Below are 107,649 nucleotides of genomic sequence, written 5' to 3'. Positions count from 1 at the left end.
CCGCGGCCGAGGTGACAACCCTCCCCGCCAAGTGGACTTTGCGGTTGTCAAAACTCACCGAGCCGAGGTCGGTATAGTCTGCGTCCTCGGTGATGTTCCCCGCGATCGACGAGAAGTACATGCCGCAGAGGATGACGCTGTTGGCCTGACTCGCCGCATCAACGCTCAGCGTCGGCGTGGTCGTGGTCGCTCCCGCCGTTCCCGCGCCCTGCTTGTCGAACAGGTCCGAGGTGTTCATCTCGGTCATCTTGCCGAGAACGATCGCCCGACGCCCGGCCGTGCCCGAGAAGTTGAACGTCAGCGTATCAGCGGCGGCCAGGGCGTTCGTGATCACCGCATCGACGAAGTACCAGCGCTCAGTTCCGGCAGAATTGTACGCGGTGCGGATCGTCCAGGTGTTGCCCTTCGGATCGGTGATGCTCGACAGCAGGACGCTGGATGAGGCGTAGACAAAGCCGGCGACAACGTCGCCCACCGCCGCCCCAGCATCGAGCGTCAGCACCCGCGCATCATTGCCTATCTGCGCGTTCGTTCCGGCCGTAGCCCCGATGGACGCGAGTGCAGTAGCCATGGCTTACGGCGCTCGGAAGCCGAGGTTGACCACAGCGCCGGTCGTCGGCGCGGTGCTGCCGGACAGATCCTTGATCGCGGCCATGACGATGCCGACACCAAAGTTCAGATCGAGCCCAGCGACGTTCGCACCCTGCTTTGGGCCGAGTGGGAAGCTCTGCGCCGGCACGTCGGTGCCGAGGGTCACGGCGGCGGTGGTCGCCTTGTCGAAGAGCTGCACGCTGAGCGTATCGGTGGCGTGCGGGTTGTAGATGAAATAGTTCGTCAGCACGCCCGGAGAGCCCGTCACCAGATACTTGGCGGTACCGGCCACCGGCGTGTAGTGCATCGCCGACGGGACTTCGTTCACAGCTGCGGGGTCTTCCGAGAGCATTTGCTCGGCAACCGTTTCGACGGCAGTTTTGACCGCATCCTGGGTGGCCTCGGTCGCGAGGGCGTCGAGCGCAGCCCTATCCTCGGTCGCGAGCGCAACACCCAGAGACGCATTGCGCGCCTTGGCCCCGATGCTGGTCGGGAACAACGCGATCAGGCTCGTCGCCCGCTGCGCCAGGCGCTGCAGGCGTCCATTCAGGCCAGCCGATGCGGTGTCGGTCGTAGGCGCCGTCTCAGTAAGTGCGCCGAGCAGACCCCGGTCCTGAGTGGAGAGAACGACCGGAGCAGAGTCCGCTTCGTCCGCCGGACCGTTGGGGTTGGGGGTTTTGATTGCGCGTTCGACGTCGTTGGCGTCGAGAACGGCGATGTCGTCAGGCCATGCCATGGTCAGAACTCCCTGAAGAGCAAGGCGAGGAATTGCGAGTTGCTGGGGGTGCTGAAGTCCAGCCGGCGGCCGTCTTCAGGATCTGGGGGCGGCGGAGATACGCTCTGCCCCGTGGCCATGTTCAGCGGCGTCACGAGCCGCCCGACAATGGGCTGCACCAAGCGCCGCATCAGGCCGCGTCCAGCCCGTAGACGTACGGCCTCGAGCGCTTCTGGACTGGGAAGCCCCGGGTCTCGCCAGCGGGGACGAAGTGATCAGCAGACGTTGCCGCGGCGCCGGTTTCGCTGATCCGAACGTAGGTGTTCACGCCCGGCACGATCGCCGCATAGACTGTCGAGGCGCCAAGGCGATGAGCTTGCCCGGACGCAAGCGCGGTCCTGCGCGCCGCAGGGGGCTGAAGCGGTTCGCCATGTGCAGAAACGGCTTCGTACTCAAAGAGGGTGAGGGCCACGAGCCAACTCCTTGCTTTCTATTGAATTTCGAGATTGGAGCTAGAAGAGCTCGATCAGGTATCCGACGGCTCCGCCGCCTTCGTCGGTGTCTACGCCTGGCCAGACCACGGCTTCCCCGTTGCTGTACGCAGAGGGGGGCTTATCGGCGCCGCGCTGCCGACGGGGCGTTGTGCGCGACACACGGCTCGTGAAGCCCGTCGGAAGCGTCAGCGCTGAGCCCGATAGGGTGTCGTGGGCGATCGTGACGACGCGCTTGCAGTCCAGCCGCTTCGTGAACCCAGCGAGGGTGAGTGAGCTCGCTCCCGCGCTTCCGCCCTGGCTGCGCATCGCAGCGACGTTCGCGCCGCGATAGACCAGCGTGACCCATTGGATCGAGCCTGACCCGCCGAACTTCACAGTGCCGGCCTGCGACGCGTCGATGTCGTCTTGGGTGACCTGCTTCCAGAACACCCCGCCCGCCCGGCCCCAATTGTCGGAGCCGGTGACGCCGGTCAGGCTGCCGTTCGAGGTGAACACCGGAAGGGCGAGAACCAGGTCACCTTCCTGGGCGTCGGTGTGGAAGGTGAAGGCTGCGGGCATGACCGCGTTGCCGTTCGCCGAAGAGATGAACGCCGCCTCGATGGCGGCGGCCAGGTCGGGCACGCTGTCTGGGTAGAGGCGCGACCCGCCCCAGATCAGGCGAACACCGCCATCCCCGCCGCCAGTGCCCGCCGCCCAACCGCCCCAGCCGCACTTGACCGCGCCCAGTGAAGTGGTCTTGTCCGCCGAGCGCCCAAGTAGGCCCGTACCCTCGCCGTTGGCGCTCTGCCAACCTGTCGGGACGCCGTTCGCGTCACCTCCCCGGCCGCCGCCGCTGTCGGTATCGGCGAACGCGCCACTCGTGGTGTCGTAGTAGTTTCCACCCTTGCCACCGGCCCCCGCATAGCCCGCAGCACCACCCCCGAGGCCGCCATTGCCCGGCGATCCGCTGCCGGGCGATCCGCCGTCGCCGCCGCCACCCCCCAGCGTCGGATGCTGCGGAACTCCAAGGTTTCGGTTGGTCGCAAAAAGCAGGTTGGTCGCGCCACGGCGAACGTAGCTTTCCTTGTCGGCGAACAAGCCGTTTCCGTTGGCGACCTTGATGATCAGCCACTCGCCCGGCGTGACCGGGATGCGATTGCGCCAGTGGTTGTTCGCACCCCAGCCGCCGTTGAATGGCGAGGTGTTCGGCCCTGGAATGCCGCCCCCGATCGCAACGCCTTCGAGATAGCGAACGCCGGCAGGCACTCGGAACGCATAGGTTCCAGGAACCGTCCACTCAGCTTGGCCGATCGGCGAGACACCGCGTCCGCCCAGCAGGAGGCGACGACCAAGCGTCACGGCGCAGAGGCTCCGGCGAAAGCGTAGTCGACCCTCGTCCCGGCGCTAGTGGTCGTCAGGGTGAGGAAGTTTCGCGCATTGGTGGTCGTGTTGAAGATCGGCGTGTCGCCGATGTTCTTGAACGCCGCTCCGGGGGCGAAGGTCGCTCCGCCGGCCGCCACCAGGATCAGGCTGAGGGTCTGCGCGTCAGTGCCGGCCGCGAGGTTGCTCAGCGTCAGGGACGTGATGTTCGCGTCCCAGGAAACCTCGAAGACGGACGCGGCAGCGCAGTCGAGGGTGAGTGCGCCAGCCGCAATGGACGGCCGCGCGACCTTCTGCCGATCGACAAGGGCCAGAAGCGCCTGCGCCCCGATGTTGGCGCGGGCCTGAACCTTCTCCGCATCATTGAAGGACTGGGCGGTATCAACGCGCACAATCTTCGACACGTCGAAGCCGGCGATGTCCTGGGCTTCGTCGCGAGCTTGCTCGGCAGCAGCTTGAGCGGCCTCGGCTGCCATTTGTGCAGCCAGGGCTGCAGCCTCCGAGGCCTCAGCGCCCGCCTCAGCGGTTTCAGCGCCTTCCTGGGCGGCCTGAGCCGCAGTTATGGCCTCATCGACGTCCCCGAACTTCTCGTTGATCGCTACCGTCTGGTCGCGAGCCGCCTCCGCCGAGATCTTCGCAGCTTCGGCCAGGTCGGCAGAAGCCAGCGTGGCGTCCTTCGATGACGTGACGCCATCGTAGTTCACCCCGGGAATGGGCGTGTTGTCCGCTTCCGTGGCAGCGATGCTGTAGACTTCGACGTTGTCAGCCCAGATCGCAGGGAAGACCCCAACGTCATTCGCCACAACGGGGTTGGGCAGCTGAACGTCGAGCGCGGCGGTCGTGAACACCGACTTCAGCGCCGTGGTGCCGTTCTCGTAGAAGTACAGCAGCGCGCCTGGGATGCGGTTGCCGTTATGGTCCTCCGCGGGCATCAGGCCCGGGATTACGATGCGTCCTGCAGCCATGCGGACTCCGTGAATTTGGACGCGACGTCATCTCGACGTTGCTGTGTTCTGAGCGCTGGTCGGGGTTGGGGGCTTAGCCGCCCTTCACGCCCTCAGGTTGCCGTGGCATGATGCGGTCGCATGACTGAGAAGCAGAAAGTGACCGACGCAGAGTTCGTGGTGGTTGAGCCGCCTCGTGACGTGCCGATCGCTCATGTGAAGGAACCGATGCTTACCGCTGGCTGGCCCAAGAAACTTGCGGCGATGCTAGTCGTGTTGGCGATCGGAACGCTGTTCCTACTGCATGCCAACGGCGACTGGCCGTTCAACCGGTAGCCCGAGGTACGCCGCCGCGTCAGTGTAGAGCGGCACTATTGCCGGATCACGCGCGGCAAGGGCCTGGAGTTGCGCCAAGGCTGCACTAGCCTGCCCCGGGCTCGCCGCTCTGTAGATAGCGTTGAGCGCGGCCTGGGCAGGACGGCTATACACGCCAGCCCCGGTCATCAGACCGCCCAGGCCAGCAGCTGCAGCCGTCGGGCTCACCCCAACTGCAACGCCCCCCCCGGTGAGGCCGCCGGCCGTCATCAACGAACGGAACGGCGTGCCGCTGTCGGGGACAGTCTGGGGCAGAACCTGCATGGCCGGTTCGGTGAGATCTTGCAGCAGCGCATCGCCTTGGGCGAAGGCGCGATTGCCGGCGGAGGTGTCCATGCCCTGGACTGCCCGGTTCAGATCGGCTGGGGTGAACACCCCGCCTCGCGCTGACGTCCCGGTGTACTGGCTGGCCTGACGAATGCGCGCGAGATTGGCGGTCGCAGCATCGGCCGCCCGAACAGCTTGGAAGGCCTCCGGGTTCTGCCGCTGCAGCACACCGAGGTGTGCATCCCTCAACCGTTGCAGAGCGTCCTTCAGGATCGTTCCGCCGGGTTGGCTGGCGCTCGCGTTGTCGGCGGCTCGGATCGCCTTGCCAAGGTCGCTGTCGATCACCTTCCACGCATCGCCGTCGACGGCGGTTGCGAACCGGGACGACATGTCGCCCATGATGGTGTCGAGGCTTTCTCGCTGCGCAGCCGTCAGGTTCGGCGTGTTAGCGACGCTCAAGAACTCCTGCGAGAGCTGAGAGTCGGGAGCGACCCGAACACCCGTCAGCGCCTTTTCGTAGGCGTTGGAGATGCGCTCGGCAGCGTGCCGCACCCCATCGCGCCCCACATCGACAGTCGCCGGCATGGTCTCGCCAATGGGATCTAGTGTGCGACCGAGAGCGGCCCGGTCAAAGCTCTCAACTCCACGAATCCGCGCCTCTCGGATCGCATCTCCCAGGATCGGAACGCTGGTCGCAGCGTCTTCCGCGCGCTGAGCCACGCCGCCCATCATCTGACCGGGAGTGAGCTCAACGCCCTGCTGGGAAAGCTGTCGAGCCGCTGACGGCTTGGCTCGCGCCCGCGAAGCCCCCGCGGCCAGCTTATTGGCTCCAGCCGTCATCAGGCCAGCGGTGCCGGCGACGAGCGCGGTCTCCTTCGCTGCACCCGGCAAGCGCTCGGCCAGATTGCCCTCTTGGCGAGCCAAGGCGAAGGGTGCGTTCTGAGCGGCAGCCGCTGCGCCAGCCTTGACCGGATTGCTGAACATCGCAGCGCCGGTTGGGCGAGCCGAAGTCACGATCGTTCCAATTGAAGCTGCGGTGTTGAGCATCGGACGTTCTTGGGCAACACGAGCGCGCTCCCGACGCTCGAAGTCCATGGCCGCCTTGCCGGCTACGGCAGCCGGAATCTCAATAGGCTTCCCTGTCATCCGGCGAACGAGGTTTTCGCCACCTTGCATGGCGTAGTTAATCCCGCCGGCCACTTCGTCGAAGGCGCCGGTGTTACGGGCGACTTGGCCCGCCAGATCGTCCAGGGTTGAGGCGATCCCGCCCCCGAAACGCTCGTTGTTCTCTCGCCGGAAGGCGTCGCGTTTTTCGACACGCTGCATGGCCTTGCCATACGCGGTCGTCGGCTTCTTCCGCTCGTAGCGCGCAGCAACCTTCGCAGCGGTTTGCGCATCAGGAGCGTCGATCTCGACGGTTCTGCCGTCGCCGAGCTTAACCTCGAAGGTCTTCACTTCTCGCGGACCTCGTAGACGGAGTCGCCGATCTTCACTTGCGCGCCGCCTCCCCCACTGGCGGAGGCCGAGCCGCTGCTAGCTTTGGCCGGAGCGCCCACACCCGGAGGCGGAAGACGTTCGGCGGAGTACTGCCCCCACCAAGCGTCAAAGGTCTGGCCGCGCGGGTTCGTGGCGCTCGGCGAGCCGAGGCGCGACGTCCAGGTTCGCAGGCCGTTGGCATAGGCTGCCTGGCGGCGAGCCACCCACTTCTGGGCCTCGAGAACTTGCCGGTTGGTCTCTTTCGTCGCGTTGGGGTCGGCCTGCAGGCGCTGGATGAACGCCAGCTCCTTTTCCGACAGCGGGCCTTTCAGCTTCGAGACATCGCCCAGCGCACCTTGGCTTCCGATGTTGCGGAAGAGTTCGAGGTTGGTCGTCTCTTCCCGGTTGGGGATGCCGGGCAGTATGCTGAGCGGTGTTCCACCAACCGCGCGCCCAAGGTCGATGCGCAGATCGGCCAGCGGGCCGGTCGGGGTGCGATCGAGGAGCGCCAAGCCGCGGTTGGCGGTGGCCTCCATGCCGTAGGCGTTGCGCTCACCCTCGCCGGCCGCCTCCAGACGAGCAACGTCGCCCTTGGCTTTCTCTCGGGCCAGAGTTTCCGCGTAGACCTTGTTGGGGTTGCCGGCCCCTTTTCCCGCCCAACGGATGCGGCGGCCCTCGTCATTCACGGCGACCGTAGTGCCGAACTGCTGCGAGAGGCCGGGATCGATGCGGAAGCCTTCCGGAAGGTCGTCCATCAGAATTCCTCCCAGCCGCCGCCACCACTAGCTCCGCCACCAGCAGCAACGCGGTTCTCACGTTGCTGGGAGAGCGCCAGATTACCCTGCGCCACGCCGAGCTGCCCTTGGCTGATCCGGAGCTGCTGCTTCCGATAGTCCTCGTCGGCGGCGAATTTCTTGTCGTCGCGCTGATTGCCCAGGTAGTCCTTCAGACCGAGCGCCTGGCTGTAGATCGGAGCGAGATTGGCGTTTGTGGGCTCGAACGAAGCGAGTTGGTCTTGGGTGTAGCCGGCCGCCAGGAGTTCGGGGGTGTGCTCAGCTATGAACGCCCGCCGCCGATCCATGTCGCTTTCAGGAATGTCACCGAGCGGCGCCACGATGGCGGCGATCCGTTCGGCCTTCTCCTTCATGAAAGCGCGATCAGCTTCACTGGCGGCAGCGATGGCGGCGGCAAGTTCCTTACCGATCTCGAAGTCGCCAGCGGCATAGGCGGCCTTCACCGCGTCGCCGCCCTTCCCTTCAGCGTACTGCCGTCCGTACCCTTGCATGCGGTCCTGCGTGGCCCGATCGGTGCCGAGTTGCTCCAGCTTCAGGCCGACGCCGTAGTCTCCGACGCCATAGGCCGCTTCCGCAGCGCCCCGGTAGTCGCCGCGGGACATCGCGCCGCCGATCATCTGCGCGGCTTGATCCTTGCGACGGGTCATCGCGCCTTCACGACCAGCCTCAAAGGCGTTGATCGCGTCTGCGACACGGGGAACGTAGAGTTCAACCATCAGGATGCCATCCAGGTGGGGTTGTAGCCGTTCGAGTAGCCCTGGTTCGTGATCGGGGGCGTGCCGGCGGTCTTGGAGCCCAGGTATTGGCCGCCGAGATAGGCGCCGGCTGTCATCAGGTTGCCTAGCCCCTGGTTCCACGCATTCGCGGCGTTCATGCCTGCGTTGCCCTGGGCTTGGGCTCCGGCGAGGTTCAGGTTCGTGGAGTTGTTCGCGAAGCTCTGAGCGGCGTTCTGGTTCTGGGCGGTCGCGGAAGACCCGAACCCGGCCAGCGTCATCAGTTGATTGTTTCGCGTGTCGTATCGGCTGTCGAGCCGCGAGCGGTCCGTCTGATATTGCGCTTCATTGAAGTTGCGATCGGCGTTGTATTGGCCGGTCACGTAGTTCCGCCAGTCGGTGTATTCGCCGTCAGCCATGTTCTGGCCGTAGCGGGTTAGTGCCTTCATGCGCTGGCCGCTCATCAGGCCACGGTTGGCCGATGCCATGGAGCCGAGCGCCTTCTCTCCCTCGGCGAAGCGGAACTCGTAGTCCGGCGACGCGCGGAAGGCGTTGAGGCTGACGTCGAGGGGAGCGAGTGCAGCACGCTCCGTCATCGTGTAACCGCCGACTGCCGTCGGATCGGTGTAGCCGGCTTGAGCGCCACCGGGGCTGGCCGCAGCGGGCGCGCTCTGGGCCACCGCCATCATCGGCAGTTCCCCCCGAGCGCCATAGTTGTTGACGTGCCACTGGGCGTACGCCTCAGGCGAGTTCGCGCCGATGGCCTGGAGGTTGGCTTGAGACTTCGCGTCCCGCGTCGCCTCCTGCCGGTACTCTGCCGCAATGTCAGGATTGGCGGCCAGATAGGCGTCCCAGTCGACGCTGGGAGCCGAGCCGCCGCCCGCGGAAGACGAGGAACCGGTCATGCTGACGGGCCCCAGGCCAAACGCACCACTCAGCGCGTTGGCCGCGTTCAGACCAACCTGACGGAAGGGCTCGTTGTCGGCGCGGTTTTGCTCATAGATCTCGCGTTGAAGCGCCAGCGAGTCCTGGGTCGCCTGATATTGCTGGTTGCCGGCCTCGCGAGCAGCCTTGGCTGCGTTCGCAGAGCCGATCATGGTCGCACCTGCGCCGATGGCAGCAGATGCAATCGCAGCGCCACCAGAGGTGCCAAGCGCTGCTAGGCCAGCGCCAATTGCGGGAATTACGGGCATTCAGCGGCTCCTAGCTGGCGAAGTCAGCCATGCGTCGCGGGTGAGCATCCACAGCCGCAGCACGCCGTGAGGCGTAGCTTGATGTTCGCCAAGTCGAACAAAGCGGAAGGTCTTGGGCGGCCTGGACTGCGGGTGCTCGGTTTCGTGAGTGATGACGAGATCGGCACGGTCAAAGATCAGATCGAAGGCTTCTCGAGCGGCCTGGAAAGCCTCCCTCCCCCAACCTTCTGGGGTGAACAGCGTGTGGAGCTCGTAGACCCGACCGAAGCTGTCGGCGGGCAGGAAGATGAAGCCGCCATGCTCGGCGCGGAGTGGGACGGCTCCGGCCGGGAGATTGGCGATCAGCTCTGGATCATGGCCACCCAGAAGGTGGGCCAAGGCCGGATGTGAGGCGATCCCGACCCAAAAGTCCGGGTCCCGGTCTTCAACGATCAAGGTGAGATCGCCGTAATGCGCCCCTGCCCGTCGACCGTTATCGACGTCGGGGAAGCGTGGGTGCCCGCGACGCCAGGCACCGCGGCCAGCGCGATCGTCGGGTTGCCCGACACGCCGTTTCCGTTCGTCACGGCGATCTGGCCAGCGGTTCCTGAGATGGTGCGCTTGGTGAAGTCGTCGGGGTCGACCTGGACCAATACGCCGGCCGTCCCGTTGAGCTCTGCCAGGCCGTCGAGAACGTCACTCCGCGGCTGGGCCCCCTCGGCATTGTACCCGCCGAGCAGATCTTCAATGGCGATGAAGAAGCTCATCCACGCCTGATTGATCGAGCCGTCTGGCGCCATCAGCGGCACGCTCATCGGCGGAACTTGAAGGCGAGCCACTAGACCACCTCGCTATCGATCTCAGCGAAGACGCCCAGGATGGCGCGGCGCACGGGATCGGTGATGCGGATCTTGAAAGCCATTTGCCGGCCGGCCCCCTGCGAGCCGAAGAGGACGCGCCTCTGACGTTCGCCCGCCTTCCCGTAGCGCCTGATCTTCGGCCCGCTGTAGACCTCCCCATCAGTTGTGCGCTGGAGCGTGATCGCGGGGTCTTGGACCAAGGTCCCCGAGCCCGGCTGCGTCAGAACCTCCACCTCCTGGACGGAGAAACGCTTTCCCGCGTCGAAGGCGTAGGGGGTGACCATTTCGAAGGCGAGGACGTCGCCGTCTTCGTCGTGAACGTCACCTTCCAGCCGGTAGATCTTCCCGTCGGTCGCTGACGTGCACAGCTTCAGCCCGTAGGCCTCAGCGAAGTGCTTCGCCTTCCATGTCGGGGAGTCGTGAGACGCGCGCTCATGCCAGAGCTCGGTCGACTGATCCCAGACGATGCAACCTTCGGGGTTTCGGAAGATGACCCAGAGGTGACCCTCGTGAACCAGCGAAGAGGCCACGGTGAGTTCAGGCTGCAGCCACGAGAGAATGATGCGCTCGATATCGTGGTGGCTGATCCGGGTGGCCGTAATGCCATCCAGGCGGCGCACGGTCCGGTCTGGCGCCATCCAGAACATGGTGTCGGCGCACGATGTGACGGCGAGCATGCCCACCAGGCCGGCGTCGATCAGAAGGTCTTGGTAGGGCGCAAACGGGAAGTCTGCTCCGCCGACGTTCTGCTGCGCTTCAAGGCTCGACGTTCCGAAGAGGTAGAGCGTCCGCCGGAGCACGAAGGTGCGGATCAGGATGTCGGGCTTCCACTCCGCCGAAGCGAAGTCCAGAGCGTCGTAGTCCAGGGGGGCCTGAAGCCCCGAGATGAAGAACTGCTGGGTGCCCGTCTCGCTGAACACGAAGAAGCCGTCCGTGTAGGCGACCGACGACGCGTCAGGAGCGTCCGGATCGGTGACGATGTTGAGCGTCTCGCCGTCCCAGACGTAGATTTCGTTCTCGGCCGTGATGACGAGGTTTGCCCCGTCGGTGGCCATGCAGACGTCGTCAACGCCAGGGATGTCACCGAGCTCAGTCGTCACGCCGCCAACCGCGACGAGATAGAGCTTCTGCCCGGCGACCGCATAAATCTGGTCGGCCATCATGGCCTGGCCCCGCGGAGGGCCCGCTAGGCCCATGCACCATGGGAACAGTCCAGGAGCGCCGTAGACCGGCGTCGGCTGCTTACCGTCGGGCTTGGCCTCCATGTAGCCGTTGATCAGCCGCTCGACGCTTTCCGCCGGCACCTTAGCCGGAGCAGTCTTGCGTCCGTGCTGGAGCAGTACGCGCTGCCCCATCAGGAGTATTGCCCTCGAACGACTTCGCGGGCTTCGCTGGACTTCAGGGCCGCAATGGACGCTCGCGCAGGATGAAGATCGTTTTCGAAGCCTTTGCCACGCTTACCAAAAGCGCCGCACGCGAGGGCCGCGACGTAGCGCATCAACGGCAGGCTGATCTCGGCCGGGATTTCATCGGGCCCCCACCAGCAGAGCCCCTTTTCTTTGAGCTCAGCGGTGGCGCCGTCGATGAACAGGTCCAGCAGCGAAGCCTGGTCGGCCTCAATGTCGTCCGTCGGATCGACAACGGTCAGGTGCGCAAGCACCAGCCGGCGGAGGTCGGCCTGCGTGGCCACAGCTTAGTCTTCGCCCGCTTGGAACTGGGCGACTTCCAGGGCCGCCTGCAGACGCGCGGGGCCCCAACGGCGGTCGTACTGAGCGCCGAGGCCATCAAGTTGGGCGAACAGCGCGTCTTTCTCAGCCGAGGAGGTCGAGCCGCCAGGCTTGCCGTCCCCATCCGGATCGAAAGCAGCAAATGAACCGACGCTGGGCGAGGGCTCGGCCTGAGCGGCTTCGGGCACCGTGATGGTGTAGGTCTGCCCCGGAACGATATCGCTGACGCCGCCAACCGACAGACCGTCCGAGGTCTCGAAGTGATTGTTGCCGGGAAGCTTAGCCTCCAGCACTCGCGGTAGGTCGCCGACCCACTCGCCTTTGGGGAAATCGACGCCGTAGAGGTGCATGACATCGGGCCCCTCGCCATTTCGGCGCGGGTCACCCACGAAACGTGCTTTCATCGTCATTCTCTCGAGTGTGAGGAAGGTCCGCGCGGGGAGCCAATTCGCGGCAAGATGAACCGGGGAGAAATCACCCGGCCTGGGCCACCGCGTTTACGCCAAGGGGCGCATCAGCTCCGGTTTTGTCGCCCCTGGCGCGGCCAGCCGGCGAGGAGAAAGGCCCAGCACTAAGAAGTTCGGGGAGGGCTAGCCCACCCTCCCCTGCGTCCTACGGGACGACGTAGTGGATGACCGCGGCGAGCTTGCCGGTACCGCCAGCGGCGGCCACAGCAACGCATTGCGCCTGAACGATCGTCTCACGGGTGAAGGTCGGCGGAGTGGTGAAGCCCAGATTGCGCTGGGTCGCCACCACGCCGTTGGTTACGTCCACACCCGGACTGTCGCCGGAGATCAGGCCGAAGTTGCCGAAGCCGTCCGGGTCAGCCGTCTCAGCGCCATTGCCCGCCCACCCAAGATCGATGTCGAGGGTCTCGGTGCCGGTGTCGATGTCGGTGGCGGCGAAATAGCCACCAAGGACGACGGCGCCGGCCGGCAGTTTGCACAGCTGCCAGATGTCACCGACTTCAGGCACCTCGGTCAGGGTGAATTCGCCTCGGGCGACCTGCAGAGTGCCGGCGCCATGGGTCTTGTAGACGGGGAAGTCGGCCGCAGCGCGCGCCCCGACGAAAGTCTGAGCCGCCATGAGCGAGCTCCTTTCTTGAAGAGCCGGGCGGCCCCCTTGAGAGCCGCCCGTCAGGTTTCTGGGGTTCGCTTACGCGTCTGCGACCGCGGCGAAGAAGCCGGTGACCAGGCCGTAGTCCTTCTGGTCGTCGGTATCGCCGGCGCCGGTGCCGAAGGTCAGCTTGTCGAAGCCGTCGATCGCCTCGATCGCGCAGCCGGCCTTGTCGTCATAGTCGAAGCGCTTCTCGATGGTCTTCCAGCGCTTGGCGGTCGCGTAGCCAATGCACTGGGCGCCGACGAGGTAGACCGGAGCGACGTCAATGCCGGAGTTGCCCACACCGGCGTAGACCGGCATGTCCTCGAGCTCTTTGACGATGATGTTGTCCCAGAGCAGGTCGCCGCCCTCGAACAGTCGCATCGCCTGACCAGCGGCCGTGGTGTCGTCCAGCACGGCTTCCATTTCGGCACGGAGGTCGCGCATCGCGTACGGGTGAGCGTAGGCGATGTAGACCTTCTTGCCGTTGCCCTTGTCTTGGATCGGGCGGATCTTCGGCGACGCGGTGCGAGCGAGCCGCTTCATCAGGCTCAGCGAGCCCTTCTTCAGCACGTCCGTGGTCGAGTCGACGTTCAGCAGCGCGGCCGAATGGTCGTTCGACGCGTTGTTGGCGCGCGCGTTGCCGAACAGAACGCGGTCGGCGTTGTCGACCAGCCACGCATCCTTTTCGGCCTCGGACGCAGACGTGTAGGCCTTGCCGTTGACCGATCCGAAAGCGCGGATGATCCGGTCGCGCGTGTTTTCAGACGCCCAGGTCTTAAGCGCCGGCTTAGCCGCATCGCGCAGGCCGATCGCCGACTTCTGTTCCTCCATCTCCGGCACCAGAACGCCGTGACGGCGCTTGTTGACGGTGACGTTGTGCGAGCGGGAGGTCAGATCCTCTTCGCTGCCCTCCAGGGCGTCCGAACCCTCGACACCGTCACCGGTGAGGCGGTTCAGCAGGGCGAAGTTGATGTTGTCGCCCTTCTTCTTGGACAGATCTTCCTTGACCTGGATGGCCGCGTTCTCGCCCTGCTCGTAGAGGATCGAGAAGACGTTCTCCTGGATGTCTTCGACGAAGAACTTGTCGTCCCACTGCTCAACAGTGAGACCGGTAGCCGCGCGGGTATCCGCCATGGCCGGTTTCCTTCTAAGGGACGCGGCGCCTCACGACGCTGCTTCTGTTGGGGTCAGCGACCCGACTTGCTGCCGAGGATCGCGCTCATCGGCGTCGGCCCCGCAAATCGACCTGCAGCATCCCGAGGGGCGGCGGACCGCACGTCGGTGGCAGGCGTCGGCGGCGGCGGACGCATGGTCGGAGGAGAAGCCGGCGCGCTTTGCGCTCCGCCCTGCTCCGCAAGGATTTCTGCCCGGATGCGCTCGCGTTCAGCGTTGCGCCAGGCGTCAGGGTCTTCGCCGATCTCAGAGGCGAGGCGTTCTTTCTGGTACTGGCCGTGTGCGGCCTTCCAGGGGTCGCGCTGCTTGAGCGCCCATTCCTCGATGTCGGGACGGGTCGCCAGCCATTCGCGCGTCTGCTCGAAGGACTCCTCACCGTGTTTGTCGGTGAAGCGCTCCTCAGAGCGTTCCAGGCGATCGATCAGGCGCTGACGCTCCAGACGCGCCTCGATGGCCCCCATGTACGCATCGGGGTCTTCGAGAGGGTCCAGACGGTGCGGCTGTTCGGCCTGGGGCTGCCGGCGCTCATGGCGGCCGGCCTCAAGTTCTGCAGCTCGTCGCTCGGCCTGTTGGCGGGCCTTGCGCTCCTTCTCGATCTCTTTGCGATACCAGAAGGGTTGTTCCCGCTCCGGCCTGGAAGCCGGGTCGGTCTCAGCCGTCGCGGGCTGGGCGCTTACAACCGGCGTCGGAGCCGGTTCGGAAACAGCAGCGGGCTCGGAACCCGCCTCGGGCCCAGACCCTTCACCCAATCCAGCGTCGGCAGTAGCCGGCGACAGGATGTCATTGAGCGAGGTCTGGGCCATCTCGGCTTGATCGCCAGCCGGGGGCGTTTGGGTATTTTCCATCAAAGGGACCACTGGCGTCTCACGACGCTAGTCTTTCTCGCTCGTTCCGGAGCGGGCGGATCGGCGCATTACGCGCAGATTGGATTGGTCATATGCCGTTGAATATGCGAAACTTTTGGCATGACAGACGAACGGCGCCCGAAGGACATGTCAGCTTCTGAGCTCAACGCTCTGCCGGTGAAGTCCATGTTGGAGAATGGCGGCCGAGTTCCACGCGAGGGAGTGCGTGGCGATGATCTCCTCGGGTATTGGCGAGACGATAAGGGCCAGTGGTACCGCGACCCATTTGGCCCTTACGGGTTCTTGTGAGCGCGCCCGCCTACTCGGCGTCCGAGTTGACGCAGGTCACCACCACGCATTTGCGCAGTGAGAGCCAGGCAGGCTGCCAGTCTTTGGCAATGGTGAAGCCAGCACCGATCACCAGCTGACCAATCGCCTCGAGCTCGGCCTTGCTGATGCCCTTCCGCTCATTGGCGATGATCGGCTCGATCAGCAGTTGAAACGCTAGGCCATCGTCAGTCGCGAGTGTGCGGGTGACGATATGCCCTGCCCCCTCGACGGCCGCCTTTGCCACTTCCGCGTTGGCCAATGCGGTCATCTCGTTGCTCACGCCGCGAGCTCCATCGGCCCCCGACCAGACATCAGCCCAACAGGCGGGCCGGAAGCATTGTCAGGTCGGCTTTGCGGTCCAACGGGCATGGGCGGCTGCGCTAGGGGCTGGAGATTGCCATCAGAGGCAACCGGGCCGGGCGGCGGAGCCTGATCATCCATCATGCCGGCCGAAACGTCAGGGAACGGCATGGGCTCGATGAGCGACTTGCGTAGGGTCGCCGATCCAGAAGCGAGCTTGCTGTAGGTGTTGGCGCGGGTCTCGGCGATCTTCGCCTCAGCCATCTCCTTGGCCAAACGCTCCTGGTCGGATTGTCCAGCGTTCGGCTCCTGCGGCGCGGTCAGTTCCTCGAGCAGGTCGGTGAGCTGCTTCTTGCGCTTGGCCGCCAAGCCCGGATGCATCTCGATCGCCAGTTTCAGCATGGGCGGCGGCAGGCCAGAGCCCATCAGATCCATCAGAGCCTGGAAGTTCTCGCCGTCCAGGGTGATCGCGTCGGGCGCGTCGGACACCAGAATGTCCATGTCGAGCTCGGCGACGTTGTTGTTCAGCTTCGGCTGGCCATTGTCGTCCAACGCTGGCTGAATCGGGGGAAGCTGCTCCCCCTTCTCATGCAGCGAACGCCAAGCGCTCTCCGGCGCAGTCTCGCCGTTCAGCGGGTTCACCCAGAGCGGTTCGTTGAGGCCAACATACTCCGGTGCGAGTTCGTCATCGGTGACGCGAATCCAGACCGTCGAAGTCCAGAATTGCTTCATCATCCACGCAATGGTCGTGAAGATGCGCCGGTCGAGACGACGCAGCGTATCCATCAGATCGGATTGCTCAACCAGCCCGCCGGCCTGCTGCGCCTCAATGGCCCGGCCCGATTGGTCCTGCGTTCCCTTGCCAAGTAGCGCCTGGTTGGGGCCAGCCTCGCCGACGTAGCGCATGACGCGCTCGCCCAGTTGCGCATGTCCGGCCGCCAACTCCAGGCCTCGGACGATCTCGAGGTTCGTTCCCGGGTTCTTGGTCAGCCAGAAGTCGGGGCGGGCAAGTTCGCGACGCGAAGCGCCGATGTCGTTGACCGCCCCCTCATCAGCGATGACGCCGTTGACGCTCAACAGATGCAGCGCTTTGGACTGGCGCTTGTTGATCTCGTCCTGCGGGTCGATCAGGTGGCGGACTTCGCCGTATCGGTTGTTGTCCCGATCGACGTTCGCGCTCTCCCACACCCAAGGGCAATAGGTCTCGCCCTCCTGGTCGACGTAGGCGCCAGATTGCTCCAGCAGCTTTCCGCCGCGGGTGAACTCGCAGTACTTCCAGCCATCAGCGTCGCGATGCCAGATCATCACGAACCGGACCCGACGGCGCTTGCGGTCAGCCCAGACGGTCCACGATGGCTTGTCGTCGTAGGTCTGGCCGGCCGTCGGAGCAGTGTCCATCGTTTGGTCGAGGATGGTCTTAGCTTCCTCGCGGTCCATGCCGTTCTTCACGGCTCTGGCCAGCGCGTCGTCGTAGTCCATCCACTGCACCGCGCCCTTGTACTTGGCGTCGGAGAAGTCGAGCTCGGCAGAGTGCGGATCGTAGAACAGCCGGTCCCAGGCCATTCGCTTGATCTGGATCTCGACGCCGCTCTGCTTCGGCACGGCCGCCACTTCAATGCCGCCGAAGCCCTCAATGGTGAGGTTCTTCCACAGCAGCGAACGGGCGGTCTGATAGTCGGCCTTGTCCACGACGTAGCGCATGCCCTGGGTGAAGGCTTCGGCAGCGTTGAGGTCGTTCGGGTTGTTGCGCGGATACGCCTTCGGATCGCGGCGCTGCTTCTTCTCCATGCCGCCCAGGAAGTTGGCGCGGCTGCGGATGACATTCAGCGTAACCGGTGGCTGTCCGCGCTCCTGGAGCTTGCGCACCTCGGCGTCGGTCAGCTGCTTGTTGTCGACGTAATCGCGGTCGCGCTCCGATTTCTGCCGAGCTTCGTAGCTCGCCGACTCCGCCTCTTCGTAATAGGCGATCAGCTGGGGCAGATTGTCGTCGGCCGGCGCGTTGGTCGTCGGCTGGTCCTGCGGAGCGGCGTAGGCGTTCGCCATCAGGCCGCGCATCCCATGCTTTGGTTCAGGCCACTTTCCATCCGTCTCGGCCCTCCCCGTCACTCGCTGCCCAGCGATCCTTAGGCAGGGCTGTCTTTTGCTTTGCTGGCGGAACGATCAGGCAGTTGACCGCATACTCGCCCAGGGCGTCGGAGCCGTGGCTCGCCTCGTTGTGAAGCGGGCCGGTGTAGACGCCGAGCGACTTGTTGAAATGCTTCCGGTAGTTCCGCAGTCGATCCAATCCAGCCGCACAGCGCTTCGCGTCGAAGTGCAGGATCGGGAAGATGCGCCGGGTTGCGTTGATGCGCTCAGCCGGTCCTTGGGCCACCCCAACGCGGATCGGCTTCACGCCCAGCGCGGTGAGGGTCTGAAACCTAGTCTTCGCCCCAGCGCCCCACTCCCGCACCATCACGTCGTGTGGGAGGTAGTGCTTGCCGTAGGTGTAGGGTGTCGAGCGGCCGGCGTCTTTCAGCGCCTGCGCAAATTCCGCCTCGTCGGGGATCATTTCGGGCATTGCCGCCCTGACGATCGCCTCTGCGCCCTCGCCGTTCGTCTCGAAATAGTCGATGACCCGAACCTGCTGGCCGTTCTCCTGCAGGAACCAAATCGCGGTGTAGTCATCGACCCCGATATCCCAGGCCGTGTCCACCTTGAGCGCAGGATCGTGCGGGAAGACGCCTATCCGCTTCTCGTCGGTCGCCTTCTTGATCTGCGGCCCATAATACGAGCCCGGCACCGCGGCGTCGAAGTCCACCATGTACTCTTGGCGGAACTTTGCATCGCCTTCTTCCTCGGAGCCCTCTTCGTCGATCAGCTCCTGGCGCTCTTTGTCGAGTTGCGCCTGGGTAAAAACGCCAGTCTCCAGCGCGGTTGAGCGCTGGGTGAACCACGTCGGATCTTGCTCTCGCGCCTCGAACGCCCGGGTCGCGTGGTTCCTGCCGCGGGGCGTCCAAATGAAGATAGCCCACCCGCCGTTTTCAGCGAGAATGGGCCGGAGGTAGGTCCAGGCGGGAGGCTTCGCCAGCGCCCACTCTGAGAACACAATGCCGATCGGCGGAGCGCCAACCAGGCTGTTGAAGTTGTCGGACCCGACCACTTGCCAGGTCGAGCCGTTCTTGAAGCGGATGAACATGTCCACTTCGCGGGTCGTCGCCCGAAGCTCAACCGGAAACGCCTCGTCGATGCGCTTGCGGCCGGTGTGCGGGTTGATCGCGTCCCAGATCGCCTTCCGGGCCTGCGCAGCCTCGGGCAGCATGTGCCAGTAGCCACCGATACGCATGTGAGCGGCCACAGCCGCCCAGTTCAGAGCTACATCGTCCTTGCCCCAACGACGATGCGCGGCAATGTCTGCGCGCTTTCCGCCGTTCTCAAGATACGCCCAGAGAGGAAGCTGGTAGTCGCGTGGCCGCCAGCTTACCGGAAGATCAACCTCCACTCTCAGTGGGGTCCGGAGTGAAGCGCTTGATGTTCACGGTCAGGCCGACTTCGCCCCCGTGGTTCAGGTCCACCTTGTCGCCGTACTTCTTGGGCGCCCGCTTGCCGGCCGACCACTTCAAGGCGTCAATCGCGACCCGAGCCGCCTGGGGATCATACTCACCCGAGAGCGTGCGCCGGCCGATGTCGCCGATGTCGTCGGCGTCCGTGTCGGCCTGAACCTCTCTCGCATGCACGTATTGTGCGCGAAACGATACGTACGGCTCGTCTTCCCTGGCCAGCCACCGAATGACCGTTGAGACTTCAGGAATGTGAGGATCGAGGCAGATGCGCCTCAGGCTCTCACTCGCTCCGATCCTCTCGCAGATCTCGTTGGCGATCTCGGGCGTGAAGCTGCTGGGTCGTCCCATAGGCGTTACTCTGGTCTCAGGAATACGCTTCCCGGAGGCGTTGGGCTGATGCCCGATGGTCAGACACCCAGCCTCAAGCGGTGATGTGCTTCACCGCCCACATGACGGCTTCTTCGACCTTGGTCTTCGCCAGAGAGAGTTCGCGGCTACCGCCGATCCCCTCAAAAAGAGCGTGGAGCTCCAGACCCTTGTCTTTGATCGCCTGCATGCTCGCCTTTTCTTCGTCGGTTAGGACGCGGTAGGCGTGGCGCATTACGTTGTTGACCGTCCGTTCGTCGGACATCGAAGAAACATCAGCCATTTCGGGTCTCCTGCTGGCTGCCACCCGGCTGGCTAGCAGCCGTATCCGTCTTCCTGATCGTTTGACCGCCCACGAACACGAACGGTGCGGACCTCGCCGGCAATCGTCGCCTGGAAGTCGACATATCCGTTGTCCTGGACCTCCGAGAGCGTCGCGGTTGACTTGGCGCCGGTCGTCGTCGGGTCGGTCGAGCTGATGCCGCTCTCTGCCTTGCTGACCGCGGAAGCTGTAGCTCCCCAGTCAATGGTCAGGGCCTTCGTTTCGTTTTCACGGGCCGGAATGATCGCCTCGTCAGCGTGAGGGTCGTAGAAGCCCTGGCCAAAGACACTCATGCCGCCGCGATTGTGGAGCGTGATCCGCATGGCGATTAGAGGTGAGCCGCTTTCGTGCCCCGGGGAGGAAGGCAAGCGATCTCGGCCATCCGGCGATGATAGCGGCGAGTCTGGGCCAAAGTGATTGGCACAACCGGCTTGCGGAACTCACGATCGATTTCGACGATCGCCCGGAAGGACTCCGGCAGGCGTTCGAATTGGTCTGGGCTCATCAGTGTTCCCGCCCATCAGGGTCGGGGACGAACGTGTACTCGCCCTCGATGATCTCGGCCTCGGCCGCCTCAGCAATCCCCTCAACCGCCTCTACAAAGCGCTCGAAGAGTTCGAAAACCCGCTCGACTTGTTTGGCGCTCAGCATGAGGACGCCTCACGAGCACGCAGCGCATCCATCTGCGACTGAGTGAGCCCCCAAAGGCTGGCGAAGGGTCCAATTCCTGCCGCGTCGCGGCTAGGCTCGTTCCATGCGGGTTGATGTTGGCTCTCGTCGTGAGCCGGGGCGTGAATGTGCTCTCGCATCACAGCCTCAAGATCAGGAGGGAGCCAAGTCCGGCCAGGAGGCCAAACGCGAAGGCGGTAAGGCTCATGCGCGCCATGCACGGCCCTCCGAAGGGGATCGCCCGCGACCGACAACTGCTAGGGATACGCTTGCTGCGGTGGGTGTCAGTTCGTCGCTGGGCGAAGGTGGTCGCCGCTCTCCGGCGGAGAGGCGCTGAGCGCTGCGGCGGTAAACTTGAATTTGGGGTGTGCTTCGCAAGCCCAAGGTGAAAAGCGCCTTCGCTTTCACCTCCGGTCCGGCGTCGCCCTAAGGCGTGTCTTACATCCGCCGGTCAACCGAGCGAGCCTTGCGGATCGCCATTGATCGAAGAGTAGTCACGCCCTCGCTCGTTCTCAACCTACACAACTTCACGCGCCCGTGACCGGCTAGGCCGCCATCTCCAGCTCTTCCAGATTGAAGGTCTTGCTCGTGTCTTTGCCGCCCATTCCACGGATCAGCACGGATACCCGCTGGTCCTCCGTCATCCTGATCACCTTGCCCGGCCAGCCGGCGAACTTGGACCCCACCTTGACCCGGATCTGGTCACCGGCCTTGTAAGGATCGCGCTCACTCTCCCCGCCCGTCTCGTCGAATTCGCCGGCAGCTTCGGCTTGTTGCAGGTCATAGACGAACCGGCCATGGATGGGTCGAGGGGCGCCGCACACCCCGACCAGGCATTCGATATCGCGGACCTGCCTGACGGCGTGGAACTCCGGCTCAATGTCGCTGAGCTTCACAAAGAAATACCGCGGAAAAAGCGGGCGCTCGACCCGTTCGGCTTTGCGCGCATGTCGGACGATCGTCGTCAGTTGCGGCAGGTACACCTCGAGCCCTGCGGCCCGAAGCGCATGGGCGGCTCGCAGCTCTCCACGGACCTTGGCGTAAACGACGTACCAGCGCCCGACGTCCACCGGCATCGGCGCGTCGACTTCATCCAAGCTCGGCGGAATTCGGTGTGACATTCAAGGGCTCCCACAGGTTCACGTCCTGCGTCGAGGGAGCCCACCCACAACGAACTATCTTGCGATATCAGACAGTTCGCGCTGGAGTTAAAGGGTTCGAGTAGCGCTTCGCCCCTACACGATTATATGCATTTGTGCATACGCGGGAGTTGACGCCGCCGTCAAAGCGATGCATATTCATATGCATGGAGAGCCGGGAAATCATCAAAGCGCTTGAGGCGGACGGGTGGGTCGAAGTGGCCCACAAAGGGTCCCACAAGCAGTTCAAGCACCACACCAAGCCGGGCCGCGTCACGGTTCCCCACCCCAAGAAAGACATTCCGCCGGGAACGCTTCGCTCGATCGAACGTCAAGCCGGGATAGCACTGAGGTAGACCAATGGGACAATACATCGCTCTGATCCACAAGGACGCCGACAGCGATTACGGCGTCTCGTTTCCGGACTTTCCGGGCTGCATCTCCGCAGGGTCTACCCTGGATGAGGCACGCGCTATGGGCGCGGAGGCTCTAGCTATGCACATCGAGGGACTTCTAGAGGACGGCGAGGCAGTGCCGGAGCCTTCATCCCTGGAAGCAATCATGCGCGATCCAGACAACAGAGATGGCGTTGCGGTCCTAATTCCCGTTGAGGGAAAAGCTACAAAGGCAGTGCGAGTAAGCATCACACTGCCTGAGGACGCTCTACGCCAGATCGACCAGTTCGCAGAGTCACATGGCTTTACGCGATCTGGGTTCTTAGCTTCAGCAGCTAAGAAAGTGATGGAAGCGGCCTAACGCCCCCGGCCACCCTCTTCAACGCCGGCTCCGCGCAGTAGATCTCCTATTGAGACGTCTCCGATTGCACACCTTGCGACGGAGCGATCCCAGGATTTGCCCTCCGCAACGCATTGAGCGTGCCTGCCCATGGCCACGCGCTCTAGTGCCGACTTCGCTTCCCTGCCGCCCGGCTCGTCGAGTTCGGGTGCGTAGAAATCTGCGAGCCGCACCTCCACCCAGTCCAAGCCCTTCCGCGGACCCACCTTCACGCAGAGACCGTCACCGTCACCCACGTAGACTACAGGGCCAGAGAACACGGCTCCTCGCCGGACATACTCGGGAGGAGCCGGGCCCTTCTTGGGGATGGCTTCGCATGGGTCGGCCAGAACGGGAGTGCCGATCAATGCAAAGGCCACAGCCAAAACCGCTCTCACGCATCCACCCCCTCAATTCGACGCCTGGATTGTAGCTCGTCGTTCCAGTCGAAGCCCAGGCGGGCCGGGATACACACCTCGACCTCCAACTTCTTTGCCAGGAGCTTCTTGGCGAGCGTGTAGGACGCAGCGTGCCCGGTGAGGCTTCGGTCGTGGTCACCAAACACCATGACCCGGGTCACTCCATCTGGCGGGGCCCACTCCTGGAGGTTTTGAGCATTGAGCGCCGCCCAGCAGGGGATGTCGAAAAGCACAGTCGCGGAGACAGCAGTCTCAATGCCCTCGGCAATTCCGAGTGTGGATGCCGGAGGGGTTAGCCTCACCGCACCGCCCTTCATCGGCATTGGCATCACCATGCGAGGCTCTGGCACGTTCGCCTTGTCGCCCAGAACGTTGATGAAGGTGCGATGCATGCTGATCGCCTTGCCTTCGCGGTCTCGGATGAGCGCGACCATCGCCGGGAAATCACCCGCGCCGGGACAGCGTAGCCTGGCTACTCCACGTAGGTCGGGGCAGTCAGGCACGAATCCGACGCGCCGGTCCCACCAACGGTAGGTGGGATCGAGTTCACGTAGCGGCTTTCCGGCCTTCCAGGCCGCGTTCATCTCCCGTTTCACGTCCTCGATCGAAGGTCCGGTGCGGATCGGATGGGTCTTCGCCGCTCCAGCTACTCGCTCGACCTCACGTGCTGTCTCGCGGAAATCCCAGCCGTAGATCTTCTGCAGGAGTCCAATTCCGTCGCCCGCCCCACATTGGTTGCAGTACCAACGACCGTCGCCCTTATCGTCAAAGCGGAATCGGTCGAGGCCGGCGCAAGCCGGACAAGGTCCATGGCGTGGACTGAGGAATTTCTTGTCGACCCCCAGTTCGGCCAGGATTGACGGCCACTTGCCCCGCGCGACATCGGAAATCTTCGGCTTCATCATCCGAGCATCTCCGTCGCGTAGTCCGCCAACTTCTGGCGCCCTTTGGCGAACCGGATATTCTGGCTGTGGACCCAACTCTTGGTTTCCTTGCGGACCTCCGCCGCGGCCGGAGCGAGCTTCACCCGAGGATCGTTCGGCCACACTCCGAACTTCGCTCGGTACTTGTGGGCCACCCACCCGTCAGACTTGCCGGTGGCCTTCGCCAGCGCCCTCAGCTCGCCAGCGAACTGGATTTTCTCCGGCCAATCGGCCTCCTTGTTTGCCTTCTTGGCCGACTTCACCTCGACCAGATCACCGTCGCGCACCTCGACTTCTGAGGTCTTCTCGGCGACGTGGCCGCAGTTCGGGCAATACGGCACGCCCGCAGCTCTGACAAACCGGCACTTTGGACACTCCTTCGGCTTTGGCGGCTCACGCTCGGCGTCGCTTCGCGAGCCCTCCGACATCGTCCCGTCATTGAGCGAGGCGTGGTGAATGTCCGTCACGAACCCCAGACGCGTTGTAGTGTCGGAGTGGTCCAGGATCAGGCAGTAGTCTTTGCCATCCGCCGTACGAAGCCCGCGCCCGACGATCTGAGTGAAGAGGATTTCGCTCTTCGTGGGGCGCGCTAGGACTATGCAGCGCACGTCCCAATCGACACCCGTCGTCAGGACGCCGACGTTGCAAACCACCTCGTATTCGCCCGCGGCGAAACGCTTGCGAACGTCCTCGCGATGATCACGGCTGTGCGTACCGTCGACATAGCCGCATCGCACGCCAGCGGCCTCAAACTGAGCCTGCAGCGTCTGGGCGTGAACACGATCCACCGCGAAGCAGAGCGTTGGCCGACCTTCAGCTCGGGAGAGCCACGTCTGAACGATATCGGCCGTCAGCGCCCGGTCGCACATCACGGCCGACAGGTCGCCTTCGTGGTAGTCCCCCATCTTCATCCGGACGCCGCTTAGGTCTGGCTTGGACGGAGCGAACACACGGAAGTCCGACAGGTAGCCCTGCTCGATAAGCTGCTTGGTGGTCGCGGCGATGATGAGCCGATCGTAGAGCCGCCCGAGACCCTTGGACCATGGCGTGGCGGAAAGGCCGATGAACGGCACATCCAACCACTCATCCCGGGTCATCCAGTCCTCGACGAACTTCGAGATCCGATGGGCCTCGTCGATGATGACCAGGTCCGCTTCCGGCAACACGCGGCGGCGCAGGGTCTGGATGCTCGCGATCTGCACCGGCTTTGACGGGTCGGTCATCGGGTGATCGGCCTGGATCACGCCAATCTCTCGGATGCCCTCCCTCCAAAACTCTCGTGCCGTCTGGTCGATGAGGTCGATAGCCGGAACGCAGAACACCACGCGGCGCCCCTTGTTGCGGGCCATCTCGATCAAGGCCGCGGCGAGCACGGTCTTTCCTGCGCCAGTTGGGGCCGCCAGCATGGGACGCTTGCTGCCAGACCGGAGCGCTTCACGCAGAGCGACGACGGCTCGATCCTGATGTGGTCGGAGCGGTCTCAATGCGCCCTCCCGCCCAAGGGAAGGATAGTCGCAGCCTGAAACTCATCACCTAGAGAACTAATATCTTCTTGGGTGGGATTACTGAAGTGGGTGGTTATCTCAGAACTATCCACCTTCACCTTCACCCCCGCGGGTGTTTCCGCTGGGTTTTGAAAACCGGCCATTTTCGAAACCGAAACAAAAGGGTCAGGTTTTGTCTGGGTTTCGGAATTCGCCCTCGGACGCCCCCCCTTCCCGCCATTAACGCGAGAGGCTTCGACCTTCGCATGAGCCTTTTCGACCTCTTCGCGCACTCGCTTGTGCAGGAGGTGTTCGCCCTCACCGTGGAAGAAGGCGAGGATCGTCCCTCGATGCCGCCGCCATGCGGTCTGGGTGAGGCCGCAAATGGCCGCCAACTGCACGTCATCGTTCGGAAGACGACCTCCGCGCTTCCACGCGCTCATGAGCAGCAGCAGGTAGGCGCCATGTTGCTCCGTGGTGAGGTGCATGGTGTCGCCGAGGTAGTCATTGACGTAGAGCGGCATCCACACGTCGGGCTTTACTGGTTTACGCGCCATAGCCGCCCCCAAACGTTCCCATAATGTTCCAATTGAAGGCGCAGGCGTGCCCATGCGAGGTTCGAGACAGCATCTCGTGAGGCTCCAATCTTGGTGATGTCAGGGTGCGTCGGCGCTGGAACGCCGATGCATCCGCAAATGGATCGAGGGATCAGACGGTCGCTTCGGCGGCGGCCCTCCACTTCCGAAATCTGCCTTCGCCTTCCGCCAGTACGACTAGGCCAGCATGCGCCATCGCCGCGATTTGGAAGCCTACGCCGGCCTCCTTCTCACCGATGATGGAGGCGATGCTGGACGCGCTCAGAGCGCGCTCCTTGAGCTCCTGGATAATCCGCTCATCCAAAGACTGATGAACCGGCTTTTCGGTGTGGAAGGTGACCGGCGCTTTCGAGAAGTCGCCCCTCTTAGGTTCGGGGGCCGGCTTGGGAGGACGTTCCGCAGCACGCTTGGCGGCAAGTGTTTTCGCGCCAGCTAAGGCTCTATTTCGAGCCTCCAGGCTGGCGTCTCGATACCACCCCCGCCGTTCCTTCAGACGGCGCACCGCTGCCGCAGAGCAACCGAGCTGCGCGGCCACGACGTCGGCCGAGAGTCCCTGAACCACATACAGCTGGCGAACCTGCTCAGCCTTCTCGTCCGGCCACTGCTTCTTGTTGCAGGGGGGAATGCTGTAGGCGTTGCGGATCGCGCAGACCTTGCGCGGGTGAAACCCAAGGCGTTCGCCCACGACGTGGTCCGGAAGGGTCGCCGCCAGTTCGCGGATCTTCGCTACGTCCTTGTCGGTGTAGCCGTGCTGTTTGCCTGTCGCGGAGAGATTCCAGACCATCAGGCGACCTCCCCTTGACGCACCTCAAGCCCGGCCGCCTTGCTGAACAAGGCGCTCCACGCCCAAGGAAAGCGCTCGCTGGCGATGGTATCGATCGGCCAGGCGACTTCGGCAGTCTCGGCCTGGGCGTCAGGCGCGCAGCGGAGCGCGCAAACCCGCGCCCAAGCCGCCAGAGAGCCTGTCCAGTACCACTCGGTCATAAGACCCTGCGGAAGGACCATGCGCGCCTGCTCCGGTGCGACACCGCCCTTGATCAGCGCGTCGTAGGTCTCGCGAGCCGTGCGGTAGACATCTTCGACTAGCAGGCCCGGCGACGCGATCTCGCCGTCCTCGAGCCGAACGCTGATCACCTGAACGTCGGACGAGCCCTGCTTCTTGTCCTCGGCGCGGCGGCGCCAGGCCGACGGCGCATAGAACTCAGGATCAGCATCCACATAGCGCCGGCTGACTTCGTTCCAGGCCAGGCCAACCTGATGCTTCTGAAGCTGCCGCGCCACGAAAATGGGGGCCTTCACGTGGACCGTCAGCGAGCAATGCGCGAACGGACTCCAGTGATTGTGCTCCGCCAGATAGGCCAGCAAGCGCCGGTTCTGGGCGGCGGAGTAGCTCGACGCCTCTTTGGCGAAGGAGACCCGCGCCGCGTCGGCGACGCGCTCATCCGAGCCCATGTGGTCGACGTAGGTGACTTCGATCATGCCCGCGCTCCCGACCAGACCAGCGGGAGGCAAACAGCAATCTTGTCTTCGCCCAGCCGACGTTCAGACAGGGCGCTGAAGCCGCGGCCAGCGCTTCCCGTCATGATCGCTTCGACGTGAGCGTCGTCGTGGGCGAACCGAGGCACGGAAACGTCGGTCGCGAACGCCGTGACGTTGCCTCGGACGTAGTGTCTCTCGCGCACGAAATGATGAGCACCGCCCATTCAATCCTCCTGATTTCGATGATGTTTTCGCGGGCCGATCATGCCGCCAGCCGCGCTTTTGAGGTCCAGCCCAGCGGGTTCAGCCAGGCGTGAAGTTGGTCGGCGACCTCGTCCAATGAGCGCGCCATGCACCAGAAGGCGCCGGCGGCTTTGGCTTGGTCGCGGAACTCGCGTTGTTCTTTCGACAGCGATCCAGTCGCGGTCTTCAGCTCGATGAAGGCGGCGTGGCCGGTCGGAAGAACGATGGTGATGTCGGGGACACCGGCCCGGACGCCCATCGACTTGAGGATGGCGCCGAGCTTCACCCCGCGATTGCCGGCCCCGTTGGGTGCGTGGAACCACAGCAGGCCCGGGTAAGCCGCATTGATGAAGCGAGCGACCTGCTGGTGAAAGACTTGCTCGTCACGCCGCATTAGAAGCACCGCTCTTGTTTGACTTCTGGCTGATGCGGGCGAGCCGGTCCCACAGCGCGCGATCAAGATCTGGCGCGCTGATCCCCGCGATGGCCGCGGCGGATTCCAGTGATCGTCCGAGCGCTAGCTGCTTGCGGGCACGCTCGATTTGGAGTGCTGACAGCCTCACGCCGCCACCTCATCGAACTTGGTCGCTTGATTGCCCCAGGTGGACCAACCGGGCCGTGACTGGCGCGCGAACATCTCGAGATATGGGCCACCGACCAGACGCTCGATCCGGCCATGAATGTCGGGCTTCCGGGAGTGCTCACGACGCGAGGCCGCGACGACCTGCCGGACATCCGCATTCAGCCTCGTCGGCGAACCTCGGCCAAAGACCAGGGCGATTTCTGCCTGCTGCCGGAACCAGTAGCCCATGCCGATGTCGCAGATCGGCGCGTCGTCAAACATCTCGATCTGGCCGGGATGTCGGTCCTTGAGCCAGACCGGGCCCAGCGACCGATAGGTGAAGCCCCAATGGCCGGCCAATTCGATTGCCTGCGGCACGTGAGAGGAAATGACCCACATGATCAGCAGGCAGTCGGGAGCAGCGACCTCGGCGACCGGCAACGCCTTCAGCTCGTCGAGCGTCATCGTGGGATAGGGATCTTCCCCAAGCGTGGGCACGCGCTCATCGCCTGAGTAGGTGCGGAAGCCCCACGCCGGGTCCATGTAGATGCAACCAAAGGGACCGCGAGGAAGGCTCACGCTGCAGCCCTCCGGAGGTAGTCGGCGCAGGCGGCTTCGACATCAGCCCGCCCAACAGGGGTCAGCCGATATCCGACCGACCGGGCGCAACTGACCGAGCCCTTATCCATCGAAGCGCGCAGCTCAACGAGGCTGGCGCGCAATCCCTTCACGGTTTGGCCCACGGCGGCGGCGAGGTCTTCTATCGCGACCGCTTTGCCCCCCGCCTCATAGAGTGTGACCACCACCCGCGCGGCGGCCGGCGAGACAGCGAACCACTCTTTGATGATCGCGCAGCCGCCCTCGGGAAGCGCCGGATAGCCGCGCGCCCAGCCCAAGTTGGATGCGTTTTGACTGGGCGCGCGCACGGCTAAGCCACCAGCTCGCGCAGACGCGTGGCGACACGCGCGGCTCGAGCGGCTTCGGTCGAGCGCTCATCGGCCTTGGCCGCCTCTTCAGCGCATCGAGCCTGGAGGCGCTCGACCTCGGCCGCCGCCCTTGAGCAAGCGACACTATTCACAACCGCGACAGTGTCGGCGCGGACAGCTGCCGCCTCGATCGACTTGATCGCGTGCTCGACCCTCGTGGGCCGGAAGAACAACGAAAAGACTTCGTTGAGACTAGGGAAGCGGAACATGGAGCGGCGCTCCTTCTGCTCTCAGCCGCTCAGACCCGCCGCGGCTGGATGGCGGTCTGGGCGACTAAGGGGAGCGATGACGCTCTAGGGGGGCGGCGGCCCGGTTTTGAACCGGAGCCACAGCTTGCGCAGAACCAGCACGAGGGCTCCGCCGATCTTCGACGGCCTCCCCCGCAACGCGCTGGTGCGCCGCTCGCCGCTCGGCGAGTTGCTGTTCAAGTTCACGAATTTCCCTTTCGAGCCGTTCGGTGGCTTTCTCTGGATGGAAGACAGCTTCGGTCAGGTCCGCGCCAAAAGCGGTCACAAGGCCGAGCCAGTGTTTCGCCTGCGGCCAGTGCCGGCCGGCGCGAAAGCCCTCCGCGGTGCGAGGGTCGCAGCCGATACGGCGCGCAAGATCCTTCGCACAGGTGGACTTCTTGCTGAGGTAGTCGCCCAGCATTCGGTTGAGATCGCGCTCAGTGCTTTGCATCGTCCAATCCGTCATGACTGCTCACGACGGTTGGGGCGGTTCTCAACCGCCAGTTGGACGGACGAAATCGGATGGCTGTGGAAAGCAATAACGTCTGGAACGAACGTCAAAGCGAAGTCGCAATCCGCCTGATGGACCTGGCGGAACGCACTGCAGATCGAGCCGAGCGAAACGCGTTGGCGCGCGCTAGCGAACGGCTCTTTTGGAACTCGGTTGGCGCCGAGTGTCCGAGAATTCTGAGGGAGAGAGCGAGCATGGCTAATGACGCCCCCTCCCCCATGCCGGGTGGACCGGCAAACACGCGCAGCCTGGGCTAAGGCGACGCGATACGAAGAGGCGATGGGGCGGGGCATACTGGTACGCGCCCCGCCCGCCAAGTTGGTGGCGTCCGGCCACCGAGAGCCCAGGCGCAGATGCTCTTTGCGCTTGGGTTTTTCTGTTGAATGGAGCCCCCCAGGCATGGCGCTAGGCCGCCTTCGGGCGTTTGTTGCGGAGGCGCGGTTTCACTCGCTGCCTCCCTCGTTTTTGGCCGCGGAAGCCGTCGCAAGCTCCTCAAGCGTTGCAATGTCGCCCTCAGAAAGGACCTTCCAGTGCTCGGCGGGGATGGACCCGCGTTGAGCCCAGGAGCGAACGGTGTGGATGCTCGTCTTGGGCCCAAGCAGCGCCTGCACCTTCGTGGCGCCCGCTTCTCTGATGATTTCACTGTGGCTTCGCATCGAGGCAATTAATGCATTATGCACTCCGCCATGCAAGTGCCAAATGCATTACGTTGAGCGCTAGCTTGATGCGATGAGCACTCTGGGGGAGCGACTGCAGATAGCCCGCAAGGCGCGGGGCTACGAAACCGCGACTGATGCGGCGGTGGCGCTTGGCATTCCGGTCGCCACTTACACCCAGCACGAGAACGGGCGGCGAGGCTTCCCAGCCAAGCGCGCGCCGCAATATGCCCGGGCCTTCGGGGTGACGACCGACTGGCTGCTTTTTGGGCGAGGCGACGGCCCGGGTGGGGCCACGCCGGCTACAGACGACCGAATCAGACGCACCGTCCCGGTAGTCGGTTTCGTAGGCGCGGGTTCAGCCGCGCACTTCTACGGAACGGGGGATGGTGAACTGGATCGGGTAGAAGCGCCTGATTACGCCACAGAAAACACAGTGGCGGCTGAGATCCGCGGTGAGAGCCTGGGGCCACTCCTGGAGCGATGGTTGGTGTTCTGGGACGAAGTCCGGACGCCGGTCACCCCTGATCTGCTCGGCGAGCTGTGCGTTGTCGGTCTTCCTGACGACCGCATCCTGGTGAAACAGCTCCGAGCGACGTCGACTCCGAACCACTTCCATCTGATCTCGAACAACGAAGCGCCGATGTTCGACGTGGAGGTTCTGTGGGCCGCCAAGGTGAAGGGGATGCAGCCGCGATGAAGCGCTGCCTTTTAGCCGCCCTCGCGCTAACGCTGGCGCTTGAGACGCCCGCCTTTGCGCTCGGTTCTGGCTACATGACCACGCGGGCCAGGTGGACGACGATGTCAGCGCAAGAGCAGGCCGGCTATGCCATGGGTATCGTTGACTCCGCCCTCGTGCACCACGTCGATGACACCCCCGCCGACACAAAGCGGAAGCTAGGGCTCGCCACCTGCATTGCCGAGCTGAAGCTTTCCGAAGCCAACCTCGTGACCATGGTGAACGAGGGCTACAGCGCCGACGCCTCTCAGTGGGCGTTCGGGCCCCACATTGTTCTGTTTCAGCAGGTGATCAAGGCCTGCAAGCTCTACCTATGAGACCGGCCGCCTGCGTCGTCCTGTGCGCGCTGGCGCTCGTTTCGTGCGACGACCGCCCAACGACCTGGAAAGCCTTCGTCTACCCCGACATCGAGAACATGGACCGCTTCGTCGCAATGGACGGGTTCAAGGACTTCGAGAGCTGCCAGACTGCGGCGATCAATGTCCGCAACTTCACAGGCGGCGCAATAGCCGGCGACTACATCTGCGGCTATCGCTGCGGCTTCAAGGCCGAGTACGGCATGGAGATCTGCAAGGAAAAGCGGAAGTGAGTCAGCCACCCCAGCGGGCGCCAGACGATGGCGATGCTATCACCGAGAGCGAGTTTTCGACCTGGTATACGCCGCCGGCGGTTGTTCGCCTCCTCCCAACGACCTGGGGATGGGACACCCGCCTTCGCTTCATTCATGGCCGCTTGGAGGGCGGCGTTTTCCGAGCGGTGGCGCTCCGGTTCAAGCTCGGCGAGAGCACGCGCAATCTCTTTGAGCTACCTCCGATCACCTGGCGGGATTGGGCCTACCTTGCAGGAGACGACTTCTGGCTGACGGGCGATCTTGATCGCTTCGTCGGTGAGTACACACGGAAGCGACGCCTTGTTGCTCAGCAAGTCCGCTTCGAGCCAATGGCCGTCGATCGAGAGGTAGCCCTCGCGACCGGCACACCAATTGCGCCGGCAGCAGCCCTCCCAATCGCGGCCGCCCCGCGTCTTTCAGCGCCCCTGCCCGTTGCGCAGCAAAACGCGGCTGTTGGCGTTTCTCAGGCAGTCGTAGACGACTGGCTGAGTAACCTCCCGCCAGAAGAGGCCGACCTACCACAGCGCCAGCTATGGCAGGCCGCAAAGGCCGCGCTGGGCGCCGTTCGGCGGAAGCAAATCGAGCACTACACGGCTGGCCGGCCGCGCGGACCACGTCGCTCAGCATAGTTGTCCCGCGCCTATTGCCCCGGGACAATAGCGCTCCGAAGTCCGGGACAACTGATTGCCCGACGGACAAATCGACGGGATTTCCGCACCCCCACACGCTCCTTCCATGAATTTGCTGAAGGAGCAGCCCGATGTCGCCATGACCACAAACGCAAACGGGCGGGCTCTTGCAGGAGCGCCGCCCGTTCAGAACTATTCCTGCCATGAGGGGGAAAAGCCCAACTGCGTCACCCTCTCATGGCCGGGCCAGATCAGCAAATCTTCATTGCAGGCCGAGCGCCATGAACACCCGCATCAAGAGCCGCCGAGTGCGGCGCGTGCACCACAGATACCGGGTGCGCCATCGTTTCCGTCGACCACGGCAACTTAGGGAATAGTGGAGAGCCCGCCCCACCCGGCGGGCTTTTTCGTGTTCGGTTTTGCGAGATGCATTAATGATGCATTTTGCACTTGACCGTCATTAGTGCATTTTGCATGATCCCTCCATCGAACGGAGAGACACATGCAGCTCGCCACCGCCAAGACCCCGGAGCCGATCTACGTCACACACGAGATCGCTTATGACGGCAAGCTGACCACCTTCGTCTTCGCTGACGCCGGCCTGATGCGCCGAGCTGGCTGGCGGAACGGCCATCTTGCAGATGGTCTGATCATCGGCTCCTGCCCGTTCACGGCGCCCGAGATCGTGGTTCTGATGGCCGCGCCCGGCGTGCCTGCTGCGTCGCTCCCTGCCCTCAAGATGGCTGCGGAGTAGGCGCCATGGCTTGGAACGCTCTCCCCTTCCCCGAGACGCTCGACCTCACTCCCGACGCTGACGGCTACCGCCTTTGGTTCGACGGAGAGGTCATCGCGAAGTTCGGCACGCTTTCCAACGCTGCGCGCGGCCTGACAACGGCCCGCGAGGCCCTGGCGATGCTCGACACCACGCTCAACACCCTGACCGGGAGCGCCGCTTGATGCGGCTCACCACGGCCATCGCAGCCGGCGCGTGGGCATCCGCCGCCATGAACATCGGCCTCGCCTTTTGGCCCGGCCTGAAACCCCACGACGTCGCCTACGCGAGCCTGATCATTGCTCTGGCTCTGACCTGGGTGGCGTTCTTCTGGAGCAACGACTGATGCGTCTGAAGACCCTCGCCAAGATTGCGCTGTTCCCCGTCGTCGGGGTCCTCGCCTACCTGGTTTGGCCGCTCATGGTCGCCAAAGACTGGTGGTTCGAAGACGACGACTTCGACGCGCCGGGAGCCGCGTGATGGCCGAGTTCGACCCGGCTCTCGTCGTTCAGACGCTCCCGCATCGCCGGGTGACCGTCTCCTGGGCGATCCAACAGCTCGTCGGCCTGGCCCTCACCTTCTGGGCGCTCGGCCTCTTCCTCATCCTCGCAATTGCGGTGTCCCAATGAACGCTATCGCAAGGCAGGAGCCGTCGGACGTGGCCGACCGCTCACCGCCACTCACCTCCATGGACCGGCTGATCGAGAAGGCCCTCGCTGCGCCTGACTTCGATGTCGAGAAGCTCGAGCGCCTCTTCGCACTCGCCGAGCGGACCCGCGCCGCGGAAGCCGAGCAGGGATACAACGAGGCCATGAGCGCGGTGCAGGCCGCACTTGCGCCCATCGCGGCGGACTCCAAGAACCCCCAGACCAAAAGCAAGTACGCGAGCTACACCGCCCTCGATAAGGCTGTGCGTCCTATCTACACGCAGCACGGCTTCTCGCTGAGCTTCGGCACCGACGACAGCCCCCTCGCCGACCACATTCGCGTCACGTGCCGGGTCGCTCACCGCGACGGCCACAAGGAGCGCGAACACGTCGACATGCCGGCCGACGGCAAGGGCGCGAAGGGCGGCGACGTCATGACGAAGACCCACGCCGCCGGGTCCGCGTTCTCCTACGGCCAGCGCTACCTGCTGAAGTTGATCTTCAACCTCGCCGTTGGCGACGACGATGACGGCAATCGCGCTGGCGGCCAGGGCGATCTGATCAACGAGCATGAGGTCTTGGATCTGCTCGCGCTGATGGAAGAGGTCGGCGCAGACCGGGCCCGTTTCCTCAACTTCCTGCGTGTGGACACCCTCGCCCATCTCCCCCGGCGACGTCTGCCCGACGCCATCAAGGCCCTCGAAGCGAAGAGGAAGGCCTGATGGACCAGATCATCCAGGGAACCCCCGAGTGGCTTGCTGCCCGTGTCGGCAAGGTCACCGCCTCGCGAGTTGCTGACGTAACCGCCCGCACGAAAACGGGATGGGGCGCCAGCCGGGCCAACTACATGGCCGAGCTCGTCGCCGAGCGTCTGACCGGCGCGCATGCTGAGCGCTTCACAAACGCTGCCATGCAGTGGGGCACTGACAAGGAACCCGACGCCCGTGCCGCGTACGTCTTCATGCGCGACCTTGATGTTATTGAGGTCGGGTTCGTGGCCCACCCAACGATTGAGCAATCCGGCGCCAGCCCAGATGGACTGGTCGGCGCGGACGGCCTGGTTGAGATCAAGTGCCCGAATACGGCCACCCACATCGAGACGCTTCTCTCGCAGTCCGTCCCGGAGAAGTACGTCACCCAGATGCAGTGGCAAATGGCCTGCACTGGGCGGGCCTGGTGCGACTTCGTCTCCTTCGATCCGCGGATGCCCGAAGGCCGGCTGCGAATGTTTGTTCAGCGCGTAGAGCGCGACGACAGCCTCATCGCCACGCTTGAAGGAGATGTGGCGTCCTTTCTCGCTGAGCTCGACGCCAAGGTCGCGAGCCTTCGTGCGCTCTACGACATGGCAGAGGCTGCGTGATGGCGCATCCCATGGCGACGTCGACTGACGAGGAGGCGCGCGAGTTCTGCCGCGCGGTCCGCCGCGCCTTTCCCGGGCACAGTCATCACCGTTCGCGACCCGTCCGACCCATCCATTTCTCCAATCGAAAGGCGGCCTGATGTCGGGCTCTGTGAACAAGGTCATTCTGATCGGAAACCTCGGGGCTGATCCCGAGATCCGGTCCATGAACAGCGGCGATCGGATCGCCAATCTGCGCATCGCCACGTCCGAAAGCTGGCGGGATAAATCCTCCGGCGAGCGCAAGGAAAAGACCGAGTGGCACCGCGTGGTGATCTTCAACGACAACCTCGTGAAGGTGGCCGAGCAGTACTTGCGCAAGGGCTCGAAGGTCTACATCGAGGGCGCGATCCAGACGCGCAAGTGGACTGACCAATCGGGCCAGGAAAAGTACTCGACCGAAATCGTCCTGCAGAAGTTCCGCGGTGAACTGACCATGCTCGACGGCCGCGGCGACGGCGAGCGCAGCGGCAGCGGTGGCGGTGGCGGCTCCACCGGCTACGACGGCGGCAGCGACTTCAGCAGCAACCTGCCCGACGACGACGACATCCCGTTCGTCACGCAGTTCAGCGTGCGCTGATGTCCCGGGCGACCGTCACCCTCAACTCCCCGGCGCGCCGCGACCAGGCCGCTCAGTGGTGCAGAACTGCGCCGCTGGGGACCAGGGTGACGTTCGCCGAGGCCAAGCGCTCGGACGCTCAGAACCGGCTGATGTGGGACCTGCTGACGGACATTGCGCGGCAAGTCCTTTGGCACGGTGTTCGCCTGTCCGCCGACGATTGGAAGCTCGTCTTCATGGCGGCGCTGAACCAGGAAATGCGGCTCGTTCCCAACCTCGAGGGGACTGGCTTCGTGAACCTCGGCCGGTCGTCGTCGAAGCTCTCGAAATCCGAGATGGGCGACCTGATCGACCTGATCCTCAAGTTCGGCGCCGAACGCGATGTGCAGTTTTACGATGACCACCAGGGCGGCTCGGGGGCTAACAACCTCCGGGCCGAGGTGGCCGCTTGAAGACCGCCCTCGCGCTCAAGATCGCGAACATCGCCCGGCCATTCGTGGAGGCCACCCAACGAAAGGGCTTCACCAAAGCCCAGCGTCGCGGGGTCTGGACGGCCTACGATGGTTGCTGTGCCGGTTGCGATGAGCCCCTGGTTCCTGGGTGGGCGATCGACCATCGCATCCCGCTCGAGCTCGGCGGACTGCATGAGCCGTCGAACTGGCAGGCCCTCTGCACTGACTGCCACAAAGGCAAAACCCGCGAAGACATTCGTCAGATCGCTAAGGCGCGACGCATCCGCAAGCGGGCCAGCGAAGGGGCCGCACCATCCCGGCTGCGTTCCGGACGAGCTCTCCAGAGCGCCGGCTTCGACAAGTCCAAATCCAAAAAATTCAACGGGGCAATCGTCCCCCGAAAGGAGAAGGCGGCGTGACTCCGGCTCAGCAGGTCACTCAGGCCTTTAAGGCCGCCCACGCGTGTGGCTTCAAACCACATCAGATCACCCCAACCGGCGAGGGCTTCGAGCTCCGCAAGTCGGGAAAGCCCGTTCTGCTGCTCACCCACCAGGCCGCGCACGAGTTCGCCCAGGAAATGGCGGAGGCGTCTCTATGACCCGCCGCCAGCTTCTAGAGGCCCCCGCGGTCACCGTCCTTTGCGGTTCGATCCTCGCCTTCGGCTGCATGCCAGAGGACCCGCCCCCTTCCGTTGGTCAATTGGACCAGGCCTCCCAGAACAAGCAGGAGAGCGGAGAGTGAGACGTTCAAGTGTGAATTTGGCGCTGGCGATGGGCCTGCTGGCCGCTGCCACGCCTATGTCAGACGATGTGGTGGCTTCCGAGCCGCGCCGAAAGTCCGAGCGTGAGCGCGCCGAGGCGGCGGAGCGTGGGCGGCAATCCAGGGAGCGCTCCAGAGCTGCTTCCGCCAAAACGCCATCCGATATCACGCGCCTTCAGGCTGCCGCTGAGCGCCGGGCTCGGAAGGTCTCGCGGCAGGCGAAGGGCTTCTCCGCCCCCGCCACTCAAGACGGAGGGGCGTGATGACCGAAGACGAAGCCAAGACGAAGTGGTGTCCGCACGCGGTGGCGAGCCACACCGATCCGCGCGGCATCTCGGGCTATGCTCGGCCGGAACTCGGCTTGCCGGTCGACACCTTCATTCATGCCTGCATCGGCTCTGCCTGCATGGCGTGGCGGTGGAGCGTAGACCGCACCGTGCCCGCTGACATCTCCACCATCGCGGCGCACATGCGCACGCACAGCGTCGGCCCCCTGGACGCGTCGGGGGCTACGAACAAGACGGTGCGCACCGGCTACTGCGGCCTCGCTGGAGCGCCCCAATGACCCCCCTAGAAGATCGCTCGTCCAAGCATACGGCTTGGGAAGGCGGCAAGTGTCGCGTTCCGATGTGGATGGGTGGATTGCCCGCCGGTCACTGCGGCGATCCCGCAAACGGGCCGCAGTTGCCTCGCGAGGTCCTCCGCGAGACGCGCGGCTGGTACGAGGGCGGACCCTACTGTTTCGGCCCGTGCTGCCCCGATCACGGCGGCCCACGTGACGGCGAGCCTATCCTGTTTCAGGACGGTTACACTGAGCGCGGCTACCGCATGTGGTGCGCGGTCATGCCCGATTTCGTGAACTTGCAGGAGAGCCCGGCTGGCTTTTCTGGCAACGGCAACGCGGCCATCGCAAACCTCCGCGCCGCCCTACGCCTAGCCACGGAGCCGACAAATGAACGGTGACCGTCTGGACCATGGCTACCTGAACCTGCCGCTCTCGAAGCGCGGGGACATCGACGCCCAGATCGACGCCCACAAGGCCGGCGAGGAGCGCGCCCGGAAGGCCAGCATGTCGGCCTCCCATGCCCGCGTGCGCCTAGCCAGGGCGCTTGTCCGAGAGCTGTCGGTCGAACGATTGGCGGAACTCGGGAAGCCCCACAACCTCACCGCCAAGCAGGCGCTGAAGATGATGCTTTCCGCGGCGGATAGCCGGCCGGCCGATGTCATCGCAAGTATGTCGCAGGAGCCGACCAATGGTTGATCGCTCCTCCCTTACGGATGAGGTTCGCCTCGCTGATCTGACGTTTGAAGGAGCCCTCGACAGGCTCGTCGTCTACACGGCGATGGAAGACGGACAGTTGGCGCTCAACTGCGAGCGCGTGGTCGTGGCCGAGATCGAAGCCCTCCGCTTCTTCTGTGCGCTGCTGATGGCGTGTGGCGACCGGGAAGACTTGGTCGATGAGGTGAGCATCTGCCGCACCGTGCTCGGCATCGAAGTTGAGCGCGCCGAACGATCCCAAGCCCGCGCCGAGAAGGCCGAAGCCTCTCTAGTAGAGCTGGCTGGGGCGTTAAATGTCGTCGCCAACGCCTCTGCGCGATCCGAGACCATGTTTGGCGGCAGGATGTCGGAGGTGACGCGGGTGTTCGAGAACATCACTCGCGTCTCCCGCACAGCCTTCCGCCGAGTCTCTGACGTTCATTCTCGTCTGTTAGAAGGGGTGTCGGGAGAAGGGGGTATCTCCCAGAGCCAGCCCGTTGTGAGCGCGGTGCAGTTGCCCGCGTCACCATCAGCGCAGCACTCCGATGGAGGTGAAGACTGATGATCCTTTGGCTCGATCACCTAATTTTCGGAAACGGCTACGGCTTGAGATCCCCCTACTTCGACAACCGCTACTACTGGCTTAGCGGCCAGCTCTATACGTGGTCCGGTTGGCTCGGCGCGCAGCTTCAGAGCTTCCAGTGGTTCCACCCAAAGCCCGGCGAGGAGCGCCGGTTGGGGGGGCGGATCTACAAGCCGTTTCGTAGTGTGCGGTCGGGGCTGCGTGTTCGCGTCTCTTGGGCCACTAAGCTGCCTGATGACCTAAACGCCGCCAACGCCCTCCTTCGTCAAATCCAGTCGGAGCTTGGAGAATGACGATGCCGTTTGAACGCACGTTCGCAAACATCATGCGTAGCGCCCTCCGTGATTACGGGTACGGCGTCATGACCCCGGCGACCCGCACGCGCGGTCAGACCGACCGATACCATTTCGACGTCACGCTGCCCGCTGGCCGCGTCCTGCGCATCCATGTTGTCACCCTTCTCTCGGGTGCGCAGCGCAGCGAGCTTTCTACGCAACTCCGGGATGCCCCCCTTCCTCCTTCAGGAGTCCGGGATGAGACCGACACCCTCAGTAGAGGGAGCGAGACGTGAAGCTCCGCGTGCTCGACCTGTTCTCTTGCGTCGGCTGCCATGCCCTGGGGATGCACCGGGCTGGCCACGAGACCGCCATGCTCTGCGAGAGCAACCCCTGGCGTCGTGAACGCCTGTCCCAGAACTTCCCCGGAGTGCCGATCAGCGATGACGTCCGCACCATTACGCCACCTCGCGCCGATGCCGTCTTCGGCGGCCCCCCCTGCCAGGCAACTTCCGTTGCCGCTGCAATTCACGGAAAGCGAACCGGCGAAAGCCTGTGGAGCCACATGCTCATCGCAGGGCTCGGGGCCGGAGCAGAATGGTTTGTCGTGGAGCAGCCCCCCGGAAACAAGGCGTGGGAAGCCCAAGTCGCTGCCGACCTTTGCGAGACTGGCCGACACGTCGCCGTCTTTGAGTTCGGCGCTCATGACGTTGGCGCACCTTATCCGCGCCGGCGACGCTACGTGGTTGCCAGCCCCAGCCTGTCGCGACTGGCGCTCGCCCGGGCTGCGCTCCCACAAGCGATTGAGCGAGCCAAGAGGGCAGCAGCTTCCCGAGGTGATTGGGACCCGTCTGCCATCCCCGCTTTCGGAGTGGATGCTTGGCGTGCCGAAGGGGTTCACGAGCGTCGAGAGCGCATCGAAGCCCTAGGTGACAGCAACCCACCCGCCATGGCCGAGGCCATCGGCTACATGCTCGCGGAAGCCGCATGACCCAACAGAAGTCGGAAGCCATGGAACACGGAGAGCTGATCGCAAGGCTGGAAGCTGCGAGCGAGGGAAGCCGGGAGTTGGACGCGCTCTTATGGATCGCAACTGACCCGAAGCCGCTGGGAAACATCAAGCACTGGGTTCACGAGTGGGCTCCGGGATGGATGTTGGGCGACGTAGAGGGCTTCATCTACATGCGCGACCACCCGACGGGTGCGGGTTGGCCTGCGCCAGAGTTCACCACCTCTCTCGACGCGATCGTGGCGCTCATAGAGCGGAAGTTCCCACAGGCTCAGCGGGACACCTTCACACGGCATGGGTCGAACGCTGTCCGTTGGTGGCATGGCGACGGATGGGAAATGTCCGGAGCCAAGACCATGCCGCTCGCCCTCTGCATCGCCCTTCTGACCGCCCTCCGCACCCAAGACCAGGGAGACGGACGTGGGTGAAATTGTCCTGCGGAAAGCGACGCAGTTCATGCGCGACAACACATCTGGCGATCTCGTGAAGTCCGGCAACGTCACGCCATCTGGTGGCCTCGTCTATCGGATGCAGAGCGGCCTCGTATATCGCCTCAGCGTGAAAGAGGCCGCCATTCTCGCTCGCTACGTCTACAAGCCTCGCTACGTCTCAGCCGGCCGCTCCGCTCTCTCCCAAGACCAGGGAGACAGCCTGTGAGCTACGACTACGTGCGCCGCATGTACGGCGTTGACCCCATCGTGGGCCATCGGGTCCGCCACACCGAGATGAAAGGACCCCGCTCGTTCGGCGTCATCGCCCGCGAGAGCCCGTCGCAAGGCCACCACGTCATGGTTCGGTTCGACGGCCAGAAGCACGCGTCGCCGTGCCACCCGACCGCGCTCGACTACAGCCCCGGAGACCCCGCATGACCGGCAACGAACACAAGGGGGCGGGACTGCCCGAAGTCCTGGACGGACACTGGAACACAGCCGCTGGCCGAGAGATGGCCGTCGAATACGCCGCGATGGACAAGTCGCGGCTAACGAAATCGGACGTCTCTGACTTCGCGCTCGCCAACGCGGTCTACATGGCCGACCGAGGCGACCTTGACCTGATCGTCTGGCAGACCGCCGCCAAGGAACGCATTCGCTGGCTGTCGGTGCAACTCGCCACCAAGGACGCCGAACTATCGGCCCTGCGGGAGGAACACGCCGATCAAGTTCATGAGGTCGTGGCGGCGCTCTACAAGGCGTGGCCTGACGCAGAGGATATTCCTTCCGATTGGCCCAACGGCATCATCGGCTGCATTGAGCAGATCATCGCCGAGCGAGACGCCGCGCAAGCGCCCCTGGAGGTGTGTCGCCTAAGCTTGGTGGAACAGGGCAGCGCCCGCCGTGACCCCACGATGCCGGTGCTCATTCCCGAGGTCATCGACGCATTGGAGGGTGACGCAGAGGCGCAATACGCCATGGCCATGAACTCCGAAGAACGCCGAGCGGCACATGGTTTGAGCCTACTAGTGAACTGGCAGCGCGTCGCCCTCACCCATCAGGAGAAGGACGCCCAGGATGTCTGAGCGCATTCAAGAGCATCCCGACTACGCCGAGGGCTACTATGACGCGCTCGACATGGAACCCCTGTTCGCGAACGAAGCGACCGCCGCTTACCAGGCCGGTTGGAGAGCCGCCTGGGAGTGCAAGCAGATCCTTGCGGATGCATGGTTTCAGCAGCATGGGCCGCGCCAGTTCTCCAAGACCACGATCATCGGAGACGCCCCCAATGACCGTTGAAGCCTGTCCCGACATCGAGGCTGCGGTGGAGCGGGTGACGGACTTCGCAGTCTGGTTCGATTGCGACGTTCAATCGCATCTTGTGAACGGTTCAGTCGCCCGTGAGCACGCCTCCGACCTCCGCGCCCTCCTCTCCGAGCGCAAGGCTCTGCGGGAGACGCAGATGTCAGCCAATAACCTACCGCCGCGCAAATGGGTCGAAGCGATCCTGAACGCGATCACTGCCGCCCGTGTAGACGGCATCATGGGTTCTGACTCCTTGTCATCCATAGTCTACGCGATAGAGGCAGCTCGGAAGATCGAAGCCCTACAGCGCTCAAGGGAAGCGCCTGGACGGGAGGAGGTGGCGCGGATCATCGACCCGTGGGCCATGGACCGTGCAGAGTGTGACCCTGAAACTGAGGCTGCCCGAGAAGAAGCGCTCACCAAGGCCGACGCCATCCTCGCCCTGTTCTCCTCCTCCCCCACGGTAGAGGGGTGGAGGCCGACGCATCGTCACGTGAAGCGCGGAACGACCTATAAGATCATCGCGGAAGGACTGTTTCAGACTGCCGAGCAGGCCATCTGGGACGAAACGCCGCTGACGATCTACTGCGGCGAGGACGGCAGCTATTGGGCCAGGCCGACGACAGAGTTCCGCGATGGCCGCTTCGAGCCCCTCCCCGCCCCTACTACGGAAGGGAAGTAGATGGACTGGCAACCAACCCGCGGCTTTGAAACCGTTCAAGACGGCGACTTGGTCCGCTTTGTCGAAGAAGACGACCGTGGAGCGGTCTGGGAGGTCGTTAGGCCGGCCACAGCGGTTGATGTGCTGCGGCTACTACACGCCGAGTACATGGCCGACGAAGAGTGCCGCGCCGAAGTCCTGCACCACCTGATCGAGGAGGGATACAGGTTCACCTCGCCATCCCCCCTCCCCGCCCACAACACGGACGCCTCAGGCCCTAGTGAGGGAGGTGAACGGTGAGCGAGACCATCGTTGCCGCTGCACACCTGTACGACCTCGGCGGATCGAGTGACCCGCGCGCTTTGCCGGTGATCGTCTCGGCGCCACCACCAGCGCGACACCACAACCTGTTCGCCTTGGCCGGCTCGCCCGATGAGAGCGGCTTCCTGACATCGGCAGGGCGCTTCGTTGGGCGTGAGGAAGCGTTGTTGATCGCGCGCGCCTCCGGTCAGCCGATGATCGAACATCCGGCGCGGCATGAGCGCCTGCTGTTCTCGGAGGATCTGTGGTGATGAGCATGCTCCTTCCCATCGACCTTGGCCCCACGACTGAGCGGCGGTTTGCCGAGGCGTTCGCCGACAGTGCGACCATCCCCGCCGTGCGCGCCGCCAGGCTGATTGGGGTTGACGAGAAGACCCTCGCCGCCCTCTCTGAGCGACAGGTCATCCGATCGGTCCCGCGCGGCTCGCGCCGGGGCTACACAGAGCGCGACCTTCGCGCCTATCTCACCGAGGAACACGCGACCCCGTGTCCGTCTACAAGCCGAAAAACAGCCGCTTCTGGCAGTTCGATTTCATCATTGAAGGTCGTCGGTTTCACGGATCGACGGGACAGACTACGCGACGCGCCGCCGAAGCGGCGGAAGAGCGCAAGCGGCGTGAGGTCGGCGAAGGCCGTTTCGGGTCCGCCGAAAACCTGACGATCAACCAAGCCTGCGGTCGCTGGTGGGATGACGTCGGCCAGCACCGCGGCGACGCGGCGGACGTCGAGCGCCGGCTCGCCACCCTGATCGCGCTCATCGGCGCCACCACACCGCTTAAGGACATCGACGCCGAGACGGTGGCCGACGCGATCCGCCGCCGGCGCCTGATGCCCTACGTGAAGAGCAAGGCCAAGGACGCCAAGCGCTACTACCCATCGCCAGCCACGGTGAACCGCGACGTGATCGAGCACCTTCGCCCGGTCATGCGCTACGCCGTACTGCTGTGGGCCAATCGCGGCCTGAGGGTTCAGCCCATCGAATGGGGCCGCCTGCGCCTCGAAGAGCCGGCCGGGCTGGTCAAGATCTACGGCGTCGACGAACAGGCGGCCTGGCGCGCCGAGTGCGGCCCCACGACCGGCCTCGCTCTCGATCTGCTGATGACCTACGGGATGCGCTTCGGAGAGCTGTTCTTCGAGCTGGGGGACTTCGACCCGGAAGGTCCACGCCTCAACATCGCCAGCCGCCTCATGCCGGACGGCGAGCGCCGGAAGGGCCGCAAGCGCGACACAGGCGCCCACGTGCTGCCGCTCCGCGCCGGTCATGCCCGCGAGATCGCCGCGCGCCTCACCCGCGCCCGCAAGGCTGGCCTGGAGCACATCTGGTACGTCGAGGAGCGCGACGAGGAGGCGGGCGAGGTGAAGCTGGTCGCCCTCACCTACTACGGCCTCCAGGCGCGCCTGAACTCCGCTGCAGACCGCGCGAGCGTCTCCCCGGGCCGCCGCATCCACGGCACGCGCCACCACGCCGGCACGACCATCCTGCGCAAGTCGGGAAACCTGAAGCTGTCCCAGCGCCTTCTGGGGCATGCCAACATCCAGTCCACGATGCGCTACGCCCACGCCCTGGAGGAAGACCTTCGGGAGGCGCTTGGCGAGGAGGATGTATCGTCGCCCCGGAATAGTCCCGAAGCGACCCCGGACAAGACCGGGACTGATGACACCAACTGATTGTGTTTTATGGGTTTTTTGACGCCAAATGAGCGCATAGCCCACGGTTTACAAAACCGCTGCTCTACCAACTGAGCTAAGCCGGCGCGGCTCATGCGCGCCGCCGACCGATGCCACGGCCCGCCCCCGCTGCCAAGCCCCGACGCTGGCACGCCGATTGCGAAAGCCAATTGGCCCCCTCGGGCCGCATCCCATTTGGAGACTCCACACGTGAGCACGAAAAAACACTGGCTGGTGGGCACGACTGCGGCGCTCGCCGTTGCGCTGGTCGCCGGCGGCGCCAACGCCGCGACCCTGGTCAACGGCAGCTTTGAGCAAGGCGCCGATCCGGGCAGCTTCATCACCCTCGGCAACGGCAGCACCGCCATCACCGGCTGGACCGTCAAGGGCCACGGCGTCGACTACATCGGCTCCTATTGGCAAGCGGCCGATGGCGAGCGCAGCGTGGATCTCTCGGCGCTCAACGGCGGCAGCATCCAGCAGACCATCGATACGGTCGTCGGCAAGACCTACAAGGTCAGCTTCTGGCTGGCCGGCAACCCCGACGGCGGCCTCGGCGACAAGTTCGTCGCCACCTCCGTCAGCGGCGACTGGGTGAACAACTTCACCTTCAACGTCGGCGCCGGCAACACCAAGCAGAACATGGGCTGGACGCAGTACAGCTACACCTTCACCGCGTTCGATCCGACCTCGACGCTGGTCTTCAACTCGCAGACCCGCACGCCGTACGGTCCGGCGCTCGACAACGTGTCGATCTCGGCGGTTCCGGAGCCGGCGACCTGGGCGATGATGATCATGGGCTTCGGCGGCGTCGGCGCCGCGGTGCGCTCCTCGCGTCGCAAGCAGGCCCTCGCCTTCGCCTGACCCACAACAGGCGCTATGAAGGACGCCGTCGGCTCTCCGGAGCCGGCGGCGTTCCTTTGTCTGCAGGCGGGCTGGCGTGGACTTGAAACCGATCGAGATCTTCATCGACGCCGACGCCTGCCCGGTGAAGGACGAGATTTACAAGGTCGCGCAGCGCTATGGGCTGAAGACCTGGGTCGTCTCCAACGCCTTCATGCAGATCCCGCAGTCGCCGCTGATCGCGCGGATGATCGTCGACGCTGGTCCGGACGTCGCCGACGACTGGATCGCAGAGCACATCTCGCCCGGCGACGTGGCGATCACCAACGACATCCCGCTGGCCGAGCGGGTGCTGAAGTCGGGCGGCTACGCCCTGGGCGCCAACGGCCGCCCGTTCACCGAAAATTCGATCGGCGCGGCCATCGCCCAGCGGGCGCTGATGGAGCAGCTGCGCTCGACCGGAGAGATGCTCGGCGGGCCGCGTCCCTTCGACCGCAACGACCGCTCCCGCTTCCTGCAGTCCCTGGACGAGACAATTCAGAAGGAGCGTCGTCGACGCGCCTTGCAACGCGGCGGCGCTTGACTAGCCTGCGCTCACGATTGGCTGAGGGGTTCTGAAATGCGCCATGCGCTGATGCTGTCCGTCCTGGGGTCCTGCGCCCTGCTCGCCGGCTGCGGCCAGGGCGGCGGCGAAAAGTCCGAGGGCTCCGCCCCGGCTCCGACCGCCGAGCACGAGCCCACCGCCGCCGAGAAGGCCGCCGTCCTGGCCAGCCTGCCCGCGCCGTACAACACCGCCGATATCGACAACGGCAAGGCCAAGTTCGCCATGTGCCGCTCGTGCCACACGATCGTCGAAGGCGGCGCCAACCTGACCGGCCCGAACCTGCACGGGGTGTTTGGCCGCAAGGCCGGGGCGCTCGAGAACTACAAGTACTCCGAGGCCGTGAAGAACGCCGGCTTCGTCTGGGACGCCGAGCATCTCGACAAGTGGCTGGCGGAGCCGCGCACCTTCCTGCCCGGCACCAAGATGACCTTCGCCGGCCTCAAGTCCGAGAAGGACCGCATCGATCTCATCGCCTTCCTCAAGGTCGAGACCGGCTACAAAGCGCCGTGAGACGCTAGCGCTTCAAAATAGCAACCTTGACGAGAATGGCGTTCGGCCGCAGCATGTTGCTGTCGAGGCTGCGCTTGCATCTGTCAGCCGAGATCCTGCGCCGGCGCCTGTGACACCCCCTTGTCGCAGCCGGCGCCACCCCGACAACTCGCCTCCCCCGCTGGGGGAGGCTTTTTCGTTCTGGAATGCAGTCGCCCGCGGCGACGCTATTCGGCGGCGTTCGCCGCCCGCGCCTGCTCGGCCTCTTCGAAGGCTTCGATTCGCCGCGCCGTGGTCTGCGGCGACTTCGTGAAGCGCGCGAGCAGATTGTAGAACACCGGCACGATGAACAGGGTCAGGAGGGTCGCGAAGATCGCCCCGAAGAAGATGACGACCCCGATGGTCTTGCGGCTCTCGCCGCCGGCGCCGCCCCACATGATGAGCGGGATCGCACCCGCCGCCGCGGCGATGGAGGTCATGATGATCGGACGCAGGCGCAGCGAGGCGCTCTCGATCACGGCCTCGCGGATCGACAGCCCTTCGTCGCGCAGCTGGTTGGCGAACTCGACGATCAGGATGCCGTTCTTGGCCGCGATGCCGATCAGGATGATCAGGCCGATCTGACTGTAGGTGTTGATGGTCGAGCCGGCGATCAGCAGGCCGAACAGCCCTCCCAACGCCGCGACCGGCACGGTCAGCATGATCACAGCCGGGTGGATCCAGCTCTCGAACTGCGCGGCCAGCACCAGGAACACCAGCAGCAGCGCCATGCCGAAGGCGAGTCCGACGGCGCTGCCGGCTTCGAGATAGTCGCGGGCCATGCCGCCCCATTTGATCTGCGGCCCCGCCGGCATCTTGGCGATTTCGGCTTCGAAGAACTTCACCGCGTCGCCGACCGGATAGCCGGGGTTCAGCTGGGCCGACAAAGTGACCGAGCGCAGACGGTCGACGCGAGAGCGGTCCGGCGTGTCGCCGCGCACCTCGGTGGTGACCACGGTCGAGAGCGGGATCAACTGCCCCGAGCTCGAGCGCACATAGAGGTTGCCGATGTCCCGCTCGGTCTGGCGCTGCTCGCGGTCGGTCTGCAGCAGGACGTCGTACTCCTGGCCGTTCTTGATGTAGGTCGTCACCCGCCGGGTGCCGAAGTTGCTTTCCAGCGCCCGACCGACCGCCTGGGCGGACACTCCCAGCGCCGCCGCCTTCTCGCGGTCGATGTTGACCAGCACGCGCGGGCTGGTCGGCTCGTAGTCGAGACGCGCCCGAGCCAGGCCTGGATTGGCCTCGGCGGCCGCCAGCAGCGGTTTGATCCAGGCGGCGATCTGGTTGTAGTCATCGCCGGCGACGATCACATCGACGCCACTTCCGCCGCCGCCCCCGCCCCCGCCGCGCTGGAAGGCCGGCCGCACCGAGGCGATCGCGCGCACCGAGGTGATCGACGACAGCTCGCGATTGAGGCGCGCGGCCAACTCATTCGACGTGACGCCGCTGCCTTCGGTGACGTTGGCGTTGCCGAAGCCGCCGTTGAACTGGGTGCCGTTGAAGCGTGGGACGCCCAGGATGTAGCGGGTGATCTCGCCGTCCTTGAGCAGTTCGAGCAGCTTCGCCTCGACCTGGTTCGCGGCCTTCATCGTGTAGTCGAAGCCCGCGCCTTCCGGCGCGACGATGTTCAGGTCGACCCGTCCGCGGTCTTCCTCCGGCACCAGCTCACGCGGCAGCACCGAGAAGAGTCCGCCAGCGCCGGCCGCCAGCACGATCACCAGACCGATGGTGGCGAAGGTCGCGCGACGGTCGCCCAGCAGCGACTCCAGCGAGGCGTGATAGGACGACTTCAACTTGCCCATGGCCGCATCGACGCGGCGGGCCAGGAAGCCCTCGCCATGCGCCGGGCGCAGCAGCTTGGAGGCCAGCATCGGCGACAGGCTGAGCGCCAGCAGCGCCGAGAACGCCACGGCCGCGGCGATGGCCACCGCCAGCTCGACGAACAGGCGTCCGATGTAGCCCGGCAGGAACATCAGCGGCGCGAACACCGAGATCAGCACGATGGTCGTCGCGACGACCGCGAAGAACACCTGCCGCGCGCCGCGCTGGGCGGCCACGATCGCCGGTTCGCCGTCGTCTATTCGACGCTGGATATTCTCGACCACGACGATGGCGTCGTCGACGACCAGACCGATGGCCAGCACCAGGGCCAGCAGCGTCAGCAGGTTCAGGGAGAAGCCCAGCGGGGCCAGGACGATGAAGGTCGACAGGATGCAGATCGGCGCCACGACCGACGGGATCAGCGCCGCGCGCCAGGTCCCCAGGAAGATGAAGTTCACCAGGGCGACCAGCGCCATGGAGATCCCCATCGTGATCCAGACTTCCTCGAGGGCGTGCTTGGTGAAGACGGTGTAGTCGACCGCCACCTCCAGCACCGTGCCCTTGGGCAGCGACTTGTTCAGTTCCGGCAGCAGGTCGCGGACGCCCTGCGAGATTTCCAGGTCGTTGGCCTGGGACTGGCGGGTGATGCCGATACCGACTTGGTCGCGTCCGTTCGAGCGGAAGCTGCGGCGGCGCTCGTCCGGCCCCTCCTCCACCCGCGCAATGTCGCCCAGGCGGGTGACGTAGTCCTGGCTCGTGTTGCCGGTCGCGATCGCGGTCCGCGCGCCCGACGCCACCACCGGCAGCTGGGCAAACTGTTCGGGCGTCGAGTAGCCGCGGCCGACCCGGATCGTGAAGTCCTTGTCGGGCGCTTCGAGCGAGCCGGCCGGCAGTTCGAGGTTCTGGCTGTTCAGCGCGTTCTCGACGTCGTCGACCGTCACGCCGCGGGCGGCCATGGCGTTGGGATCGAGCCAGATCCGCATCGAATAGAGCTGGCTGCCGCCGACGAACACCTGGGCCACGCCAGGCACCGTCGAGAAGCGTTCAACCAGATAGCGCTGAGCGTAGTCCGACAGTTGCAACCGGTTCAGCGTCGTCGAGGCGAACGAGATGAACATGATCGGCGAGCCGTCGGCGGTCGCCTTGGCGATCTGCGGCGGATCGGCCTGCAACGGCAGGTTCGACGCCACGCGACTGACTGCGTCGCGCACGTCGTTGGCCGCGTCGTCGAGGTTCCGATCGAGCCGGAACGAGATGTTGATGTTCGAACGGCCGTCGCGCGACGACGAGTTGACCCGGTCGATCCCCTGGATGCCGGAGATCTGTCGCTCGATCACCTCGGTGATCCGCTCCTCGACCACTTCGGCCGAAGCGCCGCGATAGGTCGTGGAGATCGACACCACCGGCGGGTCGACGCTGGGCAGTTCCCGCACGGTCAGCGAGGCGAAGGCCGCCACGCCGACGACGCAGAGGATGATCGCCGCGACCGCCGCGAAGACGGGCCGGCGGACCGAGATGTCCGACAGCATCATGCGTCAGGCCGCGCGGCGCGCGCGCCAGGCTCGGCGCCCTTCTGGGACGTCAGGATGCGGACCGGCTGGCCCGGTTGGATCTTGTTGAGGCCGTCGGCGATGATCTGTTCGCCGGGACGCAGGCCGTCGCGGATCTCCACGAAGCCGTCCTGGCGAATGCCGGTCAGGACCGGCCGCTGCTCGGTCCGCGCCTGATCGCCCTGTCGGCTCACCACGAAGACGAACGCCGAGTCGCCCTGCACCGACACCGCCGACTCCGGCGCGGCGACCACCTGCCGCTGGCCCTGGGCGATCGCCACGCGCAGCATCATGCCGGGCTTCAGCTTCCGGTCCGGGTTCGGGAATTCGGCGCGCGCGGTGATGGCGCGGGTGCGCTCGTCAATGCGGGTGTCGAGCTTCTGGATCCGGCCCTGGATCACCTGGCCGGGATAGGCGTCGATGCGGGCCGTGATCGGCTGGCCTTCACGGATCGAGGCGAGGTAGCGGTCGGGCACTTCGAAATCGACCCGCACGCTCGAAATGTCGTCCAGGGTCACAATCGCCGCGCCCGGATTGACCAGCGCGCCCGGCGCGATGTCCGACAGCCCGACGACGCCGGCGAACGGCGCGCGGATCATGCGGTCGCCTTCGCGAGCCCGCGCCGCATCGACGTCGGCCTTGGCCGCGAGATAGGTCGCTTCGCGCTGATCGAGCGCGGTCTTCGAGGCGTACCCCTGCGCGGCCAGTTGCTTCCAACGGTCCAAATCGCGCTGCGCCTGGACCATGCGCGCCTGCGCCTGGGCGATGCCGGCGCTTTGCTCGGTGGCCTTCAGTTCGACCAGCACCGCGCCTTTGGGCACCGATTGACCGTCGCTGAAGCGCACCTTCTCGACCAGTTGGGTCGCCGCCGCCGTGAGGGTCACCGACTGGCGCCCCTTGGCGACGCCGATCACGTCGATGGCGTCGACGAAGGTCTTGTTCTGCGCGCCGACCACATTGACCGGCGCCGGGCCGCCCATGCCGCCACGACCACCGCCTCCGCCGCCAGGACCGCCGCCGCCCTTCTGGGCGGCCATCGCGCCGCCGCCTCCAGGGCCGCCGGGCCCCTCCTTCTTGCCGAGGGTGAGCTTCCAGCCGCCTGCGACCACCATGAGGCCGAGGATCACAATCGCGCCGACGAGGAAAAAGTGGCGTCGCAACAAGTTACGGAATCTCCGGGGCGGCTCGGAAAATGAAATTGGATGACGCTGAATCGAAACGCGTCTTATGGCGACGATATGGGCGCCGTCCAGTGACAGAACGATGGCTTTGCGTGTCGGGCCTGAAATACAAGATAGGTATGCCCAGCCACAACACTCGTTGAAGCTTACAATTCCGTATTGAGGTCATCGCTGCAAAGAAAACGGGCGCCCGAGATCGGACGCCCGCCTTGAACAATCCTTGAGGAAGACCTCTAGACGTCGTAGCCCGGCAGCGACCGATCCAGCAGACGCAAAGCGCCCGGCCAGGCCAGCCCGCCGCCCAGACCGCGCGACATCTGCGCCTTCACTTCGTCCTGCGCCGCCTGCGGGGCGAGCAGCACGTTTTCACGGCCGGCCGACAGCGCCATGACCTGCTGTTTACAGGCCCGCTCCAGGTAGAACATGTTGATCCAGCACTCGGCGGCGGTTTCCCCGACCGTGAGGGTGCCGTGGTTGCGCAACAGCATCATCTTTTTCTCGCCGATGTCGGCGACCAGTCGCTCGCGCTCGTCCAGATTGAGGGCGATCCCCTCATAGTCGTGATAGGCCAGCATGGTGCGCACGATCAGCGCATGCTGTGACAGCGGCAGCAGGCCGTCCTTCTGCGCCGCGACCGCCACGCCCTGGTCGGTGTGCAGGTGCATGACGAAGTGGGCGTCTTCGCGAGCCGCGTGGATGGCCGAGTGGATCGTGAACCCCGCCGGATTGATGAAGTACGGGGTCTCCTGGAGGATGTTGCCTTCGAGGTCGATCTTGACCAGCGCCGAGGCGGTCATCTCGCCGAAGTACATCCCATAAGGATTGATCAGAAATTGGTGATCGGGCCCCGGCAACCGCGCCGAGATGTGGGTGTAGATCGCATCGTCCCAGCCGTAGAGCGCAACCAGCCGGTAGAGCGCAGCCAGGTCGACGCGCGCCTGCCATTCCTCGGCGCTGACCTTGCCCTTCAACGAGCTCACGCTCGCGATCGAACCATCGGCCATGACGGCCTCCCTATGCATGTCTTTGTCTGATCGTTGATCACCAGAGTCGCGCCGTCGGCGCCAAGCGTCAAGCACGGCCTGCAGCGTTGAATCTGTTCATCAAACGGCCGTTGACACCAGGGCCTGTTGGGCGGAAGATTTTGTTAACGACAAGATCTGCCCGCGCATCACGAACCACGGCTTGTCGGTCCGCCTGTTCCTAGGCTGGGGATGGCGGACCCTTAGTGAAATTTCGACGTCGCCATGCTCGGATGCGGAGGTCGTTGTGTCTTACACGACGTTTAAGCTCGCCGCGGTCGCGGCAAGCCTCGCCTTGGCCGGAACATCGCTCGGCGGGACAGCGCAAGCCGCCACCGTTTACAAAGCGATCCTGCAGGGAGCCAACCAAAACCCGCCCGTCGCCTCGCCGGGCGACGGCGTGGCCTTCCTCACCGTCGACGGCGACCTGCTGACGGTCTCGGCGACGTTCAGCAACCTGATCGGCGACGTGGCCGCAGCCCACGTCCACTGCTGCGCCGCCGCGCCGACCAACGTCGGCGTCGCCACCCGGATCCCGAGTTTCCCGAGCGGCGTCACCAGCGGCAGCTACAATCATGCCTTCGATCTCGATGCGCCAGGAACCTACAACGCCGCATTCGTCACCGCGAACGGCGGCACGGCGCAAGGCGCCCGCGCGGCGCTGCTTACCGGCCTGAACGGCGGGCAAGCCTACTTCAACATCCACACGACATTCGCGCCGGGCGGCGAGATCCGCGGTCAGTTCGCCCTGATCCCGGAGCCGGCCAGCTGGGCGCTGATGATCGCCGGCTTCGGCCTCGCCGGCACGGCCATCCGCTGGCGCCGATCGGCCTTCCGGACCTGAGCGGTCAGGCCGTGGTCTTCACCCGCGCCACGGCGTCCAGCCAGCGGGCGTAGGCGGCCTCCCGTCCATGGCTCGACAGGGTCGGCTCCATCCGTTCGGTCGACGGCCGAGCCGCCGCCGCCTCTTCGACGCTGGCGTAGACGCCCGCCCCCAGTCCGGCGAACAGCGCCGCACCAAGCGCAGTGGTCTCCATGTAGGTCGCCCGCCCGACCGCGACGCCGGTCAGGTCAGCCAGCCGCTGGCTGAACCAGGCGCTGCGCGACATGCCCCCGTCGATACGCAGCTCCACATCCCGGCCAAAGGCGCCGGGCGCGTCGGCCCGCATCGCCTCGATCAGGTCCCGGGTCTGCAGGGCGCAGGCGTCGAATGCGGCGTGCGCGATCTCGGCCAGGCCGGTGTCGCGGGTCATCCCGAACAGGCCGCCGCGGGCATTGGCGTCCCACCACGGCGCGCCCAGCCCCGTGAACGCTGGCACCAGCACCACGCCGTGATCGTCGCGTGCGGTCTGGGCCAGTTTCTCCACGCCGCCGCCGCCGCCGGGCACGCCCAGACCTTCGTTGACCCATTGCAGCGCCGCGCCGGCGATGAAGATCGAGCCCTCGAGCGCATAGGTCGCCCGCCCGCCTAGCCGCGCCGCGACGGTCGTCAGCAGCCGCGAGCGCGACGGCGCCAGGTGCTCTCCAGTGTTGACCAGCATGAAGCAGCCGGTGCCGTAGGTGGCCTTCATCTCGCCGGCGCGAATGCAGCCCTGCCCCATCAGCGCCGCCTGCTGGTCACCGGCCACGCCGCGGATCGGGATAGCCCGCCCCAGCAGCTCAGGCGCGGTCGCGCCATAGTCGCCGGCGCAGTCCAGCACCGTCGGCATCAGCGCCCGCGGCACGTCCAGCATCTCCAGCATCTCGTCCGACCAGGCCTGGGCCTTCAGGTCGAACAGCATGGTGCGCGAGGCGTTGGTGGCGTCGGTGGCGTGCACCTTCCCGCCGGTCAGGTTCCAGATGACCCAGCTGTCCATGGTCCCGGCCAGCAGCTCGCCGGCCTCGGCCCGCGCCCGCGCGCCCTCAACCTGTCCCAGCATCCAGGCGATCTTGGTGCCTGAGAAGTATGGATCCAGCAGCAGGCCGGTGATGTCCGTCACCTGCGGCTCGCGTCCGGCCGCCCGCAGCCGCTCGCAGGTCGGCGCGGTGCGCCGGTCCTGCCAGACGATGGCGCGGTGGATCGGCTTGCCGCTCGCCTTGTCCCAGATCACCACCGTCTCGCGCTGGTTGGTGATGCCGATGGCCGCCACGTCTTCCGCCGGGCGGCCGGACTTGGCCAGCGCCTCGCGCAGAACCGCCACCGAGGCGGCGAAGATCTCTTCGGCGTCGTGCTCGACCCAACCGTCGTCCGGATAGAACTGCTCCAGCGGGCGGCCGGCCTCCGCGAGGGGCGCGCCCGTGGCGTCGAAAACGATCGCCCGCGTCGAGGTGGTGCCTTGGTCCAGCGCCAGGATCAGAGGTTCGGCCATCTTCCACCCCGCCTTTGCTCGTCTGGCGGGCGACTCGCCGCCCGCATGGTCAACAGGTTGTAACCATGTTTTCATCCGCTCCGAGCAGATTCGAAGTGATCGCCGGGGACGCCAGATTGAGTGTGGCCGCCAAGACCGATGAGCTGCTGAATCTGGCCCGCAGCCGTGCGCCGGCCGATCGCGAGCGCCTGTTGCTGGCCATCGTCGAGCTCTGCGACGCCGGCGAGAGCGCCGCAGGGCTGATGACCTCAAAGCCGATCCAGGCCCTGCTCAACTCGATCTTCATGTCCCTGGTCGTCGAGGCGGAGCGCGACATCCGCCGCCGCCTTTCGGAAAAGCTGGCCCAGGCCGAATGGGCGCCCTCGGCCCTCGTCAACGTCCTGGCTTTGGACGACATCGAGATCGCGCGTCCGGTCATCGCCGGCAGCCCGGTGCTCAAGGATCACGATCTCGTCCGCCTGCTGGTCGAGGCGACCATCGAACACCAGATCGAGGTCGCCCGCCGCCCCAATATCGGCCCGCCGGTGGTTGCAGCCATTCTTCAGCAGAGCGAGCCGGCCGTACTGACGGCGCTGGCCGGCAATCCAAGCGCCGCACTCAGCGAGCACGACCTCAGCGTCCTGGTCACGGCGGCGCAGCGGATCGCCGCCATGCGCTCGCCGCTCGCCCGCCACCCCGGGCTCACCGACGGCCTGGCGCGGCAGCTCTACCTGTGGGTCGGCCAGGCCCTGCGGCACTCGCTCGTCGACCGCTTCCGGCTCGACGCCGCCGAGCTCGACGCCGCCCTCGCCGCCTCGGTGCGCGAGGCGCACGGCGGATCGGCCCCGGCCGCCCGCACGGAACGCGATGGCGAGCGCGAGGAGATGGAGCGGCGGCTGGTCGCCAAGCTCGACGCCGCCGGCCAGCTGCGGCCGGGATATCTCATCCGCTCGCTCAAGGAGGGACGTCTCACCCTGTTCCTCGCCAGCCTGGCGACGCTCGGCCGGTTCGACCAGAACCACGTGCGCCGGGCGGTGAACTCCGACCGCCCGGAACTGCTGGCCCTGGCCTGCGCCGCCGTCGGCATCGACCGCAGCGTTTTTCCGACCATCCTGGCGATGGTCCGCGACCTCAACGGCGGGCTGCCCGGCGGCGGCCAGGAAGGTGCACGCCGCGCCGGCGGCGCATTCGGCCCGTTCGACGCCCACATCGCCGGCGCCGCCTTCCGCCGCGCGGTGAACCCCGGTTGACGGATCGCCCGTTTCACGGACTTTAGCCGCGCCATGTTCAAGCCTGAGCCCTTCGTGACCCGTCTCGCCTTCGCGGCCAGCGACCGCCCTGAGGCGCAGGACGCGCGCAACGTGCTGGTTTCCCGCTACGGCGAGGCGAGCGACGATGACGCGCAGGTGATCGTCGCGCTCGGCGGCGACGGCTTCATGCTCGAAACCCTGCACGAGAACCTCAAGAACGGCCGCCCGATCTACGGCATGAACCGCGGCTCGGTCGGCTTCCTGATGAACGAGTACAGCGAGGACGCGCTGCTCGAGCGGATCAACGCCGCCGAACGCGCCGTCATCCATCCGCTGTCCATGGTCGCCATCGACGCCGCCGGCCGCCGTCACGAGGCGCTGGCCATCAACGAGGTCTCGCTGCTGCGCCAGACCCGCCAGACCGCCAAGCTGCGCATCTCCATCGACGGCAAGGTGCGGCTGGGCGAGCTCTCCTGCGATGGAGCGCTGGTCGCGACCCCGGCCGGTTCCACCGCCTACAACCTCTCGGCCCATGGCCCGATCATTCCGCTCGACGCCAAGATCCTGGCCCTGACCCCGATCAGCGCTTTCCGCCCGCGTCGCTGGCGCGGCGCCTTGCTGCCGCATACGGCCCAGGTCACCTTCGAGATCCTCGAAGCTGACAAGCGTCCGGTCAGCGCCGTGGCCGACAATTTCGAGGTCCGCGACGTCGTGGCCGTGCAGATCGCCGAGAACCGCGACGTCGCCCTGCACATGCTGTTCGACGCCGGCCGCAGCCTCGAGGAACGCGTCCTCGCCGAACAGTTTTCCGTGTGATTACCGCCGGTTCCCGGCTCATCCGTTGTTAACGCCTGTCTTCTAGGGTGCCCCACGTTGTCCTAGGAGGCGCGTAGTGAGCCAGCAGAACCCGGTCATCCAGCCCCCCAGCCTGCGTCTGAAGGTCGGCGGTCGGTTCGGCGCGATCGATCCGAGCGCCATCGCCAAGGCCGAAGCGGCGCTTAGGAGCCTCTCCGGCAACTTCGCCCAGTGGCTTTCGGAAGAAGTCATCAAGCTCGACGCCGCCCGCCAGCTCGTCCGCGACGCCGGCGTCACAGCCGAGACCATGGAGACGCTCTATCTGCGCGCCCATGACCTCAAAGGCCTGGGCACCACCTACGAATTCCCGCTGATCACCCGCATCGGCGCCTCGCTGTGCCGGCTGATCGACGACAAGGACAAGCGTCTGACCGTCTCGCTACCGCTCGTCGACGCCCACATCGACGCCATCAAGGCCGCGGTCCGCGACAGCATCAAGACCGACGACCATCCCGTCGGCCGCATCCTGATCGAAGAGCTGGAGCGCAAGGTCGCCGCGGCGGCCTAAGCGCTACATCACGTTCGCCAGCGGCTCCTCGACCACGCCGTAGCCGGCGTCCGGCGGCAGCACCAGAACCTTGCCGCCCGGGCGATCCTGGATTTGCGGCTCGACCGTCACCAGGGTCCGCCCCTTGGCTCGCGCCACGCAGTCCTCGGCGCTCGAAGCCTCGGCCAGCAACTGCACGTTCATGCGGGTCGGGAAGATCACCTTGCGCTCGCCGGCCTGCGCCAGACGCAGCACTTCGCTCGGCGCGATCCACTCAGCGTCGACCGTCTCGCGACCGTCGCAGGCCGCCACCTGGTCGTCCGGCGCGTCCACCACATAGAACCAGGTGTCGAACCGCTTCGGGGTCAGCGGCGGCGTGATCCATCGCGCAAAAATCGTCAACGCATTCAAGTCGATGACCACGTCCAGCTCACGCACAACGTCAAGAAAGGCCAGTTCCCCGCGATCGACCTTCAGCCGCACGTCCAGCGGCGCCGCCTCCCCGCCGATCGGACCGCCGTCAGCGCGCCGCCCCAGCAGGATGCCGGCCTCCTCGAACACCTCGCGGATCGCCGCGATCCGCAGGCCGCGTTGCTCGGCGTCGAAGTCCGCCCAGCCCAGCGCCCGTTCGGCCCAGGCGTCGTCATGGTCGCCGGCGTGGCTCTTGCCGCCCGGGAACACCAGCGCCCCGGACGCGAAGTCGATCTGGTGATGGCGCTTGACCATCAGCACTTCGAAGGTCGGCGCGTCGCGCAGCAGCAGAATCGTCGCGGCCGGCTTGATGTCTGGCGATGTCATGGAGGCCAGCTTGGGAGCCTCGCCCCCGGGGCGCAAGTGTGACCCTAGGGCAGCTTCAGGCGCTGACCTGCCGCCCCTGCGACTCGGCCCGATAGGCCGCCCGGGCGTCCGCCGACAGCCGGTCCATCTTGTCGAGCAGGTAGTCGGAATCCTCGCGGCTGGCGATGTCGACCTGGGTCAGGAACCGCTGCAGCATCCGCTCCTGGAAGCGTTCGCGGTCCCGCGCACCGCCGTCGAACTCCATCGAGTGATAGGTGTCGACCCCGGCCCGGAACGCGCCATAGAGCCGCGCCGGCATCCCGGCCCGGTCGTAAATCGCCTTCAGGCCCAGCGGCCCGGCGTCGTGGATCATCAGCCAGGTCCGGTGATGCGGCACGCTGGCCAGTTCGGCCAGCCCCCACTCCAGGAAGGTCATGTGCCCCTGGGCGAGGGCACGCAACAGCAGCGAGGCGGTCAGCCGGTCGTGCTGTCGCAGGTGGCCGACAAAGGCCTTCACGTCGCTCGTGCGGCCAGCCTGATCGACGAGGTCGACGGTGGCGCGCTCCTGCGCGCCCATGGCGATCTCCAGCGCCAGCTCGGCCGAAATCTCGTGTCGGTTCAGCAAGTGGTCGCGCACCTGCTCGCCCACCAGACCGACCAGCTTTTCCGTGACCGACAGCGGCAGGGCGTTGCGGTAGGCCATCGCCGCCAGCACCTGCTCCGAACGTTCGAAACGGGTCACCGCCGCGTCCAGCGTCTCGTCGGCGAACTGGGCGTTGTCGTTGGCGCAGGCCGCCTCGACCGCGACCTCCTCGCCGTGCTCGACGATCGCCTGCGTGACGGCTTTCGACACCTGCGGGCGCTTGGCCACTGCGAGCTGCCGCAACGGGCCGCCGATCCGCACGATCTCCACCAGGTCGGCGTCGGTGAACACCGGCGACGCGCCGAGGATCGGCATGCAGATCCGCTCCACGTCCTCGGCCAGCCGCACCGCCACGTCATGCGGAACCAGCGGCGAACTCTTCAAGGTCACCGACAGCGCCTCGCGCACCATCTCGGCGGCGTCATGCGCCATCACCCGCAGGATTTCCTGGGCGTGCGCGCGGTCCTCGTCGCTGAGCACCGCCGCGTCGAGCCGACGGCAGATTTTGCGGGCTGCGAAGGCACGCTCGTCCGGCGTCGCGCCCTTGACCAGCGTGCGGATGTCCTCGTCCGTCAGCGCCGCCCGCGTCGTCGCCATAACCCTGCCCCCGATGGGGGCCTCAACCCCCGCCAAAAGGATAATCTAAGGTTAAGCTTAACGAACAGTTGCCCGCTTGGCTGTGGATTTACCCTGCCGCGTAACTGATCGCGAACCCTGCCGCGATATGGTTCCACCTGTCGCCGAGGAACCCGATTCATGCTGGTCGAGACCGATAAAACCAAGACCCGAGGCGGGTCATCGGTCACCCAGCAGGCCCTCGAAACCCAGACATCCCTTCTGCCGTACGCCCTGGCCGTGTTCGCGGTCAGCCTGCCTCTGCTAGTCTGGGCCGGATCCTACGCCAGCAACGCCGTCTGGATGACCGGCACCTTCGCGATCTTCGCCATCGCCTGGGGCGTGTTCTACGCCGCGGTGAACTGGCTGAAGGAGCCGCAGGCTCTTAACGACCTGCGCAAGCGCGGCCAGATTCACATCTTCTGCGGCCTGATCTGGGCCGCGGCCGTGGCCCAGATGGCGGCGTTCGGCGACGGGGCTGGTCCGGTCCGCGGCGAGCTGATGCTCATCTCGGTGGCCGCCGCCGTCATCGTCATCTTCTTCACCGCGCCCTGGCTGCCCAGCCTGCTGATCGTCGGCTCGGCCACCGCCGCAGGACCGCTCTATTTCCTGCTGCGCAATCCGGCCGACCGCACGATGGCGAACCTGGCCTGGGGCGGCATCGCCCTGGCCCTCGCCTTGGCCCTGATCCTCAACCGCATCCTGCGCCGCCAATTCGCGCTGGCCGCCGAGCGCGAGGTGCTGATCGCCGACCGCGACCTGCGCATGGACCAGGCTCGCCAACTCGCGCAGTCGAAGTCAGATCTGGTCGCCACCCTCAGCCATGAAATCCGCAACGGCCTGACCGGCGTGGCCCACGTGCTCGCCTCGGCCGTCGGCCACAACGGCCGCAGCGCACCGTCGCGCGAACAACTGTCGGCCGCCCTCGACGCCGCCAACGACCTGATCTCGGTGCTCAACACCACGCTCGACTCCGAGACAGCCGAGGCCGGCCGCCTGGAAGTCGACACCCATGCCTTCGACGCCGTGGCCCTGATCCGCGACCTGGTGATCCTCAACCGCCCCAACGCCGCCTCCCGCGGGCTGGAGCTCTCGCTCCACGTCGCCTCCGAGCTGGCGGTGATGGGGAGCGGCGCGACCGTCGCCGATGCTCATCGCGCCCGTCAGATCCTCGCCAACCTGCTCGGCAACGCCCTAAAGTTCACGGTCCGCGGCCGCGTCGAGGCCCGCGTCGAGCTCGCCGCGCCCGGCCGCCTCTCGATTGAGATCGCCGACACGGGTCCTGGCCTGGCCAAGGAAGAGCTCGAGCAGGCGTTCGAGCCCTTCAATCGCATCGCCCGCACCAGCGCCGGCACGTCCGGCGCAGGGCTCGGCCTCTCGCTCTCGCGCCAGCTGGCCCGCCTGATGGGCGGCGAACTGTCGGCCCACAGCGCCGTCGGCGTCGGCTCCTGCTTCCGCCTTGAGCTGCCCTTCGACGCTGGCGCCCAACCCGAACGGGAACTGGAGGCGCCGGTCGAACTGGCCGCCATCCTTCCTGAGGCCCGTCAGCGCATGCGCGTCCTCATCGCCGAGGACGACGCCCTCAACGCCGCCATGCTGCGCGCGGTGGTCGAACAGCTGGGCCACCAGGTCGTCCACGCCGTCGATGGCCAGCGCGCCCTCGACCTGGCGCGGGTCTGCGAGTTCGACCTGCTGATGATCGACGGCCGGATGCCCAACCTCGACGGGCCTGCAGCGATCGCCGCGATCCGAGAGCTCGAGGGCGACAACGCCGGGGTGCCGATTGTCGCGGTCATCGGCGGCGACGCCGACGAAGCCCAGGAATGCTCGCAGGCCGGCGCCGACGTCGTGCTGCGCAAGCCGGTCAGCGTCGCGGCGGTGGCCCGCGCCGTGGCCGACGCCGTCTCCATCGACCGCGTTGCCCAGCCCGCGCGCTCCGTCGCCTAGGACGTCGAGTGGACCGGGCTGACGCCCGGGCGCCCTTGAGACTGAGCCTCGCCCCCGCCAAGATGCCCCCAACAACAAGGGAGGCGCGCGTGCTGCTGCAGGGTCTGAAGGTCGTCGAATTCGCCTCCTATATCGCCGCACCCGGCGCGGCCGGCATTCTCGCCGACTGGGGCGCGGAGGTGATCAAGGTCGAACGGCCGGAAGGCGACCCGATGCGCCACGTCTTCGGCGACGCCAAGAGCGACATTTCGGGCAACCCGACCTTCGGCCTCGACAACCGCGGCAAGCGCGCCGTGGTGCTCGACATCTCCAAGCCGGAGGGCCGCGACGCCCTCGCCCGCCTCGCCGCCCAGGCCGACGTCTTCCTGACCAATGTCCGCCCCGCCGCCCTCAAGCGCGCCGGCCTCGACGAGGCGACGCTGCGGGCGACCAATCCGCGGCTGATCTACACCATGGTCACCGGCTATGGCCTGGAAGGTCCCGACGCCGCCAAGCCGGGCTTCGACGTCACCGCCTTCTGGTCGCGGGCCGGCGTCGCCCACATGCACGCGCCCAAGGGCACGGATCCGTTCATCCTGCGCACCGGCGTCGGCGACCACATGACCTCGCTAGCCACCGTCTCGGCGATCCTGGCGGCGGTGGTCGAGCGCCAACGCACCGGCGTCGGGCGCGTCGTCCAGACCTCGCTGCTGGCCACGGGCATCTACGCCGTCAGCTCCGACCTCGCCGTGCAGCTGGCGTTCGGCAAGCTCGCCTCCAATCGTCCCCGCAGCGCCCCGTTCGATCCACTGGCCAACTTCTACCGCAGCCGCGACGGCCACTGGTTCGTGCTCAACCCCCGCGGGGCCAGCAACGACTGGCAGCTGCTCTGCAAGACCTTCGAGCGGCCCGACCTGCCGACCGACGAACGCTTCGCCTCCGGCCGCGTGCGCCGGCAGAACAGCGCCGCCCTGGTCGAGCAGTTCGACGCCGCCTTCAGCCAGCTCGACTTCGAGGAGATCGCCCGCCGCCTGGACGAAGCCGATCTGGTCTGGGCGCCCGTGCAGACGCCCGCCGAGGTCGCCGCCGATCCGCAGGCCGCGGCCGCCGGGGCCTTCGTCGATCTGGAAGATGGTCAGGGCGGGACCTATCGCTCGCCGGCCGCGCCGGCCCGCTTCCCGGGCGCAGATCTCGACCGCCGCCCGCCGGCTCCTGGCCTGGGACAGCACACCCGCGAGGTCCTGACTGAGCTCGGCTATTCCGGTGCGCAGATCGACGCCATGCTCAACGCCGGGGCCGCCGCCTAGCGCCTGCTCTAGCTGGCCTTGTCGCGGGCCTCGGACAGCACCCGCAGCATCTCGCTGGTGAACAGCGATCCAGTCATCCGCTGGCCGGCGCTAGCGTCGTCGTCGGACTTGGTCCCGCGCAGGATCAGGTCGACCATCGCGTCCTGGCTCGCCTGCAGCTGCTGCTGACGCGCCGAGGCGTACTGCACGAAATTGGTGTCGGGCGCGGGCTGGCGCGGCGCGGTCGGGGCCGGACCGTGCGCGCCCTTGGTCAGGTTCGCATAGACTTCGGACACCGTCGCCGGGCGGCCGTCGCGATAGAAGATCGAGCGGTTCGCGCCGGCCGCATCCGGAAACATCGCCGCCGCGCTCGCACCCGGCTGGGTGCGCACCGCCTCGATCAGCCGCGCCGAGCCCTGCGGGCCCAGAAAGTGAGCGGCGTAGAGCTCGCCCGCCGTCGGCGCGCGGCCGACGCGGCCCTTGAGGTACGAGGCGTGGTCGGAGGTCAGCTCCCCGGCCATCAGCGACGCCGCATGCGGATCCATCCGCAGGTCCATCACCGCCTTGCGCGCCTCGGCGCCGGCCACCCGATAGCGGCCGTCCGCCCCCTTGGTGATCAGCTCGGAATAGCGCGCATAGCCGTACTTCGCGCCATGCTGCTTGAGGGTCGCCAGCCAGGTCTGTTCGACGAACTGGAACAGGCCCGCGGCCGAGGACGTCGGGGCCTTGGCGCGCGGATTATAGCCGCTCTCGCGCGCGGCGGTCTTCATGAGGAAGGTGAAGTCGACGCCAGTGGCGTTCGAGGCCCGCTGGATCGCGGCCTCCACAACTCCCCTGATTCCCTCGATCGCCATGGGGCCAGATGTGCCCCGACATGGTTAACGCGTCGCTAACCATGTTCTTTGGCCAGGACCGCTTGCGTCAGACGAGGCGGCTCCCGATCTTGCGCTTCCCATCTTCCGCGAGGACCGCCGATGACCCAGCCGCTGCTCACCTTCAACGACGGGGCGGCGCTGCCCCAACTCGGTCTTGGCGTCTGGCAGGTGCCCGACGACGAAGCCGCCGTCATCGTCCAGGCCGCGGTCGACGCCGGCTACCGCCACGTCGACACCGCGGCCATCTACCAGAACGAAAAGGGCGTCGGCGAAGGGCTCAAACGCGCCGCGGCCGGCGGCGAGGTGGCCCTGACCACCAAGCTCTGGAACGAGAGCCAGGGCTATGACCGCGCCCTCAAGGCCTTCGACAAGTCGCTCCAGCGTCTCGGCCGCGACAGCGTCGATCTCTACCTCATCCACTGGCCCTGCCCGAGCCAGGACCTCTATGTCGAGAGCTGGAAGGCGCTGGTCCGCTTGAAGGAGGAAGGCCGCACCAAGTCCATTGGCGTCTCGAACTTCACGGCCGAAAACCTGCGCCGCATCGTGGGCGAGACGGGCGTCGCGCCCGCCGTGAACCAGGTCGAACTGCACCCGCGCTTCCAGCAGACCGCCCTGCGCGTCGCCCACCAGGAACTGGGCGTGGTCACCGAGTGCTGGAGCCCGCTCGGCCAGGGCAAGGTCCTGGAGGATCCGGTGATCGGCAAGATCGCCGCCAAGCACGGCAAGACCCCGGCCCAGGCGATCATCCGCTGGCACCTCGACAACGGCTTCCTGGTGATTCCGAAGTCGGCCAATCCCGACCGCCTGCGCCAGAACTTCGCCGTCTTCGACTTCGCCCTCGACGCCGAGGACATGGCCGCCTTCGCCACCCTCGACAGCCCCGACGGCCGCATCGGCCCGGACCCGGTGAAGTTCGGCTGACTCAGGCGGCGGCGGGGCGGCGCCACTTGGTCACCGCCCCGCCGCCTTTGCGCTTCTCCACGGCCAAGCTTCAGACACGATCGCGGCGCGACCCTTTGTTTCAGCGACGAAAAACAAAGGGAGGTCGCCAATGGTCATCCGTCAGTTCATGCCGGTCGTGCTCGGCCCGTCGAAGCCTCGTTCCGGCCGATCTCCGGCCGTTACAGCGGCCATCGCCCTGTCCGTGATCGTCCACGGCGGCCTGGCCGCCTATCTCGCCGTCAAGACCTGGACGCCGCCCGAGCCCGAGGCGCTGCCGGAAGGCCCGATCATCAACGTCCAGACCTGGACGCCGCCGCCCCCGCCGGCCAAGCCGGTGATCCAGCAGCCCGAGCGCAGCGTCTCACCGCGTCCGCCGGTCACCCTCGACCTGCCGTTCACGCCGCCGCCGCCGATCCCGATGGCCCCGACGCCGTCGCCCCCGCCGACGGAACCGGTCACGACGCTCGCTCCGCCGGCGCCGCCGACACCCGCGCCCCCGGCCGTGATCGTGGCGCCCAACTGGCTCAAGCGCCCCGGCGCGTCTGAGTTCGCCCGCTTCTATCCGGACTCCGCCCAGCGGCGCGGCGTTGGCGGCACGGCGACGATCTCCTGCCAAGTCAGCGCCGCCGGCTCGCTCAGCGGCTGTTCGATCGCCCGGGAGTCGCCGGCCGACGAAGGCTTCGGGCGCGCGGCCCTCAAGCTCGCCCCCTACTTCCGGATGAGCCCGATGACCCGCGACGGCCAGCCGGTGGAGGGCGGCACGGTGCAGATCCCCATCCGCTTCAACCTCGGCGGATAGGACTCGGCCTCGGCCTGCTCAGTAGCTCTTGGGCAGGCCGAGCACCCGCTCGGCGATGTAGTTCATCACCATTTCACGGCTGATCGGCGCGATCCGCGCGATCATCGCCTCACGGAAGTAGCGCTCGACGTCGAACTCCTTGGCGTAGCCCATGCCGCCATGGGCCAGCACCGCGGCCTCGCAGGCATGGAAGCCCGCCTCGCCGCCCAGGTACTTCGCCGCATTGGCCTCGGCCCCGCACTCGCGGCCGGCGTCGAACAGCGCCGCGGCCTTGAACGCCATCAGGTTGGCGGCCTCCAACTCGGCCCAGGACTTGGCCAGGGGATGGGCGACGCCCTGGTTCTGGCCGATCGGCCGGCCGAACACGACGCGCTCCTTGGCGTAGTTCGAGGCCTTCGCCAGCGCCGCGCGGCCCAGCCCCACGGCTTCGGCCGCGAACAGCACCCGCTCGGGGTTGAGCCCGTCCAGCAGATAGTAGAACCCGCGCCCCTCCTCGCCGATCAGGTCGCCGGCCGGGACCTCGAGGTTGTCGATGAACACGCTGTTCGACTCGACCGCCTTGCGGCCCATCTTCGGGATCACCGTGGCGCTGATCTTCGAACGGTCGAAGTCGGTGTAGAACAGGCTCAGGCCCTCGGTGGCCTTCTTCACCTGATCCTTCGGCGTGGTCCGCGCAATAATCAGCATCTTGTTGGCGCGCTGGGCCATGGTGGTCCACACCTTGCGGCCCGAGATGACATAGCCGTCGTTGGTGCGCACCGCGCGCGTGGTCAGGCTGGTGGTGTCGAGGCCGGAATCCGGCTCAGTGATGCCGATGCAGATCTTGTCCTCGCCGGACATCAGCCGCGGTATCGCCCGGTTCCTGAGCTCCTCGCTGCCATACCTGACGATAGGCATCGGTCCGAAGATGTTCAGGTGCATGGCGCTCGCGCCGGAAAACCCCGCGCCTGACTGCGTCACCGCCTGCATGACCAGCGCCGCCTCGGTCAGCCCCAGGCCCGCCCCGCCCAGCTCCGCCGGCATCGCCGTGCCCAGCCAGCCGCCGGCCGCCATGGCGGCCACGAACGCCTCGGGAAAATCACCGGTCTCGTCGGTCTGGCGCCAGTAGTCGGCGTCGAACTGGGCGCAGAGCCGGCCCACGCTCTCGACGATGGCTTCCTGTTCCTCGCTCAACCAGAAGCCGCTCATCGATCTCTCCCTACTTCGCCGGCGCGTCGAACCTCGCCGGACTCATGGCTTCGGCAAAGGGACCAGCTTCCCCTTCCGTCACGCAAGCCACGATCAGCCGGGCGACCAGCGGGGCCAGCAGCCAGCCGTTGCGCCGCGCGCCCACGGCCAGCAGCACGTCCTGGTGCCTTCCCCGCCCGACCATCGGCAGGCCGTCAGGCGTCGCCCCGCGCACGCCTGTCTCGGCCGCGAAACTCGCCCCGGCCAGGTGCGGGAACAGCCGCACGCCCGCGGCCTTCAGCGGCTCGACCTTGGCGGGCTCGACCGCGCGGTCGCCCAGGCCCGCCTCCATCGTCGCCCCGATCGTCAGCCCGCCCGGCGCGCCGGTGACATAGGCCCCCTGCCCGCGCACGACCACGCCGCGATAGGCCCGATCACGGGTGCGCAGGATGTGCCCCTTGATCGGCGAGACATGTGACAGCTCCGGCGCCACGACCGCCAGGTCGCGGCCCGCGCCGGTGGCGATCACCAGCCGCTCGCCGCCCTCGAAGCCGGTGGCCGCCTGCTGGTGAAACTCGACACCTGCTTCGGCCGCCGCCCGGCGCAGCGCCGCCAGCGCCGCGCCGGCCTCGATCCGCCAGTCCTCGCGCACCAGCAGACCGCGCCGCCAGCCGTCCGCCAGATCAGGGGCCAGGCCCGCCAACGCACCGCGCTCGAGCTCGGTCGGATGCAGGCCCAGCCCACGGAGCGCGCCATCGATGCCGGCCAGAAAATCGTCGTCGCCGACCGCCACCGCCCCGGCGCGATCGACTGTCAGGCCGATCCGCGCCTCCAGCGCCGGCCACAGGTTTCGCGCGGCCATCAGCAGGGAAAAGTGCGGCGTGGCGCTGGGATCCAGCACCGCCTCGAACGCCGGCGCCAGCATCCCGGCCGCCACGCCCGAGGCGTTGTCTCCCGGCTGCGCCGCATCGAACACGGTGACGCGCGCGCCCGCGTCGGCCAGGGCCAGGGCGGTGGTCAGGCCCAGCGCGCCGGCCCCGGCCACGGTGATCTTGGGGCCTTTGCTCATGGGCCTAACGAGCGGGCTTCGCGCTCAAAATCAAGTCCCGGGCGACGCCCCGCGCCGATAGCGCCGCAGGCCAAGGTGGAACAGGCCCGCAGCAAGGGCGCCATAGCCCAGCGCCGAGGCGACCACGATCGTCACGGCTCCGAGGCTCGGCTCGCGCAGCATCTTCACCGGGGCCAGCACCACGAACGCCGCCGGCAGCACCGTATAGGCGGCGACCTTCACCAGGCCCTGATGGATCGATCCCGGATAGCTGGAGAACAGCAGCGTGAAGTCGGTCAGGTCGCGGGCGAAGCTGCGCGCCCCGGCCGCCCAGAACGCCAGGCTGGCGAACGAAATCGCAGCCGAGACATAGACCGTGCCCCCGGCCGCGACGGCCAGGAGCAGCAACGGCAGCTGTTCCCAGCGTACCTGCGCGAACAGCAGCAGGACCGCGACGCCGCAAACCAGGTCACCCCAGGCGGTGGCGATGCTTTCGCGGGCCAGCAGCCGCGCGATCAGGCCCGCCGGCTGGGTGAGCAGGCCGTCCAGCTCGCCGCGGACGATAGACCCGGCCATGTCGCGGTAGCCGCCGGCTAGCGCTCCTGCCAGGCCGACGATGCACATCATCAGCCCCAGCAGCAGGGCGACATCGGCCATGCCCCAGCCGCCGACGCTGCGAAAGCCGGCGAAGAACAACGCCCACAGGGTCAGGAACACCAGGTCGTTGACGATCATGCCGCCGACCTGGAGCGCGAAGTTGGCCTTGTCGGCGAACGACATCCGCACCGAAGCCGCGGCCTCGGCGGCGTAGAGGCGCAGGAAACGCATCATACCCCTCCCCGCCGCAGCACCTTGGCGAGGCCCGCGCGCCAGATCGCCAGGCAGGCCGCGCTCAGCACGCCGATCCACAGCAGCTGCCAGCCCAGCCCGATCAGGAACAGCTCAGGCGCCATGGTCATCGCCGCCGGCCAGTAGAGATGCGCGGCGAAGGGCGAGGCCTTGGCGATCGCTTCCATCAGCGGCGGATAGAGCGTCACCGGCGCATAGAGCCCGCCCAGCAGGAACATCAGCTTCTGGATCACCAGCTGGAACGGCAGCACTCGCCGCGCCCAGAACGCCATCAGCCCGGCCAGGGCGTAGAGCAGCACCCCAACGACGACGCCCAACACGCCCAGCACCAGCAGCCGGGGAAACGCCTCGGCCGGCGGCCACGCGCGGCCCGACGCCGCCAGCAGCGCCAGCGCCGTGATCCCCAGGGCCGCCAGCCGCACGAAGGCCGCGCCCAGGTTCTGGCTCAACACCTGGATCAGGTACGACTTGGGCCGCAGCAGATGCGGCTCCAGCCCGCCCGAGCGGATGTCGTCTTCGAGCCGCAGGTGGGTGGCCGGCAGCGACAGCGTCACCCACTCGGTCGCCCCGATGTAGAGCGCCAGCCCGCCCGCCGGCAGCGCATAGGCCAGCGTGCCGGGCAGTTGCTCGGCCGCGACCTTGTCCCACAGCGCCGACAGCACCAGCAGCAGGATCACGAAGAACACGCAGCGCCCGGCCAGCACCGGCCAGGCCGCCAGCGTCTCGCCTGCCCCGACCCGCAGCGCCGCCCAGGCCGCGCTCGCGCCGCGCCGGGCCTCAACGACCGCCAGAGTAGATGTCATGGATCACCTCCTCCATCGGAGGGTCCTCGATGGTCACGTCCTCGATGCCGCCCTTGGCCAGGGCCGCGGCGATCACCTGTTCGACGCGGGTGACGCGGGTGTCGACCTCCAGCACCGTGGTGTGCGCAGCCGTCGAACGACGGATGACGCCCGGCAGGTCCAGGCAAACCTCCGCGCTCGCTGACTGCAGCGTCACGACCTTGCGGCCCAGGAACCGGCGGCGCAGCTGATCCGTCGACTGGTCGACGACGATCCGGCCCTCGCCGACGACGATCACCCGCTCGCAGACAAGCTCGATGTCGCGGGTATCGTGCGAAGTCAGCGCCACGGTCAGCCCGTGGTCGCGGGCGTGCTCGCGCACGAAGTCGCGGATCGCGGCCTTGGCGGTCACGTCCAGGCCGATGGTCGGCTCGTCGAGGAACAGCAGCTCCGGCCCATGCAGCAAGCTGGCGGTGATCTCGCAACGCATCCGCTGACCGAGCGACATGCGGTTGACCGGCTGGTCCATCAGCTCCGCCAGGGCGAAGCGCTCCGAGAGCTCGCCGAGCCGCCGGCGCGCCGTCGCCTCGTCCTGGTCGTAGATTTTCGCCAGCAGCGCAAAGGAGTCCCGCGCCGGCAGCTCGCCCCACAATTGGGACCGCTGCCCGAACACCACGCCGATCCGGTAGGCCAGCGCCTTGCGCTGGCGCCAGGGGACCAGCCCCAGCACCTGCGCCTGCCCGCTCGTCGGCTCCAGAATGCCCGACAGCATCTTGAGGGTGGTCGACTTGCCCGCGCCGTTCGGCCCGATGATCGCCACGCGCTCGCCCGGCGCGATGTCGAACGACACCCCGGCCACGGCCTCGATGGTCACCTGCTGGGACGAAAACGCGCCGGCCAGCCCGCGGCCGCGCTTGGCGTAGCTATAGCGCTTGCAGAGGTTCCGGACGGTGATGGCGGGCGTGGTCGACATGGGCGGGGCTCGGATGGCGGGTCTGGGAGGCAAGGTGCGGGCATGCGAAGTACGTCGGGCGCGGGTAAGCGAGCCCTTGGTAATTCGGCATGTTCGAAGCCTTGCCGGCCATTGCGTTCAAATCCGATCCGCCGCGAACACGTTCGCGGAACGCGGGTAGGTGTAAGTCGAGCTTTCGCGCAATGCAACTAGCGCGGACGAAACAGCGCCTCGAGGCCCTGGATCACGTCCTCCATCAGGGTCGAGTCCCCGCTCTCGTCGGCCTGGGTCAGCGCGGCCGCGCCATGGCCGCAGGCCCAGACCGCCAGGGCGACCTTGTGGATGATGGCCGGATCGACGCCCTGCTGGCTCGGCGCGCCTGAGATCACCTCTTCCAGCACCGCGAAGGCGCTGTCGCGGGCCTCGGCCACATCGCCCTCAGCGATCAGGGCGGCGTCGAACATCAGCTCGTAGAGCGCCGGCTGGGCGCGGGCGAAATCGAAATAGGCCAGCGCCGTCATGCGGATCGGCGTGGTCTCGGCATGGGCTCCGGCCTCACGCAGGCTGACCTCCAGCTCGCGAAACCCCATCGCCGCGAGCCCGGCCAGCAGCGCGGCCTTGGACGCGTAGTGGTGATACACCGATCCCGCCGCGATCCCGGCCCTGCCGGCCAACGCCCGCAGGTTCAGCTCCGAGCGCCCGCCCGCCTCCAGCAGCGCACGCGCTTCATCCAACAGCAGGGTTCGCAGATTGCCGACATGGTACGGACGGCGCCGGGCGCCTTGATCGGTCCAGACCATCACGCCGCTCCCGCCGGGGCGTACGAAATCGAATGCGCGCTGGCGCGGCGTGGCATTGGCGTCCTCCCTATCCGAACGATGTTCTCAAGCTCGTCCCGGCTTGTCGAGGCCGCCGTGCGCCTGTGAGCGACAAAGTGAGCGTTGATCACCCAGCCGCCCCCCGCTAGCGTCACGCATACAAGAATTTTCGTGGGGAGTAGACGATGGCCGCGGACGTGAAGGTCGCCATTCTAGGCGCTGGCTTCGCTGGCCTCTGCATGGGTTTGCGACTCAAGGCTCAGGGCGAATCGTCATTCCTCATCCTCGAAAAAGCCGATCGAGTCGGCGGCACCTGGCGTGAAAACGTCTATCCCGGCGCCGGTTGCGACATCCCCAGCCACCTCTACTCGTACTCCTTCGCGCCGAACCCCGATTGGCCCGAAGTCTACTCCGCCCAGCCCGACATTCTCGCCTACATCGAAGGCGTCGTTGAGCAGCACGACCTCGCCGGCCACATCCGTTTCGGCGCCGAAGTAGCGGGCGCGACGTGGGACGAGGCGGCCGGGCATTGGTCAATCTCGCTTGCGGACGGCTCCAGCCTGACCGCCGAGGCCTTCGTCACCGCCTGGGGCCAGCTCAACCGTCCCAAGCTGCCGCCGATCGAGGGCCGCGAGAGCTTCGCCGGACCAGCCTTCCATTCCGCCCATTGGGACGCCTCGGTCGATCTGGCCGGCAAGCGGGTTGCGGTGATCGGCAACGGCGCCAGCGCCATCCAGTTCGTACCGGAAGTCGCCAAGGTCGCCGGACAGCTGACGCTGTTCCAGCGCTCGCCGAACTGGATCGTGCCGCGCATGAACCGGCCTTACACCGACGAGGAAAAGGCCCAGTTCCGCGCCCGCCCGGAGCTGATGGAAAAGGTCCGCAGCGACATCTTCCACATGGCCGAGGACCGGCTGATCGCCAAGCGCAACGGGACCGCGCCGGTCGAGGAGGTCCCGATCCCGCTGGCGCACCTGCACGCCCAGGTCGCCGACGCCGAGCTGCGCGCCAGGCTGACGCCCGACTACGAGGTCGGCTGCAAGCGGGTGCTGATCTCCAACGACTTCTACCCGGCCCTGACCCGGCCGAACGTCGAATTGGTCGTCGACGCCATCGCCCGCATGACGCCGCAGGGCGTCGTCGATGCGACCGGCCGCCTGCACGAGGTCGACGTGGTGATCTACGCCACCGGCTTCGAAACCAAGTCCTTCGCCGGCGAGACCGCGATCAGCGGCCAGGCCGGCGTCACGCTGGCGCAGGCCTGGGCGTCCGGACCGGAGGCCTATCTGGGGATCGCCGTCGCCGGTTTCCCCAATCTTTTCATGCTCTACGGCCCAAACACGAACCTCGGTCACAACTCGATCATCTACATGATCGAGGCCCAGGTCGGGTATGTGCTGCAGGCCTTGGCGCAAGACCGCCCGCTCAGCGTCAACCAGCAGGCCCAGTCCGCCTACAACGACAAGATCCAGGCCGAGCTCGCCCACACCCCGTGGGCGGGGTCCTGCACCAGCTGGTACAAGACCCCGGAGGGCAAGATCCTCAACAACTGGCCAGGCTCGGCCCAGGCCTACGCCGAGGCGGTCGGCCGCTTCGACCTGGCCGCCTATGAGCCGGCGCGCGCCGCCGAACCGGCCGAGTAACTCAGCCGAACACGAAGTCGGCGGCGCTCAGCGCCGACTTCGCCACGCCGGCCAGGACGATGGTCTGCCCGTCCAGGGTGATCACCGTATTGCCGCCGTCCTCGCTGAACCTGGCCGAAAGCGCCGCGAAGTTCGCAGCGTCCGCCGGCGATATGCGGATGCGGTCGCCCTCGGCGTGCGAGAAGTCCATCACGACGTCGCGGCCGCCGCCGCCCGCGAAATTGAACAGGTCCGCCCCGGCTCCCCCGACCAGCACGTCGTCGCCGAGGTCGCCGGACAGGTAGTCGTCGCCGGCCCCGCCGACCACAGTGTCGCTCCCCTGGCCGCCCAGCACGGTGTCGCTTCCCAGGTCGCCGAGCACGTAGTCATCGCCCTGGCCGCCCTGGACGAAGTCGTCGCCCTGGCCGCCGAACACGCTGTCGTTCCCCAGGTCGCCGAACAGCAGGTCGGCGCCGGCGTTGCCATGTACGAAGTCGTTGTCCTGGCCGCCGCGGACGATGTCGTCGCCGCCGCCGCCGGTCAGGGTGTCGTCGCCGGTGTTTCCCTGGATCACGTCGTCGCCGCCCGCGCCCGCGACGCTGTCGGCGCCGCGGCCGGCCGACACCGAGCCTCCGGCCGCGGGCAGCGAGATCACATCGTCGTCGCTCACCTGCGGCGAGGGCGGGACATAGCCGACTTGGTAGTTGTTGGAGATCGCAATGGCGCTGCCGGAATTGCCCGCCAGATCGGCGACGAGCGAGGTGTCCAGCACGATCAGGTTGGTCGCGTCGATGACACCGCCCGTCGGCGTCAGCGTTCCGATCCAGGTCTTGCCGCCGTCTGCGCTGACCAAGCTCGACACCGCGCCGTTGGCGACCGTCAGGTCAGCGCTGTCGAAATTCACCACCGCCTCCGAGAACGCGATGGTGATCTGGCTCGTCTGACCGGCTTGTAGCTGCGAACTGGCGACCGTGATCGTCGCCGTCGGTCGCGCCGTGTCGATCGCGAAGTTGTTGGACCCGGCTGTCCCAGTGCCTGAGTTGCCGATCGCGTTCGTCACCCCGGTCATGTCCAGCGTGATGATGTTGGTCGCGTCGGAGACATTGGCGTCCGGAGTCAGGGTCGCCTTCCAGGTGATCCCGCCATCGTCGGTGTTCAGGGGGCCTATCGCGCCATTCGCGACGGTCAGATCCGTCTCGTTCAGACCGCTCACCGCCTCCGAGAAGGTGATCGTCACTTCTGAAGCGTCGCCGAGCTTGAGCGCTGGGGCCGCAACGACGATCGTCGCCGTCGGCCGCACGGTGTCGATCGTGTAGTTGGCCGAGGTCGTCACCGCGGTTCCCGTGTTTCCAGCCAGATCGGAGTAGCTGGTGTTGTCCAGGGTGATCAGATTGCTGACGTCACGAACATGCTCATTGGGCGTGAAAGTCCCGGTCCAGGTTATGCCCCCGTCGCTGCTGCTCAGTTCTGTAACCGTGCCGTTCGAAACTGACAGGTCGCCCGCGGTGAAGCCGGTCACCGCCTCGGAGAATGTAAACGTCACCATCGACGTTTCGCCTGCGAGGAACGCCGATTTGGACAGCACGATCGTCGCCGTCGGCCTTTGGGAGTCGACGACGTAGTTCGGGGAATCGGCCGACCCTATGCCGACATTGCCGGCAAGGTCGGCGACCCCGGTCATGTCGACGGTGATGATGTTGCTCGTGTCCGTGACACCGGGCGTGGGCGTCAGGAGGCCTTTCCAGGTAATCCCCCCATCGGTGCTGCTCAGTCCCGACACATTGCCGTTGGGCGTCGTCAGGTCCGCGCCGGTGAACCCGGTCACGGCTTCCGAGAACGTGAAGGTCACCTCGCTGGTCTGCCCGATCCCTAAGGCAGGATCAGCAAGCGCGATCGAAACTGTCGGCGCACGGGTGTCGAACGAGATCGGCGCGACGGACGCAGAACCCCCGGCGTTGCCGAGGCCGTCGGTGTAGGAGCCCGACGCCACCGAAACGCTTCCGACCCCGGCGTCCACGCCGGAACTCGGGGTGAAGTTCGCCTCGTAGATCCCGCCGCCCAAGTTGGTGAGGCCGGAGAGCGTTCCCCCCGAAACGACGATGTCTCCGGCAGTAAAGCCGGTCGGCGGAGAGGAAAAGGTGAAGGTGATGAGGGCGCTCTCGCCGGCCTTGAGCGTCCCATGCGAGGTTGTAATGCCCACCGACGGTCCAAGCGTGTTCACCGCGATCATCGGACCGGAACCGCCGCCGCCGTTGTTGCCGGCGATGTCCGCGTAGGAGCCCGCCGCAAGCGACACCGATCCTTGGGCTCCGCTCAAACCGCCATTAGGCGTGAAGACCGCCCTATAGACGAGGGGATTGGCGGTGGTCGTAAAGTCCGACAGCGTGCCGCCCGTGGCCGACAGATCGCCGAGCCCAAAGCCCGTCACCGCCTCGGAAAAGGTGAAGGTGAGCGTCGCGGTCTCCCCGGACCGCAGCGCCGAGGTCGACGACGTGATCGAGACGGTCGGCGCGAGCGTGTCGATCGTGATGGCCGGGCTGGAGCCGCCCGTGCCCGGGGCGCCAAACGTGTCCTCGTACGTGCCGCCGCCGACGGACAGCACCGCCTGTGCTCCGGCCATGCCTGGCGTCGGGCTGAAGAGCGCTGTGTAGACCAAGGGATCGCCGGTGGCGGTGAGCCCCGACAACGCCCCGTTCGAGACGCTCACATCCCCCAGGGTGAACCCGACCGGCGCGGTGGAAAACGTGAACGTCACGTTCGCTGCATCGCCGATCTTCAAGGCGGTCTTGTCAACGGTGATGCTGATAGTGGGCGCGGCCATGGGGACTCACTCAAGCGGTACGTTGACCGCACGAATGCCCCGGACACGGGAATTATTCTATCTAAAGTCGTAGTTAACCAGCGTTTCTAGCCGCAGGTTCTAGGCCGCGCGAACTTCGCCGGCGGCCTCCAGGACTTGCTGCAACGCCTCGAACAACCGCCCGACCTCGATCGGTTTAGGGACGAAGCCGTCCATGCCTGCGGCCATGTATTCAGCCACCTGGTGGGCCATCGCGTTGGCGGTCAGGGCGATGATCGGGGTGCGCTCGCGCCCTTCCAGCGCTTCGCGGCCGCGGATCAGAGCGCAGGCGCTCGGCCCGTCCATGACCGGCATCTGGACGTCCATCAGGATCACGTCCCACTCGCCGCTCTCCCACGCCCGCACGGCCTCGACGCCGTTTTCGACGATGTGCGGATCGATGCCGATCTGATGCAGCAGGGTCTTCAGCACCAGTTGGTTGACCGTGTTGTCCTCGGCCGCGAGCACTCGAAGCGTCGAACAGGCGCAGGCTTCGATCTGCTGGGCCTCGACGCTGGGCGGCGTCGGCGGCGCAGGGGCCGCGCCGACCCAGGTCAGCGGCAGCGTCACCAGGAAAGTGGTGCCGGCGCCGACCTCGCTGGTCGCCTCGATCGCGCCGCCCATCAAGCCCGCCAGCTCGCGACAGATCGCCAAGCCAAGTCCCGTTCCGCCATAGCGCCGGGTGGTCGAGGCGTCGGCCTGCTCGAACTTCTGGAACAGCGCCGTCAGGCGATGTGCTGGAATGCCGATGCCGGTGTCCGATACGCTGAGCCGCAGGCCCGCTGCATCCCGGTCGACATTGACCCGCACCTCGCCCTGCTCGGTGAACTTCAAGGCGTTGGACACGAGGTTGTAGAGGATCTGGCGCACGCGGGTGGAATCCCCGCGATAGACGCCCAGCGCCGCCGGTTCGATGCCAAGCGCGAACGACAGCCCCTTCTTGTTGGCGATGGCGGTGAAGGCCGCATGGGCCCCGCGCGCCAGTGCGGCGACGTCGAAGTCCGCCTCTTCCAGCTCCAGTTTGCCGGCCTCGATCTTCGACAGGTCGAGCACGTCGTTGAGGATCGCCAGCAGCGTCTCGCCGGACTGACGGATGACCTCCAGCCGTTCGCGCTGGATCTCCGACAGGCCGTTCTCGGCCGCCATCGCCTGCGCCATGCCCAGCACCCCGTTCAGCGGCGTGCGGATCTCGTGGCTCATGGTCGCCAGGAAGGTCGATTTCGCCCGGTTGGCCGACTCGGCGTCCTCCTTGGCCTGGACCAGGGCGCGTTCGGCGGCCTTGCGCTCGCTGATGTTCTGCAGAGCGCCGATGACCCGCAGCGGCCGGCCGCGTTCGTCGGAAATCAGCCGTGTGGAGCCCATCGCCCAGACTTCGCGGTCGTCGCGCCGCACCAGCCGGTACTCGGGGCTATAGGGTTCGCCTGTCCGCAAATGCTCGCGCCACGCCTCCTCGACCAAGGTCCGATCGCGCGGATCGATGGTGCTGAAAATGTCCCGGTGCAGCTCTTCGTAGGTCTTCGGTTCGGTGAAAAAGGTGTCCTCAGCCCCGGTCTTGATGAGCTCGCGACGCGAATAGTCCATCTCGAAGACGTGGATGTCGGCGATCTCCATCGCCAGCATCAGCCGCTGCTCGGAGCGCTCCGTCGCCTCATGCGCCTCGATCATGTCGGTGATGTCGTAGCTGGCGATGATCAGGCCGCCGACGCCGCCGTCGGCGCCGTACCATGGCGCCAACTCGGCTCGATGCCAGCGTGTCCCGCCGCTGGGATCCACCACCTGTAGACGGTCGGCCTTGATGCTCTCGCCGCAGAGCACCCGATCATAGGCGTCCTGCCAGCGCGCGAACATGTGGGGCGCCAGCTCCTGGATCGTGCGGCCGTAGACGATCTGCTGGCCCAACTCGAGCGTTCGGATCCAGCGCGGGCTCGCCCCGATCACCCGCATCTCGCGGTCGGTGAGCACCAACGCAACCGGCATGGCCTCCACGATGGCGGCCAGGGTCGACTGCATGGCGTCGCGTTCGCGGCGACTCTGCTCGCGTGCGTGGCTGGCCTGGGCGCGCGACCACTCGTCGGCGACGAACTCGGCAAGGTCGCCCAGGCGCCCAGCCAGGGCGCCGTCGAACGCGCGCGGAGCATCGCCGAACACCGCCAGCACGCCCGGCGTCGAGCCGTCGGCCAGGCGGATCGGGACGCCGACATAGGATCTCAGATAGGGCGGGCCGACCACCGAGGGACTGTCGGCGAAACGGGGATCAAGGTGCGCGTCCTCGACCCACAGCAGCTCGCCGCTGGCCTGCACCAGCTCGGCGGCCTTGTCGCGCTGGCGGACGATCCTCGAATCCGGATCGCGACTGCGCCAGACCTCGCCGTCCTTCAGAAAGATGATCTGCGTCTCAAGCGCACAAAACATGGTCTTTGCGAGCCGCGTGGCGCGGTCGCACACCGCCTGGGAAATCTCCAGGCCAAACGGACGCGACTCGGCCGTGCCGTCCGCCATGCTGATCCCCCCGTTTCGTTTTTGATATCAGCGGGATGAGCGTGAGCGACTAAAGTTAAGGCTCGATTGAAGGGGTTGTGGAAGGTCCGGCGCTCAACCGCGGGCCGTCGCCGCCGGCCAGGCCCAGTCCCGAAACTCGCTGGGATGGATGAACTCGGGCCGGAACCACGGGCGCTCGCGGGCGTCGAAAATCGAACCGAGCCACTCGGCGACCCGCGCGATGCGGCCGGTCTTGGCCGCTTCGCGGTGATGGCAGAGCCACACCGTGGAACTGGCCAGCGGCGGGATGTCCAACATCACCAGATCCGGCGCCACGGCCACAATCGCGGTCGGAATGGCTCCGATCCCGGCGCCGCGCTGGATGGCGTGCAGCATCACCGTCGACGAATTGACGACCATCGCCGGCTCGGCCAGCTCCATGAACGCCGAGGTTTTTGCGCCCCAGCGTCCGCGTTTGCTGACCTGGGCCGAGTGATAGATGAACCTGTGGCCCACCGCCGCCTCGATCCGCGTGGGGGCCCCATACGTGTCGAGGTACTCCCGCGACGCAAACAGCGCATAATGCAGCGTCGCCAGGGGCGAAGCGGTCAATTCCGGGACCCCGCTGGCGTCCATGAGCTGGATCGAGAGGTCCACCTGACTGTCGACGGGGTTCTCAGGATAGAATCCGCAGTCCAGGCCCAGCTTGATGCCGGGGTTCTCGCGGACGAAATCGGCGACCTCTAAGCCGGTCACGTAGCCGCCGATCCCCTCGGGCATCGCGACCGTCACCTCGCCCGCATCAGGGGTCTCGTGATCAAGGCTCAGGCGCTCGATGTCCCGCGACGCGCGCTGCATGGTCAACGCCCGGTCGTAAACCATCTCGCCGGCCCGGGTCAGTGAAACCCCCCGCAGACCACGGTCGAAGAGCTTCGCTCCCAGGCGAAGCTCCAGGTCGTCGATGCGGCGTGTGACCGTGGGTTGAGTGGTCTTCAGGCGGCGGGCCGCGGCGCCGAAACTACCCGTCTGAGCAGCCGCTACGAAGGTTTTGATATCGTCCCAATCGGCATGTCCGCCGTCGCCATTGTCCATCCGGCACCTAAAAGGCCGTGGGGCCCCCATACGAACTTCGAGGCTGCACACTCGAACATTGACGCTCTACCAAATCACATCTTCACACAAGAAGGCGATGTGATGATGATCATTCGCGATTTCGCCGAACGCTGTCATCGAGGACTGAGCGAACTCGGCATGACTCTCGCCACCCACGACGACATCGTCGAGGGCCGCGCACTCGCCGCCCGGACCGTCAGTCCGAACATCGCCACGGTCGAGACCCTTGCGCAGCTACAGGATCTCACCCACGCGTCTTCGTTTACCTTCCGCAGCGTCAACGGGCAACTGGCCGGGGTCATCGCGGTCATCCCGCTGACCGCCGCGGCGCTGCCCGGCCTCGCAGCGGGCGTGTTCGACGGCGTCAATCCACCGCAGGAACAGGCCGCCCGCCCGGGCGAGCCGGTCGTCGCCATCTACGGCTGGGGAATGGCGGGGACCACGCTGCGCGGTCGTGCGACGGTGATGGCTGGCGCGGTGAAGCTGCACCGCGACCTCTTCCCGACCATCCCGTTGTACGGCCGCGCAGCGACGCCTGGCGGCGAACGCACGCTCCTCAAGCGCATCGGCGCCCGGCCGGTCCCCGGGCCCGGCGGCCTGGTCGTGGCCGACGCCTGGGCCCGCATCGGAAGGGCAGCCTGATGAACGCCAACGTCCGCATGCCGATGGACGCCCGCGCCGTCACCGACATCGACGACGCCGAGCTCGAAATCGTCATCTGCCGCACCCTCCCCGACATCATGCAGGCCATGGCGATCCGCTCGCTCGTCTACATGGGCGAACAGGCCTGCCCCTATGACGAGGAATATGACGGCAACGACTTCGCCGGGACGACGCACCTGGTCCTGCGCCGCAACAGCGAGCCCATCGGGACGCTGCGCGTGCGTTGGTTCGCCGAGTTCGCCAAGGTCGAGCGGGTGGCCGTGCGGCGCGAGTTTCGCGGCGGGCGTGCGACCTTGATGTTGATCCTCGCCGCCAAGCGCCTGGCCGAAAAGAAGAACTACCGGCAGATCCTCGGCTACGGCCAGGTCCGGCTGATCCCCTTCTGGGAACAGTATTTCAACGCCCGCATCCGGCCCGGCCGCGAGGGCTTCGCGTTCTCGGACCACGACTATGTCGAAATGGTCGTCGAGGGCGCGCCGCCGCCGGACGCCCTGACCCTCGAAAGCGATCCCATGGTGCTGCTGCGCCCCGAAGGGGCCTGGGACGAGGCCGGCGTCCTCGATCGTTCCGCCGCCCGCCCCGCCACCAATCTTGGTGCGCACGCCCGATGAGTTCATTGCTGCCTGCCGCCCTCGTCTGCCTCGACCTGCAGCGCGGCCGCCTGTCCGCCGCTCCGGGCGCCGCCGCCGTCGCCGCGGTTTGTCGACGGGTGCTGGAACAGGCCAGAGCGCGCGGCTGGCCGGTGCTGCACGTCCACCGTCGCGAAGGCGCCCCCGAGGCCGCCCGGCCGATCGCCGGCCTGGAGCCGCTGCCGTCCGAACCGGTCTATGTGCGCCCTGGTCCCTCGGCCTTCTCGCATCCGGCCTTCGCCCGCCGCGCCCAGGGCCTCGGCGGCCCGCTGGCGCTGATCGGCTTTTCGTTGTCCGACGCCGTCCTGGCCACCGCTTTCGCGGCGGCCGACCTGCGGCTGCCGGTCGAAGTGCTGAGCGACGCTGTCGCTGTCGGCGAGGACGACGCCCCCGAGCTGCGCCGGGCGCTCTGCACGCCGCTGAATTCGCTTTTCCCCCTTTGTCGGCTCATCGCGGCTGACGACTTGTTGCAAGAGGAGGCTACGGCTTACGCCGCGGCCAATGCGCCATGAGTGAGATCAAGATCACCCACGCCGTTCGCGAGACCGGCGACTTCCGCCGCATCCTCGACGGCGATGAGCGCATGGATACAGACACTCGCGAGTTGCTGCAGATGGCCGCCCTGCTCGGGCCGCGCGACCGCGTGGCGCTCAGCCACATCATCAAGCGCGCCGGCGAGATCTGCGACCAGGAGGGCGAGGACGTCGCCCTGGCCGTGCTTGACCAGATCGAAGCGATCCTTCAGGGCCGCAAGGCTGACGCCTGACCTCAGCCAAGCACGTTGACGCCGCCCCGATACTCGTCATAAGCGAAGATTAACTTTCTGTTGCAGCGCAGCGTCCGTTTCACGATATAGGTGTGGCCGGGCGCGATACGCCTATGGCAGATAGCCAACGCGCGCTTTGGTACGTGATTAGGGACGTTTTTCAGTGAACGAGAACTCCGAGGACCAAGGACCGGACCCGATCGACGTTGCGGTGGGTCACCGCATTCGTGTGCGTCGCAAGTGGCTCGGCATTTCCCAATCGACCCTCGCCGACCACCTGGGGGTGAGTTTCCAGCAGGTGCAGAAGTATGAGCGCGGGGCCAACCGCGTCTCCGCTTCGATGCTCGTGCGTATCGCTCAGAAGCTCGACACCACCGTCGGCGAACTGGTCGGTGAGACGCCGACCCCGATGAGCGACGAGAGCCTGTTCGAAAAGCTGGCCGTGCCTGGCGCGGTTCAACTGCTCGAGGCCTTCGCCAGCGTCCAGCAGCCGTCGATGCGCACGGCGATCCTGAACCTGACCCGCTCGCTGATCGAGGACTCCGAAGAGAGCGTCGGCATCCGCCGCGCCCGCTAACCGGGCGCGCGCCTCGCCGCGAAGGCGAGGTGGTGCAGCACCACCCCGGCGGTCACCGCCACGTTCAATGAGTCGAAGCCGTCCGCCATCGGAATGCGGACGGTTTTCGCGCGCCCCAGCAACGCCTTCGACAGGCCAGGCCCCTCGGCGCCCAGCACCACCGCGGTGCGCGCGGCGCGGGCCGTCTGCGCCAGGGTCGTATGTCCCGCCGGGCTCAACGCCAGCGGCTGGAAGCCCCGTCGCTCCAGGACCTCCAGCAGATCCTCGTCGTCCCCCAGCCGCGCGAACGGCTTGAGCAGCGCGGCCCCGACCGAAACCCGAATCGCCTTGCGGTACAGCGGATCGCAGCAGGTCGGATCCAGGATCACGGCGTCGGCCCCGAACGCCGCGGCATTGCGGAACAGACCGCCCATGTTGTCGTGGTTGGCGATGCCGCTCAGCACCAGCACCAGCGCGTCGCCCGGCAGGCCGGCCAGCAGTTCGTCGGCGCTCGGCTCCGCCGCGCGTCTGCCCAGCGCCAGGATGCCCCGGTGGATCGGAAATCCCACCACCGCGTCCATCACCGCCTGGCCGGCGGCATAGACCGGGACATCGTCCGGCAGCGCCGCGATCACGTCGGACAGCGCCGCTACGCGCTTCTCGGCCAGCAACAGCGACTGCGGGCGAACCAGCGGCGAGCGCGCCAGCACCCTCACCACCACCTCGCCCTCGGCCACGAACAGGCCTTGCCGGCCCACGAGGTCGCGCTCGCGCACATCGCGATAGGCCGCGATGCGCGCGTCGTGTGGGTCCTCGATCGTGACGACCGGCGCTACCAGATCTTCACCCGCTGCTCAGGCGCCAGGTAGAGGCCCTGCCCCGGCTTCACCTCGAAGGCCGGATACCACGGATCGAGGTTGCGCACCGTCAGCGCCCGGTATTCGCCGGGCGAGTGAACGCCCGACAGCACGTTGCGGCGCAGCGAGGCCTCGCGGAACTTGCTGCGATAGTTCTGCGCCCAGCCGAAATAGAACCGCTGGTCGGCGGTGAAGCCGTCGATCACTGGCGCCGGCTGGCCCTTCAGCGACAGGTGATAGGCGTCGTAGGCGGCGGCCAGGCCGGCCAGGTCGGCGATGTTCTCGCCCAGCACCTGGTTGCCGTTCAGATGCAGCCCCGGCAGCGGTTCATAGGCGCTGTACTGCGCCGCCAGCGCCTGGCCACGAGCCTTGAACTGCGCCATGTCCGCCGGCGTCCACCAGTTCTTCAGGTCGCCCTTCACGTCGAACAGCGCGCCGGTGTCGTCGAAGCCGTGCACGATCTCGTGGCCGATCACGCCGCCGATGGCGCCGTAGTTCACCGCTGCGTCGGCGTTGGGATCGAAGAAGGTCGGCTCCAGGATCGCCGCCGGGAACACGATCATGTTCTGCATCGGCAGGTTCAGGGCGTTGACCGTCTGCGGCGTCATCCACCACTCGTCGTGGTCGACCGGCACCTTCAGCTTGGCGACGTTGCGCTGATAGGCGAACAGCTCGCCGCGCCGCCAGTTGCCGTAGGCGTCGCCGCGCACGATCTCCAGCCCCGAATAGTCGCGCCACTTGTCGGGATAACCGACCCCGACGCGGAACACGGCCAGCTTCTCCTTGGCCTTGGCCTTGGTCTCGGCGCTCATCCAGTCCAGCCGGTCGATCCGCGCGTCGAAGGCGGTCAGGATGTTCTTCACCATCTCCTGCATCTGCGCCTTGGCCTGCGGGGTGAAGTGGCGCTCGACATAGAGCTGCCCCACCGCGTCGCCCAGGGCGGCGTTGGCGTTGTCCACCCCGCGCTTCCAGCGATCGCGCTGCTGCGGCGTGCCGGCCAGCGCCGTGCCATTGAACGCGAAGTGTTCGTCGGCGAACGCCTTGGAGAGATAGGGCGCGCCGCGTTCGATGGCGTGGAACGCCAGATAGTCCTTCCAGGTCTCGATTGGCTGGCCGCCGACCAGTTTGGCGATGCCGGCGATGGCGCTGGGCTGCCAGGCGCCGAAGGTCGGCTGCTCGCTCATGCCGGCGCCCTGCAGCCAGGCGCTCCAGTCGATGCCCGGCGCCTTCTTCTGCAGATCGGCGCGGATCCAGACGTTGTTGGCCTTGGCCACGTCGCCGGTTTCGTCGACGCTCAGATGCGTCTTGGCGATCGCGGTCTCCAACGCCAGGATCCTGGCCGCCCGCGCCTCGCCGTCGGAATAGCCGGCCAGCGCGAACATCGCAGCGATATGCGCCTTGTACTTAGACCGCAGGTCCTGGAATCGCGCGCTGTCGTCCAGGTAATAGGCGCGGTCTGGCAGCCCCAGCCCGCCCTGCATGATGTACGGGCGGTACTTGGACGTGTCGTTCATGTCCTCGGCGACCCACAGGCCGAACAGCCGGTCGGTCGTGTAGTCGGTCATGTTCAGGGCGTCGACGTCGGCCCGCAGCGTCGCGCCCAGCTCGCGCGAGAGGTCCGCGCGCGTCTTGATCGCCGCGATCGCCGCCAGTTCCGGCTTCAGCGGCGCGGCGCCGGCCGCCTCGATCGCCGCCTCGTCCATGAAGCTGGCGTAGTAGTCGCCGATCTTGCGGGCGTTCGTGCCGGCCGCAGCCTCGGTCTTGGCCGCGTCCTCCAGGATCGCGCGGGTGCGCTCAGCGGCCAGGTCGCGCAGCACGGCGAAGGTGGCGTAGCTGCCGCTGTCGGCCGGGATCTCCGTGGTCTTCATCCAGCCGCCGTTGGCGTAGGCGTAGAAGTCGTCGCCCGGCGCGACGGACGTATCCATGCCCGCCACGTCGAAGCCGAACGTGCCGTACTTCGGCTTGGCCGCCTCGGCGACGGGAGCCGGCGCGGTTTCGGGCGCAGGCGCCGGCGCAGCCGTCGCGCAGGCCGCGAACACCAGCGGCGCGCACGCGCCCAGCAGCAGGGTTTTCCAGGTCGTCATCGAGTGCTCCCATACCCGACGCCGTTCCCCGGCGCCGCAGCCTTTGGAGCCCTTAATACACTTGCCGCCCATAGGCGTAGCGGCCGGCGCATTAAACTTACGTCATCTGTGACGCCTGTTACGCCGCCCGCGCGCGTCGCACGCCGCTCAAGATCGTTTGCGCCGCGCCGGCCGCCTGGCTGCGGATGTCCGGAACCGACGTGATCTCCCAGAACGCCCCGCGGGTCAGCGGCCCGACCGCAAACAGGCCCGGTTCGGCCCGCCCGCCGGCCCCGATCAGCCGTGATCCGACGTCCACCTCGGCGCCGAGCCGACAGGGGTCGGGCCGGATCAGGCCGCGCGCCAGCAGCTTCTGCAACAGCGGTTCGCTGGCCCGCTCCAGGTCGCCGAGCAAACCAGCGCAGTTGACCACCGCCGACACGCTCAGACGCCGCATCACATGACCGCCGCGCGGACGCCACGCCACCTCGACATTGTCGCGGGTCAGGTTCAGCGCCGTCACCTCCCCGGCCCGGACGACCAGTTCGCGTCCCCGCATCAACAGCCCGATCCGCCGCGCGACACTTGGAGCCAGCCGGTGGCGGTGAACATCCCACCAGGGCCGCAGGTGTCGCAGGAAGGCCTGCCGCTCGGCCTGGCTCCAGCCGAGCCAGATCGCCTGCACGTGCGGCCGCAGGCTGTCGATCGTCTCGCGCCAGCGGCCGTCGTCCGAGGCCGCCCGGATCGCCGCCAGCAGTTCCCGGGGGGCGCCGGAGGGCGCGATCTCCACCGTCTGCGCGCTCGTCGGAGCATGCTGGCGCGGGGTCAGACCGCGGCGCGATATCGCCCAGAACCGCCGGCCGGGCCGCCACAAGCTGACCGCGGCGTCGATCATCGTCAGTCCCGTGCCAAGCAGCAGCACGTCGCCCCACTCCTGGTCGAGCCCGGCCTTCGGATCCCACGGATCGCCGATGTAGCGCGGCGAAGCCAACAACGCCTCGCCCGCGGCGGCGGGGGCCGCCGGCCGCAGCACGCCCAGCGCCAGCACGACCGCCGAGGCGTCGAGTTCCCGGCCGAGCGCCAGACACACCCGCCATCCCTCGCCCGCCCGCTGCACGTCCACGGCCTCGTCCTGCTCCAGCAGCAGACGGCCCGGCGCCGTCGTCTCCAGCGCTTCGCGCAGCAGGTCCTGCAGATAGTCGCCATAGACGCCGCGGGTCACGAAGCCGCCGTGCGAACTCCAGCCTTCATGCCGCGCCAGCCAGCGGGTGAAATGCTCGGCGTCGTCGGGATAGGCGCTCATGTTCGCCACCCGCACGTTCAGCAGGTGGTCGGGATTGGCTGTGGAATAAGCCGCGCCGCGTCCGAACGCCTTGGCGCGCTCGATCAGCCGCACGGTCGGTCCCTCGGGATCGGCGGCCAGGTGCAACGCCGTCAGCAGTCCCGAAAACCCGGCTCCGATCACCACCACCGTGGGCCGCTGACTCATTGATCCGAACTCCAAACGCCTAGGTCGACTTAATTCCTATCACTTTTATGGAGTTTAAAACGACAGAAAAACTGCATTCGAACGCAGATCGGATGAGACGGCTGTGGAAACTCGCGCTAAAACTTGACGCCTGCGTCATCTTTGGCTGAGACCGGGGGCGCAATCGGACTGGAGGAGGATTCACATGAGCGACGGCAATATCGATCTGAGCAAGGACGCCCGCGCGCTGGCCTATTCGACGCCGCTCGACCAGATCAATCCGGCCCAGCCGGCTCTCTTCCAGTCGAATGAGATGTGGTGGAACTTCGAGCGCCTGCGCAAGGAAGACCCCGTCCACTACACCGCCGACAGCGAGTACGGCCCGTACTGGTCGATCACCAAGTACAACGACATCATGGCGGTGGACACGAACCACCAGGCGTTCTCGTCCGAGCCGGGCATCACCATCGCCGACCAGAACGGCGACGAGGGCCCGCTGCCGATGTTCATCGCCATGGACCCGCCCAAGCACGACATCCAGCGCAAGACGGTCAGCCCAGCGGTCGCCCCGGCCAACCTCGCCATCCTCGGCCCGCTGATCCGCGAACGCGCCGCTGCGATCCTCGACTCCCTGCCGATCGGCGAGGAATTCGACTGGGTCGACAAGGTGTCGATGGAACTGACGGCCATGACCCTGGCCACCCTGTTCGGCATCGACCAGGCCGACCGCCGCAAGCTGACCTACTGGTCGGACGTGGTGACTGCGGTCCCCGGCCACGGCCTGATCGACACCCTCGAGCAGAAGATGCAGATCTTCCTTGAGTACCACGCCTACTTCACCGAGCGCTGGAACGAGCGGGTCAACGCCGAACCGACCGGCGACCTGATCTCCATGCTCGCCCACGGCGCCGAAACCCGGAACATGTCGCCGCGCGAGTACTTCGGGAATGTCGTGCTGCTGACCGTCGGCGGCAACGACACCACCCGCAACACCATCTCCGGCTCGATCCTGGCGCTGAACCAGAACCCGGATCAGTACAAGAAGCTGCGCGAAAACCCGGACCTGATCCCGTCGATGGTCTCCGAGACCATCCGCTGGCAGACGCCGCTGGCCCACATGCGCCGCCGCGCCACCCAGGACATCGAGATCGGCGGCAAGCTGATCCGCAAGGAAGACAAGGTCGTCATGTGGTACGTCTCGGGCAACCGCGACGAAGAGGTCATCGAGCGGCCGAACGACTACATCATCGATCGCGCCCGTCCGCGGAACCACATGTCGTTCGGCTTCGGCATCCACCGCTGCGTCGGCAACCGCCTGGCCGAGCTTCAGCTGCAGATCATCTGGGAAGAGATCATGAAGCGCTTCCCCGACATCCGACTCGTGGAAGAGCCCAAGCGCATCTACTCGACCTTCGTGAAGGGCTACGAGTCGATGAAGGTGATCATTCCGAAGCGCGCCTGACCGCTTTCGTCGCGCGACGATTGGAGAGCCTAGGCCCCGCGCCTAGGCTCTCTTCGTATGAGAACCCTGCCCTTCGATCCCACCGACATCGGCGCCGTCGTCGACGCCATGTACGCCATGATCTCCGGGCCTCAGGGGCCCCGCGACTGGGCCCTGCAGGCCGAGATCTTCCATCCTGATGCGCGCCAGATGCGCACCTGGGTCGGCGAGGACAACCGCCCGCACATCAAGATCATGGATCCGGCCGCCTACCAGGCGGACGTCGAGCCGTTCTTCGCCGCGCACGACTTCTACGAGGTCGAGATCGCCCGCCGCATCAACGTGTTCGGCAACATGGCCCAGGTCTGGAGCGCCTACGAGGCGCGCACCGAACCAGGCGAGGCCCCGCCCGAGCGGCGCGGGATCAACTCCATCCAGCTCTACTGCGAGGCGGACGGCCGCTGGCGCATCGTCTCGATGATCTGGGACAATGAACGTCCTGGACTTGCCCTTCCGTCATTCGAGTAGACACTCGCCTCCAAATAGGGAGGCGGCCATGTCCGAGCCGTTCGACATCGAAGCCCACGTCCAGCGTCTGACCGACGACGGCTACACGGTCATCGAGGACTTCGCCGACGCCTCGGCTCTGGAGGCGGCGCGCGCCTCCCTGGCCCCACACCTGGGCTCGCATCACGGCCGCAACGCCTTCGAGGGCTTTTCGACCGAGCGCGTCTACACGCTGGTCGCGCGCGGCAAGGTGTTCGAACACCTGACCGCCGAACCACGGCTGCTGGCCCTCCTCGACCGCTTCCTCCAGCCCGGCTACCTGCTGACCGCCAGCCAGGCGATCTGCATCTATCCCGGCGAGGCGGCGCAGGCCCTGCACACCGACGACGGCTTCTATCGCCAGCCGCGGCCGCGCCCGGCCATCAGCCTGTCGCTGATCGGCGCGATCGACGCCTTCACCAACACCAACGGCGCCACAGACATCATTCCCGGCAGCCACCGCTGGAGCGACGCCGACATCGCCGCCCTGTCGCCCCAGGACGCGCTGGCGATGCTCCGCCCCGTCGTCATGCCGGCCGGCGCGGCCATCGTCTTCCAGGGCACCCTGGTCCACCGCGGCGGCGCCAACCGCAGCGCCGCGCCCCGCCTGGCCTTCACCAACCAGTACTGCGAGCCTTGGGGCCGCACGCAGGAGAACTTCTACCTCGGCGTCCCGCGCGAGCGCGTGCAGGCGATGTCGCCGCGCCTGCAGGACCTGCTCGGCTACAACATCTGGCCGCCGTTCATGGGCCAGGTCACCGGCTCTCACCCGCTCAAGAGCCTTGAGGACGGCTGGGTCGCGCCGGTGGAGCGCCAGGCGCCCTAGCCCAGGTTGCGCCGGTAGAGCGCGTTCAGCCGCTCCCAGTGCCGCTCGGCGCCCTGCTTCTGGTAGAGCGCGCGCTGCGGGAAGGTGAAGCCGTGCTCGGCGCCCGGATAGATCTCCACCTCGGCCCGCGCCCCATCGGCTTCCAGGGCCTTGCGCAGCGCTTCCACCGTCTCCAGCGGCGCCCAGCGGTCGGTCTCGGCGCAGGCGAAGTAGAGCTCGGCCGAACTCTTGCGCGCCGCCAGGTGCGGACTGTCGTCGGCGTCGGTGACCAGATAGGTGCCGTGGATCGAGGCCGCGGCCTTCACCTGCGGCAGGCGCACCGCCGCATTGATCGCGAACTGGCCGCTCATGCAGTAGCCGACCGAGCCGATGCGGCTGACGTCGGCGTCCGGCTGCCCCGACGCGAACGCGACCAGCGCCTCGACGTCGTCCATCACCATCGGGATGGTGAGCCCGTTCATCAGGCCCATCATCCGCTCGCGCAGCGCGTCATCCATCGCCCCGCCGGGCGGGACCAGTTCCAACACGCCGGCCCGGTAATAGAGGTTGGGCAGCATCACGTAGTAGCCCGCGCTCGCCAGCCGTCGGGCCATGTCCCGCAGCTCCTCGCGGATGCCGGGCGCGTCCATGAGGAACATGATCAGCGGGTGCGGCCCGTCGCGTTCCGGGCGCACGATGAACGTCGTGCTCGTCCCGCCGCTCAGCGGGATTTCAAGGGTCTGTTCGATCATTTCGCGCCCTCCCGGGGCATCAGCACGCAGGCCCGCGCCAGCGACACCCGCGTCAGCTCCCGCCGGCGGAGGAACACGGCCATCGCGTCGGTGGTCGGATCGCGCGAGGTCTGCCACTCGCCGAGGTCCCGATAGCGGGTCATCAGCAGCAGCCGGCGCGCCCCGGTTTCGCGGTCGGCCTCGTCCTCCTCGGCCAGGAACAGGCCGAAGATCTTGGTCTCGAACCGCGCCTCGAAGTCGGGCCAGGCCTCGCCCGACAGCCGCACGAACTCGTCGACCACGCCGCCGTCGATCGTGAACCAGTTGTGGACGTAGATCCCGCCCGGCTCCGGCGGCGCTTCGTCGACCGGCCGCAGAGTCGGCGTCAGCCGCATCCGGTCGCTGGCCACGATCCCAGGCGTGAACGACACCCGTGTCCCCGCCGCCGCCAGCACCAGCGCCTGGTCGGAAGCAAACCCCAGCAGCGGCGCGAACACCGCTCGCACGCCGGCCGAGCCGTAGAGGTGGTCGGCCAGCACCCGTTGGGCCGCGCGCTCGCGCCCCAGCGTCAGCTGAAAGTAATCGTATTCCAATGGCTTGGCCCTAGTAGTTGACGCGCGTGGAGATCGCGCCGTCGACCAGCATGTTGATCCCGGTCGTGAAGGCCGAGCGCGGGCTGGCCAGGAACACGGTCGCCGCGGCCACTTCCTCGGGCGTCGCCATCCGGCCGGTCGGGTTGCGCTTGATCATCTGGTCGAAGAAGCCCGGCATGCCGGCCTTCACATTGCCCCAGACGCCGCCCTCGAAGAACACGGTGCCGGGCGAGACCACGTTGGCGCGGATGTGCTTGGCCGCGTTTTCGCGCGCCAGGCCCTTGGCGTAGTGGATCAGCGCCGCCTTCATCGCCCCGTAGGACGAGGCGTTCGAGGCCTCGGCCGCCGACACCGACGAGGTGATCAGGAACGCCGCGTCGCCATGCGTCTCGCCGGCCTTCTCCAGGAACGGCCGCGCCGCCTCGAAGGTGCGCACCGCGCCCAGGATGTCGACCTCGAACATCGCGCGCCATTCGTCTTCGCCGGCGCCCTGCACCAGGGCGCTGGCGTTCGAGACCATGACGTCGATCCCGCCCAGCGCCTCGCCGGCCGCCTGCACGAAGGCGCGGATGGCCGGGCCGTCGGCGATGTCCACCGCCTGGCCGAACGCCTTCACGCCCTTGGCTTCCAGCGCCTTGACCGCCTCGGCTACCTGATCGGCGTTGCGCGCGCAGATCGCGACGTCGGCGCCCTCGTCGGCCAGCAGGTCGGCGATCGCCCGCCCGATGCCGCGCGACGCGCCGGTGACGACCGCCTTCTTGCCCTTCAATCCCAGATCCATGTCCCGCTCCCTTGTTCGTTGGACGCTGTTCTAACCCGAAGCTGCGACGCTTGCGCAGACTTGACAGAAGGTCTCGCCCGACAATTTGTGAGCCAATGCTCACGACGCCCGCCTCGACCAAGGACAAGCTGGTGCGCGCCGCCCTGGAAATCGGCGCGCAGGATGGTCTGGAATCCGCCACCACCGCGGCCATTGCCGCGCGCGCCGGCGTGGCCGAAGGCACGCTCTACCGGCACTTCCCGTCCAAGGACGACCTGCTGATCGAGGTCTATCGCGGCATCAAGCGTAGGATCTTCGAGGCCATCATCGACGGGGAAGACAGCGACGAGGCCCCCGACGCGCGCCTCAAGCGGGTCTGGCGACTGCTCTACGAGGCGTACCGAGCCGACACCGAGTCCTTCATGTTCGGCCAGCGCTTCGCCGAGTCCTCGCTCTCCAAGCGCGAGGGCGGCGCCGCCCACGAACAGATCTCTTCCGCCGTCGGCCGGCTGCGCCGTGACGGGATCGAGCGCGGCGTCTTCAAGGACCTGCCCAGCGACCTGATGGCTAGCCTGTTCTTCGCCCCGGTCGGCTACATGCTGAAGTCGGAGCTCAAGGGCCGCACCTGGACCGACGCCGAACTCGACGCCGCGGCCGAGGCGGTGCTGGACTCGATCCGGGCCTAGGATCCCGCGCCGGGCGGCATGTTCACCCAGAGCGGCATGCTGAAATCGAGGAAGATCGACTCGCCTTCCAGGCGGTTCCTGGCCTCGAACTCCTTGATCGCATGCAGCCGCAAGGTCGCCGGCGCCTTGCCGAACAGCATGAAATTGTAGGCTCCGGTCACGCCCAGGCCCGCCACCCGCCCCTTGAAGGATCCAAGCCGAGCGCCGGCGCCGGAGTCGCCGCTGACCTGCTCGAAGTAGTAGCCCTGCACACCGGCCGACCAGGTCTTGTTGAATTTCTTCTCGACCGCCGCCTCGGCGTGGAACTCGGTGCCGGTCTCGTAGCTGGTGTAGTCGTTCTCGCCATTGAAGGTGAAACCGGCCTTGCCCGAGACGTCCCAGCCGGCCTCCTCGTTCAGATAGGTCCCTGCCAGCGACACGTCGGCGGCCCAGCGATGGAAGGCCAGATTGGCCAGCTTGTCCTTTCGGTACTGGCCGATCGGGACGTTGATCAGGGTGCTGGCCGCGATGTGGGTCTTGCCGCTCTTCCAGCCCCAGATCGCCGTCAGCAGCGGGTCGCCCATCACGAAGGCGGAGTCGCTCTTGCTGCGCTCGATCTGCCGGCCGCCGGGTCCGGTCAGGGTCGCCGAAACATCGACGTCAGGACCGCCGACTGGCAGCGCCAGTCCCACCGCCAGGGTTCCGCCGGCCAGGTCAGTAGTCGGCACCCAAAGGAGGGTGGCGAAGTTCGCATTCACCGTGGCCTCCAGCCCGGCGACGACATTGCCGCCGATCACGAACTCACGCTGCCCGCCGGCCTCGCCGCTGTAATGGTATTGAGTGTCGGCCAGGAACACGCCCTCGATCGGCGGCACGATCGCCGCGCCCGGCCCACCCGACCCCAGCAGATAGACGCTCGCCCCGCCCTCCGAGGCCTCGGCATGACTCGCCACGAACGCCAGCGCGACGCCGCCTGCGGCGGCGGCGATCCACCGCCCCCTGGTCCTTTTCGAACTGCCCATCGCGACTTCCCCTTGTGGCGGCGATCCTGCGCGGTGATCGTGGCGGCGGGGTCCGACGGCGCCCATGAGGTGAAACCCGTGGTTGCTCCTCGACAGACCAATGACGCGCCGCTGTCGGAATTGGCCGGTCGACGACGTCCTTGGAACAGTCGAACCTAGGAGATCCGCGATGAAACCAACCAGCGGCCACGCCTCCCGCGCCGGCCTGGACGTCTACTACGAGATCCACGGCGGGCCGCTGCGCGCCGACATGCCCCCTTTCGTGCTGCTGCACGGCGGGCTGATGACCATCGAGGTCGGCTTCGCCGGCCGGCTGCTGCCGACACTGGCCGCTCTTGCCCCGGTCATCGCCGTCGAGCTTCAGTGCCACGGCCATACCGGCGACCGTGACGGGCCAGTCCGGATGGACGACCTCGCCGACGACGTCGCCGCGGTGCTCGATCACCTGACGGTCCCGACGGCCCATCTGGTGGGCTTCAGTCTTGGGGCCATGGTCGCCTTCGGCGCAGCCATCCGCCATCCGGCGAAGGTCGCCAGCCTTTCGGCGCTCGGCGCGTCCTACACCTTCGACGGCATGCAGCACGACCTGATCAGGCTCCAGCGCGAGCCCGGCCACGTCCCGTCCGAGGCGTTGATCCCGCTGCTCCCGACAGAAGAAGACTTCGCCGCCTGGCGCGCGGCCTTCGAGGCCGTCGCCCCCGATCCGGCCGCCTTCGACCAGAGCGTCGAGCGCATCAATGTCATGGTGTCCAGTTGGGAGGGCTGGGCCCAGGCCGACGTCGCCGCCATCGCCGCGCCGGTGCTGCTCGCCATCGGCGACAACGACTTCGTGCGTATCGACCACGCCGCAGAGACGGTCGCCCTGCTGTCCGACGCGCGCCTGGCGGTCCTGCCCGGCACGACCCACACCGGCCTGCTCGACCGCGCCGATTGGCTCGTCCCGATGATCGCCGAGCGGATTACAGCGCCTTTTCCAGCACGATGAACTCAAGGTCGTCGCGCGCCGGCCGGCCAAAGCGCAGGTCGGCGTAGGGGAACGGCCGCGTCTCACCGGTGCGGACGTAGCCGCGACGCTCATACCAGGCGATGAGGGTGTCGCGGATCTGGATGACGGTCATGCGCACGCGATCCGCGCCCAACTCGCGCACGCGGGCTTCGGCCGCGGCCAGCATGGTCCGTCCCAACTGGCGGTCCTGCAGATCCGGCCGCACGGTCAGCATGCCCAGGTACCAAGCCCCGCCCTCGGTCGGCTCCAGCCAGACGCAGCCCAGCAGCGGCCCGCCGGCTTCGTCGCGCAAAGTCATCACCGCCGCCTGCGGGTTGGCCGCCAGGTCGCTGGCCAGGGTCTGCGCGTCGGTGCGCTGACCGCCCAGATAGTCGGCCTCGGTGGTCCAGCCCTGGCGCGAGCTCTCGCCCCGATAGGCGGAGTTCACCAGCGCGGCGACGGCAGGCAGTTCGGACGGATCAGCGGGAGCGAAATGCATGGTCTTCGGTAACCCATAAGCTGCGCCCTCCCGCCAGCCGAAAATTCCGCCCCTTCCGGAACGCAGCCGATCGCTTGACGCTTTCGACGCCGACGCCTAACTATTCGCATGTGAGTGAGCGCTCACATTCCCCACAATCCTACCTGCGGAGTTCCCCATGATCCGTCGCCAAATCGGCCGCACCGGCCGTGACGTGAATGTTATCGGCCTGGGCTGCATGGGCATGTCGATCGCCTATGGCGAGCCGATGAACGAGGCCGACGCCGTCAAGCTGCTGCACGAAGCGCTGGACCTCGGCGTCGACCACTTCGACACCGCCGAGCTCTACGGTTTCGGCGCCAACGAGAGCCTGCTGGGCGCGGCCTTCCACGACCGCCGCGACAAGGCGTTCATCGCCACCAAGTTCGGCCCGGTGGCCGATCTCGCCACCCGCACGATCACCGGCGTCGACGGCTCCGAAGCCAACATGCGCCGCGCCATCGAACAGTCGCTGCGCTTCCTGAAGACCGACCACGTCGATCTTTACTACCTGCATCGCCGTGACCAGAGCCGCCCTATCGAGGAGACGGTCGAGGCCATGGCCAAGTTGGTCAAGGAAGGCAAGATCAAGGCCATCGGCCTCTCGGAGGTCAGCGCCGAGACCCTGCGCCGCGCCCAGGCGGTGCACCCGATCGCCGCCGTGCAGTCCGAATACTCCATCTTCACCCGGGACATCGAAGACGACGTGCTGCCGCTCTGCCAGGAGACCGGCGTGACGCTGGTCGCCTATTCCCCGCTCGGCCGCGGCATGCTGACCGGCGCCTTCTCCCGCGAGCATCGCCCGACCGGGACCGACTATCGCGCCGCCCAGTCGCCGCGCTTCCAGGGCGAGGCGTTCGAAGCCAATCTGGCCCTGGTCGAGGAGATCGAGAAAATCGCGGCGGCCCGCGGCGCAGCCGCCTCGCAGGTGGCCTTGGCCTGGGTTCTGGCCGCCAACCCCAACGTGGTCGCCATCCCCGGCACCACCCGGCTCGCGAACCTGAAGTCCAACCTCGCCGCCGGCGACATCGCCCTGACGGCGGACGAGGTTGCGGGCCTCGACGCCCTCGCGGCCAAGGTCGCCGGGACCCGCTACGACGCCCGCGGCATGACCATGGTCAACGCCTGACGCCGGTTCGCCTCCGCCCTCGCGGGCGGAGGCGTCCTCGTCAGACCGCTTCCGGCTCGAGCCCCGGCGGGGTCGGCGGCAGCGGCGGATGCTTCTCGATCTTCGGCAGGAACGCCGCCAGCAGACCGATGGCCGGCAGGAAAGCGCACAGCCGGTAGACCGTCTCGATGCCGGTCTTGTCGGCCAGCACACCCAGGATCGCCGCGCCCAGGCCGCCCATCCCGAACGAGAACCCGAACAGCAGCCCCGACATCATGCCCACCTTGCCGGGCGCCAGTTCCTGGGCGAACACCACGATCGCCGGGAAGGCCGAGGCCAGGATCAGGCCGATGATCACCACCAGCGGCCCGGTCCAGAACGCGCCCGCGAACGGCAGCAGCAGGCTGAACGGCAAGACGCCCAGGATCGAGAACCAGATCACGTACTTGCGCCCGAACCGGTCGCCCAGCGGGCCGCCGGCCACCGTCCCGGCCGCCACCGCGCCCAGGAACAGGAACAGGTGCATCTGCGCGCCCTGCACCGACGAGCCGAACTTCTCCATCATGTAGAAGGTCAGGTAGTTGGTCAGGCTGGCCAGGTAGACGTACTTCGAGAAGATCAGCGCCAGCAGGATCGAGATCCCGGTGATCACCTGGCGGCTCGGCGGCGCAATCGGCTGCGGGCCCTTGGCCGCGGCGCGCATCCGCGCCAGCCCTTGGGTGCGATACCACTGGGCCACGTTCCACAGGATGCCGCCGGCCAGCAGCGCCAGCAGGGCGAAGAACATCAGGCTCGACTGGCCCCAACGCACGACGACGATGGCCGCCGCCAGCGGGCCCAGGGCCGAGCCGGCGTTGCCGCCCACTTGGAATAGCGACTGCGCCAAGCCGTGCCGGCCGCCCGCCGCCATCCGCGCCACGCGGCTGCTCTCCGGGTGGAAGACCGACGATCCCATGCCCAGCAGGCAGGCCCCGATCACCACCAGGCTGTAGGTGTGGGCGATCGACAGCACCGCCAGCCCGGCCAGCGAGAACAGCGTGCCGAACGGCAGCGCCATCGGCGTCGGCCGCTTGTCGGCATAGAGCCCGATCATCGGCTGCAGGATCGAGGCGGTCACCTGATAGGCCAGGGTTACGATGCCGATCTGCCCGAAAGTGAGCCCTAGCTCGGCCTTGAGGTTCGGATAGATGGCCGGAAGCAGCGCCTGCATCATGTCGTTGACCAGGTGGCAGAAGCTGATCGCCAGGATCACCCCGAAGGCCGTCTCGCTCGTCGCCTGAACCTGCTTGTTCGCCGTGATCGTCTGTCCGCCCATCTGAGCTGCTCCGTTACTGAGCCGCCCGGATAGGCGCTTCGCCGCGCGCCCGCATTCCTATATGGGTCTTTCAGTTTCGCGAGTGGGACACATGATCGACTGGATTAATCCGGACGACGTCGAGGACACGCCTCGCCCGGTCGTGGCCATCGCCAACGACTATCCGCCGCATCATGAGTTGAACTGGCACCGCCACCGCCGCGGCCAGCTGCTCTATGCGGCCCGCGGCGTGGTCGTCGTCTCCACGCCCAACGGCGCCTGGGTGGCCCCGCCCGAACGCGCGGTGTGGACGCCGCCGGGCGTCGAGCACGCGGTGAAGATGGTCGGCTCGGTCAGCACCCGCGGCATCCTGATCGAGCCCGGCGGCTGCCCCGGCTTCGACGACTCCAGCCGGGTCATCGAGGTCTCGTCGCTGCTGCGTCATCTGCTGCTGGCCGCCTGCGAGCTGCCGCGCGAATACGACCCGGCCGGCCGCGACGGCCTGGTCATCGACCTGCTGCTGGCGGAACTGGCCCGCGCCCCGGTGATCCCGCTGGCCGCGCCCTTCCCGCAAAGCCCGGCGCTCGCCGCCAAGTGCCGCGCCTTCCTCGAGCAGCCCAGCCCGCACGACACCATCGACCGCTGGGCCGACGACCTCGGCATGGGCCGGCGCGCCTTCACCCGCGCCTTCCGCCGCGAGACCGGCATGAGCTTCGCAGAGTGGCGCCAGCAGGCCTGCGTTCTGGTCGCCCTGCCCCGCCTGGCGGCCGGCGATCAGGTCACCGCCATCGCCCTCGACCTCGGCTACGAAAGCCCCGCCGCCTTCGCCACCATGTTCAAGCGCCTGCTCGGCGTCGCGCCGAGCCGGTACCAGGGGTGAAGCTCCAAAGATGCTGCCCCTCTGGAGGAGTCATTCCACTCCGCTCACCCCGGCGAAAGCCGGGGCCCAAGCGCGCTAGCAGAGCCACCGTCCGCAACTAAGCTTGGATCCCGGTTTTCGCCGGGACGAGCGGCTCTAGGATCAGATACGCGCCTCGATCCAGCCGACGATATCCCCCAGCACGCCCTCCTTGTCGACGTCGGCCAGCAGGTCGTGATAGTGGCCCTCGTAGAGCTTCAGGGTCTTATCCTTCGACCGGGCGTGGTCGTAGAAGAACTGGCTCCCCTTCGGCAGCGTCGCCTCGTCCTCGGTGCCATGGAGGATCAGCACCGGCAGGGCGATGGTCGGGATCTCCTTGGTCAGCCGCTCGTCGGCCCGCTGCAGCGCCGCCACCGTGATGCTCGGCTGGGTCTCGTCGTGGATCAGCGGGTCCTCGTTCATCGCCTTCACCACCGCCGGATCGCGCGAGAAGTCGACGTTCTTCAGCTTCAGGATCGGAATGTCCGGCGCCAGGTGGCTGACGCCCTTGATCACCTGCAGCGCGATGTCCGGCGCCGGCACCCGGAAGGCGAAGCTCTCGCAGACCAGGCCGGCGATGTCGGCCTGATGGTCCAGGGCGTAGGTGCTGGCGATCACCCCGCCGGCGCTGTGGCCCAGCACATAGACCGGCAGGCCCGGATCGCGCGCCTTGGCGATGGCGACCACCTGCACGAGGTCGCCGACATACTCGCTGATATGCTCGACGTGGAACCGCTCGCCTTCCGACAGGCCGCGGCCGCGATAGTCATGGGCGTAGACGGCGAAGCCTTTGGCCGCCAACTGCTCGGCGACCCACGCATACTGACCGCTGTGCGAGTTGAACCCGTGGCTGATGACCACGATCGCCCTGGGCGCGCCTGCCGGCAGCCACGAGCGCATGAAGATCTTGAGGCCGCCGGCCCCTTCGAAAGTTTCTTCCTTCGGTGCCATCGCGCCCTCGCTGAGTTGAGGGGCGCAACCTAATCTCGAACTCGAGAACGTCGCTATCCGAAATTGATGACAGCCGCCCTAGCCGCCGAACGTGCCTGCATAGCGCTCACGCAGCAGGTTCTTCTGCACCTTCCCCATCGCATTGCGCGGCAGTTCGTCGACGAAGAACACCTTCTTCGGCGTCTTGAACGCGGCCAGCTGCTCGCGCACCGCCGCGATCATCGCCGCCTCGTCGCCGCTGCCGATCACCACCGCCGTCACCGCCTCGCCGAAGTCGGGATGCGGCAGGCCGATCACCGCGCTCTCGGTCACCCCGTCCATTTCGTCGAGGATCAGCTCGATCTCCTTGGGATAGACGTTGAAGCCGCCGGAGATGATCAGGTCCTTGGCCCGACCGCTGATCCACACCCGGCCGTCGGCGTCCTGGCGGCCCACGTCGCCGGTGATGAAGAAGCCGTCGTCCGTGAACTCCTGGGCGGTCTTCTCCGGCATCTGCCAGTAGCCGCCGAACACGCTCGGCCCCTTGATCTCGATCGTCCCTGTTTCTTCGCCGCCGCCGATGCGCAGCTCCACGCCCGGCAGCGGATAGCCGACGCTGCCGGCGATCCGATCGCCGTCCAGCGGGTTGGACGTGATGATCACCGCCTCGCTCATACCGTAGCGCTCCAGGATCCGCTGCCCGGTCCGCGCCTCGAACTCGGCGAAGGTCGATTCCAGCAGCGGGGCCGAGCCGCTGATGAACACCCGCATGTGCGCCGCCGCCTCCCGCGTGAAGCCCGGATTGGCCAGCAGCCGCGTGTAGAAGGTCGGCACCCCCATCATCACGTTCGACTTCGGCAGCCCGGCCAGCACCTGCGCGTCGTCGTACTTGGCCAGCCACACCATCGGCGCGCCCGACAGGAACGCGCAGTGCAGCGCCACGAACAGCCCGTGCACATGGAAGATCGGCAGCGCATGCAGCAGCACGTCGTCTTGCCTGAAGCCCCAGGCCGCATGCAGCGCCAGCGCGTTGGCCGCCAGGTTGCCGTGGCTCAGCATCGCGCCCTTCGAGCGCCCGGTGGTGCCGGAGGTGTAGATGATCGAGGCCAGATCGTCCTCGCCGCGCGCCAGTGTCTCGATCAGCGGCTTGCGGCTGCGGGCGTCGGCGACCAGTTCGACGGCGTCCTCGACGAACAGCACCGGCTGGGCGTCGTCGATGAAGTAGTCGATCTCAGCTTCGGTATAGGCGGTGTTCAGCGGCAGGAAGACCGCCCCGACCTTCAGCGTCGCCAGATAGACGACCACCGCCTCGACGCTCTTCTCCGACTGCAGCGCCACCCGATCGCCGGGCTCGACCTCGTACTCGACCAGCAGCGCCGCCGTCCGCGCTACGTCGTCCTCCAGCGCCCCGTACGACACCTCCTGCCCGTCCGGCAGAATGAACGCCGGCTTGGACCGATCGTCGGGAAAACGCGAAGCAAGCAGCTCGTAGAGGTTCATGCGCCCTGCGTAGCGGGTCTCATGAACCGCGAGAAGCCCCACCCCATACGCTCGTCATCCTCGGCCGCGTCAGCGTGCCGGGGATTATACGCACCGCCCAAGTCGGAGAGGGCGGCGAGTATGGATGGCCGGGACCTCCCGGCCCGGCCATGACGAACGTTTGGGCGGCCTCTAAACCGGCAGCGCCGTCGTGAACTTGATCTGCTCCATCGCGAACGCCGAGCTCACGTCGTTCAGCGGCGCGGCGGCGATCAGGCGCTTGTAGAACCGGTCATAGGCCGCGATGTCCGAGACCACGACCTTCAGCAGGTAGTCCGTCTCCCCGGCCAGCCGGTAGATCTCCACCACCTCGGCCAGGGCCGAGGCGCCCTTGGCGAACTGCGCCAGCCACTCTTCGTCGTGGCGGCTGGTCTTCAGCGACACGAACACCACCAGCCCCAGGTCCAGCTTCTCGCGATTGAGCAGCGCCACTTTGCGGTCGATCACCCCCTCGTCGGTCAGCCGCTTAACCCGCTTCCAGCACGGCGTCTGCGAGAGACCCACCCGTTCGGCCAGCTCGGCCACCGGGATCGTGGCGTCCGCCTGCAGCTCACGCAGGATTCGCCGATCCGTCGCATCCAGGAGAACGCCACCCACGAAAATCACCCCAAACCGCGAAAAATGTTCTCCACAATGACCGAACCACGACAAGTTCGACAACGCCTTTCTCGCCGCCCGAGGCCATCCTGCGCCGATAGCGTGGGAGAGTTTCATGTTGGACGCGTTCAACCGGCATCCGAGTTCCGTCGGCGAGAGCTATGGCGAGCACTTGGCCCAGGCCTCGGGCTTCGGCATGACCATGATCACCGCGGGCGCCGCCTGCCTGGTGCACGCCATCTTCCCGTTCTGGTTCGAAAAGACCGCCAGCCACTGCGTCCAGCGGCTGCACGCCCAGATGGCCGCCCGCGGCCGTCATGACGCCCCCGCTCCCAAGGCGCTGCAGGCGTGACCCATCTCCCGCTCGCCGCGGGACATGCGCGCCATCCGCTGGTCGGCGGCCTGGCGCTCGGCCTGATCGCGCTCTGCGCGCTCATGCTCGGCCGGGCCAGCGGCTTTCCGGCGCCGGTGATCGCCGCGGTGGCCGGCATGGGGCTCGGTCTCGCGGGCTGGTCGGCCGCGCTGGGGCCAGCGCTCTGCTGGTGGGCCAAGCCGGGCCTCAAGACCGGCGTCGCCCTGCTGGGTTCCCAGATCGCCTTCGCCGAACTCGCCGCGCTAGGCCTGCCGGTGGCGCTGGCCAGCGGCGGCGTCGTCATGGCCAGCCTTGGCGCAGGGACCGGCATCGGCCTGCTCGCCGGCCTGCCGCTCGTCGAGGCGCTGATCGCGGCCAGCGCCGTCTCGATCTGCGGCGCCTCGGCCGCCATGGCCGCCTCCAGCGCCCTGCCCGACAGCGACGCCGCCCGCCGCACCACCGCCCTGGTCGTCGTCGGCGTGAACCTGCTCTCGACCATCGCCATGGTCGCCTATCCGCTGATCGCCCGGCATTTCGGCTTCAGCGAGCGGCAGACCGGCGTCTTCCTCGGCCTCTCGATCCACGATGTCGCCCAGGTGGTCGCCGCCGGCCAGTCGGTCTCGCCGGGCGCCGAGGCCTCGGCCGCCCTCTCCAAGCTCTCGCGCATCCTCTGGCTGGGTCCGGTAATCGTCGCCGTCGGGCTGTCGATGGGCATGCAGGCCCGCGCCCGCCGTTTACCGCTGCCTCCGCTGTTCGTCTGGGGGTTCGCCGCTCTGATGGCCGCACGCAGCTTCGGGCTGATCCCGGCCGTGCTGCTGCCGGCCCTGACCCTGGCCTCGCAACTGCTGCTGCTCGGCGGCGTCGCCGCGATCAGCGCCCAGGTCGCGCCCCGCGACCTGCTGCGCATCGAGCCCAGGCTCGCTTGGACTCTCGTGGCCGCCACCGGCGTCATCGCCCTGCTCGCCGCCGCGACCAGTCTGACGCTGGTTCAATAAACTCCGCTCATCCCCGCGAAGGCGGGAACCCAAGCTGCGTCGGTCATAGCTCGGAGTCCGCAAGGATCCCCGCTTTCGCGGGGATGAGCGGAGTTCAGATCGCCGCCTCCAGCGCCGCGTGCGCCTCGCGCGCCTGCGCCCAGAGCTCCGGCTTCACCAGGTCGTCCGGCGCGATCTTCTCGGGCCAGTGCGAAACGACCACCTTGGCCAAGCTCGTCCAGCGCGCCTCGTCCAGAATGAAGCGCGGGTCGATCCCGGCCAGGCCTGGCCCGTCCACCGGAACCCGCAGCCGCAAGCACGCCGGCCCGCCGCCGTTGCGCATGCTCTCGCGCACGTCGACCACCACCGCCCGGGCGATCGGATTGTCGCTCGCCAACACCGCTTCGACCGCCGCCCAGGCCGCCGGGTTGTCCCGCGCGTCCGACGGCAGGATCAGCGCCATGCCGCCATCGGGCAGGCTGACCAGCTGCGAATTGAACAGGTAGGACGACACCGCGTCCTCCAGGCTGACCCCGAAGGTCTCGACCACGTGCAGGTTCGGCAGCCGTGCGCGCAGCTCGCGGTACAGCCTGGCCGGATCGGCGAAGGCCTGAGGGTGGGCCAGCAGCACGTTGGCGTTGGCGACCGCCACCACGTCGTTGTGGAAGGCCCCGGCCTGCACCGCGCCCTGGTTCTGCAGCGCGTAGAAGGTCCGCTCGCCAGAAAGTCCGGATAGGCGCGCGACCGCCTGGCTCGCGCGCAGGCTCTGGCGCTCGGGAAACGCGCCGCCGCGGCTCGCCTCGCCATGCACGAAGACATTGAGGCCCGGTGCGCCGTGGCTGGCCGCCAGCCGCATGTGGTTGGCGGCGCCCTCGTCGCCGAAGTGCCGGGCGCTCGGCAGCGGCCCATGCACCGCAAATCGGTCCTCGCTGGCGAACACCCTCTTCAGGAGCGCGAAGGTCTCGTCGGCCTCGAAGCTCCGGTGCAGCATCCCGGCTAGGTTTGCGGTCACCAGATGCACGCGCCCGTCCGCCGTGTCCGGCGCGGCCAGCGCCGTGGCCGCATTGGCCCGCCACATGCTGGAGGCCGAGCACGCGGCCCGAAACAGCGCCAGGTCCTGCTCAGCCGCCGCCGCCAGCACCTCGTCGTCCGAACCGGCGAAGCCAAAGCCTCTCAGCGCCTGCGCCGCTGGGCGCAGCGGCGGCGGCAGAAATCCCTGGGTCAGGCCCAGCTCCATCATCGTGCGCATCTTGGCCAGGCCCTGCAGCGCCGCGGCGCGCGGGTACGAGATCTCGCCGAAGTTGCTCTGGCTGGCGACGTTGCCGACCGACAGACCCGCATAGTTGTGGGTCGGCCCGGGCAGCCCGTCGAAATTGACCTCGATCACGCGGCCAGCCCCGTGGCGATGCGGAACTCGGCCCTGTCCGCCTCCATGCTCGCGACCGGATAGGCGCAGTAGTCGGCGGCGTAGTAGGCGCTGGGCCGATGATTGCCGGACAGGCCCGGCCCGCCGAACGGCGCGGTGGCCGCCGCGCCCGTCGTCGGCCGGTTCCAGTTGACGATGCCGGCCCGCGCCCGGTTCCAGAAGTCGCGATAGCGCGCCTCGTCGTCGCTCAGCAGCCCGGCCGCCAGGCCAAAGCGCGTGGCGTTGGCGACGCCGATCGCCTCGTCCCAATCCGCAGCCCGCACCAATTGCAGCAGCGGCCCGAAGTTCTCGACGTCGGGAACCACGACGCCGGTCACATCGACCAGCCCCGGGGTCAGGAACGGCTTTCCCGCCTCCAGCCGCCGCAACTCGCGCAGGGGCCGCCCGCGCAGCCGCGCCTGCGCGTCCAGCATATGCTGGGCGCTGGCCATGTCGATCACCGGCCCCATGAACGGCGCCGGCTCGTCGAACGGCGCGCCGACCACGATGCGGTCGATCAGGGCTTCCAGCGCCTCGACCACCCGCTGGCCCGCCGCCCCCTGCGGCACGATCAGCCTGCGCGCGCACGAACAGCGCTGCCCGGCCGAGACATAGGCCGACTGCACGATCAGGTGCGCCGCGCTTTCCGCATCGGCCACGTCCCAGACCACCAGCGGATTGTTGCCGCCCAGCTCCAGCGCCACGATCTTCTGCGGCTGGTCGGCCAGGGCGATGTGGATCGCCCGGCCGGCCGCGACGCCGCCGGTGAACAGCACCCCGTCGATCCCGTCATGAGCCACCAGCGCCTTGGCGGTCTCCGCAGCCCCGATCACCACCTGCAGCACTTCGTCGGGCACGCCCGCCTCGCGCCACAGATGCGCCAGCAGCAGGCCGCTGGCCGGGGTCTTCTCGCTCGGCTTGAACACCACCGCATTGCCGGCGATCAGCGCCGGGGCCATGTGCCCATTCGGCAGATGCATCGGAAAATTGAACGGCCCGATCACCGCCAGCACGCCATGCGGCCGGTGCGCCAACCGCGCCTGGCCGCCGGGGATGTCGCTGCTCCGCTCGCCGGCCCGCTCGGCCTGGGCGCGGATCGAGACCTCGACCTTGCCGGCGACGGTGTCGGCCTCGGTCAGGGTCTCCCAGAACGGCTTGCCGGTCTCCTGGCTCAGCAGGCGGGCGATCTCCTCACGCCGCGCCTTGGCCAGCTCGGCGAAGGCGCGCGCCACCGCATGGCGATCCTCCAGCGGCCGGCGCGACCAGGCTTCGAAGCCCGCCCGCGCCCGCGCCAGCACGCCGTCCAGCGCCGCCGGATCGGCGGCGGGACCGCGCCAGACCACCTCGCCGGTGCAGGGATCGGTGGAGACGATCTCAGAATTCGACATGGCGGATGAGATCTCCCACTTGCACGTTTAGAACGGCCGCCAGCTCGGGACTGATCCGCAGTCCTTCAGCCGCCGCCACAACTCGCCCGCGCGAGGCCCGAAAGCCTTCGACCGCGCCGGCGCAGGCCAGCACCTCGACCCCGTCGTCGCAGGGGCCGATCTCGCGGACCGTCCCGACCCGGCTGTCGCGGACGGCCTTCAGGCTGTCGATGTCGGCGACCATGGTCGGACCGGCGTCGAAGATGTCGATGCAGCCTTCGAACTTGAACCCTTCCTCGGTCAGCAGCGAGTGCGCGCGCGCGCCGTCCGGGTGGAACTGGCCCACCGACAGCGCCGCGTCGGTCGGCAGCAGGTTCAGGTACAGCGGATACTTCGGCCCCAGGTCGGCGATCACCTGCTTGCCGGCGCCGACGCTGATCCGGTCGGCCTCCTTGAACTCCAGGCCGTAGAACTTGCGGCCCACCGCCTCCCAGAACGGCGAGCGACCGTCCGCGTCCTGGTATCCGCGCAGCTCAGAGACCACGCGGTCGCCGAACCAGTCGCGATGCTCGGCCATGAACAGGTAGCGCGAACGCGCCATGAGCCGCCCGCCGGCCAGCCCGCGCAGCCCCGGCCGCACGAACAGCCCGCCGACCTCGGCCGAGCCGTCATAGTCGTTCACCGGCGTCAAGATGGTGTTCTCCACCACCTTGCCCAGCGCCTGCGAGGTCTGGCGCAGCCGGCCGATCCGATAGGAGTAGAACGGCCAGTCGCCGCCCACGCTCGGGAATATGCAGCCCGTGCCCACCACCTCGCCGCCCGCTTCCATCACCAGCAGGATCTGGCTGCCGGCCTTGCGATTTCCCGCCAGGGCGTCGGCGCTGGCCTGCAGCAGGCCCATCAGGCGCTCGCGGCAGGGCGGCAGATTGGTCATGCCGAGCCCGGCGCTCAGCGCCAGGGCGTGCAGGGACTCAAGGTCGGTAAGGGCGGCCGGGCGGATCACGACGCCGGGGTTGATCATGGCATCCTCCGCAGAAATCATCGAAGCCTTAGATGCTTATTGTGCTAGGGATTCTTCGATATGGGCGGCGGAAGACTAGGTCTTGCTCCGCAGATGCTGCGGCGGGAACAGGCCTTGGACGGATATCCTTCGCTCGACCGGATCGACCTCAAGATCCTGGCGAATCTCCAGGCCGACGGCCGCATCACCAACCAGGCCCTGGCCGACAAGGTCGCCCTCTCGCCCAGCGCCTGCCTGGCCCGCGTGCGGCGGCTTGAGGCCGAGAAGCTGATCCTCGGCTATCAGGCCCGCCTCGACATCGAACGCATCCGCCCGACCGTCACGATCTACGGCGAGGTCACGCTCAAGAGCCACCGCCCCGCCGACCTGCTGCACTTCGAGGCCGTGCTCTCCGAGATCCCCGAAGTGGTCGAGGCCGCCCAGGTCTCCGGCCCGTTCGATTACCTGATCAAGGTCGTCTGCCCCGATGTCCGCGCCTGGGGCGAACTCGCCGACCGCCTCCTCCAGGAAGGCCTCGGCGTCGACAAGATCGCGTCCCACATCCTGATGAAGGACGCCAAACCCTTCACCGGCGCCCCGGTGACCGCAGGCAAGCGATAGACAGTCTCCCGCCCATGCAACTCGACACTCACGATCTGCCGCTTTCGACCGGCTCCGCCGAGGCCGCGGAGCGCTACCGCAACGGCGTGCGGTTGATCCTGGCCACCTGGCCCGGAGCCGACGTCGAACTCGACCTGGCGATCGCCGCCGATCCGGACTTCGCGATGGCCCACGCCGCCCGCGCCCGCGTCCATGCGCTGAGCGCCCAGCCGCGTCAGGCGCACGAAAGGGTCGCAGCGGCCCGCAGCCTCGCCGCCCGAAACGGGACCGAACGCGAACAGAGCCACATCGAGGTCCTGAACCTCGCCTTCTCCGGCCGCTCGGCCGAGGCGCTGAGCGCGGCCCTCGCCCACGCCGAGCGCTGGCCGCGCGACGTGCTCGTGCTCGCCATGCCGCTCGGCGCCTTCGGCTTGTTCGCGTTTTCGGGGATGGCCGATCACGACCAGGCCCGCGTCGATCTCTGCGCCCGCCACGCCGGCCACTTCGCCGACGACGACTGGTGGTTCCTGACCAGCCACGGCTGGTCGCTGGCCGAGAACGGCGCGGTCGCCCGCGGTCGGGCGATGATCGAGCGCGCCTTCGCGCTGCACAGCGCCAACGCCAACACCGTTCACGCCCTGGCCCACGCGATGTTCGAGGGCGGCGCCGGCGACGAGGCCGAGGCCATGATCACCGGCTGGCTACCCTCCTACGACCGCGCCGGCGTCCTGCACGGCCACCTCGCCTGGCACGCCGCCCTGGTCGCCCTGGAACGCGGCGATGCCGCCACCGCGCTCGGCATCTACGAGGCTCAGGTGCGTCCAGGCGTCTCCCAGGGGCTGCCGATCAACATCGTCAGCGACGTCGCCTCGTTTCTCTGGCGGCTCGACCTTTATGGCCATGGCGCGCCCCAGGCCGGCTGGGACCAGATCGCCAGCTACGCGCGCGACGCCTTCCCGCGTCCCGGCCACGCCTTCGTCGACGCCCACCTGGCGCTCATCGAGGCGGCGACCGACGGCCGCAAGGCGCTGGACCGCCGCATCGCCAGCCTGGAGGCCGGCCAGGGCGGCGTCGCCCTCGCCGAAGTGGTTCCGGCCATCGGCCGCGCCGCCAGCGCCTTCGCCCAGGCCGACTACGACGCCTGCATCCGGACGCTCGAGCCGGTGGCCGCCGCCGTCGTCCGGATCGGCGGCAGCGGCGCCCAGCGCGAGGTGATCGAGGACACCCTGCTGGTGGCCCTGATGCGCGCCGGCGCGACCCAGAAAGCCCAGGCCCTGCTTGAGCGCCGGCTGCACCGCCGCCCCTCCCCGCGCGACGCCGCCTGGTTGGCCGCGCTCTAGGGCCCCCAGCCCCGCGATGGCAACGGAGCTTTCCGCGCAGCGGCGCGTTCCTGGCCTAACTTGACCGGGGAGGTGCAGCTTGAGTGATCGCAGCGTCGCAATGCGGGTCTTTCCGGGCGATAGCGCGATGGCCAGTCGCATGCGGGAGACCGATTGGTCGGCCACGCCGCTAGGCCCCCCTGGCGAGTGGCCCCAGGGCCTCACCACGCCGCTGGCGATGATGCTCACCTCACGGTTCGAGATGTGGCTCGGCTGGGGCGACGACCTCTGTTTCTTCTACAACGACGCCTACGCCCCGACGCTCGGGAGCAAGCACCCCGCCTCGTTGGGACGGCCGTTCCGCGAAGTCTGGCGCGAGGTCTACGCCGACGTCGAAGACCAGGTCCATTCGGTCATGGTCGAGGGCAAGGCCACCTGGAACAAGGCGTTGCTGCTGCTCCTGGAGCGCAACAACTACCCGGAGGAGACCTACCACACCTTCTCCTACAGCCCCTTGCGCGACGGCGAGACGATCCGCGGGCTGATGTGCATCGTCACCGAGGAGACCGAGCACGTCATCAGCGAGCGCCGGCTGGAGACGCTCAGGCGGCTGAGCGAGAGCCTGATCGAAGCGCCGTCCCACGAAGCGGTGATCCAGGGCGTGTGCGACGCCCTGGCGGCCAACACCGAGGACTTCCCGTTCGCCCTGGCCTACGTGCAGGACGCGCTGGGCGGCTGGGTCGGCTGCTCGGCCACCGACCCGGGACGCAGCCTGCTGAACCTGCCCTGGCCGCTCGGCGAGGCGTCCGACGGCTGCCAGGACTTTCCGCTCGATCCGCAGGTCGACTACCCGACCGGCGCCTGGTCCATCGCCCCGACCCGCGCCCTGATCCTGCCGATCCCAAGCCTGCATGGCGCGCCGGCCACCACGCTGGTGCTGGGCCTCAACCCGCACCGACGCGGCGACGTCGGCCTGCACGATCTGGCCAATC

General features: G+C 67.0%; 126 protein-coding genes and 1 pseudogene (2 of these 127 only partly in view). 62 read left to right on the top strand and 65 right to left on the bottom strand.

Going from position 1 to position 107,649, the window contains the following annotated elements; genetic code table 11:
• The 5 genes from ACSQ2H_RS08195 to ACSQ2H_RS08175 form a co-directional block, all read right to left on the bottom strand.
• Positions 1-571, bottom strand: partial view of a hypothetical protein gene (locus ACSQ2H_RS08195; RefSeq protein WP_436060948.1) — the 5' portion only. Its footprint begins 128 nt before the window's first position; only the first 571 of its 699 coding nucleotides appear in the window; it begins with the start codon at positions 569-571; the stop codon falls past the left edge of the window.
• Positions 572-574: 3 nt separating this feature from the next.
• A complete protein-coding gene (locus ACSQ2H_RS08190) occupies positions 575-1,327 on the bottom strand; it encodes a hypothetical protein (RefSeq protein WP_436060947.1) in 753 nt (250 codons plus the stop codon).
• 169 nt (positions 1,328-1,496) lie between these two features.
• Complete coding sequence (locus ACSQ2H_RS08185; RefSeq protein WP_436060946.1) at positions 1,497-1,778, bottom strand: hypothetical protein; 282 nt, start codon at positions 1,776-1,778, stop codon at positions 1,497-1,499.
• A gap of 40 nt (positions 1,779-1,818) precedes the next feature.
• A complete protein-coding gene (locus ACSQ2H_RS08180) occupies positions 1,819-3,138 on the bottom strand; it encodes a hypothetical protein (RefSeq protein ID WP_436060945.1) in 1,320 nt (439 codons plus the stop codon).
• A complete protein-coding gene (locus tag ACSQ2H_RS08175; RefSeq protein ID WP_436060944.1) occupies positions 3,135-4,124 on the bottom strand; it encodes a hypothetical protein in 990 nt (329 codons plus the stop codon). Before ACSQ2H_RS08175 ends, ACSQ2H_RS08180 begins: the two co-directional genes overlap by 4 nt.
• 120 nt (positions 4,125-4,244) lie before the next feature.
• Here ACSQ2H_RS08175 and ACSQ2H_RS08170 point away from each other — a divergent pair, with 120 nt between their 5' ends.
• The gene (locus tag ACSQ2H_RS08170) at positions 4,245-4,439 is read left to right on the top strand and encodes a hypothetical protein (protein ID WP_436060943.1); all 195 of its coding nucleotides are present in this window, start codon (positions 4,245-4,247) and stop codon (positions 4,437-4,439) included.
• Here the strand turns inward: ACSQ2H_RS08170 and ACSQ2H_RS08165 are convergent.
• From ACSQ2H_RS08165 to ACSQ2H_RS08150, 4 genes are read right to left on the bottom strand one after another with little or no spacing between them, the layout of a single operon-like run.
• Entirely contained in the window at positions 4,401-6,200 is a 1,800-nt protein-coding gene (locus ACSQ2H_RS08165; protein ID WP_436060942.1) for a hypothetical protein, read from the bottom strand. The genes ACSQ2H_RS08170 and ACSQ2H_RS08165 overlap by 39 nt on opposite strands.
• Positions 6,197-6,976: a hypothetical protein gene (locus ACSQ2H_RS08160; protein WP_436060941.1), complete on the bottom strand. Its 780-nt coding sequence runs from the start codon at positions 6,974-6,976 to the stop codon at positions 6,197-6,199. The genes ACSQ2H_RS08165 and ACSQ2H_RS08160 overlap by 4 nt, the downstream gene beginning before the upstream one ends.
• Entirely contained in the window at positions 6,976-7,731 is a 756-nt protein-coding gene (locus ACSQ2H_RS08155) for a hypothetical protein (RefSeq protein WP_436060940.1), read from the bottom strand. Before ACSQ2H_RS08155 ends, ACSQ2H_RS08160 begins: the two co-directional genes overlap by 1 nt.
• Positions 7,731-8,825 carry a hypothetical protein gene (locus ACSQ2H_RS08150; RefSeq protein ID WP_436060939.1) on the bottom strand — a complete coding sequence of 365 codons (1,095 nt, stop codon included), beginning with the start codon at positions 8,823-8,825 and terminating at the stop codon, positions 7,731-7,733. Before ACSQ2H_RS08150 ends, ACSQ2H_RS08155 begins: the two co-directional genes overlap by 1 nt.
• Positions 8,826-8,999: 174 nt before the next feature.
• Between ACSQ2H_RS08150 and ACSQ2H_RS08145 the strand changes: the two genes are divergently transcribed.
• A complete protein-coding gene (locus ACSQ2H_RS08145) occupies positions 9,000-9,311 on the top strand; it encodes a hypothetical protein (protein ID WP_436060938.1) in 312 nt (103 codons plus the stop codon).
• 41 nt (positions 9,312-9,352) lie between these two features.
• Here the strand turns inward: ACSQ2H_RS08145 and ACSQ2H_RS08140 are convergent, their stop codons facing one another.
• The 15 genes from ACSQ2H_RS08140 to nusG all read right to left on the bottom strand — a co-directional run bounded on the left by ACSQ2H_RS08140 (position 9,353) and on the right by nusG (position 21,229).
• Positions 9,353-9,715, bottom strand: a complete 363-nt coding sequence (locus ACSQ2H_RS08140) for a hypothetical protein (protein WP_436060937.1) — start codon at positions 9,713-9,715, stop codon at positions 9,353-9,355.
• A 23-nt stretch (positions 9,716-9,738) separates the two neighbouring features.
• Positions 9,739-11,115, bottom strand: coding sequence for a packaged DNA stabilization protein (locus ACSQ2H_RS08135; protein WP_436060936.1), 1,377 nt, complete (start codon positions 11,113-11,115; stop codon positions 9,739-9,741).
• Positions 11,115-11,450: a hypothetical protein gene (locus tag ACSQ2H_RS08130; protein ID WP_436060935.1), complete on the bottom strand. Its 336-nt coding sequence runs from the start codon at positions 11,448-11,450 to the stop codon at positions 11,115-11,117. The genes ACSQ2H_RS08135 and ACSQ2H_RS08130 overlap by 1 nt, the downstream gene beginning before the upstream one ends.
• A gap of 3 nt (positions 11,451-11,453) precedes the next feature.
• Positions 11,454-11,891, bottom strand: a complete 438-nt coding sequence (locus tag ACSQ2H_RS08125) for a hypothetical protein (RefSeq protein WP_436060934.1) — start codon at positions 11,889-11,891, stop codon at positions 11,454-11,456.
• 208 nt (positions 11,892-12,099) lie between these two features.
• Positions 12,100-12,573: a hypothetical protein gene (locus tag ACSQ2H_RS08120; protein WP_436060933.1), complete on the bottom strand. Its 474-nt coding sequence runs from the start codon at positions 12,571-12,573 to the stop codon at positions 12,100-12,102.
• A 69-nt stretch (positions 12,574-12,642) separates the two neighbouring features.
• Positions 12,643-13,722: a N4-gp56 family major capsid protein gene (locus tag ACSQ2H_RS08115; RefSeq protein ID WP_436060932.1), complete on the bottom strand. Its 1,080-nt coding sequence runs from the start codon at positions 13,720-13,722 to the stop codon at positions 12,643-12,645.
• Positions 13,723-13,775: 53 nt separating this feature from the next.
• On the bottom strand, positions 13,776-14,564 hold the full coding sequence (locus ACSQ2H_RS08110) for a hypothetical protein (RefSeq protein ID WP_436060931.1): 789 nt from the start codon (positions 14,562-14,564) through the stop codon (positions 13,776-13,778).
• Between the two features lie 361 nt (positions 14,565-14,925).
• The gene (locus tag ACSQ2H_RS08105; protein ID WP_436060930.1) at positions 14,926-15,216 is read right to left on the bottom strand and encodes a hypothetical protein; all 291 of its coding nucleotides are present in this window, start codon (positions 15,214-15,216) and stop codon (positions 14,926-14,928) included.
• Entirely contained in the window at positions 15,213-17,279 is a 2,067-nt protein-coding gene (locus tag ACSQ2H_RS08100) for a hypothetical protein (RefSeq protein WP_436060929.1), read from the bottom strand. Before ACSQ2H_RS08100 ends, ACSQ2H_RS08105 begins: the two co-directional genes overlap by 4 nt.
• Before the next feature lie 25 nt (positions 17,280-17,304).
• Positions 17,305-18,714: a hypothetical protein gene (locus ACSQ2H_RS08095; RefSeq protein ID WP_436060928.1), complete on the bottom strand. Its 1,410-nt coding sequence runs from the start codon at positions 18,712-18,714 to the stop codon at positions 17,305-17,307.
• A complete protein-coding gene (locus ACSQ2H_RS08090) occupies positions 18,704-19,123 on the bottom strand; it encodes a hypothetical protein (RefSeq protein WP_436060927.1) in 420 nt (139 codons plus the stop codon). The genes ACSQ2H_RS08095 and ACSQ2H_RS08090 overlap by 11 nt, the downstream gene beginning before the upstream one ends.
• Positions 19,124-19,196: 73 nt before the next feature.
• The gene (locus ACSQ2H_RS08085; RefSeq protein ID WP_436060926.1) at positions 19,197-19,424 is read right to left on the bottom strand and encodes an Acb2/Tad1 domain-containing protein; all 228 of its coding nucleotides are present in this window, start codon (positions 19,422-19,424) and stop codon (positions 19,197-19,199) included.
• A 32-nt stretch (positions 19,425-19,456) separates the two neighbouring features.
• Positions 19,457-19,786 (bottom strand): hypothetical protein, encoded by a 330-nt coding sequence (locus ACSQ2H_RS08080; protein WP_436060925.1) that lies wholly within the window; start codon positions 19,784-19,786, stop codon positions 19,457-19,459.
• Positions 19,787-19,967: 181 nt separating this feature from the next.
• Positions 19,968-20,114: a hypothetical protein gene (locus ACSQ2H_RS08075; protein WP_436060924.1), complete on the bottom strand. Its 147-nt coding sequence runs from the start codon at positions 20,112-20,114 to the stop codon at positions 19,968-19,970.
• Positions 20,115-20,677: 563 nt separating this feature from the next.
• Entirely contained in the window at positions 20,678-21,229 is a 552-nt protein-coding gene (gene nusG, locus ACSQ2H_RS08070) for a transcription termination/antitermination protein NusG (RefSeq protein ID WP_436060923.1), read from the bottom strand.
• Positions 21,230-21,438: 209 nt separating this feature from the next.
• On the opposite strand from nusG, the gene ACSQ2H_RS08065 reads away from it, so the two are divergent.
• Together ACSQ2H_RS08065 and ACSQ2H_RS08060 are read left to right on the top strand one after the other, a co-directional pair.
• Entirely contained in the window at positions 21,439-21,627 is a 189-nt protein-coding gene (locus ACSQ2H_RS08065) for a type II toxin-antitoxin system HicA family toxin (RefSeq protein ID WP_436060922.1), read from the top strand.
• Between the two features lie 4 nt (positions 21,628-21,631).
• The gene (locus ACSQ2H_RS08060) at positions 21,632-22,027 is read left to right on the top strand and encodes a type II toxin-antitoxin system HicB family antitoxin (RefSeq protein WP_436060921.1); all 396 of its coding nucleotides are present in this window, start codon (positions 21,632-21,634) and stop codon (positions 22,025-22,027) included.
• 412 nt (positions 22,028-22,439) lie between these two features.
• Here the strand turns inward: ACSQ2H_RS08060 and ACSQ2H_RS08055 are convergent, their stop codons facing one another.
• The 10 genes from ACSQ2H_RS08055 to ACSQ2H_RS08010 form a co-directional block, all read right to left on the bottom strand.
• Positions 22,440-23,369, bottom strand: a complete 930-nt coding sequence (locus ACSQ2H_RS08055; protein ID WP_436060920.1) for a toprim domain-containing protein — start codon at positions 23,367-23,369, stop codon at positions 22,440-22,442.
• Entirely contained in the window at positions 23,366-24,871 is a 1,506-nt protein-coding gene (locus ACSQ2H_RS08050) for a DEAD/DEAH box helicase (protein ID WP_436060919.1), read from the bottom strand. The genes ACSQ2H_RS08055 and ACSQ2H_RS08050 overlap by 4 nt, the downstream gene beginning before the upstream one ends.
• Entirely contained in the window at positions 24,868-25,428 is a 561-nt protein-coding gene (locus ACSQ2H_RS08045) for a YdaU family protein (protein WP_436060918.1), read from the bottom strand. The genes ACSQ2H_RS08050 and ACSQ2H_RS08045 overlap by 4 nt, the downstream gene beginning before the upstream one ends.
• Positions 25,429-25,579: 151 nt before the next feature.
• A complete protein-coding gene (locus ACSQ2H_RS08040; RefSeq protein ID WP_436060917.1) occupies positions 25,580-26,251 on the bottom strand; it encodes a hypothetical protein in 672 nt (223 codons plus the stop codon).
• Positions 26,251-26,946 carry an FAD-dependent thymidylate synthase gene (thyX, locus tag ACSQ2H_RS08035; protein WP_436060916.1) on the bottom strand — a complete coding sequence of 232 codons (696 nt, stop codon included), beginning with the start codon at positions 26,944-26,946 and terminating at the stop codon, positions 26,251-26,253. Before thyX ends, ACSQ2H_RS08040 begins: the two co-directional genes overlap by 1 nt.
• Positions 26,943-27,170 carry a hypothetical protein gene (locus tag ACSQ2H_RS08030; RefSeq protein ID WP_436060915.1) on the bottom strand — a complete coding sequence of 76 codons (228 nt, stop codon included), beginning with the start codon at positions 27,168-27,170 and terminating at the stop codon, positions 26,943-26,945. The genes thyX and ACSQ2H_RS08030 overlap by 4 nt, the downstream gene beginning before the upstream one ends.
• A gap of 38 nt (positions 27,171-27,208) precedes the next feature.
• Positions 27,209-27,583, bottom strand: coding sequence for a VRR-NUC domain-containing protein (locus ACSQ2H_RS08025; RefSeq protein ID WP_436060914.1), 375 nt, complete (start codon positions 27,581-27,583; stop codon positions 27,209-27,211).
• Positions 27,584-27,748: 165 nt separating this feature from the next.
• A complete protein-coding gene (locus ACSQ2H_RS08020) occupies positions 27,749-28,330 on the bottom strand; it encodes an MT-A70 family methyltransferase (RefSeq protein ID WP_436060913.1) in 582 nt (193 codons plus the stop codon).
• Positions 28,327-28,677, bottom strand: coding sequence for a hypothetical protein (locus ACSQ2H_RS08015; protein WP_436060912.1), 351 nt, complete (start codon positions 28,675-28,677; stop codon positions 28,327-28,329). The genes ACSQ2H_RS08020 and ACSQ2H_RS08015 overlap by 4 nt, the downstream gene beginning before the upstream one ends.
• Before the next feature lie 2 nt (positions 28,678-28,679).
• Positions 28,680-28,946: a hypothetical protein gene (locus ACSQ2H_RS08010; RefSeq protein WP_436060911.1), complete on the bottom strand. Its 267-nt coding sequence runs from the start codon at positions 28,944-28,946 to the stop codon at positions 28,680-28,682.
• Between the two features lie 124 nt (positions 28,947-29,070).
• Here ACSQ2H_RS08010 and ACSQ2H_RS08005 point away from each other — a divergent pair, with 124 nt between their 5' ends.
• From ACSQ2H_RS08005 to ACSQ2H_RS07850, 32 genes are all read left to right on the top strand, one after another.
• Positions 29,071-29,547 carry a hypothetical protein gene (locus tag ACSQ2H_RS08005; protein ID WP_436060910.1) on the top strand — a complete coding sequence of 159 codons (477 nt, stop codon included), beginning with the start codon at positions 29,071-29,073 and terminating at the stop codon, positions 29,545-29,547.
• A gap of 657 nt (positions 29,548-30,204) precedes the next feature.
• On the top strand, positions 30,205-30,831 hold the full coding sequence (locus tag ACSQ2H_RS08000; protein WP_436060909.1) for an XRE family transcriptional regulator: 627 nt from the start codon (positions 30,205-30,207) through the stop codon (positions 30,829-30,831).
• Positions 30,828-31,187, top strand: coding sequence for a hypothetical protein (locus ACSQ2H_RS07995; protein WP_436060908.1), 360 nt, complete (start codon positions 30,828-30,830; stop codon positions 31,185-31,187). Before ACSQ2H_RS08000 ends, ACSQ2H_RS07995 begins: the two co-directional genes overlap by 4 nt.
• Entirely contained in the window at positions 31,184-31,459 is a 276-nt protein-coding gene (locus tag ACSQ2H_RS07990) for a hypothetical protein (RefSeq protein ID WP_436060907.1), read from the top strand. Before ACSQ2H_RS07995 ends, ACSQ2H_RS07990 begins: the two co-directional genes overlap by 4 nt.
• Positions 31,460-32,611: 1,152 nt before the next feature.
• Positions 32,612-32,863 (top strand): hypothetical protein, encoded by a 252-nt coding sequence (locus ACSQ2H_RS07985; protein ID WP_436060906.1) that lies wholly within the window; start codon positions 32,612-32,614, stop codon positions 32,861-32,863.
• A gap of 5 nt (positions 32,864-32,868) precedes the next feature.
• On the top strand, positions 32,869-33,066 hold the full coding sequence (locus tag ACSQ2H_RS07980; protein ID WP_436060905.1) for a hypothetical protein: 198 nt from the start codon (positions 32,869-32,871) through the stop codon (positions 33,064-33,066).
• On the top strand, positions 33,066-33,227 hold the full coding sequence (locus ACSQ2H_RS07975; RefSeq protein ID WP_436060904.1) for a hypothetical protein: 162 nt from the start codon (positions 33,066-33,068) through the stop codon (positions 33,225-33,227). Before ACSQ2H_RS07980 ends, ACSQ2H_RS07975 begins: the two co-directional genes overlap by 1 nt.
• Positions 33,227-33,361 carry a hypothetical protein gene (locus ACSQ2H_RS07970; RefSeq protein ID WP_436060903.1) on the top strand — a complete coding sequence of 45 codons (135 nt, stop codon included), beginning with the start codon at positions 33,227-33,229 and terminating at the stop codon, positions 33,359-33,361. The genes ACSQ2H_RS07975 and ACSQ2H_RS07970 overlap by 1 nt, the downstream gene beginning before the upstream one ends.
• On the top strand, positions 33,361-33,510 hold the full coding sequence (locus ACSQ2H_RS07965; RefSeq protein WP_436060902.1) for a hypothetical protein: 150 nt from the start codon (positions 33,361-33,363) through the stop codon (positions 33,508-33,510). Before ACSQ2H_RS07970 ends, ACSQ2H_RS07965 begins: the two co-directional genes overlap by 1 nt.
• Before the next feature lie 29 nt (positions 33,511-33,539).
• Complete coding sequence (locus ACSQ2H_RS07960; RefSeq protein ID WP_436060901.1) at positions 33,540-34,250, top strand: ERF family protein; 711 nt, start codon at positions 33,540-33,542, stop codon at positions 34,248-34,250.
• The gene (locus ACSQ2H_RS07955; protein ID WP_436060900.1) at positions 34,250-34,888 is read left to right on the top strand and encodes a lambda exonuclease family protein; all 639 of its coding nucleotides are present in this window, start codon (positions 34,250-34,252) and stop codon (positions 34,886-34,888) included. The genes ACSQ2H_RS07960 and ACSQ2H_RS07955 overlap by 1 nt, the downstream gene beginning before the upstream one ends.
• Before the next feature lie 139 nt (positions 34,889-35,027).
• Entirely contained in the window at positions 35,028-35,507 is a 480-nt protein-coding gene (gene ssb, locus ACSQ2H_RS07950; RefSeq protein ID WP_436060899.1) for a single-stranded DNA-binding protein, read from the top strand.
• Complete coding sequence (locus tag ACSQ2H_RS07945; protein ID WP_436060898.1) at positions 35,507-35,938, top strand: recombination protein NinB; 432 nt, start codon at positions 35,507-35,509, stop codon at positions 35,936-35,938. Before ssb ends, ACSQ2H_RS07945 begins: the two co-directional genes overlap by 1 nt.
• The gene (locus ACSQ2H_RS07940) at positions 35,935-36,357 is read left to right on the top strand and encodes an HNH endonuclease signature motif containing protein (protein WP_436060897.1); all 423 of its coding nucleotides are present in this window, start codon (positions 35,935-35,937) and stop codon (positions 36,355-36,357) included. Before ACSQ2H_RS07945 ends, ACSQ2H_RS07940 begins: the two co-directional genes overlap by 4 nt.
• Complete coding sequence (locus ACSQ2H_RS07935; protein WP_436060896.1) at positions 36,354-36,536, top strand: hypothetical protein; 183 nt, start codon at positions 36,354-36,356, stop codon at positions 36,534-36,536. The genes ACSQ2H_RS07940 and ACSQ2H_RS07935 overlap by 4 nt, the downstream gene beginning before the upstream one ends.
• Before the next feature lie 423 nt (positions 36,537-36,959).
• Positions 36,960-37,262: a hypothetical protein gene (locus tag ACSQ2H_RS07930; RefSeq protein ID WP_436060895.1), complete on the top strand. Its 303-nt coding sequence runs from the start codon at positions 36,960-36,962 to the stop codon at positions 37,260-37,262.
• A gap of 387 nt (positions 37,263-37,649) precedes the next feature.
• Positions 37,650-37,958, top strand: a complete 309-nt coding sequence (locus ACSQ2H_RS07925; RefSeq protein WP_436060894.1) for a hypothetical protein — start codon at positions 37,650-37,652, stop codon at positions 37,956-37,958.
• A complete protein-coding gene (locus ACSQ2H_RS07920) occupies positions 37,951-38,517 on the top strand; it encodes a hypothetical protein (protein WP_436060893.1) in 567 nt (188 codons plus the stop codon). Before ACSQ2H_RS07925 ends, ACSQ2H_RS07920 begins: the two co-directional genes overlap by 8 nt.
• Positions 38,517-38,831 (top strand): hypothetical protein, encoded by a 315-nt coding sequence (locus ACSQ2H_RS07915; protein ID WP_436060892.1) that lies wholly within the window; start codon positions 38,517-38,519, stop codon positions 38,829-38,831. Before ACSQ2H_RS07920 ends, ACSQ2H_RS07915 begins: the two co-directional genes overlap by 1 nt.
• Before the next feature lie 274 nt (positions 38,832-39,105).
• Positions 39,106-39,804: a DNA cytosine methyltransferase gene (locus tag ACSQ2H_RS07910; protein ID WP_436060891.1), complete on the top strand. Its 699-nt coding sequence runs from the start codon at positions 39,106-39,108 to the stop codon at positions 39,802-39,804.
• Positions 39,801-40,250 (top strand): hypothetical protein, encoded by a 450-nt coding sequence (locus ACSQ2H_RS07905; RefSeq protein WP_436060890.1) that lies wholly within the window; start codon positions 39,801-39,803, stop codon positions 40,248-40,250. Before ACSQ2H_RS07910 ends, ACSQ2H_RS07905 begins: the two co-directional genes overlap by 4 nt.
• The gene (locus ACSQ2H_RS07900) at positions 40,243-40,479 is read left to right on the top strand and encodes a hypothetical protein (RefSeq protein WP_436060889.1); all 237 of its coding nucleotides are present in this window, start codon (positions 40,243-40,245) and stop codon (positions 40,477-40,479) included. The genes ACSQ2H_RS07905 and ACSQ2H_RS07900 overlap by 8 nt, the downstream gene beginning before the upstream one ends.
• Positions 40,476-40,691, top strand: a complete 216-nt coding sequence (locus ACSQ2H_RS07895; RefSeq protein ID WP_436060888.1) for a hypothetical protein — start codon at positions 40,476-40,478, stop codon at positions 40,689-40,691. The genes ACSQ2H_RS07900 and ACSQ2H_RS07895 overlap by 4 nt, the downstream gene beginning before the upstream one ends.
• A complete protein-coding gene (locus ACSQ2H_RS07890; protein WP_436060887.1) occupies positions 40,688-41,338 on the top strand; it encodes a hypothetical protein in 651 nt (216 codons plus the stop codon). The genes ACSQ2H_RS07895 and ACSQ2H_RS07890 overlap by 4 nt, the downstream gene beginning before the upstream one ends.
• Positions 41,331-41,552 (top strand): hypothetical protein, encoded by a 222-nt coding sequence (locus tag ACSQ2H_RS07885; protein ID WP_436060886.1) that lies wholly within the window; start codon positions 41,331-41,333, stop codon positions 41,550-41,552. Before ACSQ2H_RS07890 ends, ACSQ2H_RS07885 begins: the two co-directional genes overlap by 8 nt.
• Positions 41,542-42,240, top strand: coding sequence for a hypothetical protein (locus ACSQ2H_RS07880; RefSeq protein WP_436060885.1), 699 nt, complete (start codon positions 41,542-41,544; stop codon positions 42,238-42,240). The genes ACSQ2H_RS07885 and ACSQ2H_RS07880 overlap by 11 nt, the downstream gene beginning before the upstream one ends.
• A complete protein-coding gene (locus ACSQ2H_RS07875; RefSeq protein ID WP_436060884.1) occupies positions 42,241-42,519 on the top strand; it encodes a hypothetical protein in 279 nt (92 codons plus the stop codon). It begins immediately after the preceding gene.
• Complete coding sequence (locus ACSQ2H_RS07870) at positions 42,516-42,791, top strand: hypothetical protein (RefSeq protein WP_436060883.1); 276 nt, start codon at positions 42,516-42,518, stop codon at positions 42,789-42,791. The genes ACSQ2H_RS07875 and ACSQ2H_RS07870 overlap by 4 nt, the downstream gene beginning before the upstream one ends.
• A 235-nt stretch (positions 42,792-43,026) precedes the next feature.
• On the top strand, positions 43,027-44,208 hold the full coding sequence (locus ACSQ2H_RS07865; RefSeq protein WP_436060882.1) for a tyrosine-type recombinase/integrase: 1,182 nt from the start codon (positions 43,027-43,029) through the stop codon (positions 44,206-44,208).
• 210 nt (positions 44,209-44,418) lie between these two features.
• Positions 44,419-45,072: a choice-of-anchor C family protein gene (locus ACSQ2H_RS07860; protein ID WP_436060881.1), complete on the top strand. Its 654-nt coding sequence runs from the start codon at positions 44,419-44,421 to the stop codon at positions 45,070-45,072.
• A gap of 82 nt (positions 45,073-45,154) precedes the next feature.
• Entirely contained in the window at positions 45,155-45,634 is a 480-nt protein-coding gene (locus ACSQ2H_RS07855; protein WP_436063557.1) for a YaiI/YqxD family protein, read from the top strand.
• A 36-nt stretch (positions 45,635-45,670) separates the two neighbouring features.
• Positions 45,671-46,165 (top strand): c-type cytochrome, encoded by a 495-nt coding sequence (locus ACSQ2H_RS07850; RefSeq protein ID WP_436060880.1) that lies wholly within the window; start codon positions 45,671-45,673, stop codon positions 46,163-46,165.
• A gap of 206 nt (positions 46,166-46,371) precedes the next feature.
• Here the strand turns inward: ACSQ2H_RS07850 and ACSQ2H_RS07845 are convergent, their stop codons facing one another.
• From ACSQ2H_RS07845 to ACSQ2H_RS07835, 3 genes are all read right to left on the bottom strand, one after another.
• Positions 46,372-49,533: an efflux RND transporter permease subunit gene (locus ACSQ2H_RS07845; RefSeq protein ID WP_436063556.1), complete on the bottom strand. Its 3,162-nt coding sequence runs from the start codon at positions 49,531-49,533 to the stop codon at positions 46,372-46,374.
• Complete coding sequence (locus ACSQ2H_RS07840; RefSeq protein ID WP_436060879.1) at positions 49,533-50,681, bottom strand: efflux RND transporter periplasmic adaptor subunit; 1,149 nt, start codon at positions 50,679-50,681, stop codon at positions 49,533-49,535. Before ACSQ2H_RS07840 ends, ACSQ2H_RS07845 begins: the two co-directional genes overlap by 1 nt.
• 287 nt (positions 50,682-50,968) lie before the next feature.
• The gene (locus tag ACSQ2H_RS07835; RefSeq protein WP_436060878.1) at positions 50,969-51,739 is read right to left on the bottom strand and encodes a class II aldolase/adducin family protein; all 771 of its coding nucleotides are present in this window, start codon (positions 51,737-51,739) and stop codon (positions 50,969-50,971) included.
• A gap of 265 nt (positions 51,740-52,004) precedes the next feature.
• Here ACSQ2H_RS07835 and ACSQ2H_RS07830 point away from each other — a divergent pair, with 265 nt between their 5' ends.
• Complete coding sequence (locus ACSQ2H_RS07830; RefSeq protein WP_436060877.1) at positions 52,005-52,601, top strand: CHRD domain-containing protein; 597 nt, start codon at positions 52,005-52,007, stop codon at positions 52,599-52,601.
• 4 nt (positions 52,602-52,605) lie between these two features.
• Here the strand turns inward: ACSQ2H_RS07830 and glpK are convergent, their stop codons facing one another.
• Positions 52,606-54,105 carry a glycerol kinase GlpK gene (gene glpK / locus ACSQ2H_RS07825; RefSeq protein WP_436060876.1) on the bottom strand — a complete coding sequence of 500 codons (1,500 nt, stop codon included), beginning with the start codon at positions 54,103-54,105 and terminating at the stop codon, positions 52,606-52,608.
• Positions 54,106-54,221: 116 nt separating this feature from the next.
• On the opposite strand from glpK, the gene ACSQ2H_RS07820 reads away from it, so the two are divergent.
• The 3 genes from ACSQ2H_RS07820 (at position 54,222) to ACSQ2H_RS07810 (ending at position 56,697) form a co-directional block, all read left to right on the top strand.
• Complete coding sequence (locus tag ACSQ2H_RS07820; protein WP_436060875.1) at positions 54,222-55,334, top strand: DUF2336 domain-containing protein; 1,113 nt, start codon at positions 54,222-54,224, stop codon at positions 55,332-55,334.
• Positions 55,335-55,367: 33 nt separating this feature from the next.
• Complete coding sequence (locus tag ACSQ2H_RS07815; RefSeq protein WP_293405844.1) at positions 55,368-56,150, top strand: NAD kinase; 783 nt, start codon at positions 55,368-55,370, stop codon at positions 56,148-56,150.
• Between the two features lie 76 nt (positions 56,151-56,226).
• Positions 56,227-56,697, top strand: a complete 471-nt coding sequence (locus ACSQ2H_RS07810) for an Hpt domain-containing protein (protein WP_436060874.1) — start codon at positions 56,227-56,229, stop codon at positions 56,695-56,697.
• A gap of 3 nt (positions 56,698-56,700) precedes the next feature.
• On the opposite strand, the gene ACSQ2H_RS07805 is transcribed toward ACSQ2H_RS07810, so the two are convergent.
• Complete coding sequence (locus ACSQ2H_RS07805) at positions 56,701-57,483, bottom strand: NUDIX hydrolase (protein ID WP_436063555.1); 783 nt, start codon at positions 57,481-57,483, stop codon at positions 56,701-56,703.
• Between the two features lie 46 nt (positions 57,484-57,529).
• Positions 57,530-58,693 carry a DUF2336 domain-containing protein gene (locus ACSQ2H_RS07800; RefSeq protein ID WP_436060873.1) on the bottom strand — a complete coding sequence of 388 codons (1,164 nt, stop codon included), beginning with the start codon at positions 58,691-58,693 and terminating at the stop codon, positions 57,530-57,532.
• 159 nt (positions 58,694-58,852) lie between these two features.
• On the opposite strand from ACSQ2H_RS07800, the gene ACSQ2H_RS07795 reads away from it, so the two are divergent.
• Together ACSQ2H_RS07795 and ACSQ2H_RS07790 are read left to right on the top strand one after the other, a co-directional pair.
• A complete protein-coding gene (locus ACSQ2H_RS07795; protein WP_436060872.1) occupies positions 58,853-60,658 on the top strand; it encodes a hybrid sensor histidine kinase/response regulator in 1,806 nt (601 codons plus the stop codon).
• A gap of 89 nt (positions 60,659-60,747) precedes the next feature.
• Positions 60,748-61,944, top strand: a complete 1,197-nt coding sequence (locus ACSQ2H_RS07790; RefSeq protein WP_436060871.1) for a CaiB/BaiF CoA transferase family protein — start codon at positions 60,748-60,750, stop codon at positions 61,942-61,944.
• Positions 61,945-61,952: 8 nt separating this feature from the next.
• Here the strand turns inward: ACSQ2H_RS07790 and ACSQ2H_RS07785 are convergent, their stop codons facing one another.
• A complete protein-coding gene (locus tag ACSQ2H_RS07785; protein WP_436060870.1) occupies positions 61,953-62,777 on the bottom strand; it encodes a transglycosylase SLT domain-containing protein in 825 nt (274 codons plus the stop codon).
• A 120-nt stretch (positions 62,778-62,897) separates the two neighbouring features.
• Between ACSQ2H_RS07785 and ACSQ2H_RS07780 the strand changes: the two genes are divergently transcribed.
• Both ACSQ2H_RS07780 and ACSQ2H_RS07775 read left to right on the top strand, forming a co-directional pair.
• On the top strand, positions 62,898-63,719 hold the full coding sequence (locus tag ACSQ2H_RS07780; RefSeq protein WP_436060869.1) for an aldo/keto reductase: 822 nt from the start codon (positions 62,898-62,900) through the stop codon (positions 63,717-63,719).
• Between the two features lie 130 nt (positions 63,720-63,849).
• The gene (locus tag ACSQ2H_RS07775; protein WP_436060868.1) at positions 63,850-64,539 is read left to right on the top strand and encodes an energy transducer TonB; all 690 of its coding nucleotides are present in this window, start codon (positions 63,850-63,852) and stop codon (positions 64,537-64,539) included.
• Between the two features lie 18 nt (positions 64,540-64,557).
• Here the strand turns inward: ACSQ2H_RS07775 and ACSQ2H_RS07770 are convergent, their stop codons facing one another.
• The 6 genes and pseudogenes from ACSQ2H_RS07770 to ACSQ2H_RS07745 all read right to left on the bottom strand — a co-directional run bounded on the left by ACSQ2H_RS07770 (position 64,558) and on the right by ACSQ2H_RS07745 (position 70,137).
• A complete protein-coding gene (locus tag ACSQ2H_RS07770) occupies positions 64,558-65,727 on the bottom strand; it encodes an acyl-CoA dehydrogenase family protein (protein ID WP_436060867.1) in 1,170 nt (389 codons plus the stop codon).
• A gap of 10 nt (positions 65,728-65,737) precedes the next feature.
• A complete protein-coding gene (locus ACSQ2H_RS07765) occupies positions 65,738-66,775 on the bottom strand; it encodes an NAD(P)/FAD-dependent oxidoreductase (RefSeq protein WP_436060866.1) in 1,038 nt (345 codons plus the stop codon).
• 30 nt (positions 66,776-66,805) lie between these two features.
• Positions 66,806-67,582, bottom strand: a complete 777-nt coding sequence (locus ACSQ2H_RS07760) for an ABC-2 family transporter protein (RefSeq protein ID WP_436060865.1) — start codon at positions 67,580-67,582, stop codon at positions 66,806-66,808.
• A complete protein-coding gene (locus ACSQ2H_RS07755) occupies positions 67,582-68,406 on the bottom strand; it encodes an ABC-2 family transporter protein (RefSeq protein WP_436060864.1) in 825 nt (274 codons plus the stop codon). Before ACSQ2H_RS07755 ends, ACSQ2H_RS07760 begins: the two co-directional genes overlap by 1 nt.
• Positions 68,381-69,232 (bottom strand): annotated as a pseudogene (locus ACSQ2H_RS07750) (ABC transporter ATP-binding protein); the annotation flags it as partial. The gene ACSQ2H_RS07755 and the pseudogene ACSQ2H_RS07750, both read right to left, overlap by 26 nt.
• A gap of 314 nt (positions 69,233-69,546) precedes the next feature.
• Positions 69,547-70,137, bottom strand: a complete 591-nt coding sequence (locus ACSQ2H_RS07745) for a TetR/AcrR family transcriptional regulator (RefSeq protein ID WP_436060863.1) — start codon at positions 70,135-70,137, stop codon at positions 69,547-69,549.
• Between the two features lie 203 nt (positions 70,138-70,340).
• On the opposite strand from ACSQ2H_RS07745, the gene ACSQ2H_RS07740 reads away from it, so the two are divergent.
• On the top strand, positions 70,341-71,798 hold the full coding sequence (locus ACSQ2H_RS07740) for a flavin-containing monooxygenase (protein ID WP_436060862.1): 1,458 nt from the start codon (positions 70,341-70,343) through the stop codon (positions 71,796-71,798).
• A 1-nt stretch (position 71,799) separates the two neighbouring features.
• Here ACSQ2H_RS07740 and ACSQ2H_RS07735 read toward each other — a convergent pair whose 3' ends face one another.
• The 3 genes from ACSQ2H_RS07735 to ACSQ2H_RS07725 all read right to left on the bottom strand — a co-directional run bounded on the left by ACSQ2H_RS07735 (position 71,800) and on the right by ACSQ2H_RS07725 (position 78,186).
• Positions 71,800-74,598 carry an Ig-like domain-containing protein gene (locus ACSQ2H_RS07735; RefSeq protein WP_436060861.1) on the bottom strand — a complete coding sequence of 933 codons (2,799 nt, stop codon included), beginning with the start codon at positions 74,596-74,598 and terminating at the stop codon, positions 71,800-71,802.
• 99 nt (positions 74,599-74,697) lie between these two features.
• Complete coding sequence (locus tag ACSQ2H_RS07730; RefSeq protein ID WP_436060860.1) at positions 74,698-77,115, bottom strand: ATP-binding protein; 2,418 nt, start codon at positions 77,113-77,115, stop codon at positions 74,698-74,700.
• A 93-nt stretch (positions 77,116-77,208) separates the two neighbouring features.
• Positions 77,209-78,186, bottom strand: a complete 978-nt coding sequence (locus ACSQ2H_RS07725) for a LysR family transcriptional regulator (RefSeq protein WP_436060859.1) — start codon at positions 78,184-78,186, stop codon at positions 77,209-77,211.
• A gap of 102 nt (positions 78,187-78,288) precedes the next feature.
• Between ACSQ2H_RS07725 and ACSQ2H_RS07720 the strand changes: the two genes are divergently transcribed.
• The 5 genes from ACSQ2H_RS07720 to ACSQ2H_RS07700 all read left to right on the top strand — a co-directional run bounded on the left by ACSQ2H_RS07720 (position 78,289) and on the right by ACSQ2H_RS07700 (position 80,842).
• Positions 78,289-78,849, top strand: coding sequence for a hypothetical protein (locus ACSQ2H_RS07720; RefSeq protein WP_436060858.1), 561 nt, complete (start codon positions 78,289-78,291; stop codon positions 78,847-78,849).
• The gene (locus tag ACSQ2H_RS07715; RefSeq protein WP_436060857.1) at positions 78,849-79,481 is read left to right on the top strand and encodes a GNAT family N-acetyltransferase; all 633 of its coding nucleotides are present in this window, start codon (positions 78,849-78,851) and stop codon (positions 79,479-79,481) included. Before ACSQ2H_RS07720 ends, ACSQ2H_RS07715 begins: the two co-directional genes overlap by 1 nt.
• Complete coding sequence (locus tag ACSQ2H_RS07710) at positions 79,478-80,011, top strand: isochorismatase family protein (RefSeq protein ID WP_436060856.1); 534 nt, start codon at positions 79,478-79,480, stop codon at positions 80,009-80,011. The genes ACSQ2H_RS07715 and ACSQ2H_RS07710 overlap by 4 nt, the downstream gene beginning before the upstream one ends.
• The gene (locus ACSQ2H_RS07705) at positions 80,008-80,265 is read left to right on the top strand and encodes a hypothetical protein (RefSeq protein ID WP_436060855.1); all 258 of its coding nucleotides are present in this window, start codon (positions 80,008-80,010) and stop codon (positions 80,263-80,265) included. The genes ACSQ2H_RS07710 and ACSQ2H_RS07705 overlap by 4 nt, the downstream gene beginning before the upstream one ends.
• A gap of 163 nt (positions 80,266-80,428) precedes the next feature.
• Positions 80,429-80,842: a helix-turn-helix domain-containing protein gene (locus ACSQ2H_RS07700; RefSeq protein WP_436060854.1), complete on the top strand. Its 414-nt coding sequence runs from the start codon at positions 80,429-80,431 to the stop codon at positions 80,840-80,842.
• On the opposite strand, the gene ACSQ2H_RS07695 is transcribed toward ACSQ2H_RS07700, so the two are convergent.
• From ACSQ2H_RS07695 to ACSQ2H_RS07685, 3 genes are all read right to left on the bottom strand, one after another.
• Positions 80,839-81,579 (bottom strand): TrmH family RNA methyltransferase, encoded by a 741-nt coding sequence (locus tag ACSQ2H_RS07695; RefSeq protein WP_436060853.1) that lies wholly within the window; start codon positions 81,577-81,579, stop codon positions 80,839-80,841. The genes ACSQ2H_RS07700 and ACSQ2H_RS07695 overlap by 4 nt on opposite strands.
• A gap of 74 nt (positions 81,580-81,653) precedes the next feature.
• Positions 81,654-83,762, bottom strand: coding sequence for a M13 family metallopeptidase (locus tag ACSQ2H_RS07690; RefSeq protein ID WP_436060852.1), 2,109 nt, complete (start codon positions 83,760-83,762; stop codon positions 81,654-81,656).
• A gap of 118 nt (positions 83,763-83,880) precedes the next feature.
• Positions 83,881-85,230 carry an FAD/NAD(P)-binding protein gene (locus ACSQ2H_RS07685; RefSeq protein WP_436060851.1) on the bottom strand — a complete coding sequence of 450 codons (1,350 nt, stop codon included), beginning with the start codon at positions 85,228-85,230 and terminating at the stop codon, positions 83,881-83,883.
• 184 nt (positions 85,231-85,414) lie between these two features.
• Between ACSQ2H_RS07685 and ACSQ2H_RS07680 the strand changes: the two genes are divergently transcribed.
• The 3 genes from ACSQ2H_RS07680 to ACSQ2H_RS07670 are packed head-to-tail and all read left to right on the top strand — an operon-like array spanning position 85,415 to position 88,022.
• Positions 85,415-86,671, top strand: coding sequence for a cytochrome P450 (locus tag ACSQ2H_RS07680; protein WP_436060850.1), 1,257 nt, complete (start codon positions 85,415-85,417; stop codon positions 86,669-86,671).
• 57 nt (positions 86,672-86,728) lie between these two features.
• Positions 86,729-87,178: a nuclear transport factor 2 family protein gene (locus tag ACSQ2H_RS07675; RefSeq protein ID WP_436060849.1), complete on the top strand. Its 450-nt coding sequence runs from the start codon at positions 86,729-86,731 to the stop codon at positions 87,176-87,178.
• Between the two features lie 28 nt (positions 87,179-87,206).
• Positions 87,207-88,022 (top strand): phytanoyl-CoA dioxygenase family protein, encoded by an 816-nt coding sequence (locus tag ACSQ2H_RS07670; protein WP_436060848.1) that lies wholly within the window; start codon positions 87,207-87,209, stop codon positions 88,020-88,022.
• Here the strand turns inward: ACSQ2H_RS07670 and ACSQ2H_RS07665 are convergent.
• From ACSQ2H_RS07665 to ACSQ2H_RS07655, 3 genes are read right to left on the bottom strand one after another with little or no spacing between them, the layout of a single operon-like run.
• A complete protein-coding gene (locus ACSQ2H_RS07665) occupies positions 88,019-88,753 on the bottom strand; it encodes a dienelactone hydrolase family protein (protein ID WP_436060847.1) in 735 nt (244 codons plus the stop codon). The genes ACSQ2H_RS07670 and ACSQ2H_RS07665 overlap by 4 nt on opposite strands.
• Positions 88,750-89,325: a hypothetical protein gene (locus ACSQ2H_RS07660; protein WP_436060846.1), complete on the bottom strand. Its 576-nt coding sequence runs from the start codon at positions 89,323-89,325 to the stop codon at positions 88,750-88,752. The genes ACSQ2H_RS07665 and ACSQ2H_RS07660 overlap by 4 nt, the downstream gene beginning before the upstream one ends.
• Before the next feature lie 10 nt (positions 89,326-89,335).
• A complete protein-coding gene (locus ACSQ2H_RS07655; protein WP_436060845.1) occupies positions 89,336-90,106 on the bottom strand; it encodes an SDR family NAD(P)-dependent oxidoreductase in 771 nt (256 codons plus the stop codon).
• A 95-nt stretch (positions 90,107-90,201) separates the two neighbouring features.
• Here ACSQ2H_RS07655 and ACSQ2H_RS07650 point away from each other — a divergent pair, with 95 nt between their 5' ends.
• Complete coding sequence (locus ACSQ2H_RS07650) at positions 90,202-90,771, top strand: TetR/AcrR family transcriptional regulator (protein WP_436060844.1); 570 nt, start codon at positions 90,202-90,204, stop codon at positions 90,769-90,771.
• On the opposite strand, the gene ACSQ2H_RS07645 is transcribed toward ACSQ2H_RS07650, so the two are convergent.
• A complete protein-coding gene (locus tag ACSQ2H_RS07645) occupies positions 90,768-91,772 on the bottom strand; it encodes a SphA family protein (RefSeq protein WP_436060843.1) in 1,005 nt (334 codons plus the stop codon). The genes ACSQ2H_RS07650 and ACSQ2H_RS07645 overlap by 4 nt on opposite strands.
• 169 nt (positions 91,773-91,941) lie before the next feature.
• On the opposite strand from ACSQ2H_RS07645, the gene ACSQ2H_RS07640 reads away from it, so the two are divergent.
• A complete protein-coding gene (locus ACSQ2H_RS07640) occupies positions 91,942-92,757 on the top strand; it encodes an alpha/beta fold hydrolase (protein ID WP_436060842.1) in 816 nt (271 codons plus the stop codon).
• On the opposite strand, the gene ACSQ2H_RS07635 is transcribed toward ACSQ2H_RS07640, so the two are convergent.
• A complete protein-coding gene (locus ACSQ2H_RS07635; RefSeq protein ID WP_436060841.1) occupies positions 92,732-93,256 on the bottom strand; it encodes a GNAT family N-acetyltransferase in 525 nt (174 codons plus the stop codon). The genes ACSQ2H_RS07640 and ACSQ2H_RS07635 overlap by 26 nt on opposite strands.
• Positions 93,257-93,413: 157 nt before the next feature.
• Between ACSQ2H_RS07635 and ACSQ2H_RS07630 the strand changes: the two genes are divergently transcribed.
• Positions 93,414-94,403, top strand: a complete 990-nt coding sequence (locus ACSQ2H_RS07630; RefSeq protein ID WP_436060840.1) for an aldo/keto reductase — start codon at positions 93,414-93,416, stop codon at positions 94,401-94,403.
• Between the two features lie 40 nt (positions 94,404-94,443).
• Here ACSQ2H_RS07630 and ACSQ2H_RS07625 read toward each other — a convergent pair whose 3' ends face one another.
• Positions 94,444-95,697 carry an MFS transporter gene (locus ACSQ2H_RS07625; RefSeq protein WP_436060839.1) on the bottom strand — a complete coding sequence of 418 codons (1,254 nt, stop codon included), beginning with the start codon at positions 95,695-95,697 and terminating at the stop codon, positions 94,444-94,446.
• A 91-nt stretch (positions 95,698-95,788) separates the two neighbouring features.
• On the opposite strand from ACSQ2H_RS07625, the gene ACSQ2H_RS07620 reads away from it, so the two are divergent.
• Positions 95,789-96,556: an AraC family transcriptional regulator gene (locus tag ACSQ2H_RS07620; RefSeq protein ID WP_436060838.1), complete on the top strand. Its 768-nt coding sequence runs from the start codon at positions 95,789-95,791 to the stop codon at positions 96,554-96,556.
• 141 nt (positions 96,557-96,697) lie between these two features.
• On the opposite strand, the gene ACSQ2H_RS07615 is transcribed toward ACSQ2H_RS07620, so the two are convergent.
• From ACSQ2H_RS07615 to ACSQ2H_RS07605, 3 genes are all read right to left on the bottom strand, one after another.
• Complete coding sequence (locus tag ACSQ2H_RS07615; protein WP_436060837.1) at positions 96,698-97,525, bottom strand: lysophospholipase; 828 nt, start codon at positions 97,523-97,525, stop codon at positions 96,698-96,700.
• A 78-nt stretch (positions 97,526-97,603) separates the two neighbouring features.
• On the bottom strand, positions 97,604-99,004 hold the full coding sequence (locus tag ACSQ2H_RS07610; RefSeq protein WP_436060836.1) for an AMP-binding protein: 1,401 nt from the start codon (positions 99,002-99,004) through the stop codon (positions 97,604-97,606).
• Positions 99,005-99,175: 171 nt separating this feature from the next.
• Entirely contained in the window at positions 99,176-99,640 is a 465-nt protein-coding gene (locus ACSQ2H_RS07605; protein WP_436060835.1) for an Lrp/AsnC family transcriptional regulator, read from the bottom strand.
• Between the two features lie 115 nt (positions 99,641-99,755).
• Between ACSQ2H_RS07605 and ACSQ2H_RS07600 the strand changes: the two genes are divergently transcribed.
• Together ACSQ2H_RS07600 and ACSQ2H_RS07595 are read left to right on the top strand one after the other, a co-directional pair.
• A complete protein-coding gene (locus ACSQ2H_RS07600) occupies positions 99,756-99,992 on the top strand; it encodes a DUF6356 family protein (RefSeq protein ID WP_436060834.1) in 237 nt (78 codons plus the stop codon).
• Positions 99,989-100,987 carry a YeiH family protein gene (locus ACSQ2H_RS07595; protein ID WP_436060833.1) on the top strand — a complete coding sequence of 333 codons (999 nt, stop codon included), beginning with the start codon at positions 99,989-99,991 and terminating at the stop codon, positions 100,985-100,987. Before ACSQ2H_RS07600 ends, ACSQ2H_RS07595 begins: the two co-directional genes overlap by 4 nt.
• A gap of 94 nt (positions 100,988-101,081) precedes the next feature.
• Here the strand turns inward: ACSQ2H_RS07595 and ACSQ2H_RS07590 are convergent, their stop codons facing one another.
• From ACSQ2H_RS07590 to ACSQ2H_RS07580, 3 genes are read right to left on the bottom strand one after another with little or no spacing between them, the layout of a single operon-like run.
• Positions 101,082-102,353, bottom strand: a complete 1,272-nt coding sequence (locus ACSQ2H_RS07590; RefSeq protein ID WP_436060832.1) for an N-succinylarginine dihydrolase — start codon at positions 102,351-102,353, stop codon at positions 101,082-101,084.
• Positions 102,350-103,759, bottom strand: a complete 1,410-nt coding sequence (gene astD, locus ACSQ2H_RS07585) for a succinylglutamate-semialdehyde dehydrogenase (RefSeq protein WP_436060831.1) — start codon at positions 103,757-103,759, stop codon at positions 102,350-102,352. The genes ACSQ2H_RS07590 and astD overlap by 4 nt, the downstream gene beginning before the upstream one ends.
• Positions 103,746-104,759, bottom strand: a complete 1,014-nt coding sequence (locus tag ACSQ2H_RS07580) for an arginine N-succinyltransferase (protein ID WP_436060830.1) — start codon at positions 104,757-104,759, stop codon at positions 103,746-103,748. The genes astD and ACSQ2H_RS07580 overlap by 14 nt, the downstream gene beginning before the upstream one ends.
• Positions 104,760-104,873: 114 nt before the next feature.
• Here ACSQ2H_RS07580 and ACSQ2H_RS07575 point away from each other — a divergent pair, with 114 nt between their 5' ends.
• The 3 genes from ACSQ2H_RS07575 to ACSQ2H_RS07565 all read left to right on the top strand — a co-directional run.
• On the top strand, positions 104,874-105,359 hold the full coding sequence (locus ACSQ2H_RS07575) for an Lrp/AsnC family transcriptional regulator (RefSeq protein ID WP_436060829.1): 486 nt from the start codon (positions 104,874-104,876) through the stop codon (positions 105,357-105,359).
• Between the two features lie 14 nt (positions 105,360-105,373).
• Complete coding sequence (locus tag ACSQ2H_RS07570; RefSeq protein ID WP_436060828.1) at positions 105,374-106,678, top strand: tetratricopeptide repeat protein; 1,305 nt, start codon at positions 105,374-105,376, stop codon at positions 106,676-106,678.
• 139 nt (positions 106,679-106,817) lie between these two features.
• A protein-coding gene (locus ACSQ2H_RS07565) for a PAS domain S-box protein (protein WP_436060827.1) crosses the window boundary here: on the top strand, positions 106,818-107,649 show its beginning. 1,556 nt of this gene lie beyond the right edge of the window; the window shows 832 of its 2,388 coding nt (coding positions 1-832); its start codon is at positions 106,818-106,820; the stop codon falls past the right edge of the window.

This window comes from Phenylobacterium sp. LjRoot97 (assembly GCF_964254345.1).
GTDB lineage: Bacteria > Pseudomonadota > Alphaproteobacteria > Caulobacterales > Caulobacteraceae > Phenylobacterium.
The sequence above is the reverse complement of the archived record's forward strand: the minus strand, read 5'-3'. Positions and strand labels throughout refer to the sequence as shown.

Coding starts and splice junctions, on each gene's coding strand:
- ACSQ2H_RS07925 (WP_436060894.1), top strand. CDS start 37,650: ATGAACGGTGACCGTCTGGACCATGGCTACCTGAACCTGCCGCTCTCG.
- ACSQ2H_RS08000 (WP_436060909.1), top strand. CDS start 30,205: ATGAGCACTCTGGGGGAGCGACTGCAGATAGCCCGCAAGGCGCGGGGC.
- ACSQ2H_RS07625 (WP_436060839.1), bottom strand. CDS start 95,697: ATGGGCGGACAGACGATCACGGCGAACAAGCAGGTTCAGGCGACGAGC.
- ACSQ2H_RS08045 (WP_436060918.1), bottom strand. CDS start 25,428: ATGGCGCGTAAACCAGTAAAGCCCGACGTGTGGATGCCGCTCTACGTC.
- ACSQ2H_RS07755 (WP_436060864.1), bottom strand. CDS start 68,406: ATGACATCTACTCTGGCGGTCGTTGAGGCCCGGCGCGGCGCGAGCGCG.
- ACSQ2H_RS07735 (WP_436060861.1), bottom strand. CDS start 74,598: ATGGCCGCGCCCACTATCAGCATCACCGTTGACAAGACCGCCTTGAAG.
- ACSQ2H_RS07835 (WP_436060878.1), bottom strand. CDS start 51,739: ATGGCCGATGGTTCGATCGCGAGCGTGAGCTCGTTGAAGGGCAAGGTC.
- ACSQ2H_RS08150 (WP_436060939.1), bottom strand. CDS start 8,825: ATGATCGGCTCTGCGAACGCAGCCAAGGCTGCTCGCGAGGCCGGCAAC.
- ACSQ2H_RS07785 (WP_436060870.1), bottom strand. CDS start 62,777: ATGGCGATCGAGGGAATCAGGGGAGTTGTGGAGGCCGCGATCCAGCGG.
- ACSQ2H_RS07710 (WP_436060856.1), top strand. CDS start 79,478: ATGAGTTCATTGCTGCCTGCCGCCCTCGTCTGCCTCGACCTGCAGCGC.
- ACSQ2H_RS07680 (WP_436060850.1), top strand. CDS start 85,415: ATGAGCGACGGCAATATCGATCTGAGCAAGGACGCCCGCGCGCTGGCC.
- ACSQ2H_RS08110 (WP_436060931.1), bottom strand. CDS start 14,564: ATGGCCCAGACCTCGCTCAATGACATCCTGTCGCCGGCTACTGCCGAC.
- ACSQ2H_RS07915 (WP_436060892.1), top strand. CDS start 38,517: ATGATCCTTTGGCTCGATCACCTAATTTTCGGAAACGGCTACGGCTTG.
- ACSQ2H_RS07800 (WP_436060873.1), bottom strand. CDS start 58,693: ATGGCGACGACGCGGGCGGCGCTGACGGACGAGGACATCCGCACGCTG.
- ACSQ2H_RS07765 (WP_436060866.1), bottom strand. CDS start 66,775: ATGAGCAAAGGCCCCAAGATCACCGTGGCCGGGGCCGGCGCGCTGGGC.
- ACSQ2H_RS08010 (WP_436060911.1), bottom strand. CDS start 28,946: ATGTTCCGCTTCCCTAGTCTCAACGAAGTCTTTTCGTTGTTCTTCCGG.
- ACSQ2H_RS07690 (WP_436060852.1), bottom strand. CDS start 83,762: ATGACGACCTGGAAAACCCTGCTGCTGGGCGCGTGCGCGCCGCTGGTG.
- ACSQ2H_RS08190 (WP_436060947.1), bottom strand. CDS start 1,327: ATGGCATGGCCTGACGACATCGCCGTTCTCGACGCCAACGACGTCGAA.
- thyX (WP_436060916.1), bottom strand. CDS start 26,946: ATGATCGAAGTCACCTACGTCGACCACATGGGCTCGGATGAGCGCGTC.
- ssb (WP_436060899.1), top strand. CDS start 35,028: ATGTCGGGCTCTGTGAACAAGGTCATTCTGATCGGAAACCTCGGGGCT.
- ACSQ2H_RS08120 (WP_436060933.1), bottom strand. CDS start 12,573: ATGGCGGCTCAGACTTTCGTCGGGGCGCGCGCTGCGGCCGACTTCCCC.
- ACSQ2H_RS07730 (WP_436060860.1), bottom strand. CDS start 77,115: ATGGCGGACGGCACGGCCGAGTCGCGTCCGTTTGGCCTGGAGATTTCC.
- ACSQ2H_RS07665 (WP_436060847.1), bottom strand. CDS start 88,753: ATGATCGAACAGACCCTTGAAATCCCGCTGAGCGGCGGGACGAGCACG.
- ACSQ2H_RS07845 (WP_436063556.1), bottom strand. CDS start 49,533: ATGCTGTCGGACATCTCGGTCCGCCGGCCCGTCTTCGCGGCGGTCGCG.
- ACSQ2H_RS07630 (WP_436060840.1), top strand. CDS start 93,414: ATGATCCGTCGCCAAATCGGCCGCACCGGCCGTGACGTGAATGTTATC.
- ACSQ2H_RS08125 (WP_436060934.1), bottom strand. CDS start 11,891: ATGAAAGCACGTTTCGTGGGTGACCCGCGCCGAAATGGCGAGGGGCCC.
- ACSQ2H_RS07980 (WP_436060905.1), top strand. CDS start 32,869: ATGGCTTGGAACGCTCTCCCCTTCCCCGAGACGCTCGACCTCACTCCC.
- ACSQ2H_RS08155 (WP_436060940.1), bottom strand. CDS start 7,731: ATGGTTGAACTCTACGTTCCCCGTGTCGCAGACGCGATCAACGCCTTT.
- ACSQ2H_RS07715 (WP_436060857.1), top strand. CDS start 78,849: ATGAACGCCAACGTCCGCATGCCGATGGACGCCCGCGCCGTCACCGAC.
- ACSQ2H_RS08170 (WP_436060943.1), top strand. CDS start 4,245: ATGACTGAGAAGCAGAAAGTGACCGACGCAGAGTTCGTGGTGGTTGAG.
- ACSQ2H_RS08040 (WP_436060917.1), bottom strand. CDS start 26,251: ATGGTCTGGAATCTCTCCGCGACAGGCAAACAGCACGGCTACACCGAC.
- ACSQ2H_RS07890 (WP_436060887.1), top strand. CDS start 40,688: ATGACCGGCAACGAACACAAGGGGGCGGGACTGCCCGAAGTCCTGGAC.
- ACSQ2H_RS07650 (WP_436060844.1), top strand. CDS start 90,202: ATGCTCACGACGCCCGCCTCGACCAAGGACAAGCTGGTGCGCGCCGCC.
- ACSQ2H_RS07580 (WP_436060830.1), bottom strand. CDS start 104,759: ATGATCAACCCCGGCGTCGTGATCCGCCCGGCCGCCCTTACCGACCTT.
- ACSQ2H_RS07615 (WP_436060837.1), bottom strand. CDS start 97,525: ATGGCACCGAAGGAAGAAACTTTCGAAGGGGCCGGCGGCCTCAAGATC.
- ACSQ2H_RS07635 (WP_436060841.1), bottom strand. CDS start 93,256: ATGCATTTCGCTCCCGCTGATCCGTCCGAACTGCCTGCCGTCGCCGCG.
- ACSQ2H_RS08090 (WP_436060927.1), bottom strand. CDS start 19,123: ATGGGACGACCCAGCAGCTTCACGCCCGAGATCGCCAACGAGATCTGC.
- ACSQ2H_RS07640 (WP_436060842.1), top strand. CDS start 91,942: ATGAAACCAACCAGCGGCCACGCCTCCCGCGCCGGCCTGGACGTCTAC.
- ACSQ2H_RS07955 (WP_436060900.1), top strand. CDS start 34,250: ATGGACCAGATCATCCAGGGAACCCCCGAGTGGCTTGCTGCCCGTGTC.
- ACSQ2H_RS07880 (WP_436060885.1), top strand. CDS start 41,542: ATGACCGTTGAAGCCTGTCCCGACATCGAGGCTGCGGTGGAGCGGGTG.
- ACSQ2H_RS07780 (WP_436060869.1), top strand. CDS start 62,898: ATGACCCAGCCGCTGCTCACCTTCAACGACGGGGCGGCGCTGCCCCAA.
- ACSQ2H_RS08100 (WP_436060929.1), bottom strand. CDS start 17,279: ATGGCGAACGCCTACGCCGCTCCGCAGGACCAGCCGACGACCAACGCG.
- ACSQ2H_RS08065 (WP_436060922.1), top strand. CDS start 21,439: ATGGAGAGCCGGGAAATCATCAAAGCGCTTGAGGCGGACGGGTGGGTC.
- ACSQ2H_RS07990 (WP_436060907.1), top strand. CDS start 31,184: ATGAGACCGGCCGCCTGCGTCGTCCTGTGCGCGCTGGCGCTCGTTTCG.
- ACSQ2H_RS07945 (WP_436060898.1), top strand. CDS start 35,507: ATGTCCCGGGCGACCGTCACCCTCAACTCCCCGGCGCGCCGCGACCAG.
- ACSQ2H_RS07600 (WP_436060834.1), top strand. CDS start 99,756: ATGTTGGACGCGTTCAACCGGCATCCGAGTTCCGTCGGCGAGAGCTAT.
- ACSQ2H_RS08140 (WP_436060937.1), bottom strand. CDS start 9,715: ATGAGCGTGCCGCTGATGGCGCCAGACGGCTCGATCAATCAGGCGTGG.
- ACSQ2H_RS07770 (WP_436060867.1), bottom strand. CDS start 65,727: ATGAGCGGCTTCTGGTTGAGCGAGGAACAGGAAGCCATCGTCGAGAGC.
- ACSQ2H_RS07930 (WP_436060895.1), top strand. CDS start 36,960: ATGACCGAAGACGAAGCCAAGACGAAGTGGTGTCCGCACGCGGTGGCG.
- ACSQ2H_RS08025 (WP_436060914.1), bottom strand. CDS start 27,583: ATGCGGCGTGACGAGCAAGTCTTTCACCAGCAGGTCGCTCGCTTCATC.
- ACSQ2H_RS08135 (WP_436060936.1), bottom strand. CDS start 11,115: ATGGGGCAGCGCGTACTGCTCCAGCACGGACGCAAGACTGCTCCGGCT.
- ACSQ2H_RS07875 (WP_436060884.1), top strand. CDS start 42,241: ATGGACTGGCAACCAACCCGCGGCTTTGAAACCGTTCAAGACGGCGAC.
- ACSQ2H_RS07795 (WP_436060872.1), top strand. CDS start 58,853: ATGCTGGTCGAGACCGATAAAACCAAGACCCGAGGCGGGTCATCGGTC.
- ACSQ2H_RS07720 (WP_436060858.1), top strand. CDS start 78,289: ATGATGATCATTCGCGATTTCGCCGAACGCTGTCATCGAGGACTGAGC.
- ACSQ2H_RS08030 (WP_436060915.1), bottom strand. CDS start 27,170: ATGGGCGGTGCTCATCATTTCGTGCGCGAGAGACACTACGTCCGAGGC.
- astD (WP_436060831.1), bottom strand. CDS start 103,759: ATGTCGAATTCTGAGATCGTCTCCACCGATCCCTGCACCGGCGAGGTG.
- ACSQ2H_RS08115 (WP_436060932.1), bottom strand. CDS start 13,722: ATGGCGGATACCCGCGCGGCTACCGGTCTCACTGTTGAGCAGTGGGAC.
- ACSQ2H_RS07920 (WP_436060893.1), top strand. CDS start 37,951: ATGGTTGATCGCTCCTCCCTTACGGATGAGGTTCGCCTCGCTGATCTG.
- ACSQ2H_RS07995 (WP_436060908.1), top strand. CDS start 30,828: ATGAAGCGCTGCCTTTTAGCCGCCCTCGCGCTAACGCTGGCGCTTGAG.
- ACSQ2H_RS07850 (WP_436060880.1), top strand. CDS start 45,671: ATGCGCCATGCGCTGATGCTGTCCGTCCTGGGGTCCTGCGCCCTGCTC.
- ACSQ2H_RS08160 (WP_436060941.1), bottom strand. CDS start 6,976: ATGGACGACCTTCCGGAAGGCTTCCGCATCGATCCCGGCCTCTCGCAG.
- ACSQ2H_RS07725 (WP_436060859.1), bottom strand. CDS start 78,186: ATGGACAATGGCGACGGCGGACATGCCGATTGGGACGATATCAAAACC.
- ACSQ2H_RS08060 (WP_436060921.1), top strand. CDS start 21,632: ATGGGACAATACATCGCTCTGATCCACAAGGACGCCGACAGCGATTAC.
- ACSQ2H_RS07745 (WP_436060863.1), bottom strand. CDS start 70,137: ATGGTCTGGACCGATCAAGGCGCCCGGCGCCGTCCGTACCATGTCGGC.
- ACSQ2H_RS07905 (WP_436060890.1), top strand. CDS start 39,801: ATGACCCAACAGAAGTCGGAAGCCATGGAACACGGAGAGCTGATCGCA.
- ACSQ2H_RS07885 (WP_436060886.1), top strand. CDS start 41,331: ATGTCTGAGCGCATTCAAGAGCATCCCGACTACGCCGAGGGCTACTAT.
- ACSQ2H_RS07705 (WP_436060855.1), top strand. CDS start 80,008: ATGAGTGAGATCAAGATCACCCACGCCGTTCGCGAGACCGGCGACTTC.
- ACSQ2H_RS07985 (WP_436060906.1), top strand. CDS start 32,612: ATGCAGCTCGCCACCGCCAAGACCCCGGAGCCGATCTACGTCACACAC.
- ACSQ2H_RS07655 (WP_436060845.1), bottom strand. CDS start 90,106: ATGGATCTGGGATTGAAGGGCAAGAAGGCGGTCGTCACCGGCGCGTCG.
- ACSQ2H_RS07620 (WP_436060838.1), top strand. CDS start 95,789: ATGATCGACTGGATTAATCCGGACGACGTCGAGGACACGCCTCGCCCG.
- ACSQ2H_RS07685 (WP_436060851.1), bottom strand. CDS start 85,230: ATGAGTCAGCGGCCCACGGTGGTGGTGATCGGAGCCGGGTTTTCGGGA.
- ACSQ2H_RS07775 (WP_436060868.1), top strand. CDS start 63,850: ATGGTCATCCGTCAGTTCATGCCGGTCGTGCTCGGCCCGTCGAAGCCT.
- ACSQ2H_RS08055 (WP_436060920.1), bottom strand. CDS start 23,369: ATGATGAAGCCGAAGATTTCCGATGTCGCGCGGGGCAAGTGGCCGTCA.
- ACSQ2H_RS07610 (WP_436060836.1), bottom strand. CDS start 99,004: ATGAACCTCTACGAGCTGCTTGCTTCGCGTTTTCCCGACGATCGGTCC.
- ACSQ2H_RS07815 (WP_293405844.1), top strand. CDS start 55,368: ATGTTCAAGCCTGAGCCCTTCGTGACCCGTCTCGCCTTCGCGGCCAGC.
- ACSQ2H_RS07645 (WP_436060843.1), bottom strand. CDS start 91,772: ATGGGCAGTTCGAAAAGGACCAGGGGGCGGTGGATCGCCGCCGCCGCA.
- ACSQ2H_RS07760 (WP_436060865.1), bottom strand. CDS start 67,582: ATGCGTTTCCTGCGCCTCTACGCCGCCGAGGCCGCGGCTTCGGTGCGG.
- glpK (WP_436060876.1), bottom strand. CDS start 54,105: ATGGCCGAACCTCTGATCCTGGCGCTGGACCAAGGCACCACCTCGACG.
- ACSQ2H_RS07570 (WP_436060828.1), top strand. CDS start 105,374: ATGCAACTCGACACTCACGATCTGCCGCTTTCGACCGGCTCCGCCGAG.
- ACSQ2H_RS07740 (WP_436060862.1), top strand. CDS start 70,341: ATGGCCGCGGACGTGAAGGTCGCCATTCTAGGCGCTGGCTTCGCTGGC.
- ACSQ2H_RS07965 (WP_436060902.1), top strand. CDS start 33,361: ATGGCCGAGTTCGACCCGGCTCTCGTCGTTCAGACGCTCCCGCATCGC.
- ACSQ2H_RS07670 (WP_436060848.1), top strand. CDS start 87,207: ATGTCCGAGCCGTTCGACATCGAAGCCCACGTCCAGCGTCTGACCGAC.
- ACSQ2H_RS08080 (WP_436060925.1), bottom strand. CDS start 19,786: ATGCGGATCACGCTCCACAATCGCGGCGGCATGAGTGTCTTTGGCCAG.
- ACSQ2H_RS07975 (WP_436060904.1), top strand. CDS start 33,066: ATGCGGCTCACCACGGCCATCGCAGCCGGCGCGTGGGCATCCGCCGCC.
- ACSQ2H_RS08085 (WP_436060926.1), bottom strand. CDS start 19,424: ATGGCTGATGTTTCTTCGATGTCCGACGAACGGACGGTCAACAACGTA.
- ACSQ2H_RS08175 (WP_436060944.1), bottom strand. CDS start 4,124: ATGGCTGCAGGACGCATCGTAATCCCGGGCCTGATGCCCGCGGAGGAC.
- ACSQ2H_RS07675 (WP_436060849.1), top strand. CDS start 86,729: ATGAGAACCCTGCCCTTCGATCCCACCGACATCGGCGCCGTCGTCGAC.
- ACSQ2H_RS07970 (WP_436060903.1), top strand. CDS start 33,227: ATGCGTCTGAAGACCCTCGCCAAGATTGCGCTGTTCCCCGTCGTCGGG.
- ACSQ2H_RS08075 (WP_436060924.1), bottom strand. CDS start 20,114: ATGCTGAGCGCCAAACAAGTCGAGCGGGTTTTCGAACTCTTCGAGCGC.